Origin of the sequence: Pseudomonas sp. GM_Psu_1 (genome assembly GCF_026544185.1) — a bacterium.
Lineage (GTDB): Bacteria > Pseudomonadota > Gammaproteobacteria > Pseudomonadales > Pseudomonadaceae > Chryseomonas > Chryseomonas oryzihabitans.
Window position 1 is genome coordinate 57,130 of sequence record NZ_JALNUX010000007.1, and the last position, 113,969, is coordinate 171,098.

The following is a 113,969-nucleotide window of genomic DNA, read 5'->3' on the forward strand; positions in this document are numbered from 1 at the left end:
ACTTGTTGAAGGCGTGGCGGACTTCGGCCGCGGTGCGGTTGCGGTTGTCGGTCATGGCCTCGACGATGATGGCGACGCCGCTCGGGGCGTAGCCTTCATAGGTCAGTTCCTCGACGTTCTCGCCTTCGCCGGCGCCCACGCCCCGGGCGATGGCCCGGTCGATGGTGTCGCGGGTCATGTTGGCGGTCAGCGCCTTGTCCACCGCCAGGCGCAGGCGGGGGTTGTCGGCCGGAACGCCGCCACCCTGGCGCGCGGCCACGGTCAGCTCACGGATGATCTTGGTGAAGATCTTGCCCTTCTTGGCATCCTGACGCTCTTTGCGATGCTTGATGTTGGCCCATTTGGAATGACCGGCCATAAGCTACTCCAATGTCTTGACGAAGACGGCGCCGCGGCGATGACCGCGGCGCACTGAAAAGGGAAACGGCGGGCACCCGTCCGGGCGCCCTCCTCCGATAAGGCTTATTCCGCCTTGGGCTGCTCGCGCAGGCGGATGTGCAGCTCGCGCAGCGCCTTGGCGTCGACGGCGCCGGGCGCCTGGGTCATGACGTCGGCGGCGCTCTGGGTCTTCGGGAAGGCGATGACTTCACGAATGGACGAGGCGCCGGTCATCAGCATCACCAGGCGATCCAGGCCGAAGGCCAGGCCGCCATGGGGTGGCGCGCCGAACTTCAGGGCGTCCAGCAGGAAGCCGAACTTCTCTTCCTGTTCCTCAGCGCTGATCCCCAGCACCTCGAACACCGCCTGCTGCATCTTCTTGTCGTGGATGCGGATGGAACCGCCGCCCAGCTCGGTGCCGTTGAGCACCATGTCGTAGGCGCGCGACAGCGCCGCACCCGGGTTGGCCTTGAGCTCGTCCGGGCCGCACTTGGGCGAGGTGAAGGGGTGGTGCATGGCGGTCAGGCTGCCATCGTCGTTTTCCTCGAACATCGGGAAGTCGACCACCCACAGCGGCGCCCACTGGCAGGTCAGCAGATTGAGGTCGTGACCGAGCTTGATGCGCAGCGCGCCCAGGGCCTCGGAAACGATCTTGGTCTTGTCCGCGCCAAAGAACACGATGTCGCCATCCACCGCGCCGACGCGGTCGAGGATGACGTTGATGTTGTCCAGGGGGATGTTCTTGACGATGGGCGACTGCAGGCCCTCGACGCCGGCGGCGCGCTCGTTGACCTTGATGTAGGCCAGCCCCTTGGCGCCGTAGATGCCGACGAACTTGGTGTAGTCGTCGATCTGCTTGCGCGGCATGCTCGCCCCGCCCGGTACGCGCAGGGCGGCGACGCGGCACTTGGGATCGTTGGCCGGACCGGCGAAGACCTTGAAGTCGACGTCCTTGAGCTGGTCTTCCACGTCCACCAGTTCCAGCGGGATGCGCAGGTCCGGCTTGTCGGAACCGAAGCGACGCATGGCCTCGGCCAGGGTCATGTGCGGAAGCGTACCGAACTCGACGTCCAAGACTTCCTTGAACAGGTTGCGCACCATGGTCTCGGTGATGTCCATGATGTCTTTTTCATCGAGGAAGCTGGTCTCGATGTCGATCTGGGTGAATTCCGGCTGGCGGTCGGCCCGCAGGTCTTCGTCGCGGAAGCACTTGGCGATCTGGTAGTAGCGATCGAAGCCGGCGACCATCAGCAACTGCTTGAACAGCTGGGGCGACTGCGGCAGCGCGAAGAAGCTGCCGGGGTGGGTGCGGCTGGGCACCAGGTAGTCGCGGGCACCCTCGGGGGTGGCCCGGGTCAGGATCGGGGTTTCCACGTCGAGGAAACCGTTCTCGTCCAGGTAGCGGCGGATGCTGGAGGTGATGCGCGAACGCAGCTTCAGCTTCTCGGCCATCTCCGGACGGCGCAGATCGATGAAGCGATAGCGCAGGCGGGTCTCTTCGCCGACATCGGTGTATTCGTTGAGCGGGAACGGCGGGGTTTCCGCCTCGTTGAGCACTTCCAGCTCGTAGCCCAGCACCTCGATGGCGCCGGAGGCCATGTTGGCGTTGCGCGCGCCTTCGGGACGCAGGCGCACCTTGCCGGTGAGCTTGACGACGTACTCGCTGCGCACGCGGTCGGCCTTGGCGAAGGTTTCGGCGCGATCCGGATCGAACACCACCTGGGCCAGGCCTTCGCGATCGCGGATGTCGAGGAAGATGACCCCGCCGTGGTCACGGCGGCGGTGGACCCAACCGCAGAGGGTGATTTCCTGGCCGTCCAGGCTCTCGTTCAACTGGCCGCAATAGTGGCTGCGCATCATGGTCGTGGTTTCGCTTCTCTAGAACAGGCTGAATGCGTGGAGGCGCCGGGCCGGCAAGACCGGGCGCTCGACTGAACGGGAGATTCTATATCATCCGTCACGATTTTACCGTAGCCGGGCACGCAGCTCGACGTGCGAACACTGGCTAAACGGCCAGCGGTTCTGTGATAGCCTCGGAGCCCTTCGCAACCGACGCACAGGAGCCGTCAGCATGGAAATCAACATCGGAATCGCCGAACAGGATCGTGCCCAGATCGCCGAGGGCCTGTCGCGCCTCCTGGCCGACACCTACACCCTGTATCTGAAGACCCATAACTTCCACTGGAACGTGACCGGGCCGATGTTCAACACCCTGCACCTGATGTTCGAGACCCAGTACACCGAGCTGGCCGTGGCGGTGGACGACATCGCCGAGCGCATCCGCGCCCTGGGCTTCCCGGCGCCGGGTACCTACGCCGCCTATGCCCGCCTGTCGAGCATCAAGGAAGAGGAAGGGGTGCCGGACGCCCAGGACATGATCCGCCTGCTGGTGCAGGGTCAGGAAGCCGTGGTGCGGACCGCGCGGGGCATCTTCCCGTTGCTGGACAAGGTCAGCGACGAGCCCACCGCCGATCTGCTGACCCAGCGCATGCAGACCCACGAGAAGACCGCCTGGATGCTGCGCAGCCTGCTCGCCGCCTAGCTCCGGCTGCCGTCGCGGGCCGCGGCCCGCGACGGTGCCACGATTGAGCGGCCCTCACCTTTTGGGTTAAATAAGGACGCGCTTTTCGCGCCGGGTCACTCCGCTGTCGGGCACCGCTCCGGCAGTTTCGGCAGACCCGTGTTCTCTATCCCAAGGTGATTTCACATTGAACACGTTATCTACTGTCCATGTCGTGGTGGGCGCTGCCGCGCTCCTGTTATCGGCAATTCCCGGACTGCAGTCCGACACCTCGTCCCTCGATCAACCCGAGTCCATCCATCTGGCCCTGCTGGGTCTTGCCACCCTCCTCTTCACGCCTTTCTCCCGCAGCCGCAGCAGCGGTGCCCAGAAACTCGCCAGCGCCCTGCTGGTGATCGCCGTGGTGGCCCAGACCTTTATCCTGCTGGCGCCCCTCGAGCAGATCGGCGGCCTGCCGGCCGAATTGCTGCCGCTGGGGCTGACCCTGGTCGCCGCCCTGGCCAGCCTGCCGGAAAAGTTTCGTGCCCCGGCGGGCAACGCCGCGGTGGCCGACAGCGAGGTTCGTCCGCGTCAGGCGGCGCGTCCCGCCCCTGCCGCCGCCGCTCCGGCCCGTCCGCTGGCCGATGACCGCGAGCGCGGCACGGTGAAGTGGTTCAACACCTCCAAGGGCTTCGGCTTCATCTCCCGCGACACCGGCGACGACATCTTCGTGCACTTCCGCGCGATCCGTGGCGAAGGTCATCGGGTGCTGATGGAAGGCCAGCGTGTTGAATTCTCGGTGATCCAGCGCGACAAGGGCCTGCAGGCCGAAGACGTGGTCATCGCGGCCTGATCGCTGCCGGCAAAAAAGAAAGGCCGCCCTCGGGCGGCCTTTTTCATGGACGACGAGACTACTGCCGCTGAGCCTCGGCGGCCTTGCTGTCGGTCATGCCGGTGGTATTACCCAGCAGGCTGGCGGTCGCGGTCTGGATGAAGGCCTCCAGGCGCTTCTGCAGCTCGGGCGCGCTGGCGTCGCCCTTGAGCACCTCGCCACCGGCCTGGGTGCCCAGGTGATAGCGATAGAGCACGGCGTCGCGGTCGCGCGGCTTGACCAGGATGCGATCGCCCGTGACCAGGGCCACGGTCTGGTCGCTGCCCGACGGCTTGATCACCGCCACGCCCGGATCGCCCTGGGGCAGACCCAGCAGATCACGGCCCCAGCACTGGTGCTGGGTCGGCTTGCCGAAGCGGGCCAGCACCGTGGGCACCACGTCGATCTGGCTACCCACGGTGTCGCGACGGGCGCCAAAGGTTTCCTGCACGCCCGGACCGATCAGCAGGAGCGGTACGTTGAAGCGCGACAGGTCCATCTCGGTGATCTGCTCGTTGTTGCCGAAGCCGTGGTCACCGACGATGACGAACAGGGTGTCCTGGTACCAGGGCTCGTTCTTGACCTTGGCGAAGAACTGACCCAGCGACCAGTCGGCGTAGCGCATGGCGGTGAGGTGTTCGTCGAGCGAGCCGTGACCGGTGACCGGGGTGACCGGCAGGTCCTTGGGCAGCGCATAGGGGGTGTGGTTGGACAGGGTCTGCAGCAGCGCATAGAAGGGCTTGCCGTCCGGCGCCTTGGCCAGCTTGTCCAGCTCCTGCACCGAGCGGTCGAACATGTCCTGGTCGGAGACGCCCCAGGTCGGATCCATGAACACCGGATTCACGAAGTCCTCGCGGCCGACGAAGCGGGTCATGCCCTGGTTGCTGAAGAAGCCGGACTGGTTGTCCCACTGGAAGTTGCCGTTGTAGACGTAGACGTCGTCGAAGCCACGAGTGCTGAGCAGTTGCGGCAGACCGGAGAACTGGTGCGCGCCCTCGGGCATGCGCATCAGGTACTCGAAGGCCGGCAGGTTGGGGAAGCAGGCCATGGTGGCGAACATGCCCTGGTGGGTATGGGTGCCGTTGGAGAAGAAGCGGGTGAACAGCGTGCCCTGCTTGGCCAGGGCGTCGAAGTTGGGGGTGATGCCGTCTTCGTTGCCGAGGGCGCCGATGTAGCGACCGGCCATGCTTTCCATGAGGATCACCACGACGTTGCGCACCTTGGGCAACTGGCCGTCGGTGGGCGGGGTGTAGATCCGGCGGATGGCGGCCTTGTCGGCGTCGATCAGCTCGTCACGCGGGGTCAGCAGCAGTTGCCGGGTCACCGCCAGGGCGTCGGCGGCCGGCATGGTGGCCTTCCAGCTGTTGTCGCGATGGTCGGAGAAGCTGTTCTCGGCGGCATTGATCAGGGTCAGGGTGCCGTTCAGACCGAGGTGGTTGGCGAACATGGAATCGGTGGTGTAGGCGTCGCCCCAGCGCAGCGGCGGCCCGGATCTCAGGGTGCCGCGGGCGGCGATGACGGCCACCACCAGGCAGAGCAGGAACACCGCGCCCCGGCGATACCAGGCGGCCGGCCGCGCCGCGGCATACCGGCGGGTGGCTCGCTCCACGCCAAAGAACACCAGGCCCAGCAGCAGGGTCGCCACCGCCCAGGCCAGGAGCAGCCGCAGCACCGGAAAGCCGTTCCAGATCATGCTGGTGACGGTGTGCAGGTCTTCCTGCATGTACTGGAACACCAGGCTGTTCAGGCGCTGGTGGAATTCGCGGTAGAAATTCAGCTCGCCGACGCCCAGCAGCAGACAGAGGCTGGCGGCCAGGGTGAACCAGCCGGCCTGCAGGCGGCGGGCGGCCATGGCTCTGGCGCTGAGCAGGCAGAGCAGCGAAGGCACGCAGATATAGACCACCAGGCGCAGGTCGAAGCGGGCGCCGTTGAAGAAGGCCTCGGCAAAGGTGGCGAAGGGCGAGTCGCCGATCAGATCGGTGTTGTAGCCCAGCAGCGCCAAGCGCAGCAGGGTGAACATGACCATCAGCGCCAGGGCGCAACCCAGCACGAAGCTGAGGTGGCTGCCCAGCGTCGGCACCGGGCGGATGCGAGCGGCGCGCGGGGTGTGGGGGACTTCCGTTTGCGACATGAAAACACCTTGTCAAAAGCAGCAGGGATTCGCGGCGCGTGGCCAGCGGCTCGGGATCGGCCACGCAGAGGCCTCGGGCGCGGTCGGCAGGCGTGGGAGTTTAACCATCCGGCGCGATCGCGCCAGTCCTGGCCTCCGCGACGTGGGCGAAGCGAGACCTCTGCCGCGCCGACCAGCGCCCAGCCTGAGCAGGAGCTCGTCAAAATTTCGTCAAGGACTGCTCTGGATGCGACGTCAGCGCAGGCATGGGCGGCAGCCGCCGCTTGCAGTAAAATCCAGCACCCTCGACCGCTCCAGCGCCGTATTCAGGATGCCCCATGGCTCACCGTGACGCTCTGCAGGTGCTTCGCACCTACCTCACCAGCCAGATCCTTGGCCAGGAAACCCTGGTGGAGCGCCTGCTCATCGCAGTGCTGGCGGACGGTCACCTGCTGGTGGAAGGCGCCCCCGGGCTGGCCAAGACCAAGGCCATCAAGGACCTGGCGGAAGGCCTGGAAGCGGATTTCCACCGCATCCAGTTCACCCCCGACCTGCTGCCGGCCGACATCACCGGCACCGAGATCTATCGTCCCGACACGGCGACCTTCTCCTTCCAGCAGGGGCCGATCTTCCACAACCTGGTGCTGGCCGACGAAATCAACCGGGCGCCGGCCAAGGTGCAATCCGCGCTGCTGGAAGCCATGGCCGAACGCCAGGTGAGCATCGGTCGCACCTCCTATGCCCTGCCCGACCTCTTCCTGGTGATGGCCACCCAGAATCCCATCGAGCAGGAAGGCACCTATCCCCTGCCCGAGGCCCAGCTCGACCGCTTCCTGATGCACGTCAAGATCGGCTACCCCGACGCCTCGGTGGAACGCCGCATCCTCGCCCAGGCCCGTGGCGAAGCCCTGGACGGCGAGACCCTGCCGACCGAGCGCGTCACCCAGGCGGCCATCAACGCGGCCCGCCGCGAGGTGCTCGGGCTGTACATGGCCGACGCCGTGGAGGAATACCTGGTCCAGCTGATCATGGCGACCCGCACCCCGGGGCGCTTCGACCAGGACCTGGCGCACTGGATCACCTACGGCGCCAGTCCGCGCGGTTCCATCGCCCTGGATCGCTGCGCCCGCGCCCACGCCTGGCTGGCCGGGCGGGATTTCGTCAGCCCGGAGGATATCCAGGCGGTGGTCTTCGATGTCCTGCGCCACCGCATCATCCTGTCCTTCGAGGCGGAAGCCGCCGGCATCGACCACGACCGGGTGGTGCAGCGCATCCTCGATCTGGTGGCCGTGGCCTGAGATGGCCGAGCGCAACGGCGTGACCCTGGGCCTGGCCGAGCTCATCGAGATGCGCCACCGGGTGGTCGAGGTGCAGCTGTTTTCCGCCGCCGGACGGCGCAGTCCGCTGATCGGCCTGCACCACTCGCGCCTGCGCGGGCGCGGCGTGGACTTCGACCAGGTGCGCGCCTACCAGCCCGGCGATGACGTGCGCGCCATCGACTGGCGCGTCACCGCCCGCACCCGCGAGCCCCATACCAAGCTGTTCCACGAAGAACGCGAGCGACCGGTCTATCTCCTGCTGGAGCAGAGTCCGCGCACCTTCTTCGGCACCCGCCAGCAATTCAAGTCAGTACTGGCCGGGCGCCTGGCCGCGCTGATCGGCTGGGCGGTGCTGGAGCACAACGACCGCATCGGCGGCATGATCTTTGGCGGCGAACGCCTGCACGAGGTACGGCCAAGGCGCAGCAAGCAGAATCTGCTGCGTTTCTTCGATCACCTGATCAACGCCAATCGGGCGCTGCAGGATCCGGCCCTGGCCCAGGTGCCGCGCATCACCTTCAACCAGGTCCTGCGCCGCGCCCGCGAGGTGCTGCGTCCCGGCAGCCTGGCCCTGGTGATCTGCGACGAGCGCAGCCTGGACGTGGCCACCGAGCAGCACCTCACGCTGCTTTCGCGGCACAGCGACCTGGTCCTGCTGCCGCTTTCCGATCCGCTGGATCACGAACTGCCCCAGGCCGGCCTGCTGCGCTTCACCAGCGGTCCGGCGGAAGTGGAACTGGACACCGACCGCGCCGACGTGCGCCAGGGCTACGCCGAGCAGGCCGCGCAGCGCCGCGAACGCTGGACCGAACTCAGCCTGCGCCTGGGCATTCCGCTGCTGCCGCTGTCCACGGCGGACGACCTGGTCGAGCAGTTGCGGCACCTCCTACGCCAGCACCGTCCGGGGTACACCTCGTGACCCCCGGCCTGCCGAATCTGGAGCCGCTGCGGTTGCCGCCGGAGCCGACCCTCTGGCCACCGGCGCCGGGCTGGTGGCTGTTGCTGCTGGTAGTGGTGGCGCTGGGCTTCTTTCTGCGCCATCGCCATGGCCGGCGGCCGCTGGTCAGCGCGCCCCTCGCCGAGGCGACCACCGAAGAGGATCTGCGCACCACCGCCCTGGCCGAACTGGCCCGCCTGCCGCGCCCCTATGGCGCGCCGGCCGGACCCTGGTTGCAGGCGCTCAACGCCCTGCTCAAGCGCCTCTGCCGCGCCAGCTATCCGGATCAGCTCAGCCAGACCCTGAGCGGCCGCGACTGGCTGGCCTTTCTCGATTCGCGCTGTCCGGCGGCCGGCCTGACGCGCTACATGATCCTGGTCGACGGCGGCTATCGCCCGGATTGCCGGCTGGATGACCGCGCCATCGATGGCCTGCAGGATGCCGTCGCCACCTGGATCCGCAAGCATGTTTGAATTCGCCTGGCCCTGGTTGTGGCTGCTGCTGCCGCTGCCCTGGGCGCTGCGCGTGCTCCTGCCGGCGGCCGACAGCGGCCAGGCCGCCCTGCGGGTGGAATTCCTCGCTGAACTCGAACACCTGGGTGGGCGCACCCGCCACACCGGCGGCCTGAGCGGCGCCCGCCGTCTGCTGCCCTTTCTGCTGGGCTGGCTGCTGATCCTGGCCGCCGCGGCGCGTCCGCAGTGGGTGGGGCCACCCCAGCCGCTGGACGTGAGCGGGCGCGATCTGTTGCTGGCGGTGGATGTCTCCGGCTCGATGGACACCCCGGACATGCAACTGGGCGACGAGAACGTCAGCCGCCTGAGCCTGGTCAAGCAACTGCTCGGCCGCTTCATCGACAGTCGCCAGGGCGATCGCGTCGGCCTGATCCTGTTCGGTTCCCAGGCCTATCTGCAGGCACCGCTGACCGCCGACCGGCGCACCGTGCATGCGCTCCTGGAAGAAGCCCAGATCGGCCTGGCCGGGCGCAACACCGCGGTGGGCGACGCCGTGGGCCTGGCGGTCAAGCACCTGCGCAAGCGCCCGGACAACAGTCGCACCCTGATCCTGGTCACCGACGGCGCCAGCAACGGCGGCGTGGTGACGCCCGAGGTGGCGGCCAGCCTGGCGGCCAGCGAGCGGGTCCGCGTCTATACCCTGGGCATCGGCGCCGATCCGGACACCCTGGGCGCCGGCGCGACGCCCAGCGATCTCGACGAACCCATGCTGCGCCACCTCGCCGAGGTCACCAACGGCGCCTATTTCCGGGTGAGATCCAGTACCGAGCTGGCCGCCGTGTCACGCCAGCTCGATCGTCTCGAACCCATCCGCCAGCAACCGGACCAGGCCCGCCCCACCCGCGAACTCTATGCCTGGCCGCTGGCCGGGGCACTGCTGCTCGGCTTGGCCTTGGCGCTCAGCCGCCTGCCGTGGCCGACACGCTGGCAGCGTGGAGGCAAGGCCCGATGAGCGACTGGCTGCCGCTGCTCCTGCGTCCCTGGTGGCTGCTGGCCCTGGTGCCGGTCGCCCTGGTGATCGGCTCGCTGCGTCGGCGCCGGCATCGCCACGGGCGCTGGCAGGCGCTGCTGCCCCCGGCGCTGCAACCCTGGCTGCTCAGCGACAGCGATCGCCAGCGCTCGCCCCTCGGGCTGGTGCTGCTGGGGCTGGCCGGGGTGCTGGCCTGTCTGGCCCTGGCCGGTCCCAGCTGGCAGCAGGGCGAAGCGCAGAACTTTCGGCGCAACGATCCGCTGGTGGTGGTCTTGGCGCTGACGCCCGATCTGCTCGCCACCGACGTCACCCCCAATCGCCTGCTGGCCGTGCAGCGCAAGCTGCAGGACCTGCTCAAGGCGCGCCAGGACGGCGAGACCGCCATCGTCGTCTATGCCGGCAGCGCCCATACCCTGGTGCCCCTGACCGACGACCTGCCGACCATGGACAACCTGCTCAAGGCGTTGCGGCCGTCGATCATGCCGGTGCCCGGCCAGCGCGCCGACCTGGGTATCGCCCAGGCCCTGGAGCTGCTCGGTCCGGCGCCCAGTGCCAGCGCCCGGCTACTGCTCATCGCCAGCGACCTGGACGACCGCGAGCGGCTGGGCCTCGAGCGCCAGCTGCAGGGTCGGCTGCGCCAGCTGGCGATCCTCGGCCCGGGTACGCCCCAGGGCGCCCCGGTGGCCGCCGAGACCGGCAACTACCTGAGCGACGCCGCCGGCGGCATCCGCATCGCCCGCCTGGCCGAAGGCCGCCTGCAGGACGTCGCCCGCGAGCTGGGTGGCCGCTATCAGCGCCTGCAACGCGATGACAGCGACCTGCGTCGCCTCGGTCTGCTGGAGCGACCCGACGATGTGCGGGCCAGCGAGGGTCAGGGACCTTCCGACTGGCGCGACCAGGGTTACCTGCTGCTCCTGCCCCTGCTGGTCCTGGTCGCCTGTGGCGCACGCCGCGGCTGGCTGCTGTGCCTGCCCTTCTGCCTCTTGCTGACGCCGCCCCCGGCGCAGGCTGGCAGCTGGGACGATCTCTGGCTGCGCCGCGACCAGCAGGCCCTGCAGCTGCTGGCCGACGACCAGGCTGGCGCGGCCGCCGACCTCTTTACCGACGAGCGCTGGCGCGGCGTGGCGCTCTATCGCGCCGGCGACTTCAGCGGCGCCGCCGCGGCCTTCGCCCGGGATCCCTCGGCGGACGGCCACTACAATCGCGGCAATGCCCTGGCCATGGCCGGACGCCTGGACGAGGCCCTGCGCGCCTACCGGGCGGCGCTGGTGCTGCGTCCGGATCTGACCCCCGCCCTGCGCAATCGCAACCGCCTCGAACGACTGCTCGCCCAGCGTGCCGCGGCCCAGGCCGAGGCCGCCGCCCGCAGTCGCCAGGCCCAGAGCGCCAGTCAGAGCAGCGCCCAGGCGGACGAGCCGGCCAGCAGTACCCCGCCGTCCACCGCGGCCGCTGCGGCCAGCCCGCAGCAGCAGACCCAGGCCGGCGCGGACTGGCTCGTCAGTCCGTCCTACGCCGAAGATCCCCTGGCGGAGGAACAGCGTCAGGCCGCCGAACAGTGGCTGCGCGAGATTCCCGACAACCCGGCCGAGCTGCTGCGCCGCAAGTTCTGGTACCAGCAACAACAACGCGAGGAGAACGCGCTGCAATGAAGGCCTATCCCTTGCTGCTGCCCCTCGCGCTGCTCGCGCCCCTGGTGCAGGCGGCGGACCTCAGCGCCCGCCTGGAGCGCACTCAGCTCAGCCAGAACGAGACGCTCGAACTCATTCTCGAAACCACCGATCCAGCGCAGTTCGGCAAGCCCGATCTCGGCCCGCTGGAGCAGGACTTCCGGGTGCTCGGGGTCCGCCAGAACAGCCTGCCGCCCGGCGAGCGGGTGACCACCCGCTGGAACGTCACCCTGCAACCCAAGGCCAGCGGTGCCCTGACCATTCCCGCCCTGACCCTCGACGGCGCCCGCAGCCAGCCGCTGACCGTCACCGTGGAGGCCAGCGCCGCCAAACGCCAGGCCCGTGAGCCGGTCTATCTGGAAGCCTCGGTGGAGCGCACCCGGCTCTATGTGCAGGCGGAAACCATCCTGACCATTCGCCTCTACCACGCCGTGGCGCTCTATGACGATCATGTGCTCACCCCGCCCAATCCCAGCGAGGCGCGGGTGGATCTGCTCGGTACGCCGCAGGTCTACGAACGTGACGTCGAGGGCGTACGCCATGGCGTGATCGAGTGGCGCTACGCCATCCATCCGTTGCAGAGCGGCACCCTGGTATTGCCGCCCCAGACCTTCAGCGCCACCCTGGCCGGCGGTCTCGACGACAGCTCCAGGGCCGGCCAGCCGATCCAGCTGCGCACGCCGGCCCTGACCCTCGAAGTCCTGCCACAGCCCGCCAGCTATCCGCCACAGACGCCCTGGGTGCCGGCGCGCAACCTGACCCTGACGCAGCAATGGAATCCCGCCCCGGCAGAGGCCCGCGAAGGCAGTGCCCTGACCCGCACCCTGCAGGTGCGTGCCGAAGGCCTGGCGCCTGGCCAGCTGCCCCCACTGGTGCTGCCCGAGACCGAGGGGGTGAAGCGCTATGCCGAACAGCCGCGGCTGTCCATGCAGACCCAGGCGCGTGGGCTGGTCGGGCAACGCGAAGAGCGTGTCGCCCTGATTCCCACCTCCACGGGGGACAAGGTCCTGCCGCCGGTGGAGGTGGTCTGGTGGAACACCGAGACCGACACCCTCGAACGCGCCACCCTGCCCGCCCAGACCCTGGTGGTCGCCGAGGATCCGACGCTGCAGCCGGTGGCGACCGCCGCGGCCAAGATAAGCGGCAATGACCGCGGCCTCTGGCGCTGGCAGCTGGCCACGGCCTTTTTCGCCCTGACCACCCTGCTCGGCTTCGGCCTCTGGTGGCGCGCCCGCCGGCAGCCGGCGGTCCTGCCGACGGTGCCCGATCTCGACAGCCGCCTGCAGCGCGAAGAGCTGCGCCGCGCCTGTCAGAGCAACGACCCCCACGCGACCCGCCACGCCCTGGACGCCTGGGCACGACAGCAGCCGGAGACCCTGGCGGCCATGGGCGCGCGCTTCGAACCCCTGGCCGCGGCCCTTGATGACCTCAACGGCGCGCTCTACAGCGAAGCCGGTCAGCGCTGGCAGGGCGAGACGCTGTGGCAGGCGATCAATGCCCTGCCGCCGCTGACGCCCGCGGCCGTGCACGACACCCTGCCGCCGCTCTATCCGCGCTGAGCGCCTTCCTCCAGGCGCGCCAGCCGCTCTTCGAGCGCGGCGAGCCGGGCTTCCAGCGCCTCCAGCCGTCCTTCTCGCCCACCCGCGGACGCACTGGCTTCGGCGGCGCTACCCAGTTGCGCGACCTGGGCATCGCGTTCCGCGGCGTTGCCGAACAGATGCAGATAGCGCTCTTCGCGCTGGCCGGGTTGCCGCCCCAGACCGGTGGCCAGGCCACGGGCGATCAGCCGCTCCAGGTGGTGACGCACCTGCTCGGTGTCGTCGAAGGCATGCATCCGGCCGCTGCGGGCCAGCAATTCCCCCAGGGTCTGGGGTCCGCGCAGGAACAGCAGCGCGCAGAGCACCGACTGGGGTGGCGGAAGCTCCAGGGCCTTGTCCAGCCGCTGTTCCCAGCGATCCGCCCGACTACCCATCACCAGGCGCGCCAGACCGCGTTCTTCCAGGCGCCGCAGCCCCTGTCCCACCTCGCCCGGGGTCAGATTGAGCACCGGCTCGCGACTGGTCTTCTGGTTGCAGGCCAGCACCAGCGCATTGAGGGTCAGGGGATAGCTTTCCGGCGTGGTCAGCTGCTTTTCGATGAGGCTGCCGAGAACGCGGATCTCGTTGGCCTCCAGCGGCTCTTCGGCAAAGGCGGGGGTGACTGCTTGGCTCATGGCGGACTCCGCTTGGATGACGCGCCAGCCTAGCCTGCCCTCCGAGCCTGTTCAACGTCTCGCGAGCTAGAGCCAAGCAAGGCGAAAATGGCTGAGGAAGCGGAGTTTACGAGCGGTAAATGAGCATTCCGACGGGGCTGGCCTTCCAGGCCATTTTCAACGCAGTTTGGCCGACGCGCAGCAGACTTTGATCAGGCTCTCAGCGCCGTCGCCACTGCGGCAGCCCAATCAGCACCACGGCGCCGACGATGACCAGCATGGCCAGCATCTCCGCCGGCCCGATCCGTTCACCGACGAACAGGGTGCCCAGCAGCACCGCCACCACCGGATTGACGTAGGCATAGCTGGTAGCGGCCGCCGGTCGTACCCGCCCCAGCAGATAGAGATAGGCGCTGAAGGCGATCAGGGAGCCGAACACCACCAGATAGCCCAAGGCCAGCCAGCCGCCCAGAGCCGGCCAGTGCTGCAGGCGCTCACCGCTGAGGTAGCTGGCGCCGAGCAGCGCCGCACCGGCCACCAGCATCTCCACGGCGCTGGCCATGGCTCCCCGTGGCAACGGCAGGTAGCGACTCCAGATCGAGCCGAAGGCCCAGGCCGCCGCGGCGAGCAGGATCACCGCCGCACCCAGGGGCGTGGCGCTCATGGTATCGCCCAGGTTGAGCAGGGCTATCCCCACCAGACCCAGGGCGATGCCGGCCCATTCCAGCAGGGTATTGCGCTGTCCCCAGAGCAGGCCGAACAGCAGGGTGAACAGCGGCACCGTGGCGATCGACAAGGCCGCGATGCCGGAGGTCACGCCCCAGTGCTCGGCGAGGGTCACGCCGCCGTTGCCGATACCCAGCAGCAGGATGCCGATCACCGCGGCCGCGGCGGTCTCGCGCGCCGTCGGCCAGGGGGTTCCGCGCAGGCGCAGCCAGCCCAGCAGCAGGCTTCCGGCGATCAGGAACCTCAGCCCCGCCATCAGCAGCGGTGGCCAGTGGGCCACGCCGATGCGGATCACCAGATAGGTGGAACCCCAGACCACATAGAGCGCGAAAAAGGCCGCCAGCAGGGGCAGCCAGCGAGGTAGGCGCGGCGCGAGGCAGGGCGAGGCGGAGGTGTCCATGCGCGAGGGATTCCTGAGGGGTCAGGCAGCCATTGTAGGAGCGCACGCCGGGACGGCTAAGATACAGTCAGGGGATAAAGGGCCGATCAGGCTTTGATTCAGCAGACTTTAGGAGCAAAGACCTTCGATTCGAAGGCAGGGGAACGGACATGGACCATATCGATCGCCGTCTCATCGACCTGCTGCTGGTGGAGGGCCGCGCCAGCTACGCGGACCTGGGTCGCCGGCTGGGACTCTCCGCGCCAGCCATCGCCGAGCGCATCGCCAAGCTGGAAGACGCCGGGATCATCACCGGCTATGGCGCCCGTATCGATCGCCGCGCCCTGGGCTATGGCACCGAATGCCTGATCTCCCTGCGCCTGCACAGCACCAGTCAGGGCCCGGTATTGAAGAAGCTGGAGGCCCTGCCCCAGCTGCTCGCCTGCCACCGGGTCACGGGTGAAGACTGCCTGATGCTGCGCGTCGCCGTACGCGACATGGGTAAACTGGAGAGCCTCATCGATCAGCTGAACCAGTTCGGCATGAGCCGTACCGTGGTGGTGCTGTCGACGCCCTTCGAGCGCCCCCTGCCGCTCCTGCCCGGCTGACGGCACGCAGAAAAAAGCCCCGGCGCCTCGCGGCACCAGGGCTGGCGGAGCGACGCCCCGTCAGATGAAGGAGTCGTCGTCGCCACTGTCGTCGAAGAAGCCGCCACCGCCGCCGGTATCGCCATAGTCGGCAGCGTCCTGGAAGCCCCCGTTATCCTGATAGCCACCGGCGTCCTGGAATCCGCCGCCATTGTCGTAGCTGGCGTTGTCCGCCCAGCCTCCCTGGGAGCCGGCATCGGCCAGGCCCTGGTCGGCAGCCGGGGTCTCATTGATGACGTTGACGATCTCCTCGGGTTGCGAATGGTGGAACAGGCCCGAAATCGCCTGAGCCGCCAGCACGCCACCGGCTACCCCGGCCGCCGTCTGCAGCGCACCGCCCATGAAACCGCCCATGCGCGAGGGCGCTGCCTGGGGTGCGCCATAGCCGGGATTGGGCTGGGCATACCCTGGATTGGGCTGGGCATACCCCGGATTGGCGGGCCGCGACGCCGCCGGACCCGGATCATTCCAGCCACGCGACGGCGCCGCGTTGGCCGCTGCCTGACCGCCCGCTGGCTGGCTGCTACCGCCACCGAAGAGGCTGGACAGGAAGCCACCGCTGCTCGGGCGATTCTGCTGGACCTGGGCCATCTGGCTTTCCAGTTCGCGGACGCGCTGGTCCAGCCGCTTGATGGCGGCTTCCTGGATCAGCATCGCCTGGGCCATGTAGTAGGGTGCCGCGGGCTGCTCGCGCAGGCGCTGCTGGATCAGCGCCTCGGCTTCCCGGTCACGGGGCGCGGTCTGGGCTTCCGTGGTCTTGAGACGGTCGAACAGACCTTCGATCAGCTGGCTTTCTTCGCGTTGCATGATGACCCTCCCGCAGACGGTCTACTGGCGGCCTTCCCCGAGGAACGGCCTGGATGTCGAAAGGCGCAAGGCTGCGCACTGTTATGCCAGATAAAGGCGCAGCGGTTGCTTTTCAAGTTGCGTTCGCAAGGCATTCAGCACAGGTTCAGCCAGAGGCCACTGGCGCCCTTCCCATCTGAAGAGCGGCCCTGCCAGGGAGTTCCGGGTGGCGTCCAGGACTGGACAACCGGCCGGCGCTGCGGGAGTCTGAGTCTTTGCCCGCGAGGCCTGCGCATGCCGCCCCTGCTCATCCTGATCGACCAGCAACAGGGCATCCGCGCCCCGCACCTGGGCCCACGCAACCACCCCGAAGCCGAGCAGCGCCTGGCCGAGCTGCTGGCGGCCTGGCGCCAGGCCCACGCGCCCCTGCTGCATGTCCGGCACCTGTCGCGCGATCCGCGTTCGGTGTTCTGGCCAGGGCAGCCCGGCGTGGAATTCCAGCCGGCCCTGGCGCCCCTGCCCGGCGAGCCGGTGTTCGACAAGCAGGTCCCGGACGCCTTCGCCAACAGCGGGCTGGAGCGCTGGCTGCATCAGCGCGGCATCGCGTCGCTGCTGATCTGCGGCGTGGCCAGCGAGAATTCGGTGGAGTCCACGGCCCGCAGCGCCGGCAATCTGGACTTCACCACCTGGGTCGCCGAAGACGCCTGCTACACCTTCGCCAAGACCGACTTCGCCGGGCGGCCCCGCAGTGCCGAGGAGGTCCATGCGATGGCCATGGCCAACCTGCACGGCGAGTACGCCACCGTCACCTCCACCGCGGCCATGCTCGAACGCCTGCGAGCGAGCGGGTCGCCCTGCTAGACTGCCCCCCTGCCCGTCTGGAAGCGTTGCATGAACCCTGTCGATATCCTGCGCGACTCGCTGTCCTTCTTTGCCCGCAATCTGCGCCCCCTGGCCGTCCTCACCCTGCCCTGGCTGCTGCTCGAAGCCCTGCTGCGCTATCAGGTGCTGGAGCGCTTCGGCGCCAACGGCGGCCTGTGGGACATGCTGGTCAGTCTGCTCTGCTATCCGCTCTACACCGCCGCACTGCTGATCTTTCTGGAGGCGCGCACCCAGGGCAACACCCCGCGCCTGAGCGGCGTATGGGGCGCCGCCCTGCTGCTCTGGCCGCGCTTCGCCGTCCTCGCCGCCGTGACCTCGGGGCTGGTGATGCTGGGATTTTCGCTGTTGATCGTGCCGGGCTTTCTGATCATGGCCAAGCTGGCCTTTGCCGAGAACCTGCTGGTCCTGGAGGGACGGGCGCCGCTGGACGCCCTGCGCGGCAGCTTCCGGCTGAGCCGCGGGCATTTCTTCACCCTGCTGGCGTGCATCCTGGCCACGGTCCTGCCGGCCTGGCTGCTCGACGCCTGGATCACCCGGCATTTCGCCGAGGCCGCGGTGCCGGAGATCGTGCTGCAGACCCTGTCGGGCTTCCTGCAGCTGATCCCCAGCATCGCCGTCTACCGCATCTACATGCTGGTCAGGCAGAAGGCCTGACCAGGCCACTCACCACATCAGGTCGTCCGGCACCTGGTAGGCGGCGTAGGGATCGTCCGGATCAGGCTCGCCGCTCTGCACGTTGAGCAGCACCACCCGCTTGGGATCGCGCTCCTGGATGCGTTCGGCGGTAGCCCGGGGCACCACCTCGTAGCGGCCTTCGTAGCGCACGATGGCCAGACTGCCCTTGCTGAGCTTGTCTCTCATCATGACGTTGACCGACAGGCGCTTGACCTTCTTGTCGTCGACGAAGTTGTAGTAGTCCTCGGTGGTCAGCTTGGGCAGGCGGCTGGTTTCGATCAGCTGCTTGATCTGCGCCTGCTCGGCCTTGCGCTTCTTCTTCTCTTCCTGAGCGCGATTGAGCTCCTGGTCCTTGGCCAGTTTTTCCGCCTGGGCCTGCTGGACGGCCAACTCCTGGGAGCGATCCTTTTCCGCCTGCCCGCGATGCTCCATGCGGTTCTGCTTCTGCTTCTGCTTGACGGCCTGCTTGGCCTGCTTTTCATTGACCAATCCGGCTTTCAGCAGCTGGTCGCGTAGGGACATGCTCATCGATACGACTCGTCTAGATCATCCAAGGGGGCGCAGCTCGGAAGCGGCCGCGCGCCAGGGTGTCCATCCTGCGCAGCCGACGAACCGAGTGCAAGCCTTTCTCTGGGGTGAAATAATGCGGTCATGACCTATCCGCCCCTGGTTCGGGCGCTGCCGATCACAATTCGCCCATGATTACCTTAGCGATCGTCCTGCTCTTCGTCGCCAGCGTGCTTTTCGTTCACCTTCGCGGACGCGCTCGCCTGCCCTTCCTGCGTCAGCTGGTCAACCACTCGGCGGTGTTCGCGCCGTACAACGCCCTGATGTACCTGTTCTCCAGCGTGCCGTCCAAGCCCTATCTGGATCGCAGCCGCTTTCCCGAGCTGGATGTGCTCAAGGACAACTGGCAGGAGATTCGCGTCGAGGCCCTGCGGCTGTTCGACGAGGGCTACATCCGCGCGGCGGAAAAGGACAATGATGCCGGCTTCGGTTCCTTCTTCAAGAAGGGCTGGAAGCGCTTCTACCTGACCTGGTACGGCGAGCCGCTGCCCTCCGCCCAGACCCTCTGCCCGCGCACCGTGGAGCTGGTGCGGCAGATCCCCAACGTCAAGGGCGCCATGTTCGCGCTGCTGCCGGGCGGCAGCCACCTGAATCCCCATCGCGATCCCTTCGGCGGCTCGCTGCGCTACCACCTGGGTCTGGCCACGCCCAACTCGGATGCCTGCCGCATCTATGTCGACGGCCAGCCCTATGCCTGGCGCGACGGCGAGGACGTGATGTTCGACGAGACCTATGTGCACTGGGTGAAGAACGAGACCGACCAGACCCGGGTCATCCTCTTCTGCGACGTCGAGCGGCCGCTGCGCAATCGCCTGCTGACCCGCGTCAACCAGGCGGTCAGCCGCTTCCTGGGCAGCGCCACGGCGCCGCAGAACGTCGAAGGCGAACGCGTCGGCGGCATCAACCAGGCCTATGCCTTCAGCAAGAGATTCGGGGATCGTATCGGTGGCGGCGTGAAGAAATTCAAGCGGCGCCATCCCAAGGCCTATCGCATTGCCAAGCCAGTGCTGGCGGTGCTGGTGGTGATCGCGCTCTACCACTGGATCGTCAGCTGAGGCGGCGATCCCGCGCAGGCGGCGTCAGCGGCTCCTAGCCGGAACGCTGCTGGCGCTGTCGGTGTAGCCGGGCCACCAGCTCGGCTTCGGCCTGGGACAGACCACAGGCCTGGGTGAGATCGTCGGCGCTGGCGCCCAGTCCCACCAGGCGCGCAGCCTGGGAAAACGACAGACTGGTGGGGTCGCTCTGCTCGATCTGGGTCAACCGATCGGGCAAGGGCGCCACCACCTTGGCCAGTCCCTGCACCTGTTCACCCATGCGTACCTGCCCGGCCTGGTAGGTTTCCAGGCGCTTGAGCAGGATCTGCATGCGCTTGTCGACCAGGGCCTCCCGCTCGGCCAGCTTGGCCGCCTGCTGCTGCTGGCGTTGCCAGAGCAGCCAGCAGCAACCGCCAAGGCCGGCACAGGCCAGCCCCAGGGCGACGCTGAGCAGGATCAGCCCGACGAGCATCAGATGCTTTCCAGCTCCGACCACTCTTCTTCGGTCATCAGCTTGTCGAGCTCGACCAGGATCAGCAGCTCGCCGTTCTTGTTGCACACACCCTGGATGAACTTGGCGGATTCGTCATTGCCGACGTTCGGTGCGGTCTCGATCTCCGACTGCCGCAGGTAGACCACCTCGGCCACGCTGTCGACCAGGATGCCAACGACCTGCTTGTCGGCCTCGATGATGACGATACGGGTGTTGTCGGTGACCTCGGTGGGTAGCAGACCGAAGCGCTGACGGGTGTCGATCACCGTCACCACGTTGCCACGCAGGTTGATGATGCCCAGCACATAGCTCGGCGCACCCGGGACCGGAGCGATTTCGGTGTAGCGCAGGACTTCCTGGACCTGCATCACGTTGATGCCGTAGGTCTCGTTATCCAGGCGGAAGGTGACCCATTGCAGGACCGGATCTTCGGAACCCTGTGCGGACGTTTTTTTCATGTTCCCTAGCCTCGTCAAATACCGCACGTGCGGCGAAGCGGGCGAACCCGCCGGTTAGTTGCAGCGGGCAGCCCTAGCGACGGCCACCCACCACCTGTTCAGCGAGCGCCGCCACATCCAGCAGCGCACACATCTGATCGATCACCGTACCGGCCAGCCACGGCCGGGTAGCGCGCTGGTTCCGCCATTTGACCTCGGCGGGATCCAGACGTACCGAATGGCTGACGCCGTGCACGGCCAGGCCCCAATCCAGACCTTGCAGCGATATCACGAATTTCAGCCCCTCGCGATAGTCGTCACGGTAACGCTCGGGCATCACCCAGCGCGCCGCGTCGAGCACACGCAGATTACCTGCCTGGCAGGGTAGCAGGCCCAGGAACCAGTCTGGCTGACCGAACAGCGGCGTCAACTCTTCGTCGGCCAGCGGATAGATGGAACCCAGGCACACCAGGGGCGCGGCCAGGGTCAGGCCGGCGACGTCGAACAGCAGGCATTCGAAGGGCTCTTCACCCCACTCCGGGCGACCGTCGAGATGCACGGCGCTGGGCGGTACGCCAGCCGCTGCCACCGGCTGCGTCACCGGGGTACCCACGGCGATGCCTTCCACCGCCGGACGGGCCGGCTCGGCGACCGGTGCCAGTTCGGGGACGCGCCAGTCCAGTTCGATATCGGTTTCGGGCGCGAGCAGCGGCTGGGGTGCAGGCAGCAGGACCTCGGGCAGGACGCGCTCGGCCAGGGCGACCGCGGGACGCCGGGCGGCCAGCGGCACGACCCGCGGCTGCCGTGCGGCATCCCGCTCGAGTTCTTCGCGTACCGCGGCGGCGAATTCGTCTTCGCTCACGCTGGCGATCGGCGCGGCCGGCACCACCACCGGCGCCACGACAGGCGTGGCTTCGGCAGTCGGCAGTTCCAGGAACGCGTCCAGCAGCAGGGCATCGAGATAGCCCTGGAGGACACGCTGAGGACGATTGTCGAGGGACGTCGGTTGGCTCATGGCGATCTACGTGAGTGAGTTGTCCAGCCTATCGGCCGGCGGAGTGGAAAACTTGAATCAGGCGACCTGGCTGCTGGGCGCACCGTCGAGCAGATGCCGCAGCAACGCCCGATAGGCGATGACGCCGCGGCTGTTCAGCTCGTAGCGCGACGGCACCTGGCCGGAGCGACTGGCATCGCGCAGCCGGGTATCGATGGGGATGAAGGCCTGCCACAGCTGGGCCGGATAGGTGTTGCGCAGGACCTTGAGCGTACCGATGGAGGCCTGGGTGCGGCGGTCGAACAGGGTCGGCACTATGGTGTAGGGCAGCGCCTGCTTGCGCGAACGGTTGATCATGGTCAGGGTGTTGACCATGCGTTCGAGCCCCTTGAGCGCGAGGAATTCGGTCTGGGTGGGAATCACCAGATGCTGGCTGGCCGCCAGGGCATTGACCATGAGGACGCCGAGCAGCGGCGGACTGTCGATCAGCACGTGATCGAAGTCGTTCCACAGCTGCGCCAGGCTCTTGGAGATCACCAGCCCCAGGCCGCTCTGGCCAGGCGACTGCCGCTCCAGGATGGCCAGGGCCGTGCTGGATGGCAGCATGGACAGCTGCGGATGGCTGGTGGGCAGCAGCAGCCGCTGCGGCAGCCCTTCCGGAACCTGACCCCCGTGCTGGAACAGGTCGAACACGCTGTGTTCGAGGCTGTCCGGATCCTGACCGAAATAGCTGGTCAGGGAACCGTGGGGATCGAGATCCACCAGCAGGACGCGCTTGCCCTCATCGCCGAGCAACCCGGCGAGGGCAACGGTGGTGGTGGTCTTGCCCACCCCACCCTTCTGATTGGCGACAGCCCAGACTCTCATGTGCAGACTTCCTCCCGACGACACGACCAGCCGGGTCAAGGTGCCGGCGTAGGGGCCGGCGACGAAGATTTGACAGGCGCCACCCCGGGCGCCCGTTCTCCAGGCGATGCTGCAGATTGTGTGCCAGTCGACGGATTTTGCAAGGTACTCTGCGGCCGGAACAGATCGAGATTGCGCGAGATCAGCAGCACCACCCGCCGATTGCGGGCGCGGTTGACGTCACTGGTGTTGTCGACCACCGGCTGATAGGCGCCATAGCCCACCACGGCCAGGCGTTGCGGCGCGATACCATTGCCGATCAGCAGGCGCACGATACTGGCGGCCCGGGCTGCCGACAGCTCCCAGTTGGTGGGATACAACGCCGTGCTGATCGGCCGGTCGTCCGTGTAGCCCTGGACCTGAATCGGATTCTTGAAGGGTGCCAGAATCTTGGCCACCTTCTCCATGAGGCCGAAGGCGGGATTGCTCGGCAGGGAATCGCCGCTGGCAAACAGCAGGTTGGAGCTGAGCTCGATTTCCAGCCACATCTCACTGGCCTTGATGTTCAGCTGATCGCCCGCGATGAGATCGCCGAAGGTGGCCCGCACACTGTCGGCGATCTGCTGCAGCGGATCGCTGGGGGTACCCTTGGCCGGCTGGGCGGCGCTGGCATCCATCACCGTCGGCGTCACGCCGGCGGGACGCTGGTCGCCGAGGGGGATGGGTTTGAGCGAACGCTCCGGCTGGCTGAAGATGCCCGACAGGCTGTCCGAGAGCACCTTGTATTTGCTTTCGTTCAGCGAGGAAATGGAATACATGACCACGAAGAAGGCGAACAGCAGGGTGATGAAGTCCGCGTAGGAGACCAGCCAGCGTTCGTGGTTCTCGTGCTCTTCGGGACGGCGGCGGCGACGAGGCATGCGGCGTCCTCCTAGTCCAGAAAACCTTGCAGCTTCATTTCGATGGAGCGGGGATTTTCGCCCTCGCCGATGGACATCAGCCCTTCCAGCAGCATTTCCCGGTAGCGGGACTGTTGCTGCGCCAGCGCCTTGAGCTTGTTGCCGACGGGCAGCAACAGCAGGTTGGCGAAGCCGACACCATAGATCGTGGCCACGAAGGCCACGGCGATGCCGCTGCCCAGTTGCGAGGGATCGGCAAGATTCTGCATGACGTGGATCAGGCCCATCACCGCGCCGATGATGCCCACCGTGGGCGCATAGCCGCCCATGGCCTCATAGACCTTGGCGGCGGCGATGTCGCGGTCTTCCTGGCCGTAGAGGTCCACCTCGAGGATGCTGCGCAGGGCTTCGGGCTCGGTGCCATCCACCAGCAGCTGCAGGCCCTTGGCGGCATAGGGATCGGCTTCGCGGGCGACCAGGGGCTCGAGCCCCAGAAGACCTTCCTTGCGCGCCACGTTGCTCCAGTTGACCACCTTGCGGATACCGCCGGTGAGGTCCAGCCGCGGCGGCATGAATATCCAGGCCAGCATGGTCAGGGCGCGCCGCAGCACCGGCAGGCGGGTCTGCAGCAGGACGGCACCCAGGGTGCCGCCGACCACGATCAATGCCGCCGGGCCATTGGCCAAGGCGGTAAAGGAGCCGCCCTCCAGCAGGTTGCCGCCCATGATGGCGGTAAAGGCCAGCAGGATGCCGATAAGACTGAGAACATCCACGCTCAATGCCCTTCTGGCCGGAGAACGCCTGCCGTCACGAACAGGCCTCGGTCAGGTGTCTGCCGATGTCGTCCAGGCCATAGATGGCGTCGGCCAGATTGGCCTTGGCGATGGCCATGGGCATGCCGTAGATGACGCAACTGGCTTCGTCCTGGGCCCACACCTGGCTGCCGACCTGCTTGAGCATCCGGGCGCCTTCGCGGCCGTCGGCGCCCATGCCGGTCAGGACCACCGCCAGCACCTTGTCGGCATAGGCCTTGGCCGCGGAGCCAAAGGTCACGTCGACGCAGGGCTTGTAGTTGAGGCGTTCGTCACCGGGCAGGATCTTCACCATGCCGCGGCCATCCACCATCATCTGCTTGCCACCCGGTGCCAGCAGGGCCAGGCCCGGACGCAACTGGTCACCGTCCTCGGCTTCCTTGACGCTGATGCGGCAAAGCTTGTCCAGGCGCTCGGCGAAGGCCTTGGTGAAGGCGGCAGGCATGTGCTGGATCAGCACCAGAGGCGCCGGGAAGTTGGCTGGCAGCTGGGTGAGCACCCGCTGCAGAGCCACCGGCCCGCCAGTGGAAGTGCCGATGGCTACCAGGCGATAGTGCTTGCGCTTGGGCGGCGGCGAAGCCGGGGCGGCGGGTGCATGACCCGCTGCAGCGCCGCTAGGCGCAGCCGGACGCGCTGCCGGGCGAGCCGTGGCCGGCGCCGCAGCGGCGCTTGCGGGCGCTGCCGGCGCGACGCTGGGCGCTACGGCGAAGCGCCGATTGGACCGGGCGATATGATGGATCTTCTCGCACAGCAGCTTCTGCACGCTGGCCGGATTGCGCGAGATGTCCTCGAAATTCTTGGGCAGGTAGTCGACCGCGCCGGCATCCAGGGCGTCCAGGGTGACCCGGGCGCCTTCATGGGTGAGCGAGGAGAACATCAGCACCGGGGTCGGGCACTTCTGCATGATGTGGCGGACCGCGGTGATGCCGTCCATCATCGGCATCTCGTAGTCCATGGTGATGACATCGGGTCGCAGCGCCAGGGCCTGGTCGACCCCTTCGCGCCCGTTGCTGGCCGTGCCCACCACCGAGATGTTGGGATCGGCCGCCAGGATCTCCTTGAGCCGACGCCGGAAGAAGCCGGAATCGTCCACCACCAGTACTTTTACCGGCATACGTTGAAACTCCTAACCTTGGGCGGCGCAGGCCACCCGATGGCGCCGGGCACGGGCCCGACGCCGCTCGTACCCGACCGACTCAGAGCCCGCGACGGGCGTAGCGCTTGAGCATGCTGGGCACATCGAGGATGAGCGCGATGCGGCCGTCGCCGGTGATGGTCGCCCCGGACATGCCGGGCGTTCCCTGCAGCATCTTGCCCAGTGGCTTGATGACCACCTCTTCCTGGCCCACCAGTTGATCGACCACGAAGCCGATGCGCTGGGTGCCCACCGAGAGGATCACCACATGCCCCTCCCCCTGCTCCACATGGGCCGCATTGGGCACCAGCCAGCGCTTGAGGTAGAACAGCGGCAGCGCCTTGTCGCGCACCACCACCACTTCCTGGCCATCCACCACGTTGGTGCGGGACAGGTCGAGGTGGAAGATCTCGTTGACGTTGACCAACGGGAAGGCGAAGGCCTGGTTGCCCAGCATCACCATCAGTGTCGGCATGATCGCCAGGGTCAGGGGGACCTTGATGACGATCTTGGAGCCCTGGCCCTTGGTCGAGAAGACGTTCAGCGTGCCGTTGAGCTGGCTGATCTTGGTCTTGACCACGTCCATGCCCACACCGCGACCGGAGATGTCGGAGATCTCGGCCTTGGTGGAGAAACCCGGGGCGAAGATCAGGTTGAAGCACTCGGTCTCGGTCAGGCGATCGGCCGCGTCGCGGTCCAGCAGACCTTTTTCCACGGCCTTGTTGCGCAGCAGATCCGCGTCCATGCCCTTGCCGTCATCGGAGATCGACAGAAGGATATGGTCGCCTTCCTGCTCGGCGGAGAGCACTACGCGCCCCGCACGGGACTTGCCGTTCTCTTCACGCTCGGCCGGTCCTTCGATGCCGTGGTCGACCGCGTTGCGCACCAGGTGCACGAGCGGATCGGCCAGGGCCTCGACCAGGTTCTTGTCCAGGTCGGTTTCTTCGCCGACCAGTTCCAGGTTGATCTCTTTCTTCAGGCTGCGCGCCAGATCGCGGACCAGGCGCGGGAAGCGACCAAAGACCTTCTTGATCGGCTGCATCCGGGTCTTCATGACCGAGGTCTGCAGATCGGCGGTGACCACGTCGAGGTTGGACACGGCCTTGGCCATGGCTTCGTCGCCGCTGTTCAGGCCCAGGCGTACCAGGCGGTTACGCACCAGCACCAGTTCGCCGACCATGTTCATGATCTCGTCCAGCCGCGCGGTGTCGACCCGCACGGTGGTCTCCGCCTCGCTGGTGGGACGCTCGGCAGGCGCGGCGGCTGCCGGCTTGGGCACCGCGGCCTCGGCCACTGGCGCCGGCTTCGGCGCCGGTGCGGGAGCCGCCGGTTGAGGTGCGGCCACCGGTGCCGGCGCAGCGGCCACCGGAGCGGCTACCGCTTCCGCGGCTGCCGCGGGACCACTGAACTTGCCCTTGCCATGCAATTCGTCGAGCAGGGATTCGAATTCGTCGTCGGTGATCTCGTCACCGCTCGCTGCGGCTGCCGGAGCCGCTGCGGCCGGGGCTGCAGCGACGGGTGCCGCGGCTTCGCTGGCGACGAACTTGCCCTTGCCGTGCAATTCGTCGAGCAGGGCCTCGAATTCATCGTCGGTGATGTCGTCGCCACCGGGCGCGGCCGCGGCAGGGGCCGCAGCGGCAACTGGCGCGGCGGCCGGCGCCTCCTGGAACTTGCCCTTGCCATGCAGCTGGTCGAGCAGGGCTTCGAATTCGTCATCGGTGATGTCGTCGCCACCGGCGGCTGCCGGCGTTTCCGCTGCCGCGCTCGGCTCGCTGCCCAGGGCATCGAGCAGATTCTGGAAATCGGCATCGCTCAATTCCGGCTCGGCCGCCGCAGCGGCGACCGGAGCCGGTTCCGCGACCACTGCCGGAGCGGCAGCCACGGGCGCAACCGGAGCCGGCGCCGGCGCACTGCCGGCGGGCTCGGCCAGGCGGGCCAGGGCCGCCAGCAATTCGGGCGAGGCCGGGGTCGGCTCTTCGCGTTCACGGACCTGACCGAACATCTCGTTGACGGAATCCAGTGCTTGCAGCACCACATCCATCAGCTCGGCATCCACGCGGCGTTCGCCCTTGCGCAGGATGTCGAAAACGTTTTCCGCGATATGGCAGCACTCGACCAGGGTATGGAGCTGCAGGAAACCGGCACCGCCCTTTACGGTATGGAAGCCACGGAAAATGGCGTTCAGCAGATCCATGTCATCCGGGCGGCTTTCCAGCTCGACCAATTGTTCGGACAACTGTTCGAGAATCTCGCCGGCCTCTACCAGGAAATCCTGGAGGATCTCTTCATCGGCGTCGAAGCTCATTCCTGCACTCCCCAAGAGGGTCTGGGTCAAAAGCCCAGACTGGATAGAAGATCGTCGACGTCGACCTGAGCGGCCACGACGTCTTCACGCTTATCGGCATGAATCTGCGGACCTTCACCCTTCATCGTCTTTTCTTTTCGATTCTGTTCGATCAGCGCGGTGTGATCGTGACTGAAGCCGGTATAGCGATCGACCTGGCTGGCCATCATCACCAGCTTGACGAGGTCTTTCTCGATCTGCCCGACGAGATTGACCACGCGCTTGATCACCTGACCGGTAAGGTCCTGGTAGTCCTGCGCCAGGAGGATGTCGTTGAGCTTGGCCGACAGTTGCTCGGCGCTGCTCTCGCTGTGACTGAGGAAGGCGTCGACGCGCTTGGCCAACTCGCGGAATTCGTCCGCGCCCATTTCCCGGCGCATGAACTTCTTCCAGTCGGCATGCACGGCCCGGGCTTCGTCGCCGAAGTTGCCTACCAGCGGAGCGCTCTCCTCCACCAGATCCATGGTCCGGTTGGCGGCGTTCTCGGTCATCTTCACCACGTAGGAGAGACGATCGGTGGCATCGCTGATCTGGGAGACCTCTTCGCCGGCCATGCCGCGCGGATCGATCTCGAAGTTGACGATGGCGTTGTGCAACTCGCGGGTCAGCTTGCCGACTTCCTGGTAGAGACCCCGATCGCGCAACTGGTTGAGTTCATTGATGACGTGCACGGCCTGGGTGAAATCGCCGCTTTCCAGGCATTTCACCAGCTCTTGGGCGTGCTGTTTGAGATTCGACTCGAAGTCGCTGAAGCTGTTGGAGCCAAGCTGATCCATAACGTCCCCGCGGCTTTCTTCAGCCGTTCACCCGCTCGAAGATCTTGTCGATCTTTTCTTTCAGCACCTGGGCGGTGAAAGGCTTGACCACATAGCCGTTCACGCCGGCCTGAGCGGCTTCGATGATCTGCTCGCGCTTGGCTTCGGCGGTCACCATCAGCACTGGCAGGGTCTTCAGGCGCGCATCGGCGCGCACCTGGCGCAGCAGGTCGATGCCGGTCATGCCGGGCATGTTCCAGTCGGTGACGAGAAAATCGAAGTTGCCGCTCTGCAACATCGGCAGCGCGGTGTTGCCGTCGTCTGCTTCGGCGGTATTGGTGAATCCCAGATCGCGCAGCAAATTCTTGATGATGCGTCTCATCGTGGAAAAATCGTCCACGATGAGGATTTTCATGTTCTTGTCCAAGTCGACCTCCGTCCTAATCCGCACACACGCCGCAAGGCGCGTCTAAGCAATCGTAGTAGCCTGAGTACCAGCCGGTTAACGCGAACGCCATTCCGCCAGCCGCGCCCGCAGGCGTGCCGCGCATTGACTGTGAAGTTGGCAGACGCGTGACTCGCTCACGCCCAGCACCTCGCCGATTTCCTTGAGGTTGAGTTCCTCGTCGTAATACAGCGAGAGCACCAGACGTTCACGCTCCGGAAGATTGGCGATGGCGTCGGCCAGGGCCTTGCGGAAGCGCTCGTCCTCCAGACCGCGACCGGGTTCGAGTTCATGCGAACCGCTCTCCTCGAGCCCATGCTCACCACCCTCCATGAGGTCGTCGAAACTGAACAGGCGACTCCCCATGGTGTCGCCAAGGATGCCGTAGTACTCATCCAGACTCAATTTAAGTTCGGCCGCGACTTCGGAATCTTTAGCGTCGCGACCGGTGCGCGCTTCCACCGCGCGAATGGCGTCGGTGACCATGCGCGTGTTGCGGTGCACCGAGCGTGGTGCCCAATCGCCCTTGCGGACCTCGTCGAGCATGGCGCCGCGGATGCGGATGCCGGCGTAGGTCTCGAAGCTGGCGCCCTTGCCGGCGTCATATTTGCGCGAGGCCTCCAGCAGGCCGATCATGCCGGCCTGCATCAGGTCCTCGACCTGCACACTGGCCGGCAGTCGCGCCAGGAGGTGGTAGGCGATGCGTTTCACCAACGGCGCATAGCGGTTGATGAGTTGCTCCTGCTGGGTACGTTCCGAGGTTTTGCTGTACATGCGAAGCCCGCTGGATGCTGTCATGCGTGGGTACCGATGGCTGGTTGCACAAGGCGCTCGACAAAGAACTCGAGATGGCCGCGCGGATTGGCGGGCAACGGCCAGCCATCGACTTTCTGAGCTACCGCACGAAAGGCCAGCGAGGCCTTGGCACGCGGAAAGGCTTCGAACACGGGGCGCTGTTTCTGCACGGCTTTGCGCACCGCCTCGTCGAACGGAATGGCGCCCACATACTGGAGGGCGACATCCAGGAATCTGTCGGTCACCTTGGTCAGCTTAGCAAAGAGATTGCGACCTTCCTGGGGCGTCAGCGCCATGTTCGCCAGGACCCGGAAACGGGTGACGCCATGGTCGCGATTGAGCAGCTTGATCAGGGCGTAGGCATCGGTGATGGAGGTGGGCTCGTCGCACACCACCACCAGGACTTCCTGGGCGGCGCGAACGAAGCTGACCACCTGGTCGCCGATGCCGGCCGCGGTATCGACGATGAGCACGTCGAGGTTTTCGCTGATGTCGCTGAAGGCCTGGATCAGACCGGCGTGCTGGGCCGGCGTCAGATTGACCATCGCCTGGGTGCCCGAGGCCGCCGGGACGATGCGGATGCCGCCCGGGCCGTGCAGCAGCACGTCGCGCAGCTCGCACTCGCCGGAGATGACGTCGGCCAGGGTGCGCTTGGGCGACAGGCCGAGCAGAACGTCGATGTTGGCAAGGCCCAGGTCGGCGTCGAGCAGCATGACGCGCCGCCCGATATCGGCCAGGGCCAAGGCCAGGTTGACCGACACGTTGGTCTTGCCGACACCGCCTTTACCGCCCGTGACCGCTATGACTTGGACGGGATGCATGCTACCCATTGCCTGATACCTTTGATTGAAATCCGTCACACTTTAGACCAAGTGCATTTGGCGTGCCCAGGCATGCAATGCACCACTACCGTTCGTCTGCGCTAACCGGCGCGGCGGGCATTGCTCTGATACAGGCCGGCAAGCATGCCCGCCATGGTTTCTTCGCTCGGTTCCTCGGGGGCCTGCAGGCTCACCGCGCGGCTCACCAGCTGGTGGCTGCGGGCCGGATGCAGGTCGTCCGGGATGCGCGGGCCGTCGGCGATGTAGGCCACCGGCAGGCGCTGGCTGATGGCCAGACCCAGGGCTTCGCCGAGACTGGCGGCTTCGTCCAGCTTGGTCAGCACGCAGCCGCTCAGGCCGCAGCGCCGATAGCTGTGGTAGGCCGCCTTGAGCACCTGGCTCTGGCTGGTGACACCCAATACCAGATAGTTGCGAATTTTCAGCTGGCGGTTGGCCAGGGCTTCGAGCTGCACCTTGAGCGCCGGATCATTGGCGGGCATGCCCGCGGTGTCGATCAGCACCAGGCGCTTGCGTGCCAGGGGTGCCAGCGCCTGGGCCAGGGACTGGCCCGGGTCGACCAGGGTCACCGGCACGTCGAGGATACGGCCGAGGGTCTTGATCTGCTCCTGGGCACCGATGCGGAAGCTGTCCATGCTGACCAGCGCCAGACTCTGGGGACCGTACTTGAGCACGTAGCTGGCGGCGAGCTTGGCCAGGGTGGTGGTCTTGCCCATTCCGGCCGGACCGACGAAGGCGACGACACCGCCCTCCTCCAGAATCTTGGCGTCGGTGGTCTTGGCCAGCTGGGCGAAGTTGGCCAGCAGCATGCGCCAGGCATGGCGCGGGTCCTGGATCTTGGCGACGCTGTCGAGCAGGTGGCGGGCCAGATCGGCCGGCAGACCCATGCGCTGCAGACGACGCCAGAGGCCGGCCTGCTGCGGACGGGTGGACTGCACCTGGGTCCAGGCCATGGAGCCGAGCTGGACTTCCAGCAGTTCACGCAGACCGCTGAGCTCGCTGCGCATGGCTTCCAGGGCGCGACGGTCTTCCGGCGCGGCGCTGGCGGCAGGGGCGGCAGCGGCCGGCTGGGGCGCACGCGGCGGGGCGATCACCGGCTCGCGACGGCTGTCGGCGGCGCTGATGGCGCCGAGCAGCTGCTTGTCCTTGGGTGCGGCCGAGGGCACGCCCGGCGCGCGGATGCTGAGGTCGGCATGGGCCTGGGCGATCTTCGCATGGGTCTTGCGCAACTCCGCCTGCAGCTCCGCGTTGGGCGCGGCCGGTGCCGGAGCCTGGTAGTCCAGCGCCGCGGTCAGCTCGACACCACCGGCGACCCGGCGGTTGCTGAGGATGGCGGCATCCGGGCCCAGCTCGTCGCGTACCAGCTTCATGGCTTGACGCATATCGGCGGCGAAGAAACGTTTGACTTGCATGATCTAGACCTCAGCCATTCTGGCCAACGGTAGCGACGATGGTGACCTGCTTGTTGTCCGGAATTTCCTGGTAGGCCAGTACACTCATGTTCGGCGCCGCCATCCGCGCGAAGCGGGACATCATCCCGCGGATCGCACCGGCTACCAGCAGCACCACTGGCTTACCCATCATTTCCTGACGCTGCGCTGCCTCGATGAGGGAACGCTGCAGTTTTTCAGCCATGCCAGGCTCGAGGAACATGCCGTCCTCGGCGCCTTGACCGGCCTTCTGCATACTACTTAGCAACATCTGTTCCAACCTTGGCTCAAGGGTGATAACAGGCAGCTCAGGCTCCATTCCAACGATGTTCTGGACGATTGCGCGGGACAAGGCGACCCGTACGGCACCGGCGATGGCGGCGGGATCTTGACTCCGCGGACCGACGTTGGCGATGGCTTCGGCGATGGTACGGATGTCGCGGACCGGGACCTGCTCCTGCAGCAGTTGCTGGAGGATCTTGAGCAGGGTCGACAGGGAGACGATGCCGGGCACCAGCTCCTCGGCCAGCTTGGGCGAACTCTTGGCCAGTACCTGCAGCAGTTGCTGGACCTCCTCGTGGCCGATCAGCTCGTGGGCGTGCTTGAAGAGCACCTGGTTGAGGTGGGTGGCGACCACGGTGCTGGCATCGACCACGGTGTAGCCGAGGGACTGGGCCTGGTCGCGCTGGGTGACGTCGATCCAGACCGCCTCCAGACCGAATGCCGGATCCTTGGCGGCGACGCCGTTGAGGGAGCCATAGACCTGACCGGGGTTGATGGCCAGTTCGCGATCGGGATAGATCTCGGCTTCGGCCACGCTGACGCCCATAAGAGTCAGACGATAGGCGTTGGGCAGCAGGTCCAGGTTGTCGCGGATGTGTACCGACGGCATGAGGAAACCGAGGTCCTGGGACAGCTTCTTGCGCACGCCCTTGATCCGCGCCAGCAACTGGCCACCCTGGTTGCGATCGACCATGGGGATCAGCCGGTACCCGACTTCCAGACCGACCATGTCCACCGGGGTGACGTCGTCCCAGCCCAGCTCCTTGGCCTCGGCCGGACGCTGCACGGGAGCCAGGTCCTGCTGCTTCTTGGCTTCGACCTCGGCGGTCTGCTTGGCCTGGCGCTGACGCTTGTAGATCAGCCAGGCACCGGCAGCGGCGGCGCCACCCAGGCCGAGGAACGGCAGGTGCGGCATGCCCGGCACCAGGCCCATGGCGATGATGATGAAAGCCGAGACCGCCAGCGCCTTGGGCGAGGCGAACATCTGACGATTGACCTGCTGACCCATGTCTTCGGCAGAGGACACCCGGGTGACCATGATGGCTGCGGCGACCGACAGCAGCAGCGAGGGAACCTGGGCGACCAGGCCGTCACCGATGGTCAGCAGGGCGTAGATGCGCGCCGCTTCGCCGAACGGCAGACCGTGCTGGGCCATGCCGATGGCCATGCCGCCGATGAGGTTGATGAAGAGGATCAGCAGACCGGCGACGGCGTCACCACGGACAAACTTGCTGGCACCGTCCATGGAACCGTAGAAGTCGGCTTCCTGGCCCACTTCGGTCCGACGCTTCTTGGCTTCGGCCTGGTCGATGATGCCGGCGTTCAGGTCGGCGTCGATGGCCATCTGCTTGCCGGGCATGGCGTCCAGAGTGAAACGCGCCGACACCTCGGAGATGCGGCCGGCACCCTTGGTCACCACCACGAAGTTGATGATCATGAGGATGGCGAACACCACCGCACCGACCACGTAGTTGCCGCCGACCACCACCTCGCCGAAGGCCTGGATGACCTTGCCCGCGGCGTCGTGACCGTCCTGGCCGTGCAACAGCACCACGCGGCTCGAGGCCACGTTCAGCGCCAGGCGCAGCAGGGTCGACACCAGCAGGATGGTCGGGAAGACCGCGAAATCCAGCGGCCGCAGGGCGTAGACGCTGACCAGCAGGACCACGATCGACAGGGCGATGTTGAAGGTGAACAGCACGTCCAGCAGGAACGGCGGCATCGGCAGGGTCATCATGGCGAGCATCGCCAGGACGGCCAGCGGCACGCCCAGGTTGCCGCGAGCCAGACCGCGCATGTTGCCCATCATCATGGATTTGTCGACTTTCACACCCATTCCTCGCTTGCCGGTGCCGTCGTCACGGAAAGTTGACGCAGCGCACTGTTCGCAGGGGCTTGAGCAAGCTCCGGGCCAACTGCTCAAGACCTTGAATCAGCGAGGTTTTCCGAGAGGTGATACAGGACTGGTTACGGATCGCCGGACTCGTCGGCTGAACCGTGGGCGGAGGCCATGAGTCTGTCTAGGGACCCGCGCTAGCGCGCCTATCCGAGGAACATCACCATGAAAATCTGGACCGCGACCCTGTTGGCCACCTGCCTGGTCGGCACCGCCCAGGCAGCCGAATCCCTGACGATCCCGCTGAACAAGGTCACGACCGACGGTGTGGGCGAAAGTGTCGGCAGCGTGCAGGTGACCCGCTCCAAGTACGGTCTGGTCTTCACGCCGGATCTCAAGGGCCTGGAGCCCGGTATCCATGGCTTCCACGTTCACACTAAGCCCAACTGCGGCGCGGCCGAGGTGAACGGCACCCTGACCGCGGGCGGCGCGGCGGGCGGCCATCTGGATCCGCGCAACACCGGCAAGCATAGCGCGCCCTGGTCGGACGACGGCCACCTGGGCGAATTGCCGGCGCTCTACGTGACCGCCGACGGCCAGGCCACCCAGCCGGTGCTGGCGCCCCGCCTGAAGCGCCTGGAAGAGCTCAAGGGCCATGCGTTGATGGTGCATGCCGGTGGCGACAACTACGCCGACCAGCCCAAGCCGCTGGGCGGTGGCGGCGCACGCGTCGCCTGCGGCGTCATCAAGTAGGCGCCTTCCCCTCCTCATCCCGCCGCAGATCCGGCGGGATGGGCAGATCGGACAGCTTGGGCTTGCGCCCGCGTCCGGCCCGGAATTGCCTGAGCTGATAGACATAGGCCAGGACCTGAGCCACGGCCACATAGAGTCCGGCCGGAATCTCCTGATCCACCTCGGTGGAGAAATACACCGCGCGCGCCAGCCCTGGCGATTCCAGCAGCGAGACCTGGTGTTCCTGGGCGATCTCGCGGATCTTCAGCGCGGTGAAATCGCTGCCCTTGGCCACCAGCACCGGCGCCCCGCCCTTGGCCGCGTCGTACTTGAGCGCCACGGCGAAGTGGGTCGGGTTGGTGATGACCACATCGGCATTGGGCACCTCGGCCATCATCCGACGCTGGGCCATCTGCCGCTGCATCTGGCGGATCTTGCCCTTGACCTCGGGCTTGCCCTCGGCGTCCTTGTATTCGTCCTTGATCTCCTGCTTGGTCATCATCAGCTTCTTGCGGTTGCTGAAGATCTGGAAGGGCACGTCCACCGCGGCGATGATCAGCAGCCCCAGGGCCAGCAGCAGGGTGGCATGCCCCACCACCTGCATGCTGTGCAGCAGCGCCTGCTCGGTCGGCAGCTTGGCGATCTGCAGCAGGGCCGTGCGCTCGCTCATCAGCACCAGCACCGACACGCCGAGGATGATGAAGAACTTGCCCAGGGCCTTGAGCAATTCCACCAGGGAATTCTTGGAAAACATCCGGGCGATGCCGGACATGGGATTCATCCGGCTCGGCTTGGGCGCCAGCATCTTGCCGGAAAAGAGGAAGCCACCCAGGGCGATGTGGCCAACGATGGCGGCGATCACCACCAAGGCGATCATCGGCAGCATCCCGATCATCGCCGCCTTGCCAGAGGCCAGCAGAAAGGTGCCCATGAAGCGTTCGTCCATGACCTCTTCGCGCCGCAGGGAGAAATTGCTGCGCATCACCTCCAGCAGCTTGCCGCCCAGGAAGGCGCCGTACATCAGCAGGCCGCCGACCCCCGAAAGCATGACCGCCACCGTGCCGAGTTCGCGTGATCGCGGGAGCTGCCCCTCCTCCCGGGAATCACGCTTGCGTTTCTCTGTGGGGTCTTCTGTACGGTCTTCGCCATCGGATTCAGCCATGCGGCATATCTCCTAGCGGGCTCGGGCGAGTTCGCGCAGCCATTGCAGCGCCTCGCTGGCGAGACTTTCATAGTGGGAGAGGATGTCGGCGGTGCCGAGCCAGACGATGACCATGCCCAGCACCACGATCAGCGGCATGCCGACGGAAAAGATGTTCAGCTGCGGCGCGGCGCGGGTCATGATGCCAAAGGCGATGTTGACTACCAGCAGCGCGGTGATGGCCGGCAGCACCAGCAGGATGCCGGCGCCCATGACCCAGCCCAGCCGCCCGGCGACCTGCCAGAAGTGCTCGACGCTCAGGGTATCGCCCACCGGCAGGGTAACGAAGCTTTCGGCGAGGATCTCGAACACCACCAGATGGCCGTTCATGGCCAGGAACAGCAGCGTCACCAGCATGGTGAAGAACTGGCCCATGACCGGGGCCGAGGCGCCGTTGACCGGGTCGATCATGGAGGCGAAGCTCAGACCCGCCTGGGTCGAGATGATCTGCCCCGCCACCACGAAGACATGGAAGAACAGCTGCAGGCTGAACCCCATCACCGCGCCGATGAGGATCTGTTCGACGATCAGCGGCAGCGCCTGGGGACTGATGGCATCCACCTGTGGCATCGGCGGCAGGGTCGGCACCAGCACCAGGCTCAGGGCCAGGGCCAAATACATCCGCACCCGCACCGGGACCAGGGTGGTGCCGATGATCGGCATGGTCATCAGCAGCGCGGCGATGCGGAACAGCGGAAACAGGAAGCTGCCGACCCAGCCGCCGATCTGGGCGTCGCTGAGGGCGAGCATGGGCTAGCCAATCAGCCGCGGGATGTTGGCGACCGAGGTCTGGATGAATTCCATCAGTTGCCGGACCATCCAGGGTCCCAGCACGATCAGCGTCAACAGGGTGACGATCAGCCGCGGCAGAAAGCTCAGGGTCTGTTCGTTGATCTGGGTCGCCGCCTGGAAGACCGCCACGATCAGACCGACGATCAGACTCGGCACCACCAGCACCGCCACCAGCAGCGCGGTAAGCCAGAGACCCTGGCGGAACAGATCGACGGCGACTTCAGGGGTCATTTCGCTTCTCCACGCAAAGGGGGCACCGCTAGACGGTGCCGAAGCTGCTGGCCAGGGTACCCATGATCAGCGCCCAGCCATCCACCAGCACGAACAGCATCAGCTTGAACGGCAGGGAGATGATCATCGGCGACAGCATCATCATGCCCATGGCCATCAGCACGCTGGCGATCACCAGGTCGATGACCAGGAAGGGAATGAAGATCATGAAGCCGATCTGGAAGGCGGTCTTGAGCTCGGAGGTGACGAAGGCCGGCACCAGGATCGACAAGGGCGCCTGGTCGGCGCTGGGGATATCGGTGCGCTTGGACAGCCGCATGAACAGGTCCAGGTCCGATTGCCGGGTCTGCCCCAGCATGAAGTCCTTCATCGGCACCTGCGCCCGGGCGATGGCGTCCTGGGCGCTGAGTTGTTCGTTCAGATAGGGCTGCACGGCGGTGGTGTTGATGCGATCGAACACCGGCGCCATGATGAACAGCGAGAGAAACAGCGCCATGCCCACCAGCACCTGGTTGGACGGCGTGGTCTGCAGGCCCAGCGCCTGGCGCAGGATGGCGAAGACGATGACGATGCGGGTGAAGCTGGTCATCAGCATGACGAACGCCGGGATGAAGCTCAGCGCCGTCATGATCAGCAGGATCTGCAGGCTGACCGAATATTCCTGCTGCCCCTGGCCGTTGGTGCTCAAGGTGATGGCCGGGATCGACAGCGGATTGGCCTGTCCGGCCTGCTGCGCCAGCGCCAGGGGCGCGAACAGCAGCACGGCCAGGCCCAGCAGCCAGCCCAGGGTGCGCCCGAGGTTGGCCGGGAGACGCGAAGAGATCATGGTTTCGCCTTGGGATCGCGGCTGATGAGTTCCAGCAGGCGCTGGGCGAATTCCGGCGCCGGCGCCTCGGTCTCGCCCGGTCGCACCGGCTCGCGCAGGCTGTGCAGCGGCGTGATCCGTCCGCCGGCGACACCGATCAGCAACTGCTCCTGGCCGACCTGAACCAGCACCAGCCGCTCGCGCGGGCCCAGGTGCTGGGTGGAGATGACCTTGATCACCTGCTGGCCGCGCGGACCCTGCTGCTGCACCCGGCGCACCAGCCAGGCCAGGCCGAGAATCAGCGCGATCACCAACAGCAGACCGAGCAGCAACTGGCCGACCTGCGCCCCCACATCCAGCCCCGGCGAGGTGGCTTCGGCGGCACGCGCGGTCAGGGGCAGGAGACCCAGCGGCAGGAGCAGACTCTTCATTGATCACCGCAGCTTCTTGATACGTTCCGTGGGGCTGATGACGTCGGTCAGGCGGATCCCGAACTTCTCGTTCACCACCACCACTTCACCATGGGCGATCAGCGTACCATTCACCAGCACGTCCAGCGGCTCGCCAGCCAGACGGTCGAGCTCGATGACCGAGCCCTGGTTGAGTTGCAGCAGGTTGCGGATGGAGATGTCGGTGTGGCCGACCTCCATGGAGATGGTCACCGGGATGTCCAGGATCACATCCAGGTTGGGCCCTTCCATGCCGCTCACTGCCAACCCCCCACTGCTCTGACCAAATTCTTCCACCGGCGCCTTGGGCGGCTTGGGGGCTTCGACCTGGGTACCCTGGGCCATCAGGGCGTCGATGTCGTCCTGACTGGCGTCACCGGCTTCGGCCAGGGCCGCGGCCCACTCGTCCGCCAGGGCTTGTTCTTCGGGGTTGTCTGCCATCGTCTGGGTCTCGTGCTACGCCGGGCCCGGGCCCGGACGGAAAAAACGGTTGTCGCTCAGCGGCCGCGGCTGACCGGTTCGAGAATCTGCAGGGCCAGGTTGCCCTTGCGCGCGCCCATCTTGACCTTGAAGGTGGGCATGCCATTGGCACGCATGAGCATCTCCTCGGGCATTTCCACCGGAATCACATCACCGGGCTGCATGTTGAGGATATCGCGGAGTTTGAGTTGGCGCCGGACAACCGTCGCCTCCAGGGGCACGCGCACATCGAGCAGGTCCTCGCGCAAGGCCTTGACCCAGCGTTCGTCCTGGTCGTCCACGTCCGACTGGAAGCCGGCGTCGAGCATCTCGCGGATCGGCTCGATCATCGAATAGGGCATGGTCACGTGCAATTCGCCGCCGCCGCCATCCAGTTCGATGTTGAAGGTGCTCACCACCACCACTTCGCTGGGGCTGACGATGTTGGCCAGGGCCGGGTTGACCTCGGAGTTCATGTACTCGAACTGGCAGTCGAGCATGGCGCCCCAGGCTTCCTTGAGATCGATGAAGCACTGGTCGAGCACCATGCGCACCACGCGCAACTCGGTGGGGGTGAATTCACGACCTTCGATCTTGGCGTGACGCCCGTCGCCGCCAAAGAAGTTATCCACCAGCTTGAATACCAGGCGGGCATCGAGGATGAACAGCGCGGTACCGCGCAGCGGCTTCATCTTGACCATGTTGAGGCTGGTGGGCACGTACAGCGAGTGGATGTACTCGCCGAACTTGGTGACCTGCACCCCACCCACGGAGACGTCCGCCGAGCGCCGCAGCAGGTTGAACATGCTGACCCGGGTATAGCGGGCGAAGCGTTCGTTGATCATTTCCAGGGTCGGCATGCGTCCGCGGACGATGCGATCCTGGCTGGTGAGGTCATAGCCCTTGATGGTGCCCGGCTCGGCATCGGTCTCGGTCTCGACGATGCCATCGTCGACCCCGTGCAGCAGGGCATCGATTTCATCCTGAGAGAGCAGATCTTGCACGGCCATGGCGTTACCTATTGCAGGACGAGATTGGTGAACAATACCTGTTCGATGGCAGTCTGGCCGGTCAGTTTCTTCGCCAGTTCCTGAACCTTGCTGGTGGCCTGCTGGCGCAGCATCTCCTTGCCTACCGGCGTCAGCAGGCTATTGAAGTCCTGCCCGGAAAACAGCATCACCAGCTGGTTGCGGACCTGCGGCAGTTGCGCCTTGAGCGCATCCATCTGCGCCTGGTCGCGCCCCATCAGGGTCACCGTGACCTGCATGTAGCGCTGGCGACCGTCGGCGTTGTAGTTGACCACGAAGGCCGGCACCAGCGCCTGGTAGACCGCGGCCAGATGCACCGGTGCCGCCGGAGCGGCCGGCGCGGCGTGCTCGGGCTCGGCGCTTTTCTTGCCGAGCAGGAACCAGGTCGCACCCACCGAAGCGCCTATGACCAGCAGCAGGGCCACGACGATGATGATGATGAGTTTGAGCTTTCCCTTGCCCTTGCCTTCCGCGGCTGCGCCCTCTGCCGCGGGCGCCTGCTTCTTCGCCATAAGTGTTCGACCGAATCCTGTGCGGCTCGTCACCCCTGTTGGGTGACGCAGCTAACCTATTGATACGAAGGGGATATAGCAGGTGCGGCCCAGGCTGTCACCTGGGAGCCGTTGGCCTGTCAGGCGTAGTAGTCGACCAGACTGCGCGCGGCGAGGGTCGCCGAGCCGCGGGTTTCGGCGACGTTCGCCACCGCTTCGTCCGCGCCATCCCCTGCGACACCCCCGCGGCCCCGGCGCGAGCCCTCGTGCTGAGCGCCCTGCTGGGACTGCTGCCAGGCCTGGCCGGACGACTGATCGGAGACGTTGACGTTGGCCAGGTTCATGCCCTGCTGGGCGAAGAGCTCCCGCAGACGCTGGCTGCCGTTGTCCAGCGCCTCGCGCACGTCGGCGTGGGGACTGGCGAAGGTGACCTGGGTCTGGTCCTGGGTCATGTCGATGCGCACCTCCAGTTTGCCCAGTTGCGCCGGTTCCATCTGGATGTCGGCGGTCTTGAGGTTCTGGCTGGACATCCACATGACCTTGTCGACCACCGCCTCGCTGAAGTTGCCGGCCTGGGGATTGAGCGGCTGGCCCGGTACGGCAGCGGTGACCGGACGAGCGGTCTGCGCCGGACTGCTGAGCGCCTGCGACAGGGCGGTGAGCTTGTCGGCGAAGGCATCGGTCTTGCTCGGGGCCGCCGCGTCCTGACCATCGCCCTTGTCCAGGGTCGCGGCCAGGGCCGCACTGGCTGCCTGATCCGCCGCCTGGGCGGGCGTGCCATCCGCCGGCAACAGCCCTTGCAGCTGGGTGGCCGCCAGGTTGTTGGCGTTGCTGGTGAGCTTGGCGGCGTCACCCTGGGCCTGGGGCACCTGGCCCAGCAGCTGTGCCAGACCATCGTCGGTCGTCTGCTGCTCGCCGGGCTTGGCCGGGGTGGCCGTGGCGCCCGCGCCGATACCCGGGATGGTCGTCTGGGCTACGGTTGCCACGGCAGCGCCCAGCAGCGCCGCCGGATCCAGGGCCTGGGCAGTGGCGGTGGCTGCGGCGTCCGCGGCCGTCCCGGTGGGCAGCTGAGGCGTTGCCACAGGCGTGGCTACCGGCTGCGGGAACTGGCCGGTCATGCCGAACATGAACAGCGGATCCAGAACCGCGTCCACCGGCGCCTTGGCGTCTTCGCCCTGGGCCACCGGCAAGGTCTTGCCGCTGTCGTCGGCGGTGGTTGCCGACGGCGCGTCGCTCTTGGCGGTGCTGTCGGCCTCGGGCTTGGCGTCCGCCGTGCGGTCGTCATCGCCCGCGCGTTTCACCCGGTCATCCCCATCACGGGCACGCCCGGATTCGCTCTTGCGCGCCTGGCTGGGGGCCTTGCTGTCGCTGGTGTCACGCGGCTTTTCGCTGCGCACCGGCTCACGCGGCTGCTCCTGGGCAAAGACATCGGCGAAGCGCTCCTGCGCGGCCGGGCGATCCTGGGAAGGGGTCTTGGCCGCCGCCCGGCCGGTGCTGGCTGGCGAGGTGGCGGTGTTCAGAAGGAAATCGGGCACGACGGCCATGGAGGACTCCGAAGGACGGGTTTTCGGATCACTAGCAAGTTGCGCGCCAGCCCTAAACGCCAGCGCTTTGACGAGGTCAGCCCGCGTAGCGTTGCCGCTCGACCTTGAACAGGATGCGGACGATGGCGAATTCGCGCTCCATGGCGGATACCCCCATGGCCAGCTCGGCGGTGGTCGCCCGACGCCGCGCGCCCTCCTCCACGGCTCGGCACAGCTCCGCCAGCGGTGCGGCCCCCATGTTGCCGGCACTGCCCTTGAAGCTGTGCGCCAGCTGGCGGACCTGTTCGGCATCGCCGCCGATCACGCTGCGCTTGAGTTCGGCGATACGTTCTTCGCAATCCACCAGAAAGGTTTCGATGAGGTCGACGTACTCCTCCTCCATGCAGTCGCGCAGGGCGGCGAGCGTTTCCGGATCGATATGGGAGGAAAACATCGGCATTCTCACTGGCTAAGACAAGGGACGAGGGGCAAGGCCCGGCCTAGATATAGGTCGAGCGCGCCCGCTGGGCGTATTCGTCCATCTGTTTCTGTTCGCGCTTGTCCTCGACCAGGCGCTGCTCCTGGCGATAGCGCTCGACCAGCTTGCGCAGGCCTTCGAGGCGCGCATAGTGCTCCTGCCACTGGGTGCGGGCCTTGGCCACCACATCGCGGTGCCACTGGGCGTTGCGCTCCTGCTGGCCGATAGCCTCTTCCAGCTGGCTGAGAAAGCGCTGATAGCCGATCAGCCACTGGCCGGTGACGCCGCGGCTGCCATTGGCCACCAGGCGCTGCTGGTAATCCTCGCGATAGCGCTGCAATTCGCCGAGCTTGAACTCGGCCTGGGCCAGTTGCTGCTGGCACTGCCCCAGGCGCTGGGCCGCGTCACGCTCGTCGCGCTCGCTCATCTCCACCACGGGGCCCAGACGTTCGGCTCTGCCTTTCATGATCTATCAGCCTCCCAACACAGCTTGGAGATTGGCGGCACTCTGCTCCAGAGATTCGCTCTCGCGCAGCCCCTGGCGCAGGAAGTGCTGCATGGGGGCGTAGCGAGCGATCGCCAGATCGGTTTCGGCATTTCCGCCGGGCACATAGGCACCGACGCTGAGCAGGTCCTTGGCCTGCTGATAGAGCGACCAGAGCTGCTTGACGCGCTGGGCGTTGCGCAGGTGCTCCGGGCTGACCACCTGGGGCATGACCCGGCTGATGGACGCCTCGATGTCGATCGCCGGATAGTGGCCTTCCTCGGCCAGGCGCCGCGACAGCACGAAGTGACCATCCAGCACGCCCCGCGCCGAGTCGGCGATGGGATCCTGCTGATCGTCGCCTTCCGAGAGCACAGTATAAAACGCCGTGATCGAACCCCCACCTTTTTCTGCATTGCCGGCCCGCTCCACCAGCCGCGGCAGCTTGGCGAACACCGACGGCGGATAGCCCTTGGTCGCCGGCGGCTCGCCGATGGCCAGGGCGATCTCCCGCTGCGCCTGGGCATAGCGGGTCAGGGAATCCATCAGCAGGAGCACGTTCTTGCCCTTGTCGCGAAAGTATTCGGCGATGCGGGTGCAGTACATGGCCGCACGCAGGCGCAGCAAAGGCGCATCGTCCGCCGGCGAGGCCACGACCACCGCCCGCTTGATGCCCTCCTCGCCCAGGATGTGCTCGATGAATTCCTTCACCTCGCGGCCCCGTTCGCCGATCAGCCCGACCACGATGATCTCGGCCTTGGTCAGCCGGGTCATCATGCCGAGCAGCACGCTCTTGCCCACGCCGGTACCGGCGAACAGACCGAGACGCTGGCCGCGACCCACCGTCAACAAACCGTTGATGCTGCGGATGCCGACGTCCAGGGGCTCGCTGATGGGCTCGCGCTTGAGCGGGTTGATGGTGGGGCCGTCCATCGGCACCCAGTCTTCGGCACGCATGCGGCCCTTGCCGTCCAGGGCATTGCCCAGGCCATCCAGCACGCGACCGAGCATGGACATGCCCATGGGCAGACGGCCGGTATCCGGCACCGGCACCACCCGGGCGCCGGGCGCGATACCGGCGAGGCTGCCCACCGGCATGAGAAAGGTCTTGTTGCCGTTGAAGCCCATCACCTCGGCCTCGACTTCCACCGGCTGGTAGCCACCGCCATTGATCAGCCGGCAGCGGCTGCCGACGGCGGCACGCAGGCCCTCGGCCTCCAGGGTCAGGCCGACCATGCGCAGCAGGCGGCCCTCGATCACCGGCTGCTGTTCGACCCGGATGGCTTCATCGTAACCGCCGAGGCGGCGTTCGAAACTCAGACGCTCAAGACGCATGGGGGGCATCCTCGATGTCGATGTGCAGATCGGCTTCCTGGGGCTGGGTCGCCTGGTGACGCTGCTGTTCGGCCAGCTGCGTCAGTGCCTGGGTCAGACGGGTCTCGATGCTGGCATCGATGACGCTGCTCTCGGTCTCGATCCGGCAGCCGCCAGGCATCAGGGTCTCGTCCTCGAGGATGCGCCATTTCTCCTCGTGGCGGTCACGCAGGGCCTTCATCAGCTCGAAGTCCTGGGGGCTGACCTGGATGCGGATGTTCTCGGCCCCCATGGGCAGCAGCTTCAGCGCCGTGCGCACCACCTGACCCAGTTGACTGGAGTCTAGCGTGAGTTCGCGCTGGATGACTTCGCGGGTGATGTGCCGGACCAGTTGCACCATCCCGGCTTCCAGGGCCTGGTCCTGTTCGCCGATGGGATCGAGCAGATGGCTCATCAGGGTTTCCAGGCTGGCCAGCCGGGCGGTCAGCGCCGCCTCGGCTTCCTGGCGCGCCTTGAGCTGACCGGCGTGGTAGCCGTCGCGCTCGCCGGTGACGAAGCCTTCGTTGTAGGCCTCCTGGCGGATCGCCTCCAGCTCTTCGAGGGTGATCGGCTGGACCTCTTCGACCGGCACCTCTTCGATCTGCGGCTCCGGCTGGGGCTCGGGCTCTGCCGCCGCGGGCGCAGGGATCTCCTCGGGCTCGTCGAAACTGTCGAAGGCCGGCAGTCGCCAGACATCGAAGGCTTCCAGATCCCGCGCCCTGATCAGTTCGCTCGCCGCTTCTTTGCTCATTACCTGTCCGTCAGAAAACCGCTACTGAGCAGACATTAGCAAAGCACAGGCCAACCCCGGCAAGCCGTCAGACCATTTCCTCCCCACCCTTGCCGCCCAGAACGATCTCGCCGGCATCGGCCATGCGACGAGCCACGGCGAGGACCTCCTTCTGCGCGCCCTCCACCTCGGACAGTCGCACCGGCCCCTTGGCTTCCAGGTCGTCGCGCAGCAGCTCGGCCGCGCGCTTGGACATGTTGCGGAAGAACTTCTCCTTGATGCCGTCGTCGGCGCCCTTGAGCGCCAGCACCAGCACATCGGAAGACACCTCGCGCAGGAGCGCCTGGATGCCGCGGTCGTCGACGTCGGCCAGGTTGTCGAAGACGAACATCAGGTCCTCGATCTGCCCCGACAGATCCTGGTCCGCGTCGCGGATCGCATCCATCAGCGGGCCTTCGACCGAGCTGTCCAGGTAGTTCATGATGTCGGCGGCGCGCTTGACGCCGCCTAGGGCGGTACGGGTGGTGCTGGCGCTGCCGGAGAACTGCTTCTCCAGGATCAGGTTCAGCTCCTTGAGCGCCGCCGGTTGCACGGTGTTCAGCGAGGAAACGCGCAGGACGATGTCCAGGCGCACCTTGTGATCGAAGTGACCGAGCACCTCGGCCGCCTGGTCCGGGTCCAGATAGGCCACCACGATGGCCTGGATCTGCGGGTGTTCGTAGCGGATCACGTCCGCCACCGCCCGCGGCTCCATCCACTTCAGGCTGTCCAGGCCGCTGGTGTTGCCGCCCAGCAGGATGCGGTCGATCAGGCCGCTGGCCTTGTCCTCGCCCAGGGCCTGGGTGAGCATCTTGCGGATGTAGCCGTCGGCGCCCACGCCCAGGCTGGTCTGGTCGCCCACCACCTCGATGAAGTCGCCCAGTACCCGCTCGACCTGCTCGCGGTTGACGTTGCGCATCTGCGCCATGGCGGTACCGACCTTCTGTACCTCCTTGGGTCCCATGTGGCGCAGGATCTGCGCGGCATCGGCCTCACCCAGCGACAGGAGGAAGATCGCGGCCTTCTCGACCTTGGAAAGTTGCGCGTCATTCGTCGCCATTGATCCAATCCTTCACTACCTGGGCGACACGGCCCGGATCATCGTTGACCAGTTGCTTGATGGCGGTCAGTTGAGCGTCATAACCCTCGCTGGGGCTGGGCAGCAACAGCGGCGCAGGACCGGCCAGGCTCACCTTGTCGTCGGCCAGATCGTCCGACAGCCCATCCAGACCGCCGGCACCCAGGGCACCGGCACCACCGGCAGCGGCCAGGGCAGCGGCGTCCTTGGTGTTGCCGCCGGACAGGTTCTTCAGCACCGGACGCAGCACCCCAAAGACTAGCACCAGGATGAAGAGGACGCCGAGGGCCTGCTTGACCACACCCCAGAACCAGGGCTGCTGGTAGAAGGGAATGCTCTCGATCTCTTCCTGCTGCACCGGGGCGAAGGGCGCATTGATCACGCTCACGCTGTCGCCACGGCTGGCGTCGAAGCCCACGGCATCCTGCACTAGACGGGTGAAGCGAGCCAGGTCTTCGGTGGTCCAGGGCTGGTGGCTGACCTTGCCGGCAGCATCGACTTTGACTTGGTCGTCCAGTACCACGGCGACGGAAAGCCGACGCAGACGACCCTGCTGCTGACGGGTGTAGCTGATGCTGCGGTCCAGTTCGTAGTTGCGGGTGTTCTGCTCACGCTTGTCGGTCGGGTACGGCAGGGTCGCCGGCAGGCTGGTCTTGCTGTCGTAGATGAACTGGTCATTGGCGTCGCGCAGCGGCTGGCCGGGAGCGATGTAGTTCGCACCGCCACCCTGGGCACCGGCCTTTTCCGGGGTCGAGGACGGACCGGGCGGCTGGTTGGACAGGGCCCCCGGCACGCCCTGGGCGCCGCCGCCGGAAGTCTGACGCTGCTCGCTGTTCTGTTGCTCGCTACGCAGCGCCGGCTGATCCGGGTTGAACTGCTCGGAGGTCGACTCCACGGCATTGAAGTCCACGTCGGCGGCCACCTCGGCCTTGAAGCGGCCATTGCCCACCACCGGTTGCATGATGTTCTGCACGCGCTGGGTCAGGGAGCCTTCCATCTTGCGGGTGTAGTCCAGTTGCTTGCCGGCGATCGACAGCTCGGAAAGATTCTGCTGGTCGGACAGCAGCTGACCCTTCTGGTCGACGATGGTGACCTGGGACTTGTCCAGTTCCGGCACGCTGGTGGCGACCAGGTTGATGATAGCCATGACCTGACCGGCATCCAGGGTACGGCCAGGGTACATCTCTACCAGTACCGAGGCGCTCGGCTTGCGCTCGTCACGAACGAACACCGAACTCTTCGGGATCGCCAGGTGCACCCGGGCGCCCTTGATGTTGTTGAGGCTGGAAATGGTCCGGGCCAGTTCGCCTTCCAGGCTGCGACGGTAGTTGGCCGCTTCCATGAACTGGCTGGTGCCCAGCGGCTGCTCCTTGTCCAGCAGCTCGAAGCCGACGTTGCCATCGGAGGCGGTGATGCCGGCCGCGGCCATCTTCATGCGCGCCCGGCCGAGGTCATCGGACTTGACCAGCAGGGCACCGGAATTCGGATCGACCTTGTAGCCGATGTCGGCCGCGCCCAGGGCCTGCAGCACCTGGTTGGCGTCGAGACCGTTCATGCTGGTGTACAGCGGCCGATAGTCCGGCTGCTGGGTCCAGAGCACCACGGCGAAACCCAGGGCGACGCTGGCGGCCAGGCCGATCAGCAGCCCCATCTGCCGCAGCAGCGGCATGTCGGACAGGTTGTCGAGAAAGCTGAGACCCAGCAACGACTTCTTGGGCTTGTCTTCAGCCGCAGGTTGGGTCGTCGGGACGGGTGCGTTGGTAAGAGCGTCAGCCATTTTCTAGACCGTCCTCAAATCGACATTTGCATGATGTCTTGGTACGCCTGCACGAACTTATTGCGTACCTGGGTCAAGGCCTGCACTGAGACGCTAGCCTTCTGCGAAGCGATCATGACTTGAGTGAGGTCGACGCCGCCCTGACCCAGCTCGAAGGCCTTGGCCAGCTCGCCGGCGGTCTGCTGGGTTTCGTTGACGGAGCCCACGGCCTTGCTGAGCATGTCGGCGAAGCTCGGACCCTGGACCTGTTCCGCGCCGGCAGCCGGAGCTACGACGGCTTTCGACCGGGCCATGGCTTCGGTCTGCATGGAACGCATTTCCAGCATCAACCGATTGAACTCGACACCTTGAACCATTTGCTCTGCTCCTCTGGCACGGGAAATTGACGCCGTACCCACTCGTGTCAGAGATAGAGCAATGCCTGTGCCAGATCCTAAAACTCCAGCGAAAACAATGGCTTGGTAAAAAGGTGACGAGAACCGACTAAAGTTTGCCGAAAATCAGTCGACGCTGAGACGGTCGCGGTTGCGCTGCAGCAGGGCCTTGCCGATCCCCTTGACCTCGAGCAGCTCGTCCACCGAGGCAAAGGCGCCATGGGCTTGGCGATGGTCGACGATCGCCTGGGCCTTGACGGCCCCGATCCCCCGCAGCCCTTGCAGCGCGGTGGCGTCGGCGACATTGATGTTCAGGGGCGCCAGGCTGGCCGTGGAGGCTGGCCTGGTTGCAGCCCCCGGGCCGGACTCGCAGGCATTGGCCCAGGAGCCGAACAGAGCGAGCAAGGTGACTATCCAGACGAATCTCATAGAGGAACCTCCGTGTTCCGCTGTTTGATTCGCAGAGCTTAACGCAACGGGTCAGGCGGTCAACTCACCAGCGAGCCCGCCTGGGCACGCTCGGTCCGCAACGCCAGCAGGGTCTGGCGAACGCCCTGGCGCCAGTCGCTGGGCGGGATGCCGAAGCGCTGCTCCAGCGCGCTGGAATCCAGCATGGAATAGGCCGGACGCTTGGCGAGGGTCGGAAATTCGGAGGTGGCGATGCCGGTGATGAGCGGCGCCCGCTCCAGCATGCCCAGCTCCTGGCCGGCGTCGATGATGTAGCGCGCGAAGTCGCACCAGCTCAGGCCGCTGTCACCGCCGAAGTGATAGAGGCCGTAGGCGGTCTGCTCAGGCTGAGCATGAGCCTGGGCGGCGACCTGCAGCAGGGCGTCGGCAATATGGCCAGCGTAGGTCGGGCAACCCACCTGATCACTCACCACCCGCAGTTCGTCGCGATCGGCAGCGAGCCGCAGCATGGTCTTGAGGAAGTTGTTGCAGTGTTCGCTGAACACCCAGGCAGTTCTCAGCACCACGGAGCGCGGGCAGGCGGAGAGCACGCGATTCTCCCCTTCCAGCTTGGTCATGCCGTAGACCCCGGACGGGCTGACCGGATCCTCGACCTGATAGGGTTCGGTGGCGGTGCCGTCGAACACGTAGTCGGTGGACAGGTGCAGCAGCGCGATGCCGGCGGCGCCGCAGGCCTGGGCAAGCACCGCAGGGCCTTCGATATTGCCGCGGGCGGCGATCTCCGGCTCCTGCTCGGCCTTGTCGACCGCCGTGTAGGCGGCCGCGTTGATCACGACGTCGGGAGCGAATCGCTCGAGATGGCTGGTTACCGAGCCTTCGTCAGCGATATCCAGAGTGGCACGTCCATGGGCCTCCCATGCCAGTTCTGAACGCTGAAGACGATCGGTCAGACAACGTCCGACCTGACCGTTCGCTCCGGTAACCAGTATCTTCATCTATACAGCTCCGCCAATCGAAGGCCTTGTGCATCTTTGGCGGACAGGATGGGATCCGTAACCCGCCAGTCGATATTCAGATCCGGATCATTCCAGATCAAAGACCCTTCATCAGAGGGATCGTAATAATCTGTGCACTTGTATTCAAAATCAGCGGTTTCCGACAGCACCACGAAGCCGTGGGCCAGACCCGGCGGTATCCAGAGCTGACGCTTGTTGTCTTCCGAGAGGATCTCGGCGACCACGTTGCCGAAGGTGGGCGAACCGCGACGGATGTCGACGGCCACGTCCAGCACCTCGCCACGCACGACACGCACCAGCTTGCCTTGCGGCTTGCTGCGCTGGAAGTGCAGGCCACGCAGCACGTTGCGGGCGGAACGCGAATGGTTGTCCTGCACGAACGCCAGGGTGATCCCCGCCTGCTCGGCATAGCGCTCCGCCTGGAAGGATTCCAGGAAGAAGCCGCGGTCGTCACCGAAGACCTTGGGTTCGATCAGCTTGACGTCCGGGATCGCGGTTTCGAAGACCTGCATCAGTCCTGCTCCTTGCACAGACGCGCCAGGTACTGGCCATAACCGGTCTTGCTCAGGGCTTCGGCCTGCAGCGCCATCTGCTCGCAGGTGATCCAGCCTTTCTGGAAGGCGATCTCTTCGAGGCAGGCGACCTTCAGCCCCTGACGCTTCTCGATGGTCTGGACGAAGTGGCCGGCTTCCAGCAGGGCGTCGTGGGTACCGGTATCCAGCCAGGCGAAACCACGGCCCAGCAGGGAGACGTTCAGCGAGCCACGGCGCAGGTACTCGTTGTTGACGTCGGTGATTTCCAGCTCGCCGCGGGGCGACGGCTTGATGTTGGCGGCGATATCCAGCACGTCGTTGTCGTAGAAGTACAGACCGGTGACGGCGTAGTTGGACTTCGGCTTCTTGGGCTTCTCTTCGATGCTCAGGGCCTTGCCCTGCTCGTCGAACTCGACCACACCGAAACGCTCGGGGTCGGCGACGTAGTAGCCGAACACGGTGGCGCCCTTCTCCACGCTCGCCGCCTTGAGCAGCGTCTCGCTGAAGCGCTGGCCATAGAAGATGTTGTCGCCGAGGACCAGGCAGACGTTGTCATCGCCGACGAATTCGCGACCGATGATGAAGGCCTGGGCCAGGCCGTCCGGGCTGGGCTGCTCGGCATAGCTCAGCTGCATGCCGAAGTGGCTGCCGTCGCCGAGCATGCGCTGGAAGCCGGGCAGGTCGGCAGGCGTCGAGATGATCAGCACTTCCTGGATACCGGCCAGCATCAGCACGGACAACGGATAGTAGATCATGGGTTTGTCGTAGATCGGCAGCGACTGCTTGGACACGCCCAGGGTAATGGGGTGCAAACGGGTACCGGAGCCACCGGCCAGCAGAATTCCCTTGTATTTGCTCATGGCAATCGTCCTCTGAAAATTGACTGTTGCTGTCGGTCGGACACGCCCAAGGGCGTGTCCGCGATAGGATCGTTAAACGGCTTCGCCGAGACGCTCGAGGCGGTAGGCGCCGGACAGCACCCGCTGCCACCACTCGCGATTGTTCAGGTACCAGGTGACGGTCTTGCGCATGCCGGTCTCGAAGGTCTCTGCCGGCGTCCAGCCCAGCTCGCGGCCGATCTTGCTGGCATCGATGGCGTATCTCATGTCGTGACCGGGACGATCCTTGACGAAGGTGATCAGGTCGCGATAGCGCTCGACGCCCTCGGGCTTCTGCGGCGCCAGCTCTTCGAGCAGGTCGCAGATGGTCTCGACGACCTGCAGGTTGCGCTTCTCGTTGTGGCCGCCGATGTTGTAGGTCTCACCGACCTCGCCCTGGGTCACCACGGTGTAGAGGGCGCGGGCATGGTCTTCGACGAACAGCCAGTCACGCACCTGGGAGCCGTCGCCATAGATCGGCAGCGGCTTGCCGTGGATGGCATTGAGAATGACGTGGGGGATCAGCTTCTCGGGGAAGTGATAGGGGCCGTAGTTGTTCGAGCAGTTGGTCACCAGAACCGGCAGGCCGTAGGTCCGGCCCCAGGCGCGCACCAGATGGTCGCTCCCGGCCTTGCTGGCCGAATAGGGCGAGCTCGGAGAATAGGGGGTGGTCTCGGTGAAGAGGTCGTCGGTGCCGTGCAGGTCGCCGTATACCTCGTCGGTGGAGATGTGGTGGAACCGGAAGGCCGCCTTGGCTTCCGGCGCCAGCTCGTTCCAGTAGGCACGGGTCACTTCCAGGATGACGCCGGTACCGACCACGTTGGTCTGGATGAAGGCGGCAGGGCCCTCGATGGAGCGGTCCACGTGGGACTCGGCAGCCAGGTGCATGACCACGTCGGGCTGGAAGGACGTGAAGACCTGCTGCAGCGCGGCGAAATCGCAGATGTCCACCTGGTGGAATTCGTAGCGGTCGGAGTCGGCGACTTCGGCCAGGGAATCCACGTTACCGGCGTACGTCAGCTTGTCGACGTTGGCAACCTTGCATTGGGTTTCGTTGATAAGAAAACGTACTACGGCGGAACCAATGAAACCCGCGCCACCTGTTACCAGTACCTTCATCCTGAATCCTGCCTATATCGATTTGTACATCATCGCGCCCGGCGCTGCGGGCGAGACATCGGAGGACGGCGCAGCCATCCCTGGCTCGGGTCACAGCTACAGCTATGCACCCAAAGACCTGAGTTAAACAGTGGCAGGAAAAGAAAGTTCAGCCTAGCGGGGGGAGGCTGCCGCTTCTGTGCTCGGCTTCAAATCCAGGCCGAAAGAAAGCGTGGACGGGATCACTCGATGGATCGCTTGCCGTGCAGCCAGTCGACGATATCGCCTTCGGGGGAATAGCCGGCGACGACGTCCCGCAGCAGTTGCCGGACGCGGAGGTAATCACCCGCATCGATCGCGCGACTGAGCTCGACGAGGGCGGCGCGGAAGGCCTCCCAGGCAAGGAAGTCTTCGCTCGCACGCATGATCTTGGGATGGGACGTCGGACTCACGTCGTCACCGATGAGCAACTCTTCATAGAGCTTTTCGCCGGGGCGCAGGCCGGTGAACTCGATGGCGACATCGCCATGGGGGTTGGCCGGCGAACGCACGCTCAGACCCGACAGCTTGATCATCTGCTCGGCCAGCTCGACGATGCGCACCGGCTCGCCCATGTCCAGCACGAAGACGTCGCCGCCCTCGCCCATGGCGCCGGCCTGGATGACCAGCTGAGCGGCCTCGGTGATGGTCATGAAGAAGCGGGTGATCTTGGGATGGGTGACGGTGACCGGCCCGCCCTTGCGGATCTGCGTGCGGAACAGCGGGATGACCGAACCGGACGAACCCAGCACGTTGCCGAATCTCACCATGGTGAAGCGGGTGCGATTGACCTGGTGGATACCGTCGGCCTGGCCGTGCAGCACGGGCGCCGCTTCGCGACTGAGCGCCTGCAGGATCATCTCGGCCAGGCGCTTGGTGCTGCCCATGATGTTGGTGGGCCGTACCGCCTTGTCGGTGGAGATCAGCACGAAGCTGGTGACGCCGGCCTGGATGGCCGCCTGGGCGGCATTCAGGGTCCCCAGGACGTTGTTGCCGAACCCTTCGGCGATGTTGTGCTCGACCATGGGCACATGCTTGTAGGCCGCCGCATGGTAGAGGGTGGCCACCTTCCAGTGCCGCATCACCTGCAGGAGCAGCGGAGCGTTGCGGATGGAGCCCAGCACCGGCACCAGGGTGACCGGCAGGGCTTCGCGCTGGAGATGGGCGTCCAGCTCGCGATGGATGCTGTAGAGATTGAATTCGGCGTGGTCGAGCAGGATCAGGGTGCGCGGTTTCTGGCCGATGATCTGCCGGCACAGTTCGGAACCGATGGACCCCCCTGCCCCGGTCACCATCACCACCTGACCGGTGATGCAGCGCGCGAACAGCTCGGGCCGGGGCGTGACCGGATCCCGTCCCAGCAGGTCGGCGATATCGACCTCCTGGAGGTCGTCCACCTGTACCTTGCCGCAGGCCAGGTCGCTGATCCGCGGCACGGTTCTGACGTGCAGCGGATAGGGTTCCAGCAGGCCGAGCACCTCGCGCCGCCGTGCCCGGGTGGCAGAGGGAATCGCCAGGAGGATCTCTTCGGCACCCGTCTCGTCGATCATCTGCTGGATGTGCTTGGGGGTGTAGACCTTGAGCCCGGCGATGATGCGATTGGCGATGCTCTTGTCGTCGTCGATGAAGGCCACCGGACGCATGGCGCGACCCATGCGCAGCGCCGCGACCAGCTGGTTGCCCGCCGAGCCGGCGCCATAGATGGCGACCCGCGGCAGCTCGTCCGGCTGCTTGATGAAGGGCACCGTGATGGCGCGATACCAGTCGCCCAGAAAGTACTGGCGCAGCGCGAGACGCAGGCCGCCGATCAGGATCAGGCTGACGATCCAGTAGTTGAAGATCATCGAGCGCGGGACGATCTCCGGTAGATCGCGATACCAGTAGATGACCACCGACAGCAGCAGTGTCGACAGCGTCACCGCCTTGGCGATGGCGATCAGGGCATCGTTGCCCAGGTAACGCATGACCGCGCGGTACATGCCGAAGCGGATGAACAGGGGAATGGCGATGGCCGGCGCGGTGATGAACAGCCAGGCATGCCCGCTGAAAGGCTCGATCATCTGCACGGAGCCCAGGCGCAGATAGAAGGCCAACCAGAGCGAAAGCCAGATCAGCAGGAGGTCGACCGCGACCTGGATGACTCTCTTGGTACGCCGGTTCAGCTTGACCAGATGGTCACGCAACATGTCAGTGTCCCTAATCCCTGAATCCCGTGGACTGCGCAGCCATGGCTACCTCATCGGTCCCAGCATGGTATCGGAGGGCCAGGCAAAGCAAGGGCCCATAGGCAAGCAAGAGCCCCAGTATGGCACTTAAAAGCCCCAGCCCCACCAGCAAAGCGATAGGCAGCAACCAGAACAGGTTGATGGCCAGCACCGCCAGGGTCACCGGCCGGTGGGCGCCATGCCGCCGCGAGGCCCACTGGTAGGCGTGGGTGCGATGGGCTTCGTAGGGTTTCTTGCCCCGACTCAGACGCCGCAACAGGGTCCAGGTCGCATCGACCACGAAGACGCCGAGCAGGATCAGCCAGGCCCAGAACAGCGACAGCTCGATCAGCGCCGCCTGCAAGGACAGCATGCCGAGGATCAGGCCGAGAAAGCCACTGCCCACATCGCCCATGAAGATGCGCGCCGGCGGGAAGTTCCAGCACAGGAACCCCCCAACGGCCGCGGCCAGCAGCAGAGGCGCACCCAGCAAGGCGCCATGGCCGGTCATGGCATAGATCAGCGCCATGCCCAGACAGACGACGAGCGCTTCGCCGCCGGCGATGCCGTCGATGCCATCCATGAAGTTGTAGAGATTCAGCAGCCAGACCAGATAGAGGACGCCCAGGGTCATCACCAGCCAGTCGGGCAATCCCAGCACCGCGGAGAGCTGCGCCGGCAAGGCGCCATAGCCGCCCAGCCACAGCAGCGCAGCGATCGCGGCCAGGAAATGGCCGAGCAGACGCCAGCCGGCGCCCACGTGCCGATGATCGTCGACGAAGCCGAGCACGGCCACCAGCAGCCCCGCCCCTATCAGGACGCCGCAGGAAGCCGGATCAAGCTGTCCCAGCAGGCGCAGCACGACACAACCGAGCACGAACGTTACGACGATCGCCAGACCACCGCCGCGGGGCGTCGCCACCTGGTGCGAACTGCGGGCGTTGGGCTCGTCGAGCAGGCCGCCGGACAGGGCGTAGCGGCGGAGCGCCGCGGTGCCCAGCCAGCTGCAGCCACCGGCCAGGAGCAAGAGCAGTGGCATCATCTGCGTCCCTCCGCAGCGGCCCACTGCGCCCCCAGCGCACGCAGGGCGGATCGTGCCGACACGGGGGGCTGCCAGCCCAGCAGGGTCTTGGTGGGTCGGATGTCGACCTGCAGTGAACCACAGAGGCGTTGCGCCACCTCGCCTCGGCCCAGCAGTCGGGCACCCCATTCGAGCCAGGCGGGCGGAACGGCGATCAGCCTGGGCTTGCGACCCAAACCTTCACCGAGCAATTCGAGCAGCTCGGCGGTGGAAATATCTTCATCGTCGCTGACCAGCAGGATGGCGCCAGCGGCCTCCGGCGCGGTGATGCACAGGATCAACAGATCGAGCAGGTTCTCCAGCGCCAGCAGGCTACGCCTGTTGTGCCGAACGCCCCCCAGGGGCAGCGGCACGCCCCGCGCCAGGGTGTCCAGCAGGCGCGCCACATTGGCCTTTACCCCGGGTCCGTAGATCAGCGGGGGGCGCACGATAACCACCTCCAGTCCGGTCTCGGCCATCAGCGCCAGCAGTTGCCGCTCGGCCGCCGCCTTGGAACGTGCGTAGGCATCGGTGGGCGCAGGCTGGTCGTCGGCGCGAAAAGGCTTGCCGGGGAGGGTCCAGTCGCCATTGACCTTGATGCTGCTGACAAAGATGAGGCGGCGGACGCCGGCAGCCTGGGCGTCCCGGGCCAGCTTGAGGGTCGCGGCCCGATTCACCTCGTCGTAGCGCGCCTCGCTGGCGGCCTCTGGCTGCTCACCCAGCTGGTGGACGTGGGCCGCGAGGTGGATGACGGTGTCCACCCCTGCCAGAGGCGCGGACCAGTCGGTAGCGGCGGAGAGATCGCGGAGCACCGGAATGACCCCGCCATCGACCGCGGCGGCTGTCGGCCGGCGTTGCGCGGCGACCACCGAATAACCCCGGGTCTGCAGCTGCCGAACCAGGGCCGCGCCGACGAAGCCCCCTGCCCCTGTCACCAGAATCTTGCGTTCCATCAATGCGTTGCGCCGTGCCAGTCAGCCAGGAAAGGGCGCTTATGGTAAGACATTGCCCCGCAGGGGCCTAGCGACGCAAAACGCAGGCATAAAAAAGCCCGCCGAACCTAAGCGCGGCGGGCCGAAAAAACGTGAGAACCTTAGAAGGTCTTGGCGGAAGTCTGGACTTCAGCGGCCTGGAAGCGCGCGGCCGGCTGGGCGACGTAGTGGCGCGAGAAGCTCTCGACGCGCTGAGCGGGCTGCAGGAACAGAGCAACCATCCAGCTACCGGCCAGAGCGGCTACAGCCAGGAAAGGGTGACCGAGTTGCATGCTGGTGAAGCAGGCGGCGATACCGATCCAGATGAAAAGATAGTGGCGCATGACAACTTCCTCACTCGGCGTGGACTACGAGGTCACCCAAGACCTTATGTGAAGGAAGTCTCATACAAAAATCGGAACTCGTCTACAAAAATATCAAAAAGACTTGACTTTTTTTGTAAGCGTCAAAATTCCGCTAGTGATTTGCTCGATAACGCTTTTTTGACGACCGCAACAGAAACTAAAAATACAGCGAAATCAGTGGTTTGCCAGAAAGCAGCGGACAAAGGAAAAAGGGGCGACGGCTTTATGGCTCCAGCTCGTTGACCCTGTCTCTCAACTCCTTGCCAGGCTTGAAGTGCGGGACGAACTTGCCGTCCAGCAGCACCGACTCGCCGGTCTTGGGATTGCGTCCGGTACGGGGAGCCCGATAGTGCAGCGAGAAGCTGCCAAAGCCCCGAATCTCGATACGGTCCCCGGTGGAAAGCGCCTGGGCCATCTGCTCCAGCATGGTCTTGATCGCCAGCTCGACGTCCCTGGACGACAGCTGCCCCTGATAGGAAACGATGCGCTCGATCAACTCCGACTTGGTCATGGATTTTTCCTTCGTTATCAAGCGGCTAGATCACCTTCAAGGACTTTTAGCACGCTGGCCGATTTTTGAAAAGTCAAGCCGGCGGCTTGGCCTCCACAACTTTTTACGGGCCGTGACCACCCTGCCCGCTTTCTTCCGGACAAAAAAAAGCGACCCCGAAGGGTCGCCTTTTATTCAAGCTCGAACTTAGTTCTGGCTTTCCATCTGCGCCTTGATCAGGTCGCCGATGGTGGTGGGGCCAGCAGCAGGCTCTTGCTTGCTACGCAGGGAGCTCATGGCTTCCTTCTCGTCGTCGACGTCCTTGGACTTGACGGAGAGGCTGATCACGCGGCTCTTGCGATCGATGCTGATGATCTTGGCTTCGACTTCGTCGCCTTCCTTCAGCACGTTACGGGCGTCTTCGACGCGGTCACGGCTGATTTCGGACGCCTTCAGGACGCCTTCGATCTCGTTGGCCAGGGTGATGACAGCGCCCTTGGCATCGACTTCCTTGACGGTACCGCGCACGATGGTGCCTTTCTCGTTCAGGGAGGCGTAGTTGGAGAACGGATCGTCTTCCAGCTGCTTGATGCCCAGGGAGATGCGCTCGCGCTCCGGGTCGACCGACAGGATCACGGTGTCCAGCTCGTCACCCTTCTTGAAGCGACGCACGGCTTCTTCGCCGGTTTCGTTCCAGGAGATGTCGGACAGGTGTACCAGGCCGTCGATACCGCCTTCCAGACCAATGAAGATACCGAAATCGGTGATCGACTTGATGGTGCCGGAGATGCGGTCGCCCTTGTTGAACTGACCCGAGAACTCTTCCCACGGGTTAGCGCGGCACTGCTTGATGCCCAGGGAGATACGACGACGCTCTTCGTCGATATCCAGGACCATGACTTCCACTTCGTCGCCGACCTGAACGACCTTGGACGGGTGGATGTTCTTGTTGGTCCAGTCCATTTCGGACACGTGCACCAGGCCTTCCACGCCCTCTTCCAGCTCGGCGAAGCAGCCGTAGTCGGTGAGGTTGGTAACGCGCGCCTGAACGCGGGTGCCTTCCGGGTAACGGGCCTTGATGGCGACCCACGGATCTTCGCCCAGCTGCTTCAGACCCAGGGAGACGCGGTTGCGCTCGCGGTCGAACTTCAGCACCTTGACGTCGATCTCGTCGCCGACGTTGACGATTTCCGACGGATGCTTGATGCGCTTCCAGGCCATGTCGGTGATGTGCAGCAGGCCGTCTACGCCGCCCAGGTCGACGAACGCACCGTAGTCGGTGAGGTTCTTGACGATACCCTTGACTTGCTGGCCTTCCTGCAGGGATTCCAGCAGCGCTTCACGCTCGGCGCTGTTCTCGGCTTCCAGGACGCTACGACGGGAAACGACAACGTTGTTGCGCTTCTGGTCCAGCTTGATGACCTTGAACTCGAGTTCCTTGCCTTCCAGGTGGGTGGTGTCACGCACCGGACGGACATCGACCAGGGAGCCCGGCAGGAACGCGCGGATGCCGCTGACGTCGACGGTGAAACCGCCCTTGACCTTGCCGTTGATGACACCCTTGACCACTTCGTCGGCGCTGAACGCGGCTTCCAGGACCAGCCAGGACTCGGCGCGCTTGGCCTTTTCGCGAGACACTTTGGTTTCGCCGAAACCGTCTTCGACGGCATCCAGGGCTACGTGGACTTCGTCACCCACGTTGATGGTCAGCTCGCCTTGTTCGTTGTAGAACTGCTCGAGCGGAACCAGGCCTTCGGATTTCAGGCCGGTATCGACCACAACCCAGTCGCCATCGATCGACACCACGGTGCCGACGATGATGGCGCCCGGCTGCATGTCGAGGGATTTCAGACTTTCTTCAAAGAGTTCTGCGAAGCTTTCGCTCATGTTCATACCTGTTGTATGGATACTCGATGTATCCGGCTACCGCATGACCAGCCCATGCGGGGTGAGTGGTTACCATCCGGCTGCCGGGATGCGACTGGTTCCCGGCAGCTTTCACCGACGACTCGGATGAGCCTCGGCCTTCATCCCGCCAGGTCGCGCTCGGCGGCCAGGGTCAGGATGCGTTCCAATACCTGTTGTATGGAGAGATGCGTGGAATCCAGCTCGACGGCATCGTCGGCCGGCTTGAGCGGAGCAACGCTACGCTGACTATCGCGGGCGTCCCGCTCACGGATCTCTTCCAGGAGGGCAGGCAAGCTAACATTTTCGCCCTTCTGCTTCAACTGAAGATAACGCCTCTGTGCCCGTTCCTCGGCACCGGCGGTCAGAAAGATCTTCAGCTCGGCGTCCGGGAACACCACGGTGCCCATGTCGCGACCGTCGGCGACCAGACCGGGCGCCTCACGGAAGGCCTGCTGGCGCTGCAGCAGGGCATCGCGCACGGCCGGCAGGGTGGCGACCTGGGAGGCACCGGCGCCGACTTCCTCGGTCCGGATGACGTCGGTGACGTCCTCGCCTTCGAGAATGATGCGCTGGCCGTGCTCATGCCCGGCAAGGAACTGGACGTCCAGATGGGCCGCCAGCAGCTTGAGCGACTCCTCGTTGGTGTAGTCCACGCCATGGTTGCGCGCAGCGAAGGCCAGCAACCGATAGAGCGCGCCGGAATCCAGCAGATTCCAGCCCAGCTGACGGGCGACCAGCGCCGCAAGGGTGCCCTTCCCCGAACCGCCGGGACCATCGAGGGTGATGACGGGTGCGGTACTGCTCATGAGTGCCCCTCCGTAAGAGAATGATGGGCGGCGACCTGGGCGCCGGCCTGGGTACGACTGGCGAGGATACGCCCGAAATATTCGCGCGCGCCGCGCGCATGGGTCAGCACCTCCATGAGGAACTGACCATCGCCGGCCTGGATGGCGCCACGCAGTTCGTCGAGATCGGCGCGATAGGTGTCCAGGGCCTGCAGCACGGCTTCGCGATTGGCGATGAAGATGTCGTGCCACATGGTCGGATCGCTGCCGGCGATGCGGGTGAAGTCGCGGAAGCCGCCGGCAGCGTAGTGGAAGATCTCGCGGTTCTCGCTGCGCTTGGCCAGGGAGTCCACCAGATTGAAGGCCAGCAGATGCGGCAAATGGCTGGTGGCGGCGAGGACCTGGTCGTGGTGCTCGACGGTCATGTGCTCGACATCGGCCCCTATGGCGCGCCAGAGCCGATCGACCTTGTCCAGATCGGCCGGCAGGGTCTCCTCCAGCGGTGTGAGGATGACCTTGTGACGATTGAACAGCGCCGCGTTGGCCGCCGTCACGCCGCTGCGTTCAGAGCCAGCGATGGGATGACCCGGCACGAAGCGCAGCGACTGGCCGGCGAAGGCCTGACGGGCGGCGCGCACCACGTTGCCCTTGGCGCTGCCGACATCGGTGAGGATGGCGCCCTGCAGCGGCAGGGCCGCAAGCTCGGCCAGCACCCGCTCCATAGCCAGGATGGGCACGGCGAGCTGGATGACGTCGGCACCCGGGCAGGCCTCGGCCAGCTCGGCGACGCAGCGGTCGACGACGCCCAGCTCGACCGCCAACCGGCGGGTTTCCGGATCGCGATCGATCCCGACCACCTCACGGCAGAGGCCGCTGGCGCGGGCGCCCTTGGCGAAGGAGCCGCCGATCAGGCCCAGGCCGACAACGACGAGACGTTCGATCAGGGGGGTGGCCACTTCAGCCACGACCCAGGACCTTGCTCAGCGCCGCCAGGAAACGGGCATTTTCCGCTTCGGTGCCGATGGAGACGCGCAGGAAGGTGGGCATGCCATAGCCGGCGACGGGCCGCACGATGACGCCCTCCTGCAGCAGCCCCTGATTGATCGGCGCAGCGTCGCGCCCCAGGTCCACGGCGATGAAATTGCCACGGGAGGGAATCCACTTGAGGTCGAGATCGCGGAAACCGGCTTCCAGCTGGGCCATGCCGGCATCGTTGAGCGCCCGGCTGCGGGCCAGGTAGTCGCTGTCGGCCAGGGCCGCACAGGCCGCGGCCTGGGCCAGGCTGTTGACATTGAACGGCTGGCGCACCCGGTTGAGGACATCGGCCACGGTCGGCGAGGAGAAGGCATAGCCGACGCGCAGGGCGGCCAGGCCATAGGCCTTGGAAAAGGTCCGCGAGACGATGAGGTTGGGGTACTGGGCCAGGAACGCCAGGCCGTCCGGCAACTCGTCGCCTTCGGCGTATTCGATGTAGGCCTCGTCCAGCACCACCAGGACATGCTCGGGTACGCGGGCGAGGAAGCGTGCCAGGGCCTCGCTGTCGAACCAGGTACCCGTGGGGTTGTTGGGATTGGCGACAAAGACCACCCGGGTATCGGCATCGATGGCGGCGAGCATGGCCTCGAGGTCATGCCCGTAGTCCTTGGCCGGGACGCTGCGGCCTTCGGCACCGATCGCCAGGGTGACCAGCGGATAGACGGCGAAGGCGTGCTCGCTGAACACGGCGTTGTAGCCGGGCGCCAGGTAGGCACGGGCGACCAGTTCGAGGATGTCGTTGGAGCCGTTGCCCAGGGTGATGCCGTTGGCGGCCACGCCGAACCTCTGGCTCAGGGCCTGCTTGAGGTCGAAGCCGCCGCCATCGGGATAGCGGGTCAGCTCGGCCAGTTCGGCGCGGATGGCCTCGAGCGCCTTGGCACTGGGGCCGAGGGGATTCTCGTTGCTGGCGAGCTTGACGATGCTGGCGGGCGCCAGGCCCAGTTCGCGGGCCAGTTCATCGACGGGCTTGCCGGGCACGTAGGGCGAGAGTTTCTGTACGCCGGGAAGGGCTTGTGCCAGGAAATCGCAGCTCATGGAGACCTCTTCAACTTGCGATGACGACGGCTGGGCCGCCGAAAATGGGCGCCATCTTAAAGCCAAGGCGGGTCGCGGACCAATCGAAGTTGCGCCTGCGCGACGGAAAGCCCCTAGCTGATGGCGCTGTAACGCCCCGGCCGATGGTTGATCGCCAGGGTCAGATTGAGGATCACGGCGCCTAGGATGGAGACGAGGATGGCACCTGGCTCGACGACCCACAGCGCTAGCAGGACGATCAGGCAATCGATGCCCATCTGCACCTTGCCCGCCCGCCAGCCATAGCGCTGTTGCAGATAGAGCACGGCGATGTTGATGCCGCCGAGGCTGGCCTGGTGGCGGAAGAGGATCAGCAGCCCCACGCCCATCAGTACGCCGCCCATCACGGCGGCATAGAGGGGTTGCAGGGCACTGAAGGCGACGAAGTGCGGGGTCAGCTCGGTAAGCAGCGACACCAGGGTCACCGCCGCCAGGGTCCGCAGGGTAAAGGCCCAGCCCATGCGCCGCACGGCCAGCCAGTAGAACGGCAGGTTGATGAGAAAGAACGCCTGCCCGAAGGAGAGGCGCGTGCCGTACTGGGCGAGAAAGGCCAGGCCCGCGGTACCGCCGGTGAGCAGGCCCGCGTGGCGATAGAGATTGACCGCCAGGGCGATCATCAGGGTCGCGCTGAGCAAGGCCAGTACGTCCTCGAGCAGATTGTGCCGCTGGGGAGTCACGGAGGTCATCGGGGCTATCCTGGCGCGAGGAGGAAGCCTACCCCGACGTCGGGGTCGGTCGGGCGACTGTCAGCCGAGTTCGGCCAACAGTTTCTCCCACTCCTTGGTTTCCTTCTTGGAGGGCGCGCCCAGCAACTCGACCGCCTGGCGCAGGCGGAAGCGGGTGAGGTCCGGCCCAAGGATCTCCATGGCGTCGAGCACCGAGACCGAACTGGCCTGGCCAGTGATGGCGGCGAACAGCAGCGGCATGACGTCCCGCAGCTTGAGCTGCTGGTGCTCGGCGACCACCTGGATCACCGCGGTGATGCGCTCCTTGTCCCACTGGCGCAGGGCTTCGAGCTTCCACAGCAGCAGCTGCATGACCAGGCGGACCTGGTCGGCGGACAGCTTCTTGTGCTGGAACAGCGCCGGATCCAGATTCAGGGCGCCGCTGAAGAAGAAGCCGGCCAGCGGGGCGATCTGGCTGAAGGTCTCGACCCGCTGTTGCACCAGCGGGGCGATCTTGAGCAGGTACTCGGGATTGAGCGCCCAGTGCTGTACCTCGGCGGCGAAGCGCTCGGGGCTCAGCTCGCGCAGCCACTGGCCGTTGAGCCAGGAGAGCTTCTCGACGTCGAAGATCGGACCGCCGAGGGAGACGCGCTGGAGGTCGAAGTGCTCGACCATCTCGTCCAGGGTGAATTTCTCGCGCTCGTCCGGCATGGACCAGCCCATGCGGCCGAGGTAGTTGAGCATGGCTTCGGGCAGGTAACCCATGCGCTGATAGAAGGTCACCGAGGTGGGATTCTTGCGCTTGGAGAGCTTGCTCTTGTCCGGGTTGCGCAGCAGCGGCATGTAGCACAGCTGCGGCTGCTCCCAGCCGAAGTATTCGTAGAGCTTGATCAGCTTGGGCGCCGAGGGCAGCCACTCTTCGCCACGCAGGACGTGGGTGATGCCCATCAGGTGGTCGTCGACCACGTTGGCGAGGAAGTAGGTGGGCAGGCCGTCGGCCTTCATCAGCACCTGCATGTCCATGCGATCCCAGGGGATCTCGACATCGCCGCGCAGCAGGTCGGGGACGACGCAGACACCCTCCTCCGGCACCTTCATGCGGATCACATAGGGCTGACCAGCGTCCAGGCGCTGCTGCACTTCTTCCGAGGTCAGGCGCAGGCCGCGACCGTCGTAGCGGGGGGTCTCGCCGCGCGCCTGCTGTTCGGCACGCATCTGGTCGAGCTCTTCGGGCGTAGCGAAGCAGTAGAAGGCATGGCCCTTCTCCACCAGCTCCCGGGCGTATTTCCAGTAGATCTCGCCGCGTTCGCTCTGCCGATAGGGACCATGGGGGCCACCGACGTCCGGGCCCTCGTCCCACTCTATGCCCAGCCAGCGCAGGGCGTCGTAGATCTGCTGTTCGGATTCGCGGGTCGAGCGGACCTGGTCGGTATCCTCAATGCGCAGGATGAACTGACCGCCGTGCTGACGGGCGAAGCAGAGGTTGAACAGGGCGATATAGGCGGTACCAACATGCGGGTCGCCAGTGGGCGACGGCGCGATGCGCGTGCGAACGGTGGTCATCGGCTTTCTCGAGAAACGCGAAGGGACAAAGGCGGAATGGTAGCAGCGCCAGCCCTGGCGCTGCCAGTTGGAGCGGGTTCAGACCTGGACCAGGCGCTCGCGCAGGGCCTGGATCTCGTCGCGCAGCTGGGCGGCGGACTCGAACTGCAGGTCGCGCGCCAGTTGCAGCATCTTCTCTTCGAGCTGGCGGATACGCTTGCCGATCTCGCTGGGCGAACGCAGTTCGGCGGCGTATTCGCCCTCGTCCTCGGCCGCCTTGGCCACCCGCCGCTTGCCCTTGGCACCCGGAGCCGCGGCGCCTTCCATGATGTCGCGGATGTCCTTCTTGATGCCCTGGGGCACGATGCCGTGTTCTTCGTTGAAGGCCAGCTGCTTGTTGCGGCGGCGCTCGGTCTCGTCGATGGCACGCTGCATGGAGCCGGTGATGCTGTCGGCGTAGAGGATGGCCTTGCCGTTGAGGTTGCGCGCCGCCCGGCCGATGGTCTGGATCAGCGAGCGTTCGGAACGCAGGAAGCCCTCCTTGTCGGCGTCGAGTACCGCCACCAGGGAGACCTCGGGCATGTCCAGACCTTCGCGCAGGAGGTTGATGCCCACCAGGACGTCGAAGGTGCCCAGGCGCAGGTCGCGGATGATCTCCACCCGCTCCACGGTATCGATGTCCGAGTGCAGATAGCGCACCCGCACATCGTGGTCGGCCAGGTAGTCGGTGAGGTCCTCGGCCATGCGCTTGGTCAGGGTGGTGCAGAGTACCCGTTCCTCCTGGGCCACCCGCAGGCGGATCTCGGAGAGCAGGTCGTCCACCTGGGTGGTGGCCGGGCGGATCTCGATCACCGGATCGACCAGGCCGGTGGGTCGTACCACCTGCTCGACCACGCGCCCGGCGTGCTCTTCCTCATAGGGTCCCGGGGTCGCCGAGACAAAGATGGTCTGGGGCGCGCCGGCTTCCCATTCCTCGAACTTCAGTGGCCGGTTGTCCAGCGCCGAGGGTAGGCGGAAGCCGTATTCCACGAGGGTTTCCTTGCGCGAGCGGTCGCCCTTGAACATGGCGCCGATCTGCGGAACGGTGACGTGGGATTCGTCGATCACCAGCAGGGCGTTGCTCGGCAGGTAGTCGTAGAGGGTGGGTGGCGGCTCGCCCGGACCGCGCCCGGACAGGTAGCGGCTGTAGTTCTCGATGCCGTTGCAGTAGCCCAGTTCGAGGATCATCTCCAGGTCGAAGCGGGTGCGCTGCTCCAGGCGCTGGGCCTCGAGCAGACGATTCTGGCTGCGCAGCCATTCCAGGCGATCGGCCAGTTCCAGCTTGATGTTCTCGATGGCGCCCAGCAGGGTCTCGCGCGGCGTGGCGTAGTGGGTCTTGGGATAGAAGGTGAAGCGCGGCAGCTTGCGGATCACCTCGCCGGTCAGGGGATCGAAGGCCGACAGGCTCTCCACCTCGTCGTCGAACAACTCGACGCGCACGGCTTCCAGGTCGGATTCCGCTGGGAAGATGTCGATGACGTCGCCACGCACCCGGAAGGTGGCACGAGCGAATTCCATGTCGTTGCGGCTGTATTGCAGCTCGGCCAGCCGGCGCAGGATGGTGCGCTGGTCGATGCGATCACCGCGGTCCAGGTGCAGCACCATCTTCAGGTAGGCCTCGGGACTGCCCAGGCCATAGATGGAGGACACCGAGGCGACGATGATGGCGTCCTTGCGCTCCAGCAGCGCCTTGGTGGCGGACAGGCGCATCTGCTCGATGTGGTCGTTGATGGACGAATCCTTCTCGATGAAGGTGTCCGACGAGGGCACATAGGCTTCCGGCTGGTAGTAGTCGTAGTAGGAGACGAAGTACTCCACCGAGTTGTTCGGGAAGAAGGCCTTGAATTCGCCATAGAGCTGGGCGGCCAGGGTCTTGTTAGGCGCCAGCACCATGGTCGGGCGCTGCACCTGGGCGATGACGTTGGCGATGCTGAAGGTCTTGCCCGAGCCGGTCACGCCGAGCAGGGTCTGGTGCGACAGACCTGCCTCCAGGCCTTCCACCATCTGGCGAATGGCTTCGGGCTGGTCGCCGGCCGGGGTGTAGCGGGTGGAGAGCTGGAATGCGGACATGGCTGCCTCAATAGCGCGAAAATGCACGGACGACAGCGCGCCGACCGGGGGCCGGAGCGATGCGGACGAGGAAAGGACTGGAACCACTCAGATGAGGTCGCCAGCGCCCTTTTGCAATCTGCCCGCGTCGCCGCACGTCAGGAAAACTCCGACGGAGGTCGGGTCGCGATGGCGACTGCAGGGGGCTATACTTGCGCTTCCCGAGCGTTCCGCCCTTCCCTTCACCCCTCATTCGAGCCGCTGCCCCATGAGTTTGTTCTCCGCCGTCGAAATGGCACCCCGTGACCCCATCCTTGGCCTGAACGAGGCCTATAACGCCGATGCCCGTCCGCACAAGGTCAATCTGGGCGTGGGGGTCTACTACGACGAGCAGGGCCGCATCCCGCTGCTGCGCGCCGTGGCCGAGGCCGAGAAGCAGCGCGTGGCCGCCCAGGCGCCGCGTGGCTACCTACCCATCGAGGGCATCGCCGCCTATGACCAGGCCGTGCAGCACCTGCTGTTCGGTGCCGAGTCGAGCCTGGTCCGCGACGGCCGCGCCATCACGGTCCAGGCCGTCGGTGGCACCGGCGCGTTGAAGATCGGCGCCGACTTCCTCAAGCGGCTGCTGCCGGATGCCGTGGTCGCCATCAGCGACCCGAGCTGGGAAAACCACCGTGCGCTGTTCGAAAGCGCCGGCTTCCCCGTGCAGAACTATCGTTACTACGACGCGGCCAGCAACGGCCTGAATCGCGAAGGCTTCCTGGCCGATCTCCAGGCCTTGCCGGAGCGCTCGGTGGTGGTGCTGCACGCCTGCTGCCACAACCCCACCGGCGTCGATCTGCAGCCGGCCGACTGGCAGGCGGTGCTGGACGTGGTCAAGGCGCGCAACCTGGTGCCCTTCCTCGACATCGCCTACCAGGGCTTTGGCGACGGCATCGAGGAAGACGCCCAGGCCGTGCGCCTGTTCGCCGACTCCGGCCTGACCTTCCTGGTCTCCAGCTCCTTCTCCAAGTCCTTCTCGCTGTACGGCGAGCGGGTAGGCGCCCTGACCCTGGTCAGCGAGAGCCGCGAGGAAAGCGCCCGGGTGCTGTCCCAGGTCAAGCGCGTGATCCGCACCAACTATTCCAACCCGCCGACCCATGGCGCCACCATCGTCGCCACGGTGCTGAGCAATCCCGAGCTGCGCGCCCTCTGGGAAGCCGAGCTGGGCGAGATGCGCCAGCGCATCCGCAGCATGCGCAACGCCCTGGTGGAAGGCCTGGCCGCCGCTGGCGCCAATCGCGACTTTGCCTTCGTGAACGCCCAGCGCGGCATGTTCTCCTACTCCGGCCTCACCGCTGAGCAGGTCGAGCGGCTGAAGAGCGAATTCGGCATCTATGCGGTCAGCACCGGACGCATCTGCGTGGCAGCGCTGAACGAGCGCAATCTGCCCCCGACCATCCAGGCCATCGCCGCGGTGCTGCAGGGCTAAGGCAGCCGCTTTGGCGGCGCCGTTTTCCGGTGTCGCCGAGGCTTGACTTCCCGTTATCTATCAGTAAGATACGCTCCGTTGTTCCGCGATAGCTCAGTCGGTAGAGCAAATGACTGTTAATCATTGGGTCCCTGGTTCGAGTCCAGGTCGCGGAGCCAAAATCTGAAAAGCCCGTAGCGGGTAACCGCTACGGGCTTTTTTCATGGCTGCGATTCACTCGACGCCACAACGCTGACGACCGCCTAGACGAGATTCACTTGGGCCCCGGGCGTGGGGCAACTGCGGTGCAATGCCTCCAGATCCCAAGGCTTGGGCAAAAAGGTCGCCCGTGCCGCGCGGGCGGGATTGTCGTCGCAATAACCCGAGGTGATGACGATGGGCAGGTTGGCCTGCCGTCCTCGCGCCTGCAGCGCCAAGTCGACGCCGCTCAGGATTCCCGGCATGCGCACATCGGTGAAGAGCAGATCCAGCTGCGGCTGCTCGTCTTGCAGAAAGGCACAGGCGGCGTCGGCGCTGCCGAAGGCATGCACCTGATAACCCCAGCTCTCGAACAATTCCTGCAGCAGATCGAGCAGGACAGGCTCATCTTCGGCGACCAATACGCGCTGGCGATTCATGAGCGGATCCTGTGATGGTTGAGACGCAATCGTTCGACCATAGCGTTTCGTTGCCGTCCTGCCCTGTACGACCAAGGGACAGCCTGTACAAGAAAATGCGCCTTGGGGAGCCTCGTCTCGGCAGTTCCAGCCATGCCGGTGTAAGTCTTGTACAGGAAGCCGCCGTCGGGCTGGGCAGAGCCACCTTTGGGCCTGTCGTACCCCCAAGCGAGACGGCTTTGCGTTAAGCTGGCGCCGCCGCCGTCTACTCCGCAGGTCAGAGCTTTGGATCCGTCGTCTCGTCGTCATTGGATCAGCGATCTCAGCAGCAGGATCCGCGCTCGCCCGGCATTGGCCTACAGCCTCGCGCTGCTGGCGTTCGGCCTGGCCCTGGCGGCACGCTTCGCCCTGGTGGACGTCCTGTTGCAGGGCTTTCCCTACCTGACCTTCTTTCCCGCCGTCATCCTGACCGCCTTCTTCTGCGGCAGCGGCGCCGGTACCCTGTGCGCCGTGCTGTCCGGCCTGGCCGCCTGGTACTTCTTCATCCCGCCGGGCTGGACCTTCGTCGTCGGTCCCCAGGGCGCCCTGGCGCTGGCCTTCTATGTGGTCATCGTCAGCGTCGACATCGTGCTGATCCATTACATGCACACGGCCAGCGCCCGGCTGCGCGCCGAGCAGCAGGTGATCCGCGACCTCTACAACGTCCAGACCACGATGTTCCAGGAGTTGCAGCACAGGGTCGCCAACAACATCCAGTTCATCGCCTCGCTGCTCATGCTGCAGCAACTCAAGTTGCCCGGCGACAGCCAGGCGTCCCAGGCCCTGGAGGAGGCTCGCTCGCGGCTGGAGAGCATTTCGCGTATCCACCGCCGCCTGCACGACCCCGCCGATGCCGATCAGCCGGTGGCCCACCACCTGCAATTGCTGACCAGCGACCTGCTGGCCGCCGCGGGACAGGCCAATGTCTCCTGCGCCATCACCGCCGAACCGCTCAATTTCGACCTGCCCCGCCTGACCACCCTGTCGATGCTGGTGGCCGAGGTGGTGACCAACTCCCTCAAGCACGCCTTCGACTCCAGCCAGCGCGGCCTCATCAGTATCAGCCTGCAGCGCGGCGACGATCAGCAGCTGCTGCTGCGTATCGCCGACAACGGCCGCGGCATGCCGCAGCAGTTCAATCCGCGCACCAGCCAGCGCCTGGGCTTCAAGATCATCAACAGCCTGGCCGAACAACTCGGCGGCGAGGCCCGCTACCGCAACGACAACGGCACCGTGGTCGAGGTACAGCTGGCCGCCTAGGCCCAGGGGGATCGAGTCCACCCGGACGCGCCTAAAACCCTATACAATGCGCGGCTTTTCCAGCCAGGTGCTTCCGTCATGACCGCTTTACCGCCCTGCCCCCGCTGCGCTTCCGAATACACCTACGCCGACGGCGACCTGCTGATCTGCCCGGAATGCGCCCATGAATGGACGCCCGGCGACGCTGGCGCCGCGGACGAGGCCAAGGTGATCTGCGATGCGGTGGGCAATACCCTGCAGGACGGCGATACCGTCAGCGTGATCAAGGACCTCAAGGTCAAGGGCTCGTCGCTGGTGGTCAAGGTCGGCACCAAGGTCAAGAACATCCGCCTGGTCGACGGCGACCACGACATCGATTGCAAGATCGATGGCATAGGTGCGATGAAGCTCAAATCCGAGTTCGTCAAAAAGGTCTGATCGTCGTGCCGGGGTGTTCCCTGGCGGAGCGATGCCCTACCCTTTAGGCTCTTTTTTTCCTGCCAAGGACTCTCCATGTCTCAGTGCTTCCTCCGTCCGGCCCTGTTCCTCGCGCCCCTGCTGCTCGCCGGCCAGGCCTTCGCCCAGTCCGCGCCCAACAACGCCCAGGAACCCCAGCCGTCGGTCACGGAGAAGTATGGCGACTGGCAGGTGATCTGCCGCATCGCCCGCAACGCGGACCGTTCCGTGCAGCTGTGCGCCATCACCCAGCAGAAGGACAGCGCCAAGGGTCAGCGCATGCTGGTCACCGAGCTGCGTCCCAATCGTGAAGGCGTGGACGGCATCCTCGTGCTGCCCTTCGGCGTGGCGGTGACCAAGCCGATCTCGCTGCAGATCGACAAGCGCAGCCTGGAGAATCGGCCCTTCCACACCTGCATCCCCCAGGGCTGCGTGGTGCCGGTGGAATTCGTCGGTGACGTCTTCAAGCAGCTGCAGCGCGGCGGTCGCCTGACCGTGACCACCCCGGTCGCCAATGGCGAGACCGCCAGCGAAAGCCTGTCGCTCAAGGGCTTCTCCAAGGCCTACGACCGCGCCAAGGAACTGACCAAGCCGCTGTAAGGCCCGCTCAGGGCGCTGCCGGCTGCTGCACCGTGCCGCTGGCGGCGGCGCGCTCCACTCTCGACTCTAGGGGACGCCTGGTCGAAGGCGCTACTGCACCGGCAGGAAATTGATGAACAGCAGACTCTGGGCGTAGTTGACGCCGATGCGCCGATAGCGCTCGTCCAGCAACTGGGCGAGCAGGTCCAGGCGGGCGACGATCTTGCCGAATTCGGTGGCGAAGCTGAGGTTGCTGCCCTCCTCCGAGATCTCGTTGGCGAACAGCAGGGGTTCGCCCGCGGCGTTCTTGCGCTGGCCGAGCAGCCAGGTGGCCTTCTCGATGTTGCGCGCGGCGTTGTTGACGAAGCGCGCATCCACCACGTCGGTGATATAGAACTCGGTGCGATTGCCGTGGGCGGCGATGATCATGCTGCCGATGGCATAGATGAAGGCGCCGACGCGATCGCCGCGGTAGTCATCACCCAGCACGTAGCTCAGGGCCGCCACGTCCTTGCGTCCGTCCAGCGCCGGCAGGCTGCGCCGCTGTTCGATGGCCATACGGATTTCGCGCTCGGCACTGGCCGCATCGGGCAGCCCGGTCTTTTTCCATTCGGCCGGATTGCGCAGATAGAGCTTGTTCATCAGCAGATAGAGGCTCTGCAGATTGGCCTGCATGGCGAGGGTGGCCATGCGGTCGGAGCTGGTCTGCAGGAATTCGCTGGGGCGGGTCTTGCCGAATTGCCGGGCGATGTCCTGGGCGGACTGACTGGTGCAACCGGTCAGGCTCGCGAGCAGCAGGCCAATCACACACCCGAGACGGGCGACGGCTGTGAAGGGGGTGGCAGACATGGGGACTTCGGCGGCTGGGGGCAGCCGAAGGGTAAAGCCTTCCCTGGCCGGCCTGCTGTGCGGCAGGCCAAGGAATGGGCTTTTCTAGCGGTCAGCCGTTGCTGGGAAAGGCGAATTGCGAAGCCTCCTGGGCCTCGCGCTGCGGCCAGCGCTGGGTGATGGTCTTGCGCCGGGTGTAGAAGCGCACGCCGTCGGGGCCGTAGGCGTGGAGATCGCCGAACAGCGAGCGTTTCCAGCCGCCGAAGCTGTGATAGGCCACCGGTACCGGCAGGGGTACGTTGATGCCGACCATGCCCACTTCGATCTGATCGGCGAACAGCCGTGCCGCTTCGCCGTCGCGGGTGAAGATGCAGGTGCCGTTGCCGTATTCGTGGGCGTTGATCAGGGCGATGCCCTCTGCAAGGCTCTTGACCCGCACCACGCAGAGCACCGGGCCAAAGATCTCTTCCTTGTAGATGCGCATCTCCGGGGTGACCTGATCGAACAGGCAGCCGCCGAGGAAGAAGCCGTCTTCATGGTCGGCGACCTTGAGGCTGCGGCCGTCCACTACCAGCTTGGCGCCCGCGGCGACGCCGTCGACGACATAGCCGGTGACCTTGTCCAGGTGCGCGCCGGTGACCAGCGGACCCATGTCCAGGCCGCACTGGGTGCCCGGGCCGACCTTGAGCTTTTCGATCTCCGGCACCAGCCGGGCGATCAGGGCATCGGCGACCTGGTCACCGACGCAGACCGCCACCGAGATGGCCATGCAGCGTTCGCCACAGGAACCGTAGGCGGCGCCCATCAGCGCATTGACGGTGTTGCCGAGGTCGGCGTCGGGCATGACCACCGCATGGTTCTTGGCGCCGCCCAGGGCCTGGACGCGCTTGCCCTTGGCGGTACCACGGGCATAGATGTATTCGGCGATGGGGGTGGAGCCGACAAAGCTCAGCGCCTTGACCTCGGGGGCGTCGATCAGGCCGTCCACGGCTTCCTTGTCGCCATGCACCACGTTGAGCACGCCCTTGGGCAGACCGGCTTCCTCGAACAGCTGGGCGATGGCCAGGGTGGAGCTGGGATCGCGCTCGCTGGGCTTCAGGATGAAGGTGTTGCCGCAGGCGATGGCCAGCGGATACATCCACAGCGGCACCATGGCCGGGAAGTTGAAGGGGGTGATGCCGGCCACCACGCCTAGCGGCTGGAAGTCGGACCAGGTGTCGATGCTCGGACCGGCATTGCGGTTGTATTCGCCTTTGAGCAATTCGGGCGCGGCGGTGGCGTATTCGACGTTCTCGATGCCACGGCGCAATTCGCCGGCGGCGTCTTCCAGGGTCTTGCCGTGCTCTTCGCTGATCAGCTGCACCAGGCGCTCTTCGTTGCTTTCCAGCAGTTGCTTGAAGCGGAACAGCACCTGAGCACGCTTGGCCGGCGGGGTGTTGCGCCAGGCCGGAAAGGCGGCCTGGGCGGCATCGATGGCCTGTTGCAGGGTGGCCGCGTCGGCCAGGGGCACTTCGCGGATCACCGCGCCGGTGGAAGGGTTGTAGACCGGTGCGCGGCGGCTGCCGCCGTCGACCAGTTGGCCGCCGATGAGATGCTTGAGGCTCATGAGGGACTCCTTGTACAAGAGGTGGGCGCTCCGCGGCGGGAGCGCCGGAAAGGGGATCAGTCGAGGCGATTGAGGACATCACCGACCGCGGCGAACACCCGATCCAGGTCCTCGATCTTGGCGTTGAAGGTGGGCCCGAATTGCAGGGTGTCGCCGCCGAAGCGGACATAGAAACCGGCCTTCCACAGGTCGATGCCGGCCTCGAACGGGCGGATCACCGCATCGCCATCGCGCGGGGCGAGTTGCAGGGCGCCAGCCAGGCCGCAGTTGCGGATGTCCACCACGTGCTTGGCGCCCTTGAGGCCATGTAGGGAGGCTTCGAACTTGGGCGCCAGCTCGGCGGCCTGTTGCACCAGGTTCTCCCGCTCCATCAGCTCCAGCGCGGCCAGGCCGGCGGCGCAGGCCACCGGATGGGCCGAGTAGGTGTAGCCATGGGGGAATTCCACCATGTGTTCGGGCGTGGCCTGGTTCATGAAGGTGTCGTAGATGGCACTGCTGGCGATCACCGCGCCCAGGGGCACGGCGCCGTTGGTGACCTGCTTGGCCACGTTCATGAGGTCCGGCGTCACGCCGAAGAATTCGGCGCCGGTGTGGCGGCCCATGCGACCAAAGGCGGTGATGACCTCGTCGAAGATCAGCAGGATGTCGTGCTGGGTGCAGATCTCGCGCAGGCGCTGCAGATAGCCCACCGGCGGCACGATCACCCCGGCCGAGCCGGACATGGGCTCGACGATGACGGCGGCGATGTTGGAGGCATCGTGCAGCTCGATAAGCTTGAGCAGCTCGTTGGCCAGCTCCACGCCACCGGTCTCGGCCATGCCCCTGGTGAAGGCCATGCCGGGCTGCAGGGTGTGCGGCAGGTGGTCGACGTCCATGAAGGAGCCATACAGCTTCCGGTTGCCGCCGATGCCACCCAGGCTGGTGCCGGCGATGTTGACGCCGTGATAGCCGCGGGCCCGGCCGATCAGCTTGGTCTTGGCCGGCTGGCCCTTGATGCGCCAGTAGGCCCGCGCCAGCTTGACCGAGGTATCAGCGCTCTCGGAGCCCGAACCGGTAAAGAAGACATGATCGAGACCGGCCGGAGTCAGTTCGGCCATCTTCTCGGCCAGTTGGAAGGACAGCGGATGGCCGTACTGGAAGCCCGGCGAATAGTCGAGGGTGCCCAGCTGCCGTGCCACGGCCTCTTGGATCTCCTTGCGCGAGTGACCGGCGCCACAGGTCCAGAGGCCGGAGAGACTGTCATAGATGCGTCGGCCCTGATCGTCCGTCAGCCAACTGCCCTGGGCGGCCACCACGATGCGCGGATCCTTCTGGAAGGCGCGATTGGCGGTGAAGGGCATCCAGTGGGCGCGCAGATTGAGCTGGGCGGCGACAGGAGGGGAAACGGTCAGCGGCTGGTTCATGACGGGGTCTCGGGCGGTGAAGTCGAGTCTGCAGAGTGCGCCCGGTTTTGCGTGAGTTAAAGGGTTTTTTTCTCACGCTTGGATATCTTGAAACTCACCTTATTGGCGAGAGTGCTCAACCAATCGAGACTTTCTTGCAGGGGAAAACGTCTCTCATTGATCGGATACTGGAATGGATGAAACCCCCTTTCCAGAGGCGATCATCCGTGCCAACTCTGCACCGCCGAAACATCTTGAAACCAAGAAAATTGATTAGTAATCAGTGACTTGCCTGAAACACTTTAAGCTGGCCGCCTGCCACCGTAGTCCCGTGGCGCAGAGGCCCCCTTGCCTCACCTCTTTTCCCGGCGCGTAGTCCTGCCGGGCGCGGTAGCCTGTCCGCCGTCTCTACCGCGCATTCAATCTTCCGCTTTCGCTAACCCGTGCCCCTCTCCCGAGGCAGAGCGCGTGGTTTACCTATTCCCCAAGGAAACCTCTCCCATGCTGATTCAGCTCAACTGGATCCGCGGCCTGGCGGCCGTTCTCATCGTTTTCCACCACATGACCGTGGGCAGCTACCAGACCACCGAACACCAGCAGATCGCCCTGAATCTGCTGTCGCTGGAAACCACCTGCATCTTCGTCACCCTGTCCGGCTTCTTCTTTCGCTACAACCTCGGCAAATACAGCTACCAGGTCTACCTGGGCAAGAAGCTGCAGAACGTCATCCTGCCCTACCTGCTGATCTCGATCCCCGCCGTGCTGCTCTATGTCTCCGGACTCAAGCAGGAACACGAATGGATCGACATGAACGCCTTTCATGACTGGCCGCCCTTCGCCCAGACCGCCCTGCTGCTGGCCACCGGCGCCCACCTCGGTCCGCTGTGGTTCATTCCGGCACTGACCTTGATCTTCCTGCTCGCGCCGGTCCTGGAGTGGATCGTCAAGCGCGGCCTGCTGCCGGCAGCGACCATGATCGGCCTGCTGTATTTCCTGGTATCCGACCGTCCGGCCAACGATGCCGATCCGCTGCTGGCGGCGCTGCATTTCCTGCCAATCTACCTCTGCGGCATGCTGGCCTGCGAACAGCGCGAGCGCCTGCAACGACCCCAGGCGCGCTACTGGCTGCTGGCGGCCCTGGTGCTGCTGAGTGGCGCGGCGGTGCTCGACAGCGCCTTCTACGGCCTGCAGAAACTGGTGCTGTGCCTGCTGCTGTTCGCCGTCTTCAGCCAGCGGGTCAAGACGCCGGAACGTGCCGACAGCCGCCTGACCAGGGGCATGGCCCTGCTCGGCGCCTACAGCTTCGCCATCTACTTCCTGCACGGCTACCTGGCTGGCGCCTACCGGGTGTTGGGGCGCCTGCTGGGTGAGCAGAATTTCGCCCAGTACCTGGGGACCCGCCTGTGCCTGACGCTGATCACCCTGCTCTGCTGCATCGCCGCGGTCTGGGTGGTCAAGCAGGTCACCCAGCAGCGCAGCCGGGTGCTGATCGGCGCCTGAAGCCGGTCGCTGGCGCCGCTCCCGACGGCGCCTTATGCTGTCCCGCATTTGCGGTGGCAGCCATGAAGACGACGCGCAAGGCCCTGCTCGCCCAGGTCGGCGATTTCGAGATCCGCCTGCTGCGACTGTTCAAGACCGTGGTGGAATGCGGCAGCTTCACCGCCGCCGAAGGCCGGCTGGGCATCACCCGCTCGGCCATCAGCCTGCACATGAACGATCTGGAAAAACGCCTGGGCATGCGCCTCTGCCAGCGCGGGCGCGCCGGTTTCTCCCTGACCGACGAAGGCCGCGAGGTGCTCAAGGCGAGCCAGTCGCTGTTCGCCGCCCTGGAAGGCTTTCGCAGCGAGGTCAACCAGTTGCACCAGCACCTGCGCGGCGAGCTGAACCTGGGCATCATCAACAACCTGGTGACCCAGCCGCGCATGCGCATCACCCATGCCCTGGCCGCGCTCAAGCGCGCCGCGCCGGGGGTGGTAGTCAACATAGGCATGACCCTGCCCGGCGAAATCGAGACCGGCGTGCTCGACGGCCACCTGCACCTGGGCGTGCTGCCGCTGATCAACGCCCTGGCCGGGCTGGACTACCTGCCGCTCTACGAAGAGCGCGCCCTGCTCTATTGCAGCCGGGCCCATCCACTGTTCGCGGTGGCCGATGCGGCGCTGGACGAGAGCGTCCTGGCCGCCCAGGACGCGGTCGGCCCCAATCATCTGCTCAACCAGGACGGCCACGAGCGCCATGCCGCGCTGAATTGCACGGCGCGGGCCTCGGATCGCGAAGGCGTGGCCTTCCTTATCCTCACCGGCTGCTACATCGGCTACCTGCCCGACCACGTGGCCCAGCCCTGGGTGGTGCAAGGACAACTGCGCGCCCTCAATCCCGAACGCTTCCATTTCGACACCACCCTGGCCGCCGTCACCCGCAAGGGTCGGCGACCGAATCTGGTGCTGGAGCGCTTTCTCGAAGCCCTGGCCGAAACGGTCTAGTTGGCGCTGCGGGTCGGACGGACGACGATCTCGTTGACGTCCACGTCGTCCGGCTGCTCGATGGCGTAGCGCACCGCGCGGCCGATGGCATCGGGTTGCAGGGCGATGGCGCGGTAGCTGTCCATCATCGCCCGGGCGGCGGGATCGGTGATGGTGGAGGCCAGCTCGCTTTCCACCACGCCCGGATGGATGCAGGTGACCCGCAGATCTTCACGTTCCTGGCGCAGGCCTTCGGAGATCGCCCGCACCGCATGCTTGGTGGCGCAATAGACCGCCGCCGTGGGCACCACCGACAGGGCGCCGATGGAGCCCAGGTTGATGATGTGTCCGGCGCCGCGGGCGGTGAATTCCGGCAGCACCGCGGCGATGCCGTTGAGCACGCCCTTGATGTTGACGTCGACCATCTGCATCCACTCTGCGGTCTTGAGCGAGGCCAGGGGCGACAGCGGCATGATGCCGGCGTTGCTGACGATGACGTCCACCCGGCCCCAGCGTTCGCGCGCCGCTTGGGCGAAGGCGGCCACGTCGGCGCTGTCGGTGACGTCCAGTCGGCGGCAGGCGGCCTCGCCGCCCGCAGCGTTGATCTCGGCCGCCAGGGCTTCCAGCCGCTCACTGCGGCGGGCACCGAGCAGGAGCTTGCAGCCGGCCGCGCCCAGTTCGCGCGCGATGCCCGCACCTATGCCACTGGAAGCGCCGGTGATGAGTACGACCTTGTCGATAGCCATGGAGTGTTCCTCTCGAAATGGGATGGTTTGCCCGGACGATCTGCTCGTCGGCTGCCTGCCCTGTCGGCACGGCGCCCTTACAGGCTTGCCACCACCTTAGCGAGGGGTCATTGTCGTGATAACTCCCCCTTCCCTGACTGCCATGGTTAGCTGGACTTACCAATGCCTACCGATCTGAATCTGCTCAAGGTCTTCACCGTGGTGGCCACGGCCGAGAATTTTCGTGTGGCGGCCGATCGCCTGGGCGTCAGTCGCTCGGCGGTCAGCCAGGCCATTCGCCGTCTGGAAGACGAATTGGGCAGTTCACTGGTCCAGCGCACCACCCGCAGCGTGCGTCTTACCGAAGCGGGCGAACGCCTGCAGCGACAGGTCGCCGGGCCCCTGGCCGGGCTGCTGGGTGCCCTGGAAGACGCCAGTCACGCCGGCCCTCCGCGCGGATTGTTGCGGGTCGCGGTCACCTCCATCGCCGAGCGCTTTCTCGACGGGCCGTTGCTGGCCAGCTTCGTCGAGGCCTATCCGGAGGTGACCCTGGACATCACCGTCACTGATGAGGAATTCGATATCGTCGCGCGGGGTTTCGATGCCGGCGTGCGACTGGGCGAGGTGATCGAGCAGGACATGATCGCCATCCCGGTGACCGGGGCGCAGCGCGAGGTGGCCGTGGCGACCCCGACCTACTTCGCCCGCCATGGCCGGCCCCGGCACCCGCGCGACCTGGCGGACCACCGCTGCATCGGCTGGCGTCCGGCTCCGGAAGTGGCGCCCTGGCGCTGGGAATTCAGCGAGGACGGCCGCGCCTTCGACGTGGCCGTTTCGCCGCGGATCACCACCAACGACATGCTGCTGATGGTGCGCACCGCCCTGGCCGGCGGCGGCATCACCTTTGGCATGGAGGACACCTTCCGGCCCTATCTGGCGCGTGGCGAACTGGAGCGGGTGCTGGACGACTATCTGCCGCCCTTTCCCGGCTTCTACCTCTACTATCCGAACCGCCACAACCTGGCGCCCAAGCTGCGGGCACTGGTGGAGCATGTGCGGGAATTTAGGGAGCAGAAGGAGGGGTAGCGCGGGGTTTGGCTGCCCTCACCCCGGCCCTCTCCCGGAGGGAGAGGGGGCGCCCGCCTGATACCGCGTAGCGTGGAAAACGGCGCAGCCTTTTCCACCTGTGCTAAGGCCAACCCTGTCGGGCCTCGGCGATGGAGCCGCCGCAACCCAACCTACGCACCCTGTAGGTTGGGTTGAGCACAGCGAAGCCCAATATCACCCATCAGGCCGTAGCGTGGAAAACGGCGCAGCCTTTTCCACCTGGAGCTAATTCAGACCTGTCGGGCTTCGACGGTGGAGCTGTCTCAACCCAACCTACAGGACAAGCAGGTTGGGTTGAGCGCAGCGAAGCCCAACCTCACCAACCAGCCATCAGGCCCCCAGGATCCACTGATCGATGGCCTGGGCCAGGCCATCTTCCTGGTTGCTGGCCGTCACCCGGTCGGCTGCTTCGCGCACCGCCGCCCCGGCCTGGCCCATGGCGATGGCCAGGCCCGCCTGGCGGAACATGGGCACGTCGTTGCTGCCATCGCCAATGGCCGCGGTGCGCGCCACGGGTACGCCCGCGGCCTGGGCCAGTTCGATCAGGGCGTCGCCCTTGTTGGCCTTGGGATGGGTGATGTCCAGGTAATAGAGCTGGGAGCGCAGCACCGTGGCGCCCTCGCCCAATCGCTCACCCAACTCGCCCTCCAGGGCTTCCAGGCCGGCGTGATCGCTACCGGCGGCGACGATCTTGTCGACGCGATCCAGGTAGGGTTCGAAGGAGTCCACGACGGTGGGGCCATAACCCAGTGCCCGGGTCTCGCGGGGGACATAGGGCCCCTCCCCGTCGCGGGTCAGCCAGAGGTCGTCGGCGAACAGCCAGACCTCGAAGGCCTCGCGATCCAGGCGCTCCAGCACCTGGCGCGTCACCTGCTCGGCCAAGCGGTGGGCGCGGATCAGGGCGCCGTCCGCTTCCACCAGATTGCCGCCGTTGAAACCGGCCACCGCCTGGTCAATGCCCAGTTGCCGCACCAGCGGCAGTAGCGCCCGCGGCGGGCGGCTGCTGACCAGGGTGATGGCCTTGCCGGCCGCCTGCAGGCGCTTTACCGCGGCGATCACCGCCTCGCTCAGGCTCTTGTCGTCACGCACCAGGGTGCCGTCGATATCCGACACCAGCAGGTCGATGGGGATCAGGTCAGCGGATGCCATGAGCGGCCGTCCTTCTGCAGGAGTTCATCGGCACCGGCGGGACCGGCACTGCCCGCGGCGTAGCTTTCCACTGCGCCGCCCTGTTGCCAGGCGTCGAGGAAGGGTTGCACGGCGCGCCAGCCGTTCTCGATGTTGTCGGCGCGCTGGAACAGGGTCTGGTCGCCGATCAGGGAGTCGTAGATCAGGGTTTCGTAGCCGGTGGAGGGCTGCATCTCGAAGAAATCGCTATAGGCGAAGCCCATGCGGATGTTCTCCAGTTCCACCAGGGGTCCCGGGCGCTTGGCATGGAAGTCGAACCACATGCCTTCGTCGGGCTGGATCTGGATGATCAGGTAGTTGGGCCGCATCCGGTCGATCTTGGTGTCGCGGAACTGGGCATAGGGCGCGTGCTTGAAGCAGATGGCGATCTCGGTATCACGCGCGGTCAGGCGCTTGCCAGTGCGCAGGTAGAAAGGCACCCCGGCCCAGCGCCAGTTGTCGACGAACAGCTTGAGCGCCACATAGGTCTCGGTCTGGCTCTCGGGATCGACCCGCTCTTCCTCGCGATAGCCTTTGACGGGCTTGTCGTTCATCGTCCCGGCGGCGTACTGGCCACGCACCGAGTTGGCCAGGGCCTCTTCGGTGGTCTGGGGACGGATGGCGCCGACCACCTTGGCCTTCTCGTCACGCACCGAGGTGGCGTTGAAGGAGGCCGGCGGCTCCATGGCGACCATGGCCAGCAGCTGGAACAGGTGGTTGGGTACCATGTCCCTGAGGGTACCGGTCTTCTCGTAGAAATCGCCCCGCGACTCCACGCCCACGGTCTCGGCCGCGGTGATCTGCACATGGTCGATGTAGTGGTTGTTCCAGAACGACTCGAACAGGGCGTTGGAGAACCGGCTGACCAGGATGTTCTGCACCGTCTCCTTGCCCAGGTAGTGGTCGATTCTATAGATCTGCTTTTCCTCCATGTTCGCCAGCAGGCGCTGGTTGAGCGCCTGGGCACTGGCCAGGTCGGCGCCAAAGGGCTTTTCCACCACCAGCCGGCGGTAGGCGTCTTCACGCTCTTCCAGCAGTCCGGCCTTGCCCAGGCGCTCGGCGACGTCGCCGAAGAAGCGCGCGGCGGTAGCCAGGTAGAAGACGGCGTTGTCGGTGTCGGCCTGGGCGATGCGCTCGCCCACCGCCTGGTAGGTGGCGTCTTCGAGGAAGTCGCCCTGCAAATAGCGGATGCGCCCGCGCAGCTGGCCCCAGAGATCGGCATCCAGCGCCTCGTCCCGGGACTTGCCCTTGGCTTCGGCCTGGTCGCGGATGAAGGCTTCCAGCCGGTCGGCGAAACCTTCGTCGGTGTTGGGATTGTGATCGACGCCGATGATCTGGGTGCGGTCGTCGAGCAGACCATCGCGCAGGAGGTTGTACAGCGAGGGGATCAGCAGTCGCTTGACCAGGTCGCCATTAGCGCCGAACAGAAAGAGCGTGGCCGGCGGTGCGGTGGGTGCCTTGGTGCAGGAGCGGCGCTCCTGGGCGGCGGTGCTGGGGGTGACGGCAGGAGAATCGGTCATGACAGGGCCTTATCCGCGAGGGCGGCTGATGCCGTCCCCCCGGACGCGGCCCGTGGCCGCTCCACAGGGGAACGGCCGGGGTTTTATTGCGGGATTTCGACGTGGCCGCCGAAGCCGAATCTCATGGCCGACAGCAGCTTGTCGGCGTAGGTGGCTTGCTGGCGGGAGCGGAAACGCGCATAGAGGGCGGCGGACAGGACGTTGACCGGTACCGCTTCCTCGATGGCCGCCTCGATGGTCCAGCGACCTTCGCCGCTGTCGGCCACGGAGCCGGAGAATTTCTCCAGGGCGACGTCGCCGGCCAGGGCCTGGGCGGTCAGGTCCAGCAGCCAGGAAGACACCACGCTGCCACGGCGCCAGACCTCGGCGATGTCGGCCAGGTCCAGGTCGAAGCGCTCGTCTTCCGGCAGCTTGTCGCTGTTCTTCATCTTGAGGATGTCGAAGCCTTCGGCATAGGCCTGCATCAGGCCGTATTCGATGCCGTTGTGCACCATCTTGACGAAGTGACCGGAACCGGCCGGACCGGTAAAGATGAAGCCGCGCTCGGCACGCTCGTCCGGGGCGTTGCGGCCACGGGTACGCTCGATGCTGCCATAACCGGGGGCCAGGGCTTCGAAGATGGGCTCCAGGCGCTCGACGGCTTCGGACTTGCCGCCGATCATCATGCAGTAGCCGCGCTCCAGGCCCCAGACGCCACCGGAGGTGCCGACGTCGACGTAGTCGATGCCCTTCTCGGCCAGGGTCTTGGCGCGACGGATGTCGTCCTTGTAGTAGGTGTTGCCACCATCGATGATGACGTCGCCGGGAGCCAGGCGGTCGGCCAGCTCGGCGATGGTCTGCTCGGTCGGCTCGCCGGCCGGCAGCATGACCCAGATGGCCCGCGGCTGAGCCAGGGCGGCGATGACACCGTCCAGGCTATCGGCGGTGACGGCGCCTTCCTTGCCGAGGCCGGCCACGGTTTCGGCACTGCGGTCATAGACCGCGACTTCATGCCCATGCTTCATCAAACGCCGTGCGATGTTGCCGCCCATGCGGCCCAGTCCGATGATTCCCAATTGCATGCTGATGACTCCTTGAGGTCAGGCGACCGCCGCCTCGACCAGTTCGACGATTTGTTGCAGGCCGGCGTCGATGTCGCCGCCCTTGATATGCACGCGCAGGTAGCGCCGTCCCCGTTCGGCCAGCACCTCGAGGTCGCCCTTGGCCTGGGCGGCCTCGACGACACCAAAGCTCAGACTCCGCCCTGGAATCTCCAGGTCGTTCTGGGCATCGGCGGTAATCTGGATGAACACACCCGAGTTCGGACCGCCCTTGTAGGCCTGTCCGGTGGAGTGCAGAAAGCGGGGGCCGAAGCCGCCGACGGTCGCTACGCGCTTGCTGTCGCGAATGCTATCACGCATGGCGCTCAAGGCCTCCTCATGCACGGCATTGCGCTCGAGATAGGCCAGCACGGCGAGATAGTCGCCGGGCTGCAGGCGCGCCAGGTGCGCCTTGATCGCCGCGCGGGCGGTGTCCTGCCCCTGCAGGTCGGCATCGCCGAACAGGGCCAGAGTACCCTCCTCAAGCAGCGGCTCGTCGCCGGCGAGACGCCCTTCGCGTTCGTAGCCGTCGGTAAGGGCGCGGGTCTTGATCTTGCTGGCTTCCACGTCGGGCTGATCGAAGGGATTGATGCCGATGACGGCACCGGCCACCTCGGTCGCCACCTCCCAGCGGAAGAATTCCTGGCCGATCAGTTCGGCGCGGGCGAGACGGATGTCCACCACCGGATGCCCGGCTGCGGCCAGGGCCTGCAGGCGACGGTCGCGCTCGGCGTCTTCTTCGCCCGCCAGCACCAGGCTGACGAACACCCGATCCGCCCCATAGACGGCTGGCTCGCCGAGCGGCTCCAGGTCCACCGGGATGATGCCCTTGCCCTGCTTGCCGGTGCTCTCGGCGAGCAACTGCTCCAGCCAGGCGCCCAGGCTGGCGAGACCCGGCGAGGCGATCAGGGTGACCTTGTCGCGTCCGGCACGCACCGCCTCGCCCAGGACCACGCCCAGGCGGATGCCGGGATTGATGGCCGGTGGAGCACTGGGGCTGCAGGCCAGCACCATGGGCTGGGTCACCTGGAAGAAATCGGCCACCGAATGGCCGAGCAGCGCCAGGGGCACCATGCCGAATACCGACAGCACCGAATAGCGTCCACCGATATGGGGATCGCCCTGGAAAATAGCCCGGTAGCCCTCGGCCGTGGCACTGGCTTCGAGCTTGGAGCCGGGATCGGTAATGGCGACGAAGCGCCGCTGGGCTGCTTCCGCACCCAGGGCCTGCTCGACGGCCTTGTGGAAATAGGCGCGCAGGATTTCCGGCTCCAGGGTCGAGCCGGATTTGCTCGACACCAGGAACAGCGTCCTGTGCAGGTCCAGTTGCTCTTCCAGGGCGGCGATCTGCGCCGGATCGGTGGAATCGAGCACCTTGAGCGTGAGCCCGCCTGGCGCGGTGCCCAGGGTATTGGCCAGCACCTCCGGACCCAGGCTCGAACCACCCATGCCCAGCAGCACCACGGTATCCAGGCCCTCTTGCCGGGCCGCTTCCGCCAGGGCTGCCAAGGCTTTGGGGTCAGCCTGACGGCCCTGGGCCGCGGCCAGCCACCCGACCCACTGGTCTTCGTCGCGACCGGTCCAGAGCGAGGCATCGCCCTGCCACAGCCTACGGGACCAGCCTTCACGGCGTGCCTCGTCGAGACGCTTTTCCACCGCTTCATTCAGCGCATCGGGCAGGCGATAGTCCGCGGTATTCAGGCGCTCACCCAGGAAATCGAGGCGCTTCTGGCCGACCGCGCCCAGCAGCGCATCGGCGGCGTCCTCGAACTGGCAGGCACCGTCCTTGACCAGCCGCTTGGCCACGCCATCCAGATCCAGCCCGAAACGGGCGGTCGCATCCACCACGCGCTGCGCGGCTTCGATATCGGTGCTCAGCATGGGGGCCGCCGTGCCATGGTCACGGAAGGCATCCATGGTTTTCGGCGGCATGGTGTTGACGGTATCCGGACCGATCAACTGATCGACATAGAGGGTATCGGGATAGGCCGGATCCTTGGAGCCGGTGGAGGCCCACAGCAGACGCTGCGGGCGTGCACCCTTGGCTTCCAGAACCTTCCAGCGCGGCGACTGGATCAGCCGCAGGTAGTCCTGATAGGCCAGCTTGGCGTTGGCGATGGCGACCTTGCCACGCAGCCCGCCCAGCTCGGCGTCCTCGCCCTTGCGCTCGTCGATCAGCTTGTCCAGCACGCCATCGACCCGGCTGATGAAGAAGCTCGCCACGCTGGCGAGACGGGAGATGTCTTCACCGCGATGCAGGCGGGCTTCCAGACCGGCGATATAGGCCTCCGCCACCGCCATATAAGCGTTGCGATCAAACAGCAGGGTCACATTGACGTTGATCCCCTCTTCGATCAGCTTGCGGATGGCCACGGCACCCTCGGGCGTACCCGGCACCTTGACCATGAGATTGGGCCGGTCCACCGCCTGCCAGAGGCGGCGCGCCTCTTCCAGGGTGGCACGGGTATCCAGCGCCAGATAGGGCGAGACCTCCAGGCTCACGTAGCCATCGCGGCCTTCGAGGCGATCGTAGACCGGCCGCAGGATGTCGGCGGCCTGCTGGATGTCCTCGATCGCCAGATGCTCATAGACATCCACCGGCTCGGCATCGGCCTTTTCCAGAAAGGCCTTGAGGCTGGCGTCATAGTCACTGCCATGCCCCATGGCCTTCTCGAAGATCGACGGGTTGGAGGTGACGCCGGTGAGGCCGTCACGCTCGATCAGCTTCTGCAGTTCACCCTTGGCGAGGAACTCGCGACTGACGAAGTCGAGCCAGACCGCCTGGCCCTGCTCCGTCAGCTGTTTGAGTGGATTGCTCATGTGGCGCTCCCCTGACGTTGCGCCTGCTCCTTGGCCAGCTTGACCACGTTTTCCACGGTGTAGCCGTATTTGGCCTGCAGCTTGCCGATGGGCGCCGAGGCCCCGAAGGTGCTCATGGTCACCGAGGCACCCTTGCGCCCGATATAGCGCTCCCAGCCGAGGGGACCGGCCTGCTCGATGGCGACGCGCCCCAGCACCTCGTCGGGCAGCACGGACTGCTTGTAGGCCTCGTCCTGCTCTTCGAACAGTTCCCAGCAGGGCATGGAGACCACACGCGCCTTCACCCCTTCGCTCTTGAGTTGCTCATAGGCCTGCATCGCCAGGCCCAGTTCGCTGCCGGTAGCCATGAGGATCACCTGGGGCTTGCCGCCCTCGGCATCGGCCACCACGTAGGCACCCTGAGCGACCCCTTCGGCACTGGCGTACTTCGAACGATCCAGGGTCGGCAGCGGCTGGCGCGACAGCACCATGCAGGAGGGTCTGTTGGTCTGTTGCAGGGCGATCTTCCAGGCCTGCACGGCTTCGTTGGCATCGCCCGGACGCAGGGTCAGCAGGCCCGGGGTGGCGCGCAGCTGCGCCAGGTGCTCGATGGGCTGGTGGGTCGGGCCGTCTTCGCCAACGCCGATGGAGTCGTGGGTGAAGACGAAGACCACGGGCAATTCCATGATCGACGCCAGGCGGATCGGCGGCTTCATGTAGTCGCTGAACACCAGGAAGGTGGCGGTGAAGCTGCGCAGGTAGCAGAGCGCCATGCCGTTGGCGATGGAGCCCATGGCATGCTCGCGAATGCCGAAGTGCATGTTGCGCCCCGCAGGCTCCCGCGCGGAGAAGCTGCCGGCGCCGTCGAACTTGAGGTTGGTCTTGGTGGACGGCGCCAGGTCGGCGGCCCCCCCGACCAGCCAGGGGATCTGTTCGGCGAAGGCATTGAGCGCCTTGCCGCCGGATTCGCGGGAGGCCACGCCCTTGGCGTCGGCGTCGAAATTGGGCAGCTTGGCGTCCCAGCCCTCCGGCATCTCGCCGGCGCGCATGCGCTGGAGCTCGTCGGCACGGCGCGGATCGTCCTGGCGCAGACGGTCGAAGGCGCGATTCCAGTCTTCGTAGAGACCACTGGCACGTTCCAGCAGCGCATCACGCAGGTGATGACGGGCTTCTTCGGGCACCAGGAAATCGGCATCTTCCGGCCAGCCGTAGGCCTTCTTCGCCAGCTTGATCTCGTCCGCGCCCAGCGGCTCGCCGTGGGCCGCCGCGGTGTTCTGCTTGTTGGGTGCGCCATAGCCGATCAGGCTGTCGACCACGATCAGGGTCGGCTTGCCGGTGTTGCCCTTGAAGCGATGCAGGGCGGCGGCCAGGGCCTCGGCGTCGTTGGCATCCTTGACGTGCAGGGTGTGCCAGCCATAGCCACGGAAGCGCTCGGCCACGTCTTCGCTGAAGGCCAGCTCGGTGTGGCCTTCGATGCTGATGGTGTTGTTGTCGTAGATCCAGCAGAGGTTGTCCAGCCCCAGGTGGCCGGCCATGGACGCCGCCTCGCCGGTGACGCCTTCCATCATGTCGCCGTCGCCGCACAGGACGTAGACGTCATAGTCGAACAGGGTCACGCCCGGCTGATTGAAGCGCGCCGCCAGCCACTTCTGCGCCAGTGCCATGCCGACGCTGTTGCCGCAGCCCTGCCCCAGCGGACCGGTGGTGGTCTCGATGCCGGTGGTCATGCGGTACTCGGGGTGGCCCGGGGTCTTGGAATCCAGCTGGCGGAATTGCTTGATGTCCTCCAGGCTGACCGCTTCCTTGCCGGTCGCGGTGCCGTGCTCGTCGATCTCCTTGACGCCTGCGAGATGCAGCAGCGAATAGAGCAGCATGGAGGCATGGCCGACCGATAGCACGAAGCGGTCGCGGTTGGGCCAGTCCGGATGCTCGGGGTGATAGCGGAGGAAGCGGCTCCACAGCGTATGACCGACCGGGGCCAGGGCCATCGGCGTACCAGGGTGGCCGGAATTGGCCTTCTGTACCGCATCCATGGACAGGGTACGGATGGTATTGATGGTCAATAGGTCGGCGTTGGAGCTGGAAGGTGCGGTGGAACCCATGGCAAGCGTCCTCGTGCTGGCAGGCGCGCCACCCGCGGCAAAAACGGCAAGCACCGTCCATGAAACCGTTTTCAGCACAAGCAGCGCCTAGGAGAAGAAAGCAAAGCGGCCGGACGGGGTCCGGGACGGCGGGGGCAAGCTTCCTCTGCGACCCCACGCCGCAGTCGCGATCCTTTCTCTAGAACAGCGCCTTAGACGGTTGGTTCCCTCTGGGTAGATAGCCGGCTATCGACTTGCGCGCTCAGCAACCGGCGAGCAATTCCTGCTCCACGTCCAGCCCGGCATCACGCATCTGCGCCAGCTTGTACCTGAGGGTGCGAGCACTGATGCCCAGGCGCTCGGCGGTCTCCTTGCGGCGGCCGCGTTCGGCCTTCAGGGTATCGAGGATCACCTGGAATTCCCGATCGCGCAGATCGGCGTCCAATGGACGCATGGCTTCGGCCACGCCTGACGTCGGTACGGGCGCTGCGACAGGCGTCTGGGAAACACCGGTCGCCAGCCAGTGCAGTCCGAAATCCTCTGCCTGGAGCTGGTGGCCCGGTTGCAGGATCAGCGCCCGCTGCACGGCATTGTCCAGTTCGCGCACATTGCCCGGCCAGGGATGCTCGGCCAGGGCCTGGCGCGCGGCGGCGCTCAGGGCCGGTACCGGACGATTCATCCGCGCGGCCTGAACCGCCAGCAGCCGTTCGGCCAGGGGCACGATGTCGGCCGGTCGCTCGCGCAGCGGCAGCCAGGCCAGCGGAAAGACCGACAGTCGATAGAAGAGGTCTTCACGGAAGCGCCCGGCAGCCACCTCCTCCGCCAGCCTGCGGTTGCTGGTGGCCACCACGCGGATGTCCAGCGCCAGCGGCTTGCGCGCTCCGACCCGCTCCACCTCGCGCTCCTGCAGGACCCGCAGCAGCTTGGCCTGCAGCCCTAGCGGCATCTCGGAGATCTCGTCCAGGAGCAGGGTACCGCCCTGGGCCAGTTCGAACTTGCCCGGCTGGGCGGCGATGGCGCCGGTGAAGGCGCCCTTCTCGTGCCCGAAGAGGATGGCTTCCAATAGGTGATCGGGGATGGCCGCGCAGTTGACCGCCACGAAGGGGCCGTCCGCCCGCGCCGATTGATCGTGGATGAAGCGCGCCAGTACCTCCTTGCCGGTGCCCGACTCGCCGGTGATGAGCACCGTGGCCTCGCTCCGGGCGACCCGGCTGGCCAGCTCCAGCAACTGCCGACTCTGGGGATCGGCCGCCACCGGCTGACGCGCACCGGGCGCGCGGCGCCCCTGGGGGCAGCAGCGCGCCAGTGTGTCCAGCAGCAGGCGCGGCTCGAAGGGCTTGACCAGATAGTCCGCCGCCCCGCCGCGCATGGCCTCGACGGCGCGTTCGATGCTGCCGAAGGCGGTCATCAGCAGCACCGGCAGCGCCGGATCGCGCAGCCGGATACTGGCCAGCAATTGATGACCGTCGATGCCGGGCATGTTGACGTCGCTGATCACCAGGCCGAAGGGCTCCTCGGCCAGCGCCAGCAATGCCGCTTCACCGCTGTCCACGGCGCGATAGCGGTAACCGCCGAGCTCCAGGGTATCGGCCAGGGCTTCGCGCAGGGCGCGGTCGTCTTCCACCAGCAGGATGGGCAGGGTCATGCCGAGGTCTCCTCGCTCGCCAGCAGGGGCAGGATGAAGGTCACCACCGTGCCACGCCCCACCCGCGAGCGCACGGTCAGCCGGCCGCCGTGGGCCTTGGCCATCGCCAGGGCCACCGGCAAGCCGAGACCGGTGCCGGTGGTCTTGGTGCTGAGAAAGGGCTCGCCCAGACGCTGCTGGACCGCCAGCGGAATGCCCGGACCGCTGTCGCTAATCACCAGGCGCAACTCGCCGTCACGGCGATGGAGATGCACCTTGAGTCGTCCCGGGCGGCCACTGCCCGCCATGGCCTGCAGGGCGTTGTGGATGAGGTTCAGGGCGGCGCCCACCAGCATGTCGCGGTTGCAGGCGAGCAGTCCGCCCTGGGCATTTAGTTGCCAACGCACGGGGCAGTCGCCGAGATGAGGGGTCGCCGCCTCGCGCAAGGTGGTGAACAGCCCGCTGGGGGTCAGTCGATCCGCCAGGGGCAATTCGCCGCGAGCGAATACCAGCATGTCGCGGACCTGGTTCTCCAGTTCGTGCAGCCGCTCCTTGAGCCGGCTGGCGAAGCGCTGTTGCTGCGCCAGCGCCAGGCCGCCCTCCTCCAGATGGCTGGCATAGAGCAGCGCTGCGGTCAGCGGGGTACGGATCTGATGCGCCAGCGAGGCCATGGTCCGACCCAGCGCCGACAGCCGCTCATGCCGCGCCAGTTCGCCCTGCAGGTGACGGGTTTCGGTAAGGTCGTTGAGCAGCACCAGTTGTCCCGGCTCGCCATCCAGGGAGCGGATGGCGATGGACAGGCGCCGGCCGTCGCGCAGGGACACCTCATGGCCGTCGTCATGGCGCGGGGCAAAGGCCCTGGCGATCACCGTACGCCACAACTCGCCTGTCAGAGGCTCGCCGAGCAGAGCCTGGGCCACGGGGTTGGCATCGCGCACGCGCCCGGCGCCGTCCAGCACCACGATGCCGGCGGGCAGGACGTCGAGCAGATTCTGCAGCCGGCTGGCCAGGCGCTCCTTTTCCGCCAGCTCCTGCAGACGCTGGGCAGACACCCACTCCAGTTCGCCCTGCAGCGAATTCATCCGGGCTTCGAGCAACTGGAAGGATTCGCTCAGCTGGCGCGACATCTGCCCCAGGGCTTCACGGGCCTGCGCGGAGGCGGAAGCCTCCACGGCAGCGTCGGCAGGGACAGCGGAAGAAAGGGCTTGCGCAGGCATCGGCTGGGGCTCGCGACGGACAATTGACATTGTCCAGGCTGGAGCAAGACCCATGCCGCCCTGGCACCAAAGCACCGTAGCGTGGAAAACGGCATGGCCTTTTCCACTTGCCACGCTAAAAAAGAAGGTGGATGAGGCTGCGCCGTCATCCACCCTACGTTGACCCATTCAGCGCTACAGAAGGATCGCTAGATCTCTTCGTCGAACTCGTCGTCGCGACGGCCCATGCCGTACTTGCGCATCTTCTCGACCAGGGTGGTCCGGCGGATGCGCAGTCGCTCGGCGGCACGTGCCACGACGCCACCGGCATCGTCCAGCGCCTGCTGGATGAAACTCTTTTCCAGGTTGGCCAGGTAGTCCTTAAGATCCAGGCCTTCGCTGGGCAGCAGCGCCGAGGACGACACCTCGACCGTCCCGATCCCGGCCATGGCCTCGCGCTCCTGCAATTCCTCGCGCAGGGACTCCACCATGGGATCGGCTTCGTCTTCCACGTAGCGGAACTTGAGCGGCAACTCGGCCACGCCGATGACGCCATAGGGATGCATGATCGCCATGCGTTCAACGAGGTTCGCCAGTTCGCGGACATTGCCCGGCCACTCGTGGCGGCACAGCGACATGATGGCCGCCGAGTTGAAGCGGATGGAGCCCCGCTTCTCATGTTCCATCCGCGCGATCAGTTCGTTGATCAGCAGCGGGATGTCTTCACCCCGTTCGCGCAGGGGCGCCATGTCGATGGGGAAGACATTGAGGCGGTAGTAGAGGTCTTCGCGGAAGGTGCCCGCGGCGATCATCTGCTCCAGGTTCTTGTGGGTCGCCGCGATGATACGCACGTCAACGCTCTGGGTCTTGTTGCTGCCCACCCGCTCGTAGGTCCGTTCCTGCAGCACCCGCAGGAGCTTGACCTGCATGGGCAGCGGCATGTCGCCGATCTCGTCGAGGAACAGGGTGCCGGTGTTGGCCAGTTCGAAGCGACCGGCGCGACTGGTGATGGCGCCGGTGAAGGCGCCCTTCTCGTGACCGAACAGCTCGCTTTCCAGCAGCTCGGCCGGAATGGCGCCGCAGTTGACCGGCACGAAAGGCGCCTCGCGGCGCTTGGAATGGAAGTGCAGGTTGCGCGCCACCACCTCCTTGCCGGTACCGGATTCACCGAGGATGAGTACCGTAGCCTCGGTATCGGCCACCTGCTGCATCATCTTGCGCACGCCCTGGATGGCGCGGCTGGTACCCACCAGGCTGCGGAACAGCTCGGGCTCGCGCTGACGCCCGCGATCCCGAGCCTGGTCGTACATCTCGCGATAGACCTGGGCACGGTGCAGGGAATCCAGCAGCTTGTTGTAGGCCAGCGGGTATTCGAGGGAGACCAGCACGCGGCGGCGGACATCGTCCGGCCACTCCGGCTGCGCCGCTTCGCCGAGCAACAGCAGCGGGACCATCTCGTCCCAGGCCACCACCTGCTTGAGCAGCTCGACGCTGTTGCCACGGCTGTCGACGCGACCGACCAGCACACAGCTGACCTGCCGACTGCTGTCGAGCGCTTCGAGGGTGGCCTGCCAATCGGAACTGGTGCAGGCGAGATGAGCTTCGCCGAGAAAATCGAGAATGACCGAGACCGCCTTGCGCCGCTCGGCTTCATCGTCGATCAGAAGGATCTTGGTTTCACGCCACATGTCCCTGCCCCAATTCGGCTTGTCGGTTCGCTACGCGCAGGTGTCGCCTGCATCCAAGTGCCAACTGGTCGGCATCTTGCGCAAGTTAAGACAAATTGTGATGCGGGGTCAATTTTATGGCGGCGAAATATCCAAACTTTGAATTACCGTCCAACAGATGACAGTCAACCGAACAGTTGATAAACCTTGGCGGCCTGATTCGACTTGTTGAGCTTGGTCAACTCCTGGGCGGTAGCGTCCCGCTCTGCCTTGCAGCTCTGCAACAAGGAGGCATAGAGCGCCAGCAGGCGCTCGAGGCTGGCACGCAGGGCTACTGCCTCGTCACCCGTGGCGTACATGGCTTCGTCGACGAACAGCCGGCAATCCAGATCCAGCTCGGCGATCCGCGTCCAGTCTCCGGCCTTGAGCGCAGCGGCCATCTGCTCATAGACGAGCTCGACACGTTCCACCGGGGTCTTTTGCATGGCGACGTTCATCGGTCGACTCCAGATCAGGGGGCAATGGCATCCCAGCCGGATTTGATCTCGCGGATCAGGCCGGATACTTCTTCAAGAATAACAGGATCATTGTTGCGGTTGGCTTCGCTGAGCCGGCGGATCATATAGTCATACAGACGATCCAGGTTGGTGGCTAGCTCGCCACCCTGCTCGAAATCCAGGACGTCCTTCAGACCGGCGATGATGGACACCGCCTTTCCGATCAGCTCGCCCTTCTCCGGTAGCCAACCACGCTCCAGGGCACCTTGCGCCTTGGCCAGACGGTCCAGAGCACCCTGCATGAGCATCTGGATCAGCTGATGGGGACTGGCTTCGAACACCTGCGCCTGCAGGCCGACCTGCTGGTATTGGCGCATGGCTGTCATTGCGTTCATGTCACGACCTCTGTGTGTTTCCGATACGTTCTTTATCGGTCATGACGCGAATTACTTGACCCCTTTATCGACCGGATTGGCCGATTCCACCTGCTCAACTATTGTTGGCGAAAGGCATGGCCGCCAGCTGCTGGGACAGCGAGGACGCCGTGCTCGACAACGACGAGTACAGCTGGTCCATGGCGTTGTATTGCTTGTAGAGGCGATCCGAGAGCGCGGTCATGCGGGTATTCAGCGTGGCGGTCTGGGCATCCACATTCTTCAAGGTGGTGCTCAGGGAGTTCGAACGCTGCTCGAGAATGCCATTGGCCATGGTATAGGGATCGAGCTTACCCTTGAGCCGCGCCGCTATGCCCTGGTCGCCGGTAAAGAAGCCGGACAGGTCACTGAAGTTGGAGCTCACCATCTTGCTCAGCTTGGTGTCGTCGATGGCCAGGGTGCCATCCTTCTGGGTGGTGATACCCAGATCGGCCAGCGCCTTGACGGCGCCTGTCCCCTGCATGGTGCCAAGCTCGCTGCGGATGGTGGTCGTAAGACCGCGGGCGGTCGCATCCCCTACCAACGCAGCCGTGATGGGCGCACTGTTGTCCCCGACCTTGGTCACCGAGGTCTGGGTCTTGATCACGCCCATGAGCTTGTTATAGGCGTCGACGAATTTCTGGACGTTGCCCTTGACGCCTGACTCGTCCTGGCTGACGCCAACGGTCATTGGACTGTCCGCCGGAGTAGTGGCCTTGAGCGTGAAACTCAGACCATCGACCGCATTGCTCACCGTATTCGAGGCGCTGGTGACCTTCAGACCATCGATGGTCATCTGGGCGCTCTTGGCTTTCGAGAGTGAATGGGCAGCTGCGGGATCAGAGGAGTCAGTGCCGCTTGGCGTGTAGGCCAGCTTGGTCAGACTCTGTTTGCCTGAACCGTCGTCACCACTCACCGCTACCGAGATATCGTTACCGTCGCCGGTCTTGGTGCTGCTCAATACCAGTCGTGAACCCGTGTCGTCATTGACGACACTGGCACTGATGCCCTGGCTCTGTCCGGCCTTGTTGATGGCATCGCGGATGCCACTCAGGGTGTTGTTGGTGGCATCGACCTTGATGTCCGACAATTTGGTATCGCCGACCTTGATGCTCAGCGTGCCCTTGCCGAAGGTGGTGGGAGTCGTAGTGGAAGTCTTGTTGTCGCTGGCAGTCGTGGTGGATGTGGCTGGTACGGACGCCAGGGCCACCTTGCTGCTGCCAGCCAGCTGAGTGACCGCGACCTGATAGCTCCCAATGCTGGCGCTGGTACTGGCCGTGGCCGTGAGATAGTCGCTTTTCGAAAGGTTGACCGCGCGTGCCTGGAAGCTGGTGGGACTGTTGAGCGTGGTCAGCGCGGTCTGGAATTCGCTGATGGCGCCTTTCAGTGAACCGATCGCGGTCAGTTGCGCGGTCGCCTTGGTTTGCGTCGCGTTCAACTGATCCTGCTTGGGTGCCTTTTCGGCAGCCACCATCTTGGTGACGATGGAATCGATGTCCAGTCCCGAGCCGCCAATCCCGCTGATACCTGCCATGTCACTATCCCCCTGCCAACGTTACGTCGTCGCCTCTGCGTTCAGTCAGTCCGATACAAGTTCCGCGCCAACTAGGCTTCGGCCTTGAACATCAGGCTGCGCATTTCATCCAACTGCTTGGCCAGCTTGAGCACTTCCTCACTGGGCATCTGCCGGATGAGCTTGCCGGATTCGCCGTCCAGCACCTTGACCACCACCTCGCCGGTGGAGTCGTCGATACTGAAATCCAGGTTGCGATGATCTTCCTGGAATTTCGATTTCAGCTTGGACAGGGCGCCATCCACGTTGCCGTCTTCCGGCTTCTCCGCCTTGTCCCCGTCAGCCTTGCTGGCTTGGGAAACCGACTTGACCGTGGAGTCCGCCGTGGGCGCCGCAGCACTGAAGGACGTCGCGGCCGCAGGGCTCGATTGAGCGCCATAGGGCCTTACCGCTGAAAAACCCGTTGTCTTGACGATGTCCATTGTAATGTCCTCACAACGCATGAAAGGGAGAAGGGGCGTCCCCCTTCTCCCTGCCTAGACCGATCTATGCCCTTACTGGAGCAGGCTGAGAACCGACTGGGGCAGCTGCTTGGCCTGGGCCAGGATCGCGGTACCAGCCTGCTGCAGCACCTGGTTCTTCGACAGGTTCGCGGTTTCCGCGGCGTAGTCGGTGTCCTTGATGCGGCTACGGGCGGAAGTGGCGTTCTCCGAGATGTTGGTCAGGTTGCTGATGGTGTTGTCAAAGCGGTTCTGCACCGCACCGAGGTCAGCGCGCTGGGAGTCGATGTTGGCCAGGGCCTGGTCGATCACGGCCAGAGCCTTCTGGGCGCCGTCGGCGGTGGAGATGTCGACGTCGGAGACCTTGCTCAGCGAGGACTTGGTGTCGCCGAAGATCTTGGCGGTGTCACCGGTCATGGCGAAGGTGGTCGGCGAGTCCAGCTTGACGTAGCCCATGCCTTGGCCGCCGTTGGCCCGTACATCGACGCCCGCACTGTAGGTACCGTCGGATTTTTGCGAGGCGACAGTGATAGCGCCTGCAGCGGTGCCGGTATCCTTGCCGAAGGTGACGTTCTCACCCGTAGCCGAAGTAATGGTCAGCTTCTTGGACTGACTGTCGTAGTTGGCAGTGACGCCCAGTTTGGCGGCGTTGGCGTTGAGCTGGTCGGCTATGTCCTTGGTGCTGGTCACACCGACCAGATCCAGGGAGTTGCCACCTACGGTCACCTTCATGTTGGCCGAACCACTGGTGATGCTGTCGGTCACGGTCAGCACGGTACGCGCCGAGGCGGCGAGACCGGGGATCTGGCCATTCATGGCGCCAGCGATGGTCTTGGCGGAATCGCCCGCCTTGTAGGTGACGTCCTGGCTCTTGCCGCCGCCCACCAGAGTGATCTTGCCGCTGGTGGTCAGAGCGCCACCGCTACCGGCAACGGCGCTGCCTGCGCTGGTGCTGGCACCGCTACCAACCTGGTTGGAACCCAGGGCAGTGGCCGAGGTGTCTTTCAGGGTGACGTCGATGGTTTCGTAGGCGTTGGCGCCGATCTGGAAGCTGGTGGTGCCGAAGGAGCCGTCCAGCAGCTTGCGGCCACCGAAGGTGGTGGTCTGGGCGATACGGGTCAGTTCGTTCTGCTGCGCGGTCACTTCCTTCTGCAGAGCGGCGCGGTCGGCGTCGCTGTTGGAGCCGTTGGCAGACTGCACGGCCAGGTCGCGGATACGCTGCAGGATGTTGGTGGACTGTTGCATGGCGCCTTCAGCGGTCTGCGACAGGGAGATACCGTCGTTGGCGTTGCGAGTCGCCTGGTTCAAACCGTTGATCTGGTTGGTCAGACGATTGGAGATCTGCAGACCGGCGGCATCGTCCTTGGCGCTGTTGATACGGCTACCGGTGGACAGGCGCTGCATGGAGGTGGCCAGCGAGCTGGACGCGTTCTGCAGGTTACGCTGAGTGTTCAGGGAAGGGATGTTGGTATTGACGGTAAGTGCCATGGTGGCGTCTCCAGTTGAACCTTGTGTGCCTGAGCATGCGAATGGGACCTGCTTGCTCAGACGCCCCTGTATTTCGCATTCATCTTGTTTATCGGCGCCTGTCGCTAGAACTTTAAGGGTGTTTGGCGATTTTCTTCGCCAGACACTTGACAGTGATCAAACGCCGGAGAGTGACATCCAGGTTATCGACGGGAGAGCCGTTTTATTTAATGGCGAAGCACACTTTTCCTTGCGGCATTCAACCGGGTAGCCATGCAGCCTGCCAGGCGTCCAGATTGCGGCCTTCCAGCATCCACCTTTGGAGCACCTGTTCACGCAGCAGATCGCCCTGTCGTGCGGTGGCATCCAGATCGGCCAGCTGACCGCGAATGGCATCGCACCAGTCCTTGAATCTGTTGCGCACCCGGGTTACCGGCAGATCACCTCGGTAGGGCTCGATATCCGAGCACACCACGGGGAAACCGCAGGCGCCATATTCGAGCAGCCGCAGGTTGGTCTTGCAGCGGTTGAACAGGTTGTCTTCGAGCGGGGCAATAGCGAGGTCGAGATCCAGGCTGGCCAGCTTGGCCGGGTAGTCGTCGATGAAGACGCCCGGATGGAACTCATGCACATAGGGTCTGAGTCGGTCGGGGCACATGCCGAAGAAGACCCACTCCACTTCGTCGGCAAGCGCCTGGACGACATCCACCACCAACTCCAGGTCGCCGGTATGGCTGCTGCCCCCCGCCCAGCCCACTCGTGGCTTGCGTCCCTGTCTACGCAGGCTTTGCCGCCCCGCCCACCAGCGTGGAGGCAGGAAGTTCGGTACGACGCGTATATCGGTATTCATACCGGCCAGAGCACTGCCCAGCGCCGGCGTAGAGACCACTAGGCGGTCGCAGGTCGCCACGGCCTGGCGCAGCGCCTTGAGGATATCCTTGGGTATCGAGGCGCGATGCATGCTCTTGAGCGGCAGGTTGGGCAGATAGTCGTCCAGCTCGAACACCGTGAAGGTGCGCGATAGCCTCTGCAAGCGACGCAGGCTGTCACGCTGGTCATCGGTGATCTGCCGCTGCAGGACCAGGGTATCGACCGAAAAACGCTCCAGTTCCAGGGGCGTCGGATGCTGGGCGCAGATCAGCCCCTCTACCCGACCGGCATCGCGCAGCGCCATCAACGGCTGACGTATCCGGTAATGGCCGCAGCCCGCTTCGTCGGCGGGACAGACCAGGATCTGCGGGAGGACGGCCTGCTGCAGGCGTCGCGTACCGTATTCGAAGCTGAAGCCGCTGCCGGCCAAGGAGAGCTGAGAGTTGTACGCGGGATCTCGTGCCAGCACGGGGAGCCAGCGCTCCTGCAGCGCTTCGCGCTCCGTCGCACGTTGCTGATCGACCAGTGTGCCGTCCAGACCTTCCTGGACAACCGTCGCCTGGGGCGTCCAGACGTTGAGATAACCGGCCTGCCGCAGACGCAGGCAAAAATCCACCGGGCCATAGGCCAGCGGAAAGCGCTCGGCATCCCAGCCATCCAGCGCCAGGATCAGCTCGCGCTTCAGCAACAGGCAGGCTGCGCCCAGCGCGCTGTAGTCCTGGACCAGCTGCTGCCGACTCAGATAGCCAGGGGCTTGCAGATCCTCACCGGCGAAGGCCGCACTGGCCGCATCGTCCAGACCCAACAGCAGGCCCGCTTCGAGGATCCGCCCCTCGGGATCGCAGATCCGCGGTCCGACGGCGCCGACTTCCGGCCGCTGCCCCTGATCGAGCAAGACCTCCAGCCAGTCCGGCTGCACCAGCACGCAACCGGGCTCGAGCAGCAGCAGGAAGTCTGCCGCGCTGGCCTGGGCCACGGCGTTGATCAGCGCGGAGCGATTCGGCTCGCCAGCAAAGCGCCAGACCTTCACCTGTTCGGCAGCCAGCGCCTCCAGGTCATCTAACCAGCGTTGCGTCGCCGGCTGACGGCTGCCGCAATCGACCAGCAGGACCTCAAAACCGGCATAGCGGGTCTGTTCCAGCAAGCTGTCCAGACAGCGCTGGGCGCGCTCCAGCTCATCCAGCACCGGGATGACCACCGATACGCTGGGAGTCGCCTGATGGCCGTAGGTGATGAGATACCGCCGTGGCAGAAACGCTTCGACCCGGGCCTCGGCATAGCCGCGTGCCTGCAGGTGCTGCTCCAGCGCCACCTGCTCGGCGGGCTCGACGCTCAGGGCGGGACTGTCCGCGACCAGCAGGACCTCGGGCAGATGTTCGATACCGGCTCCGGCATGGCGCTGGATCACCCGCAGCAGCAGATCCAGAGGTGCTGCAGTGCCGTAGGCAGGCTCCAGGCCGCCCAGGGCAAGCAGGCTCGATTGACGCACGGCCCAGTGCCGTCCGAACAGCGCCGGAAAGCTCAGCAGCAGATCGAGGTTGAAGTCGGGACGAAAGCAGGCGCCGATCGCACCCTCGGCAGACCGCTGAAACTCGTCGGCGAAACAGGCATGACTGGCCTGCCCCTCGGGATCCTGCAACTGCAACCGGGCTAGCATCGAGGTGACCAGCAGCAGGCCGCTGCGAGTAAATTCGCCACCGGCGTCCAGGGTCAACCACCAGTCGCAGGCCGCATTGCCCTGCTCCTGCATCCGTGCCGAGGCGACCGTCATGATCTCCCCTGCTTCGACCGGTAGCCATTCGACGCCGGCCTCTAGGGTGACGGGGACAGGCGCCGGGCTGACTACTACAGCGGTCCAGGCCGACCCCAGGGCCTCTTGCAGACTGGCTAGAGTCCGCTGCACCGCGCCGCCATTCTGGTCGGCATCGAGAATCAGGATTCCCAGCAATTGCCGGCCGCGACCCAGCTCGTCAAGCGGACGCTGCAGCGCCTCGCGCTCCGCCGCGATAGGCAGGCGGGCATCCAGCCAGGCCAGCAGACGCGGCACCAGGCCGACGGCCATCTCACCCATCAGCTGTGCTACGCGCTGGGCGGCATCGCCCGCCTGGGCAAGGTTGTAATAGGGTGCGTTGCGGGCGCTGGCCGCAATCTGCCGAGCCCGCTCGCCAGGATCGCACAGCAGACGGCCAAGGGCCTCGGGCAGCTCTTGCGCCGTGACGTCGGCGATACCGGCTTCCGCCGCATAGCAGGGTCCGAAGGGCATGTTGCCCGGATGCCGCAAATTGATGGCAGCGGTGCCGCTCAGCAGGGCTTCCACGCAGTAATTGGAATCCACGGCGATCAGTACATCGGCGACCACCGGCCAGAGCGGACCGTCTTCGACCAGATAGAAATAGCGCCCCGGATCGGCCTGGCGTTCGCGCAGCAACTCAGCCACGCGCGTCTCGCCGAACTGGAAATTGGGCGGACGATCCTTGATCACCGCATTGAAGGTCAAGCCGCTACTGAACAGCTTCTCGCAAGCATCGATGAAGGCCGCCACGGTTCGTTCGAAAATGGCCTGGTCACCGTGGGCGCTATGACCGCTCGCCCAGGTGGTGCCGAACACCACGATGGGTTCTCCGACGCGCAGACCGTGCCTGGCACGCAGTGCCGCGGCATGCTCGGCACGGGCGGCACGCCGTGCGGGAATGCCATCCCAGGCCGGATTGCCAGTGACCCTCAGGCGCTCCGGCGGCACCCCATAATCCAGATAGCCCTCCAGGCCACGCTGGCCGTAGACGGCGGTGATGTCGGCGACCTGGCGCCCATGCACCGTGTAGGGATCGTTCAGCGCCAGGGCGTGGGACAGGTGCAGGGAAGGAATCCCCTGGGTGCGCGCCCAGAGCATGGTCACCTTGGCGATGACCATCACGTCTTCACTGCCCAGCACCAGGCTCAGCCGGTAGTCGCGTTGCGCGCGGGCGAGGCTTTCCAGCAGCGTCACCACGGTGGGCAACTCGGCGTGCAGGCGGGCATCGATCAGGGCGCGCAACGCGGTCCAGTCTTCGTTGTGCAGACGCGCCGGCGGACCCTGATCGAACCAGAGCTGCAGGCGGCTATGCCAGTGGTGGGTGTCGCGCTCGACGGCGAAGACGCCCGCATCGTCCAGCTCCTGATCCAGCACGAAGACCTTGCTACCCGCTTCGTCCAATACATCCAGCAGCCCCTGCGAGACATAGGGCGACAGGGTGATCAGGGTCAGGGGGCCGTGTCGGCGGAAGAACTCCCGCAACACCGGCAGTTGATTGTCCCAAAGGAAGGCGACGATGGCCGGGGCTTTCACGAGGGTGTTCTCCGTGCCGGAAAATACTGCCGCAACAGCGGCGTCATCAGGAAATAGTCGAGGCCGCGCAACAGCTCTTCATGTTCGCCGGAGCCCTGGTGCCATGCGTCGAGTATGGCCATGGCCCGCTGATCGATCGCCTCGGCGGACTGCCAATCGCGCAATTGCCGAGCGGCTGATTCTGGCAGCAGCGCCAGCCAATCCAGCTGCGGATAGTGTCGCTGCAGAACCTCGCCAAGCATGAGCAACAGCTGCTGGGCACGCAGGGAAGAAGTCACCTCCGCCTGGCTTGCCGCCAGCACCTCGGCACCCGGCGCCAGGCGCAGAGGATCACGCAGGGCCTGGTCGCGCTCGGCGAGTTGCTGCAATGTCTCCTCAGGATCCACCGCCCCGGGACGCTTCTCTGCCGCGACCAGGCAGCGTCCACTTGCCCGGGGTGCCAGCGTGGCGAAAACCTCCTGCTCCAGGCGCAGCGCCCAGGTCCGCAGCGGCTCGTCGTTGGCAAGCCAGGACAGCAGCCGCCGCCACTTGTGTCTGTGCCTGAGCCCCCGATACAGCCAGGCATTGTCCCAGAGCCCGGCATAGGGCTCGATGGCGATGACGGCCAGTCCCTGAGCGCTCAACTGGTCGATCAGGTCGCAGAGGGCATAGCACGGTGTCCGCTGATCCCGGGCTGTCAGACGCCGACCGAACCCCTGCCAGTGCTCCGCCGGACGCACGTCCAGTACCAGTCGCCCGCCCTCTTCCAAGGCGGCGGCATAGTCATGCCAGCGCTGTTCAACCGCTAGATTCGACGGTAGCGCAGCATAGGCCTGCAGGTTGCGGGTCGCCGGTACGGACATCTGGTCGGCACTCACCCGCAGGGGTTCGGCTGCGGGATGCAGATGGCGCCGGGCGAAGGCGTCTTCCACCTGCTGCCGCAGGCGATCGATCCCGGCATTGCCGAAGAGCCAGGGGCCGTCGGAAAGCGGCAGGTCGGTCGAGGTCCAGTCCTGGAGTGGCTGGGTGGATAGGTGCTGGAGGGTCATGGTTGCAACCGTCTCCCAAGGAATAGGATTTCAGCCTGGATCCGGCCGACGCTGGTAGGCGCCAGATTATCGTGCGCCTTGGCTTATGGATGGATGTGACATGCAAGGAGCTTGGGTTCAAACACCAGTGCTATTGATCGCGCTCTTGGAGATGACGCCAGTCCAGGGCTTGTCCGCGCTTGAGCGGCTCACGGGCCGTGCTGCGCAGGACCCGCTCGAGATGCTTGGGCGCCAGGCCCAGACCGGGACGGATGGCGCGGACATTGGCCTCACTGAAGGCTTCGCCCGCCACCATGTCTCGTACCACATAGAGGGAGCGGCGGAAGACCAGTGATTTGCGCTCGTCGGGCGTGGGTCCGTAATGCACCTGCCCCATGGCCTGCCAGGCACGCTCGGTCTCCACCACAAGCGCCCTGAGCTCATCAGGCTCCAGTGAAAAACTCGCGTCCACACCGCCTTCTGCCCGGGACAGGGTGAAATGTTTTTCGACTACGCTCGCACCTAGCGCCACGGCCGCGACCGCAGCCCCTACTCCCGGCGTGTGATCGCTGAGCCCAATCTCGCAGCCGAACAGCTCACGCATGTGTGGAATGGTCCGCAGGTGGGTATTGGCCGGACTGGCGGGATAGGTGCTGGTGCACTTGAGCAGGACCAGATCGCGACATCCGGCCGAACGCGCGGCCTCCACGCACTCCTGCAATTCGGCGAGGCTGGCCATGCCGGTGGAGATGATCAGCGGCTTGCCAGTCGCGGCAACGCGGCGAATCAGCGGCAGATCGACGTTCTCGAAGCTGGCGATCTTGTAGGCCGGGACGTCGAGCGACTCGAGGAAATCCACCGAGGACGCATCGAAGGGCGTCGAGAAGACTTCCAGGCCGCGCTCGCGAGCGCGTTGGAAAATGGGCTCGTGCCATTCCCAGGGCGTATGGGCTTCGCCGTAGAGTCGATAGAGCGAGGTGCCGGCCCAGAGACTGGCGGGATCGCCGATATGGAATTCTCCCTCGTCCAGATCCAGGGTCATAGTGTCGGGGGTATAGGTCTGCAGTTTCAGGGCATGGGCCCCCGCATCGGCTGCGGCGTCGACCAGAGCCAGCGCCCGGTCCAGGGATTGGTTGTGGTTGCCGCTCATTTCGGCGATGACGAAAGGCGGGGCGTCGCGCCCTACCAACCGATTACCAATACGGAAGGTGCTCATGATGGGATTCTCGGCAGAGAAAGCTGAAGCTGATGATCACGCAGTAGAAAACCTGCGCGCTGGAAAAGCTGAAGGGAGGCCAGATTGCCCGGACGCACCTGTGCCGCTATGGATTCCAGGTCGATCCAATGACGTCGAACAGCCTGCTCACCGCCGCTCAGCAGATGCTCTCCCCACCCCTGACCGAGGCGCTCGGGCAGCAGGTAGATCGAGACCTCGGCCCTCAGTCCCTCCAGGCGGTCGTAGCGCAATACGCCAACAGGTCCATCGAGCGTCTCGCCGATCAGCAGCAAGCGCCGCTCGGGTTGGGCCAAGACCTGCTGTAACCAGGCCAGATGCTGCTCCCAGCCAATCGGGGCGGTATTGACGGAGGCCTGTCGTACCCTTTCGGCGTTGCGACCCTCGAAAAGCAGTCGAGCATCTTCGAGTGTCGCCGGACGCAGGAGCAGCTCCATGCCGAGCAGCGCCGTCGCTACCCGGTTAGCGCCGCGACCATCCACCAGCGCCCGGCCGCGGGCCGCCAGGCTCTGGCGGAGGCCGGGACTGGCCTGCAACGTCTGCACGGCTGCACGGTAGACAGCGACGCTGACCTGCGCCGCTTCGCCCAGGTAAAGATGGGCGCCGCCGGCCGCCAGGGCCTCGGCATTGGCGCGCTGATTGGGCGCCAGAGAGACGCAGAGACTGGGGACCCCCAGGCAGGCCCGCTCCCAGGCTGTGCCGCCACCCGCGCCGATAGCCAGGTCGGCTTCGCGCAGCAGCCCGGCGAAATCCTCCACGTGCTGCCAGAGGCGCCACGCCGGATGTCCCTGGCAGCGTTCGACGAGTTCGACCCAGTGGGGATTGGCCGGTCCGGCGACTACATCCACCTGGAATTCGGCGAAATCAGCGAGGGCAGTCAAGACCTTGAGCGTCTCTCCGGCGGCATCCACGCCGCCAAAGCTCACCAGAACACGCCTGATCGGCCCCCAGCATTCAGCGCGCGGTCGGGCGAAGGCAGGTCGCAACAAGGCGAAACGCGGTCCGGCCAGCAGACGTGCCGTGTCTGGCAAGGTGATGGTTCTTCTCTGAGCGGTAAGGTTCTGGTCCAGCAGGAGATCGACGGCATGCCGGCGGGTATCCAGGTCATCGATGGCCAGGACGCGGCGCGCACGCAGGCGCACGGCCGTCTCCCACTCGTGACCGAGTCCGTAGTGATCCACCACGCACCAGGCGAAGTCCAGCTGCGCCGGCAGAGCGCTCCAGAGCGCCTCGATGTCATCCTGCCAGGGCAGCGCCGCCTCCATATCGCGGCGCGGGTCCGGTACCAGCAAGGCATGGACCTCATGGCCTCTTGCGGCGATAAGCGCCTGCAGATCGCCAGGACCGGAACGGCAGGCAAAATGCACCTGGCAGCCCGCCGCCGCCAGGACATCGGCCAAGGTCAGGCAGCGCATCACATGACCCGAGCCCAGCGACGTCGAGGCATCGCAGCGGATCAGGATGCGCATAGGCGGCCCAAACCGGTCAGCAGGGCGCCATACAGCAACTCGGCGCGCTGCCAATCCTCGGGGGTATCGATATCCTGCACCCGATGCCGCGGCAGCCGTATGGGCAGCGAGTGAGACGCATGCAAGGGTGCACCCTGCGCCCAGGCCTCGGTGCGTCCCCAATAGAACTGGCCGGCATCGTGGAAGGCCGGCTCCAGGTCCTGGGAGCGGGTTTCGTAGAACTCCGGATAGAGCGATTCGACACCGCCGTCAGGGCGCAGCCGCAACGCTCGCTGCACCGGCGAGGCGAAATCGGTGACGGTAAAGGCATAGGCCTTGTCCGGATGACCTTCGAGGATTTCCAGCCCCCGCGCCAGATCGGCCGGGGTCACGAAAGGTGCGGTAGCGTAAAGGCAACAGGCATAGGCGAAGTCCTCGCCCTGCTCGAGCAGCGCCGCTACCGCATGCTGGATCACCTCGACGGTACCGGCATGGTCATCCGCCAGCTCGGCGGGACGCAGGAAGGGCACCTCGGCGCCCCAGCTCCGGGCGACTTCGGCGATCTCTGCATCGTCGGTACTGACCACGACCCGGGTGAACAGGCCACTCTCCAGGGCCGCCTGGATGGAATAGGCGATCATCGGCCGGCCGTGGAAGGCCTTGAGGTTCTTGCGCGGGACGCGCTTGCTGCCCCCCCGGGCGGGAATGATGGCGATAGCGGTCACGCCTGTTTCTCCAGCAGGAACCAGGAGATGTCATCGGCCGGAAACAGCGGATCGCGGTGATAGACGAAGCCGTAGTCCAGCAGGCGCAGATCGGCATGGCGGTCGAGCAGTTCACCGGCGAAGTCGCGCTTGAACAGTCGCTCGGCATGGCCGCGATAGCTCACTTCCACCGGCGTGGGGTTGTAGTACTCGGCGACCAGGATGAAGCGTCGGCTGGCCTGGTACAGCTTGTCGTAGGCAGCCGGCAGCAAGTCGGGAGGCAGATGGATGAGTACGCCCTTGGTGAACGCCAGGTCGAAGCCCTTGGTCACGGGATAATCGAACAGCGAACCCTCCCAGATCTCGGCCACGTTCTGCGCCCGGGCCAGGGCGCAGGCCTTGCCGTTGAGCTCCACACCCTGCAACTGCGCCTGGGGCAACAGGGCTCGCAGGGCCTGCAGGTTGAGGCCACGGTTGGTGCCCAGTTCGAGTACGCTACCCAGGCCGCCGGCGCGCGCCAACGCGCGTCCGAAGAAGGCCAGGCTGCTGGCCACGGCTGCAGCGCCGGCGTTACGGTCGACGTAGGCATCGCCGAATTCACCCTGCCAGAAGCGCTCTTGCGCGGTCATCTCTCGCATGCTCCTTTCCTCTACTTCAACAACTCGGCCAGCGCTTCAACCACACGATCCTGCTGGGCCTCGCTCAGGTCGGCGTACAGCGGCAGGCTCAGGGCCTGGGCGTAGTAGCGCTCGGCTTCTGGAAAATCGCCGGGTGCGAAGCCCAGGGCGCGGTAATAGGGCTGCAGGTGCACGGGAATGTAGTGCAGGTTGACGCCGATACCCGCAGCTCTCATCCCGGCGAAGACCTGATCGCGCTGGCCTTGCTCCACGCGGATGGGAAAGAGATGCCAGGCCGACTCGGCACCGACCTGATCGCCAAGGAGGCCGACCGGCAATTCTGCCAGCAGCTCCCGATAGCGCTGGACCAGGGCGCGCCGGCGCGCGATGAAGGGCTCCAGGCGGTCGAGCTGCGACAGTCCCAGGGCCGCCTGGATGTCGGTGATGCGGTAGTTGAAGCCCAGCTCCAGCTGTTCGTAGTACCAGCCACCCTGCCCTGCGGCCTGCAGCAACGCCGGATCGCGGGTGATGCCGTGGCTGCGCAGTCGCCGCAGCCGTTCGGCAAGGGCGGCATCGTTGGTGGTGAGCAGTCCCCCTTCGCCGGTGGTGACGATCTTCACCGGATGAAAGCTGAATACGGTGATGTCGGCCTGGGCGCCAGAGCCTACGGGCTGACCGGCGTAACGCGCGCCTATGGCGTGGGACGCATCCTCGATCACCTTGAAGCCATAGCGGCGTGCCAAAGGCTGGACGGCCGCCATATCGCAGCTCTGGCCGGCGAAGGCCACGGGCACCAGGATCTTCGGCAGCCGCCCTGCCCGCTCGGCGACTTCCAGCTTGGCGGCCAGCGCCGGGACGCTGAGATTGAGGGTGCGCGGATCTATGTCGACGAATTCGACGTCGGCGCCGCAATAGCGCGCACAGTTGGCGCTGGCCACGAAGGTGTTGGGCGAGGTCCAGAGCAGATCCCCTGGCCCCAGGTCCAGTGCCAGGCAGGCGATATGCAGCGCCGCCGTGGCATTGCACACGGCCACGCCATGCGTTGCTTCGCAGCGCCCCGCCACCGCCTGTTCGAAGCGCTCGATCATCGGCCCCTGGGTCAGCCAGTCGGAGCGCAGCACGGCGGTGACCGCGGCGATGTCCGCTTCGCTGATGGATTGCCGACCGTAGGGAATGGCGCTCATGGGCAGCGCTCGACCAGTTGGCGCAGCGCCGCGACGTCCAGATAGTCGGGGTTGCTGTCGGACAGGTATTCGAAGCCCGGCTCGACCGGATGTCCCTGCTCGCCCAGGCCATCAAGGGAGTAGTTGCACGGCTGGTTGAAGCTCAGCGCCGGCGCGATGACATAGTGGCGTGCGAATTCCAGGGTATGAGGACTGTCATCCCGGGAGATCATCATCTCGTGCAGCTTTTCCCCCGGACGGATGCCAACCTGGCGCTGCGGCAGGTCCGGCGCCAGGGCGGTAGCCAGATCGACGATCCGCGCGGAGGGAATTTTGGGCACGAACAACTCACCGCCCTGCATGCGCTCGAAGCTGCGCATGACGAAATCCACGCCCTCGTCAAGGGTGATCCAGAAGCGCGTCATGCGCGCATCGGTGATCGGCAGGTCCTTGGCGCCCTTGGCGATCAGCTTGCGGAACAGTGGCAAAACCGAGCCGCGGGAGCCAACCACATTGCCGTAGCGCACCACGGCGAAGGACGTATCGCGACTGCCGGCGATGTTGTTAGCGGCGACGAACAGCTTGTCCGACAGCAGCTTGGTCGCGCCATAGAGATTGATCGGACTGGCAGCCTTGTCGGTGGACAGGGCGATGACCTTCTTCACGCCGTTCTGCAACGCCGCGGCGATGATGTTTTCCGCGCCATTGACGTTGGTACGGATGCATTCGGTAGGGTTGTATTCGGCCGCCGGCACCTGCTTGAGGGCGGCGGCATGTACCACCAGATCGATGCCGCGCATGGCCTGCTGCAGGCGCTGCTCGTCGCGCACGTCGCCGAGGAAGTAGCGCATGCAGGGGGCATCGAACTCCTGGCTCATCTCGTACTGCTTGAGTTCGTCGCGAGAGAACACCACCACCCGTTTGGGCTGGTAGTCGCTTAGCAGCCGCTTGACGAAGGCGCGACCGAACGAGCCGGTACCACCCGAGATGAAGATCGACAGGCCATCAAACATGTTGCTATCCCTTCGCGATGAGTCGAGCGGCGGAGGCGGCGGAAAACCGGCGCATCTAGCCTAGCGAAAGAGTAGCAGCAAAAAATCGGCCAATCCCGTTACGCCTTGACCTCTGTCCTTACAGGTACTTGAACAGACTCAACTGGGCGATCTTCACGAAACTCTGCTGCGATGCCTGCAGTACGGTGTTCTGCAAGGCGTAACGCGACAGCGCCTCGGGATAGTCGAGATCCTGGAGATCAGACTGCACCGACTTGTTGACCAGGCTGACGTTGGCGATGAAGTCACTGGTGGAGTCGATGACGTTGAGACGCGCGCCGACCTTGCCACGCACGCCGTCGACCTGGGTGTAAGCCGTATCCAGGTTGCTCAGGGCCACGGCAGCGCTGTCACGGATCTGGTAGACCCCTTCGGTACTGCTGTCGCCATTCTCCAGCGCCTTGCGCAGGTCTGATACCACGTTGAGCAGGCTGCGCTTCTCGTTGGCGGTGTCGCGGGTGATCTTGAATTCGTCACCGGCAGCCGGAACGCCATCCATCTGCACCTTCACCCCGCCATAGCTGATGGATTTGCTGGCTTCCTGGGTGCTGTCCAGGCTGTCCACCTTGAGTTGGCCCGCGGGTGGATTGGCCGGATCGTAGGCCGCCCATTGGGCGGCCGTAGGTGCCTTGGCGAGGTCGTAGACGACGTATTTCTTGTCATCGAGGAAATGGATGCCGATACCGTCACTGGCTACCGGCGGCGCGCTGGCCGGAAAGGTCGAGTCATAGGCGCCCTTGTCCGTCACCAGGCCGAGGGAGATCCGCCCGGTACCGGTATTGGTCGTCCCCTTGCTGGTATCCACCCGATTGGCGTTGAAGTTGTTCTCGAAGGCGTCCTTGCCGCTGTCGCTGAGGGGCACGAAGGTGGAGCTGGCGATCTGTACGCTGCGCTGCCCTTCGTCGCCGTTGTAGCTGTAGGTGCCGTCGGCGTTACGCACATAGGGCTGGGTGTCACCCATAGAACCGGAGAACAGGTATTTGCCACTGGCATCCTTGCTGTTCATCAGGTTCATCAGCTCGTCTTCGCGCTGCCCGACTTCCTTGGCCAGAGAGGCGCGATCGGTTGGATCCAGGGCACCGTTGCCGGCCTGGACGGCGATCTCGCGAATACGCGTCAGCACCGTCTCCACTGAGGTCAGCATGGATTCCTGGGTAGTGAGGCTGTTCTTGGCGGCGGTCATACCGGTGTTGTACTGACCGTTGAGCGCCTCTTCCTGGCTCAGCTGCAACAGCTTGATCGACGCCACCGGATCGTCCGCCGGGGTGAGGATCTTCTTGCCGGTGCTGATCTGTTCCTGGGAGCGGCTGACATCGCCATAGTTGCTCTGCAGGCCGCTGATGCCATTGTTGAACGCCTGGACCGTAGAGATGCGCATGGGCGGGTTCCTTATCTGAAGGCGCCGATCAGGGTGTCGAACAGCGACTGGGCGATCTTGATGACCTGCGCCGAGGCACCGTAGTACTGCTGGAACTGGACGAGCTTGGCCGCCTCTTCGTCCAGGTTCACCGCTGACAGGGAATCACGATTGTCTTCGGATTGCTTGAGCACGGTCTCACTGGCGGCCGAGTCCACCCGCACCTGGGCGGTCAGGGTACCGACCCGCTCCACCAGGCCGCCGTAGGCGTTGTTGTAAGTGGTACCGGTCGTGCCATAGCCGCCCATGGTGGTCTTGGTCTGCAAGGCCACCAGGTTCAGGGCATTGCGGTTGTCCGAGACGGCGCCACTGTTGGCACCCAGGGTGAAGCTGTCGCCATCCTGCGGCACGCCGCTGACGTTGAAATCGTAGCTGTAGCTGTTGTTGGTGTTCGGGTCGGTGTATTGCAGCCGCAAGGTATTGGTCTGACCCGAGGTCAGGCCGGTAGTGGACGGCGAGACATAACTCAGGCTGGCCCCGGTGGGCAGGGTCCCGGTCAGGTTGCCAGCGGCGGCATTGAAACTCAGCTTGATGCCACCACTACCGAACAGCCTACCCAGATCGGCGGTACTGACCGGCGAAGGCGCACTCTTCAGGTCAGGCTGGGTGATAGCACCGGTACCACGGTTGTTGGTAGTGCTGGCAGCCTTGGCGGTACCCGCGAAGCCCAGTTGGCTGGATTGGCTCAGCTCCACACTCATCTGCGCCGCACCGCGACGGGTGGGCTGGAGGCTGAAGACGTCGCCCGCCTGGGCCTTGTTCAGTTCGGCCGCGGTGAACTGCACCTTGAAACCCTGATCGGTACCCTTGGCATCGGCGAAGGTCAGGGTGACCGGATCGGTACCGCTGCGGGTCACCGTGATGCTGGTGCTATCACTGATGCGCAGCGCCTTGAAGTTGGTGCCGTCGAAATCCAGCCGATAGTCGCTCGGATTGAGCTTGGACGTATCGGTGATGTTCAGCGTGGCTGTAGCCGAGCCGAAGTTGGTGGACCGCCCCATGACTCGCAGACCGGTGCTCTGGCCGCCGTTGACGTCGCTGAACAGCGCCGAACCGGCATTGCCCGCCAGATCCAGACCCTGCCCCAGCTGCTTGTTCAGGGTATCGGTCAGGGTCAGCGCCAGCTGACCGAGGCTATTGAAGGCATGGTCCAGTGCCGTGTCTCTATAGGACAGCAGGCCCCCCATCTCGCCACCACTGACCTGCGAGGTGATGATCTGCGAGGTACTGCCCGCCGTCAGGGTGATCTGATAGCGCGACGGATCGTCATTGCCCGGTTGAGCGGTCAGCGTCGAAACGTTGCTGCCGACCACCAGTGGCTGGCCGGTGCCGACGAACAGGTTGAGCGAGCCATCGTCCTGGCTGACCACCTGCAAACCGACCATGCCGGACAGCTGCTTGATGGCCTGGTCCCGCGAATCGATCAGATCGTTGGGCGCCGCGCCGGCTGCCTTGGAACGGGCAATGGCATCGTTCAGGCTGCCGACGCTTTTGGCCAGGGAATTGATCTGACCGGTGAGGGCCGACAGCTGATCGTTGATCTGGCTGTTCTGCTTGTCGATCTGGTCATACAGGGTATTGAAGGACTTGCTCAGCCCCTGCGCCTGGGCAAGCACGGCCTCCCGCGCCGGGACCGAGGACGGATCCTGGGACGCGGTCTGCAGGGTGGCGAAGAACTTCTGCATCGCCGGCGTGATACCGGTGGTGTTGTCGGACAGCAGGCCGTCGAGCTGGGAGATCTGGCTCTTGAAAGCCTGCAACTCGCTGTTCTGGCTGTTGGCCGAGCGCACCTGGCTGGTGAGGAAATCACTGGCGAGGCGACGCACATCCACCGTCTGGGAGCCGGAGCCGACATAACCCGAGCCATTGAACTGGGCGATGTTGGTCTGCTGGATGGCCTCCTGCCGCGAATAGCCGGGCGTATTGACGTTGGCGATGTTGTGACCGGTGGTGGTCAGGGCGTTTTGCGTGGACCTCAGGCCCGATAGACCAATGGAAAGTAGATCAGCCATGGCTCACCTCAACCGCGGGACGGACTGGTGCCCAGGGAGGCGACCGTCTGATAGGTGTTCATGTTGCGGGCGATCTGGATCACCTTGCGTGCGTAGTGCGGATCGGTGGCGTAGCCGGCCTGCTGCAGCCCCTGCATGAAGCGCTCGGAGTTGCCGTTGGTGGACAGCGCCTTGTCATAGCGGTCGTTGCTCTGCAGGAAGTTCACGTAATCGTGGAAGCTATCGGCGAAGGAATCGTAGGTGCGGAACTTGGCGGTCTCGGTCACAGCCTTGCCGTTGACGAATTCCTGGGTCACCGCCGGGGCGCTGCCGCCGTCCCAGCCGTGGGATTTGATGCCGAACAGGTTGTTGCTGTTGCTGCCATCGGCCTGCTTGACCATGTGCTTGCCCCAGCCGGTTTCCAGCGCCGCCTGGGCGACCAGGTACTTGGGGTCCACGCCCAGGCGCTTCGCCGCGGCCTCGGCCATGGGCATCATGGTGTCGACGAATTCCTGACGGGTGCGGAAACGGGTCTTGCCGGTGGCAGCGGCGCCGTCCACGCTGGCGACGGCCTCGGTCGCGGCGGCCGGCTTGCTGCCGGGTTGCGTGGCCTGCTGGCGCCAGGCGCTCTGGGCGGCCGCGACGTCCTGAAAACTCTGCTTGAGGGTGGCGCCCTGCTCCGCCGCGCCGGAAATATTGGCGGCGGTACGCTCGGCCAGACGCCCGGGCAGGGCCAACCGGCGCGAATTCAGCGCGCTGGAATCGTCCCGCCCGGAGGACGCTACGTTAGTGGCGGGCTTGAGGCCGTGGCTCGCCACGTCGTTGAGCTTGGCGTTGCGGCCGGCGGCCAGCTGGCCTTCGGTGGGCGCAGCCTGGCCGACCTGGGCGAAGGGATTAGGGCGGCTCGACGGCTGGGCGGTCTTGCTCAGCTGACGCTCGAGCACGTTGGCCAGGCCGATACCACCGCCATCCCGGGACAGGGAAACGGCCAGCTGCTGGTCGTACATGTCCTGGTACTGCTTGGTGGTCTCGCTGGAAAAGGGGCTGTCCTTGTCCGCCAGCGCCTGGTTGGCGCTGCGCATGGACTTGAGCATCTGGCTCAGGAACAGCGACTCGAATTCGCCGGCGACCTTCTTGACGTTTTCCGAGCTGTCGCGATCCTTACCCTTCATCTGGGCCAACCGATTCAGGTCGGTGAAGGCCCCCGAATCCTTGACGTTGCCGTAGTTGCCACCCAGACGAGATTCCATCGCCCGTTCTCCTTAGATAACGATCAGATCGGCCTGCAAGGCGCCGGCCTGTTTCAACGCTTCGAGAATGGCGACCAGGTCGCTGGGCGCAGCGCCCACCTGATTCACCGCTCTCACGATCTCGTCCAACGTGGTACCCGGACCGAACTTGAACATCGGCTTGGCCTCCTGCTTGGCCTTGACGGTCGACTGGGGGGTCACCACCGTCTGCCCACCCGACAAGGGATTGGGCTGGCTCACCTGGGGGTCCTCGCTGATGGTCACGGTCAGGCTGCCCTGGGTCACCGCCGCCGGCGAGACCTTGACGTTCTGGCCGATGACGATGGTCCCGGTGCGGGAGTTGACGATGACCTTGGCCACCGCCTGCCCCGGATCCACTTCCATGTTCTCCAGGATCGAGATGTAGTCGACGCGCTGGCTGGGATCCACCGGCGCCGTGACGCGAATCGATCCGGCATCAACAGCGGATGCAACACCCGCGCCAAGTGTCTCGTTGATCTTGTCGACGATGCGCTTGGCGGTGGTGAAGTCGCTGCGATTGAGGTCCAGCGTGATGCTGTTGCCCTGGTCGAAGCCGCTCGGCACCGGCCGCTCGACGGTGGCGCCATTGGGAATGCGGCCGGACGACGGAACGTTGACGGTGATCTTCGAGCCATCGCGACCTTCGGCGTCAAAACCACCCACCACCAGGTTGCCCTGGGCGATGGCGTAGATCTGGCCATCGATCCCCTTGAGCGGCGAGAGCAGCAGGCTGCCGCCTCTCAGGCTCTTGGAGTTGCCGATGGAGGACACGGTGATGTCGATGGTCTGGCCGGGCTTGGCGAAGGCCGGCAGATCGGCATGGATGGACACCGCGGCGACGTTCTTCAGCTGCGCGGTGGTACCCGGCGGCACCTTGATGCCGAACTGGGCCAGCATGTTGTTGAAGGTCTGCACGGTGAAGGGCGTCTGGGTGGTCTGGTCGCCGGTCCCGGGCAGACCCACCACCAGGCCGTAGCCGATCAGCTGGTTGGTCCGCACGCCCTGGATGCTGGCGATGTCCTTCAGCCGATCCGCCTGGGCCAGGGGCATGACCAGGGCCAGGGCGGCAGCGGCGATGAGGGTCTTGAACATGGCGCTCATCCTCAGAAGGGCATCAGCGGGCTGCCGAAGAACTGGCTCAGCCAGCCCGGCTGACTGGCATCGGCGAAGGCGCCGGTGCCCGAATACGTGATCCGCGCATCGGCCACGCGGGTGGACGACACGGTGTTGTCGGTGGCGATGTCATCGGCGCGGACCATGCCCTGGATGCGCATGAGTTCGTTGCCGGTGTTAAGCGTCAACCACTTCTCGCCGCGGACCACCAGGATGCCGTTGGGCAGCACCTCGGCGATGGTCACGGTCAGCGAGCCGGACAGGCTGTTGCCCTGGGCCGCGGTGGACTTGCCGGTGTTGGAGCGGTTGCCGGAGAAGCCGGCGTCCAGGCTCAGGTCGCCGTCGGCCAGGGGATTGGGGATCTTCGGCTTGGCACCGAACAGCGAAGTCAGCCCGAGGGTCGCCTTGCTGTTCTTGGCGACGTCGGAACTGGCGTTCTTGCTGGCCTGGGTCTTCTCCTGCAGGGTGACGGTGATGATGTCGCCCACGCGGAAGGCCTTGCGGTCGGTATAGAGATTCTGTTCGAACCCCGACTGGAAGATGGCGCCGTTGTTCTGCGCCGCCGGCACCGGCGTGCGCGGCAACACCGGAGCGTAATAGGGATCGTCCGGCTTGGCGGCCGGGGCTACGCATCCTGCGAGTACGAGCGCTCCCAGGAGCGGGGCGACGGCGAACAGAGGTTTCATGGAGCGCGTCCTCACAGGGGATTAGAGCTGTTGACTGACGAAGCCGAGCATGTCGTCGGCCGCTTTGATGACCTTGGAATTCATCTCGTAGGCGCGCTGGGTGGTGATCATGTTCACCAGCTCCTCCACCGTGCTCACGTTGGAGTTTTCCAGGGTGCTCTGCAGCACGGTGCCGAGGCCGTTCAGACCCGGGGTGCCAACCTGGGGCGCGCCGCTGGAGGCGGTCTCGCTGAACAGGTTCTGGCCCACGGCCTGGAGACCGCCCGGGTTGACGAACTGGGCGATCTGCAGGTTGCCGATGACCTGGGGCGCGGCCTGGCCGGCGGTGGTGACCGACACGGTACCGTCTTCGCCGACGGTAAAGGTCTTGGTATCGGCCGG

The 113,969-nt window shown here is 65.5% G+C and carries 105 protein-coding genes, 1 tRNA gene and 2 pseudogenes (2 of these 108 only partly in view); 22 read left to right on the forward strand and 86 right to left on the reverse strand.

What is annotated here, in order from left to right; translation table 11 throughout:
• Both OXS31_RS13980 and aspS read right to left on the reverse strand, forming a co-directional pair.
• A protein-coding gene (locus tag OXS31_RS13980) for a YebC/PmpR family DNA-binding transcriptional regulator (RefSeq protein ID WP_007160337.1) crosses the window boundary here: on the reverse strand, positions 1-358 show its start. It extends 389 nt beyond the left edge of the window; the window shows 358 of its 747 coding nt (coding positions 1-358); its start codon is at positions 356-358; its stop codon lies beyond the left edge, outside the window.
• Positions 359-462: 104 nt separating this feature from the next.
• Positions 463-2,238, reverse strand: coding sequence for an aspartate--tRNA ligase (gene aspS, locus OXS31_RS13985; RefSeq protein WP_058791639.1), 1,776 nt, complete (start codon positions 2,236-2,238; stop codon positions 463-465).
• A 211-nt stretch (positions 2,239-2,449) separates the two neighbouring features.
• On the opposite strand from aspS, the gene OXS31_RS13990 reads away from it, so the two are divergent.
• The 3 genes and pseudogenes from OXS31_RS13990 to OXS31_RS13995 all read left to right on the forward strand — a co-directional run bounded on the left by OXS31_RS13990 (position 2,450) and on the right by OXS31_RS13995 (position 3,731).
• Positions 2,450-2,920 (forward strand): Dps family protein, encoded by a 471-nt coding sequence (locus OXS31_RS13990; RefSeq protein ID WP_007160339.1) that lies wholly within the window; start codon positions 2,450-2,452, stop codon positions 2,918-2,920.
• 166 nt (positions 2,921-3,086) lie between these two features.
• A pseudogene (locus OXS31_RS23455) lies at positions 3,087-3,395 on the forward strand (cold shock domain-containing protein membrane protein); the annotation flags it as partial.
• 120 nt (positions 3,396-3,515) lie between these two features.
• The gene (locus OXS31_RS13995; RefSeq protein WP_160923550.1) at positions 3,516-3,731 is read left to right on the forward strand and encodes a cold-shock protein; all 216 of its coding nucleotides are present in this window, start codon (positions 3,516-3,518) and stop codon (positions 3,729-3,731) included.
• A 58-nt stretch (positions 3,732-3,789) separates the two neighbouring features.
• Here the strand turns inward: OXS31_RS13995 and OXS31_RS14000 are convergent, their stop codons facing one another.
• Positions 3,790-5,880 carry an LTA synthase family protein gene (locus OXS31_RS14000; RefSeq protein ID WP_027597950.1) on the reverse strand — a complete coding sequence of 697 codons (2,091 nt, stop codon included), beginning with the start codon at positions 5,878-5,880 and terminating at the stop codon, positions 3,790-3,792.
• A 317-nt stretch (positions 5,881-6,197) separates the two neighbouring features.
• Between OXS31_RS14000 and OXS31_RS14005 the strand changes: the two genes are divergently transcribed.
• From OXS31_RS14005 to OXS31_RS14030, 6 genes are read left to right on the forward strand one after another with little or no spacing between them, the layout of a single operon-like run.
• Positions 6,198-7,157: a MoxR family ATPase gene (locus OXS31_RS14005; RefSeq protein WP_007160342.1), complete on the forward strand. Its 960-nt coding sequence runs from the start codon at positions 6,198-6,200 to the stop codon at positions 7,155-7,157.
• Between the two features lies 1 nt (position 7,158).
• Positions 7,159-8,097 (forward strand): DUF58 domain-containing protein, encoded by a 939-nt coding sequence (locus OXS31_RS14010; RefSeq protein ID WP_007160343.1) that lies wholly within the window; start codon positions 7,159-7,161, stop codon positions 8,095-8,097.
• Positions 8,094-8,588, forward strand: a complete 495-nt coding sequence (locus OXS31_RS14015) for a DUF4381 domain-containing protein (RefSeq protein ID WP_007160344.1) — start codon at positions 8,094-8,096, stop codon at positions 8,586-8,588. Before OXS31_RS14010 ends, OXS31_RS14015 begins: the two co-directional genes overlap by 4 nt.
• Positions 8,581-9,579, forward strand: coding sequence for a VWA domain-containing protein (locus OXS31_RS14020; protein WP_144953005.1), 999 nt, complete (start codon positions 8,581-8,583; stop codon positions 9,577-9,579). The genes OXS31_RS14015 and OXS31_RS14020 overlap by 8 nt, the downstream gene beginning before the upstream one ends.
• Complete coding sequence (locus OXS31_RS14025) at positions 9,576-11,246, forward strand: tetratricopeptide repeat protein (protein WP_267399683.1); 1,671 nt, start codon at positions 9,576-9,578, stop codon at positions 11,244-11,246. Before OXS31_RS14020 ends, OXS31_RS14025 begins: the two co-directional genes overlap by 4 nt.
• Positions 11,243-12,823, forward strand: a complete 1,581-nt coding sequence (locus OXS31_RS14030) for a BatD family protein (protein ID WP_144948949.1) — start codon at positions 11,243-11,245, stop codon at positions 12,821-12,823. The genes OXS31_RS14025 and OXS31_RS14030 overlap by 4 nt, the downstream gene beginning before the upstream one ends.
• Here the strand turns inward: OXS31_RS14030 and OXS31_RS14035 are convergent.
• Both OXS31_RS14035 and yedA read right to left on the reverse strand, forming a co-directional pair.
• Entirely contained in the window at positions 12,811-13,476 is a 666-nt protein-coding gene (locus OXS31_RS14035) for a DUF480 domain-containing protein (protein ID WP_058791644.1), read from the reverse strand. The two genes, OXS31_RS14030 and OXS31_RS14035, sit on opposite strands and share 13 nt — an antisense overlap.
• Before the next feature lie 199 nt (positions 13,477-13,675).
• Positions 13,676-14,581, reverse strand: coding sequence for a drug/metabolite exporter YedA (gene yedA / locus OXS31_RS14040; protein WP_044340904.1), 906 nt, complete (start codon positions 14,579-14,581; stop codon positions 13,676-13,678).
• Between the two features lie 149 nt (positions 14,582-14,730).
• Between yedA and OXS31_RS14045 the strand changes: the two genes are divergently transcribed.
• Positions 14,731-15,168 (forward strand): Lrp/AsnC family transcriptional regulator, encoded by a 438-nt coding sequence (locus OXS31_RS14045; protein WP_267399689.1) that lies wholly within the window; start codon positions 14,731-14,733, stop codon positions 15,166-15,168.
• Between the two features lie 60 nt (positions 15,169-15,228).
• Here OXS31_RS14045 and OXS31_RS14050 read toward each other — a convergent pair whose 3' ends face one another.
• Positions 15,229-16,014, reverse strand: a complete 786-nt coding sequence (locus OXS31_RS14050) for a DUF2076 domain-containing protein (protein WP_042133018.1) — start codon at positions 16,012-16,014, stop codon at positions 15,229-15,231.
• Between the two features lie 273 nt (positions 16,015-16,287).
• Between OXS31_RS14050 and OXS31_RS14055 the strand changes: the two genes are divergently transcribed.
• Complete coding sequence (locus tag OXS31_RS14055; RefSeq protein ID WP_042133016.1) at positions 16,288-16,854, forward strand: cysteine hydrolase family protein; 567 nt, start codon at positions 16,288-16,290, stop codon at positions 16,852-16,854.
• Between the two features lie 30 nt (positions 16,855-16,884).
• A complete protein-coding gene (locus OXS31_RS14060; protein ID WP_027597960.1) occupies positions 16,885-17,529 on the forward strand; it encodes a YciC family protein in 645 nt (214 codons plus the stop codon).
• Between the two features lie 9 nt (positions 17,530-17,538).
• Here the strand turns inward: OXS31_RS14060 and OXS31_RS14065 are convergent, their stop codons facing one another.
• Positions 17,539-18,078: a DUF2058 domain-containing protein gene (locus tag OXS31_RS14065; RefSeq protein ID WP_007160354.1), complete on the reverse strand. Its 540-nt coding sequence runs from the start codon at positions 18,076-18,078 to the stop codon at positions 17,539-17,541.
• A gap of 170 nt (positions 18,079-18,248) precedes the next feature.
• On the opposite strand from OXS31_RS14065, the gene OXS31_RS14070 reads away from it, so the two are divergent.
• On the forward strand, positions 18,249-19,172 hold the full coding sequence (locus tag OXS31_RS14070) for an aspartyl/asparaginyl beta-hydroxylase domain-containing protein (protein ID WP_115946553.1): 924 nt from the start codon (positions 18,249-18,251) through the stop codon (positions 19,170-19,172).
• Between the two features lie 34 nt (positions 19,173-19,206).
• Here the strand turns inward: OXS31_RS14070 and OXS31_RS14075 are convergent, their stop codons facing one another.
• The 14 genes from OXS31_RS14075 to flhA all read right to left on the reverse strand — a co-directional run bounded on the left by OXS31_RS14075 (position 19,207) and on the right by flhA (position 33,470).
• The gene (locus OXS31_RS14075) at positions 19,207-19,623 is read right to left on the reverse strand and encodes a DUF2802 domain-containing protein (protein ID WP_007160356.1); all 417 of its coding nucleotides are present in this window, start codon (positions 19,621-19,623) and stop codon (positions 19,207-19,209) included.
• A complete protein-coding gene (locus tag OXS31_RS14080; protein ID WP_007160357.1) occupies positions 19,623-20,102 on the reverse strand; it encodes a chemotaxis protein CheW in 480 nt (159 codons plus the stop codon). Before OXS31_RS14080 ends, OXS31_RS14075 begins: the two co-directional genes overlap by 1 nt.
• 73 nt (positions 20,103-20,175) lie before the next feature.
• Positions 20,176-21,096, reverse strand: a complete 921-nt coding sequence (locus OXS31_RS14085; protein WP_027601695.1) for a chemotaxis protein CheW — start codon at positions 21,094-21,096, stop codon at positions 20,176-20,178.
• A 57-nt stretch (positions 21,097-21,153) separates the two neighbouring features.
• Positions 21,154-21,942 carry a ParA family protein gene (locus OXS31_RS14090; RefSeq protein ID WP_267399699.1) on the reverse strand — a complete coding sequence of 263 codons (789 nt, stop codon included), beginning with the start codon at positions 21,940-21,942 and terminating at the stop codon, positions 21,154-21,156.
• A 35-nt stretch (positions 21,943-21,977) separates the two neighbouring features.
• A complete protein-coding gene (gene motD, locus OXS31_RS14095) occupies positions 21,978-22,841 on the reverse strand; it encodes a flagellar motor protein MotD (RefSeq protein ID WP_077172427.1) in 864 nt (287 codons plus the stop codon).
• Between the two features lie 11 nt (positions 22,842-22,852).
• Positions 22,853-23,593 carry a flagellar motor protein gene (locus OXS31_RS14100; RefSeq protein WP_108581215.1) on the reverse strand — a complete coding sequence of 247 codons (741 nt, stop codon included), beginning with the start codon at positions 23,591-23,593 and terminating at the stop codon, positions 22,853-22,855.
• Positions 23,594-23,627: 34 nt separating this feature from the next.
• Positions 23,628-24,746, reverse strand: coding sequence for a chemotaxis response regulator protein-glutamate methylesterase (locus OXS31_RS14105; protein WP_027597966.1), 1,119 nt, complete (start codon positions 24,744-24,746; stop codon positions 23,628-23,630).
• Positions 24,747-24,828: 82 nt separating this feature from the next.
• Entirely contained in the window at positions 24,829-27,072 is a 2,244-nt protein-coding gene (locus OXS31_RS14110) for a chemotaxis protein CheA (protein WP_042133010.1), read from the reverse strand.
• Between the two features lie 26 nt (positions 27,073-27,098).
• On the reverse strand, positions 27,099-27,887 hold the full coding sequence (locus OXS31_RS14115) for a protein phosphatase CheZ (protein ID WP_007160364.1): 789 nt from the start codon (positions 27,885-27,887) through the stop codon (positions 27,099-27,101).
• A gap of 19 nt (positions 27,888-27,906) precedes the next feature.
• On the reverse strand, positions 27,907-28,281 hold the full coding sequence (locus OXS31_RS14120) for a chemotaxis response regulator CheY (RefSeq protein WP_169853335.1): 375 nt from the start codon (positions 28,279-28,281) through the stop codon (positions 27,907-27,909).
• A gap of 87 nt (positions 28,282-28,368) precedes the next feature.
• Complete coding sequence (fliA, locus tag OXS31_RS14125) at positions 28,369-29,109, reverse strand: RNA polymerase sigma factor FliA (protein ID WP_027597968.1); 741 nt, start codon at positions 29,107-29,109, stop codon at positions 28,369-28,371.
• Positions 29,106-29,936 (reverse strand): flagellar synthesis regulator FleN, encoded by an 831-nt coding sequence (gene fleN, locus OXS31_RS14130; protein WP_017642087.1) that lies wholly within the window; start codon positions 29,934-29,936, stop codon positions 29,106-29,108. The genes fliA and fleN overlap by 4 nt, the downstream gene beginning before the upstream one ends.
• Before the next feature lie 92 nt (positions 29,937-30,028).
• Positions 30,029-31,357: a flagellar biosynthesis protein FlhF gene (gene flhF / locus OXS31_RS14135; protein WP_027597969.1), complete on the reverse strand. Its 1,329-nt coding sequence runs from the start codon at positions 31,355-31,357 to the stop codon at positions 30,029-30,031.
• A gap of 10 nt (positions 31,358-31,367) precedes the next feature.
• Complete coding sequence (gene flhA, locus OXS31_RS14140) at positions 31,368-33,470, reverse strand: flagellar biosynthesis protein FlhA (RefSeq protein WP_223855469.1); 2,103 nt, start codon at positions 33,468-33,470, stop codon at positions 31,368-31,370.
• Between the two features lie 249 nt (positions 33,471-33,719).
• Between flhA and sodC the strand changes: the two genes are divergently transcribed.
• Positions 33,720-34,247, forward strand: coding sequence for a superoxide dismutase family protein (gene sodC / locus OXS31_RS14145; protein WP_007160370.1), 528 nt, complete (start codon positions 33,720-33,722; stop codon positions 34,245-34,247).
• On the opposite strand, the gene flhB is transcribed toward sodC, so the two are convergent.
• From flhB to uvrB, 33 genes and pseudogenes are all read right to left on the reverse strand, one after another.
• Positions 34,240-35,388 (reverse strand): flagellar biosynthesis protein FlhB, encoded by a 1,149-nt coding sequence (gene flhB / locus OXS31_RS14150; protein ID WP_007160371.1) that lies wholly within the window; start codon positions 35,386-35,388, stop codon positions 34,240-34,242. The two genes, sodC and flhB, sit on opposite strands and share 8 nt — an antisense overlap.
• A 12-nt stretch (positions 35,389-35,400) precedes the next feature.
• Entirely contained in the window at positions 35,401-36,177 is a 777-nt protein-coding gene (gene fliR, locus OXS31_RS14155; RefSeq protein WP_027597971.1) for a flagellar biosynthetic protein FliR, read from the reverse strand.
• A 3-nt stretch (positions 36,178-36,180) separates the two neighbouring features.
• Positions 36,181-36,450, reverse strand: a complete 270-nt coding sequence (fliQ, locus tag OXS31_RS14160) for a flagellar biosynthesis protein FliQ (RefSeq protein ID WP_027597972.1) — start codon at positions 36,448-36,450, stop codon at positions 36,181-36,183.
• A gap of 28 nt (positions 36,451-36,478) precedes the next feature.
• On the reverse strand, positions 36,479-37,276 hold the full coding sequence (gene fliP, locus OXS31_RS14165) for a flagellar type III secretion system pore protein FliP (RefSeq protein ID WP_007160374.1): 798 nt from the start codon (positions 37,274-37,276) through the stop codon (positions 36,479-36,481).
• Positions 37,273-37,686, reverse strand: coding sequence for a flagellar biosynthetic protein FliO (gene fliO / locus OXS31_RS14170; protein ID WP_027597974.1), 414 nt, complete (start codon positions 37,684-37,686; stop codon positions 37,273-37,275). Before fliO ends, fliP begins: the two co-directional genes overlap by 4 nt.
• 3 nt (positions 37,687-37,689) lie before the next feature.
• On the reverse strand, positions 37,690-38,145 hold the full coding sequence (gene fliN, locus OXS31_RS14175; protein WP_007160376.1) for a flagellar motor switch protein FliN: 456 nt from the start codon (positions 38,143-38,145) through the stop codon (positions 37,690-37,692).
• Positions 38,146-38,201: 56 nt separating this feature from the next.
• On the reverse strand, positions 38,202-39,173 hold the full coding sequence (fliM, locus tag OXS31_RS14180; protein ID WP_007160377.1) for a flagellar motor switch protein FliM: 972 nt from the start codon (positions 39,171-39,173) through the stop codon (positions 38,202-38,204).
• Between the two features lie 8 nt (positions 39,174-39,181).
• Positions 39,182-39,703: a flagellar basal body-associated protein FliL gene (fliL, locus tag OXS31_RS14185; RefSeq protein WP_027597975.1), complete on the reverse strand. Its 522-nt coding sequence runs from the start codon at positions 39,701-39,703 to the stop codon at positions 39,182-39,184.
• Between the two features lie 119 nt (positions 39,704-39,822).
• Positions 39,823-41,226: a flagellar hook-length control protein FliK gene (locus OXS31_RS14190; protein WP_267399737.1), complete on the reverse strand. Its 1,404-nt coding sequence runs from the start codon at positions 41,224-41,226 to the stop codon at positions 39,823-39,825.
• A gap of 76 nt (positions 41,227-41,302) precedes the next feature.
• Positions 41,303-41,659: an Hpt domain-containing protein gene (locus OXS31_RS14195; protein ID WP_042133002.1), complete on the reverse strand. Its 357-nt coding sequence runs from the start codon at positions 41,657-41,659 to the stop codon at positions 41,303-41,305.
• 46 nt (positions 41,660-41,705) lie between these two features.
• On the reverse strand, positions 41,706-42,149 hold the full coding sequence (gene fliJ / locus OXS31_RS14200) for a flagellar export protein FliJ (protein WP_027597978.1): 444 nt from the start codon (positions 42,147-42,149) through the stop codon (positions 41,706-41,708).
• A 6-nt stretch (positions 42,150-42,155) separates the two neighbouring features.
• Entirely contained in the window at positions 42,156-43,502 is a 1,347-nt protein-coding gene (gene fliI, locus OXS31_RS14205) for a flagellar protein export ATPase FliI (protein WP_027601688.1), read from the reverse strand.
• Complete coding sequence (gene fliH / locus OXS31_RS14210) at positions 43,492-44,271, reverse strand: flagellar assembly protein FliH (RefSeq protein ID WP_027597980.1); 780 nt, start codon at positions 44,269-44,271, stop codon at positions 43,492-43,494. The genes fliI and fliH overlap by 11 nt, the downstream gene beginning before the upstream one ends.
• Before the next feature lie 67 nt (positions 44,272-44,338).
• A complete protein-coding gene (gene fliG, locus OXS31_RS14215; RefSeq protein WP_007160384.1) occupies positions 44,339-45,349 on the reverse strand; it encodes a flagellar motor switch protein FliG in 1,011 nt (336 codons plus the stop codon).
• Positions 45,336-47,144, reverse strand: coding sequence for a flagellar basal-body MS-ring/collar protein FliF (fliF, locus tag OXS31_RS14220; RefSeq protein WP_027601686.1), 1,809 nt, complete (start codon positions 47,142-47,144; stop codon positions 45,336-45,338). The genes fliG and fliF overlap by 14 nt, the downstream gene beginning before the upstream one ends.
• Before the next feature lie 14 nt (positions 47,145-47,158).
• Positions 47,159-47,500 carry a flagellar hook-basal body complex protein FliE gene (gene fliE, locus OXS31_RS14225; RefSeq protein WP_007160386.1) on the reverse strand — a complete coding sequence of 114 codons (342 nt, stop codon included), beginning with the start codon at positions 47,498-47,500 and terminating at the stop codon, positions 47,159-47,161.
• A 144-nt stretch (positions 47,501-47,644) separates the two neighbouring features.
• Positions 47,645-47,923, reverse strand: coding sequence for a ComEA family DNA-binding protein (locus OXS31_RS14230; RefSeq protein ID WP_244898808.1), 279 nt, complete (start codon positions 47,921-47,923; stop codon positions 47,645-47,647).
• An 83-nt stretch (positions 47,924-48,006) separates the two neighbouring features.
• A complete protein-coding gene (rfbD, locus tag OXS31_RS14235; RefSeq protein ID WP_027601684.1) occupies positions 48,007-48,921 on the reverse strand; it encodes a dTDP-4-dehydrorhamnose reductase in 915 nt (304 codons plus the stop codon).
• Complete coding sequence (gene rfbC, locus OXS31_RS14240; protein WP_007160389.1) at positions 48,918-49,454, reverse strand: dTDP-4-dehydrorhamnose 3,5-epimerase; 537 nt, start codon at positions 49,452-49,454, stop codon at positions 48,918-48,920. Before rfbC ends, rfbD begins: the two co-directional genes overlap by 4 nt.
• Positions 49,454-50,335 carry a glucose-1-phosphate thymidylyltransferase RfbA gene (rfbA, locus tag OXS31_RS14245; protein ID WP_007160390.1) on the reverse strand — a complete coding sequence of 294 codons (882 nt, stop codon included), beginning with the start codon at positions 50,333-50,335 and terminating at the stop codon, positions 49,454-49,456. Before rfbA ends, rfbC begins: the two co-directional genes overlap by 1 nt.
• Positions 50,336-50,407: 72 nt before the next feature.
• Positions 50,408-51,472: a dTDP-glucose 4,6-dehydratase gene (gene rfbB, locus OXS31_RS14250; protein WP_027597984.1), complete on the reverse strand. Its 1,065-nt coding sequence runs from the start codon at positions 51,470-51,472 to the stop codon at positions 50,408-50,410.
• Between the two features lie 221 nt (positions 51,473-51,693).
• The gene (locus tag OXS31_RS14255; protein WP_037006952.1) at positions 51,694-53,676 is read right to left on the reverse strand and encodes a nucleoside-diphosphate sugar epimerase/dehydratase; all 1,983 of its coding nucleotides are present in this window, start codon (positions 53,674-53,676) and stop codon (positions 51,694-51,696) included.
• A gap of 10 nt (positions 53,677-53,686) precedes the next feature.
• Positions 53,687-54,733, reverse strand: coding sequence for a glycosyltransferase family 4 protein (locus OXS31_RS14260; protein ID WP_169853951.1), 1,047 nt, complete (start codon positions 54,731-54,733; stop codon positions 53,687-53,689).
• Positions 54,733-55,707, reverse strand: a complete 975-nt coding sequence (locus tag OXS31_RS14265; protein WP_169853530.1) for an NAD-dependent epimerase/dehydratase family protein — start codon at positions 55,705-55,707, stop codon at positions 54,733-54,735. The genes OXS31_RS14260 and OXS31_RS14265 overlap by 1 nt, the downstream gene beginning before the upstream one ends.
• A gap of 140 nt (positions 55,708-55,847) precedes the next feature.
• Positions 55,848-56,069 carry a hypothetical protein gene (locus OXS31_RS14270; RefSeq protein ID WP_144952952.1) on the reverse strand — a complete coding sequence of 74 codons (222 nt, stop codon included), beginning with the start codon at positions 56,067-56,069 and terminating at the stop codon, positions 55,848-55,850.
• A 244-nt stretch (positions 56,070-56,313) separates the two neighbouring features.
• Complete coding sequence (gene ihfB, locus OXS31_RS14275; RefSeq protein WP_007160396.1) at positions 56,314-56,601, reverse strand: integration host factor subunit beta; 288 nt, start codon at positions 56,599-56,601, stop codon at positions 56,314-56,316.
• Positions 56,602-56,787: 186 nt separating this feature from the next.
• Entirely contained in the window at positions 56,788-58,467 is a 1,680-nt protein-coding gene (gene rpsA, locus OXS31_RS14280) for a 30S ribosomal protein S1 (RefSeq protein WP_007160397.1), read from the reverse strand.
• Between the two features lie 140 nt (positions 58,468-58,607).
• Complete coding sequence (gene cmk, locus OXS31_RS14285; RefSeq protein ID WP_007160398.1) at positions 58,608-59,294, reverse strand: (d)CMP kinase; 687 nt, start codon at positions 59,292-59,294, stop codon at positions 58,608-58,610.
• 47 nt (positions 59,295-59,341) lie between these two features.
• Positions 59,342-60,238: pseudogene (locus OXS31_RS14290) on the reverse strand (prephenate dehydrogenase/arogenate dehydrogenase family protein); the annotation flags it as partial.
• The gene (gene hisC, locus OXS31_RS14295) at positions 60,231-61,343 is read right to left on the reverse strand and encodes a histidinol-phosphate transaminase (protein WP_027601679.1); all 1,113 of its coding nucleotides are present in this window, start codon (positions 61,341-61,343) and stop codon (positions 60,231-60,233) included. The pseudogene OXS31_RS14290 and the gene hisC, both read right to left, overlap by 8 nt.
• A gap of 113 nt (positions 61,344-61,456) precedes the next feature.
• Positions 61,457-62,068, reverse strand: a complete 612-nt coding sequence (locus OXS31_RS14300) for a YitT family protein (protein ID WP_007160401.1) — start codon at positions 62,066-62,068, stop codon at positions 61,457-61,459.
• A 60-nt stretch (positions 62,069-62,128) separates the two neighbouring features.
• Entirely contained in the window at positions 62,129-63,610 is a 1,482-nt protein-coding gene (gene gltX / locus OXS31_RS14305) for a glutamate--tRNA ligase (protein WP_169853529.1), read from the reverse strand.
• A 78-nt stretch (positions 63,611-63,688) separates the two neighbouring features.
• A complete protein-coding gene (uvrB, locus tag OXS31_RS14310) occupies positions 63,689-65,698 on the reverse strand; it encodes an excinuclease ABC subunit UvrB (RefSeq protein WP_169853528.1) in 2,010 nt (669 codons plus the stop codon).
• A 247-nt stretch (positions 65,699-65,945) separates the two neighbouring features.
• On the opposite strand from uvrB, the gene OXS31_RS14315 reads away from it, so the two are divergent.
• Positions 65,946-67,148 carry an amino acid aminotransferase gene (locus OXS31_RS14315; RefSeq protein WP_044340914.1) on the forward strand — a complete coding sequence of 401 codons (1,203 nt, stop codon included), beginning with the start codon at positions 65,946-65,948 and terminating at the stop codon, positions 67,146-67,148.
• 82 nt (positions 67,149-67,230) lie between these two features.
• A tRNA-Asn gene (locus OXS31_RS14320) sits at positions 67,231-67,306 on the forward strand.
• A gap of 84 nt (positions 67,307-67,390) precedes the next feature.
• Here the strand turns inward: OXS31_RS14320 and OXS31_RS14325 are convergent.
• The gene (locus OXS31_RS14325; protein WP_027597994.1) at positions 67,391-67,765 is read right to left on the reverse strand and encodes a response regulator; all 375 of its coding nucleotides are present in this window, start codon (positions 67,763-67,765) and stop codon (positions 67,391-67,393) included.
• A gap of 264 nt (positions 67,766-68,029) precedes the next feature.
• Between OXS31_RS14325 and OXS31_RS14330 the strand changes: the two genes are divergently transcribed.
• The 3 genes from OXS31_RS14330 to OXS31_RS14340 all read left to right on the forward strand — a co-directional run bounded on the left by OXS31_RS14330 (position 68,030) and on the right by OXS31_RS14340 (position 70,078).
• On the forward strand, positions 68,030-69,043 hold the full coding sequence (locus OXS31_RS14330; protein ID WP_074584309.1) for a histidine kinase dimerization/phosphoacceptor domain -containing protein: 1,014 nt from the start codon (positions 68,030-68,032) through the stop codon (positions 69,041-69,043).
• 78 nt (positions 69,044-69,121) lie between these two features.
• Positions 69,122-69,460, forward strand: coding sequence for a zinc ribbon domain-containing protein YjdM (locus tag OXS31_RS14335; protein WP_267399782.1), 339 nt, complete (start codon positions 69,122-69,124; stop codon positions 69,458-69,460).
• A 75-nt stretch (positions 69,461-69,535) separates the two neighbouring features.
• Entirely contained in the window at positions 69,536-70,078 is a 543-nt protein-coding gene (locus tag OXS31_RS14340) for an invasion associated locus B family protein (RefSeq protein ID WP_267399784.1), read from the forward strand.
• Positions 70,079-70,168: 90 nt separating this feature from the next.
• Here OXS31_RS14340 and OXS31_RS14345 read toward each other — a convergent pair whose 3' ends face one another.
• The 3 genes from OXS31_RS14345 to OXS31_RS14355 all read right to left on the reverse strand — a co-directional run bounded on the left by OXS31_RS14345 (position 70,169) and on the right by OXS31_RS14355 (position 73,894).
• Positions 70,169-70,906 carry a hypothetical protein gene (locus OXS31_RS14345; RefSeq protein ID WP_027601674.1) on the reverse strand — a complete coding sequence of 246 codons (738 nt, stop codon included), beginning with the start codon at positions 70,904-70,906 and terminating at the stop codon, positions 70,169-70,171.
• 91 nt (positions 70,907-70,997) lie between these two features.
• Complete coding sequence (locus tag OXS31_RS14350) at positions 70,998-72,491, reverse strand: CoA-acylating methylmalonate-semialdehyde dehydrogenase (protein WP_027597998.1); 1,494 nt, start codon at positions 72,489-72,491, stop codon at positions 70,998-71,000.
• Positions 72,492-72,547: 56 nt separating this feature from the next.
• Positions 72,548-73,894 (reverse strand): aspartate aminotransferase family protein, encoded by a 1,347-nt coding sequence (locus tag OXS31_RS14355; protein WP_267399789.1) that lies wholly within the window; start codon positions 73,892-73,894, stop codon positions 72,548-72,550.
• 480 nt (positions 73,895-74,374) lie between these two features.
• Between OXS31_RS14355 and OXS31_RS14360 the strand changes: the two genes are divergently transcribed.
• Both OXS31_RS14360 and OXS31_RS14365 read left to right on the forward strand, forming a co-directional pair.
• Positions 74,375-75,373, forward strand: a complete 999-nt coding sequence (locus tag OXS31_RS14360; RefSeq protein WP_115946541.1) for an acyltransferase — start codon at positions 74,375-74,377, stop codon at positions 75,371-75,373.
• A 62-nt stretch (positions 75,374-75,435) separates the two neighbouring features.
• On the forward strand, positions 75,436-76,356 hold the full coding sequence (locus OXS31_RS14365) for a LysR family transcriptional regulator (protein ID WP_027598001.1): 921 nt from the start codon (positions 75,436-75,438) through the stop codon (positions 76,354-76,356).
• On the opposite strand, the gene OXS31_RS14370 is transcribed toward OXS31_RS14365, so the two are convergent.
• Entirely contained in the window at positions 76,353-77,081 is a 729-nt protein-coding gene (locus tag OXS31_RS14370) for an SDR family oxidoreductase (protein WP_267399793.1), read from the reverse strand. The two genes, OXS31_RS14365 and OXS31_RS14370, sit on opposite strands and share 4 nt — an antisense overlap.
• Positions 77,082-77,243: 162 nt before the next feature.
• On the opposite strand from OXS31_RS14370, the gene OXS31_RS14375 reads away from it, so the two are divergent.
• Complete coding sequence (locus OXS31_RS14375; protein WP_044340919.1) at positions 77,244-78,146, forward strand: LysR family transcriptional regulator; 903 nt, start codon at positions 77,244-77,246, stop codon at positions 78,144-78,146.
• Between the two features lie 351 nt (positions 78,147-78,497).
• On the opposite strand, the gene OXS31_RS14380 is transcribed toward OXS31_RS14375, so the two are convergent.
• The 27 genes from OXS31_RS14380 to flgG form a co-directional block, all read right to left on the reverse strand.
• Complete coding sequence (locus OXS31_RS14380) at positions 78,498-79,316, reverse strand: HAD family hydrolase (protein ID WP_267399796.1); 819 nt, start codon at positions 79,314-79,316, stop codon at positions 78,498-78,500.
• Positions 79,298-80,854 (reverse strand): glucose-6-phosphate dehydrogenase, encoded by a 1,557-nt coding sequence (zwf, locus tag OXS31_RS14385; RefSeq protein ID WP_144948897.1) that lies wholly within the window; start codon positions 80,852-80,854, stop codon positions 79,298-79,300. Before zwf ends, OXS31_RS14380 begins: the two co-directional genes overlap by 19 nt.
• Positions 80,855-80,937: 83 nt before the next feature.
• Positions 80,938-81,915, reverse strand: coding sequence for a phosphogluconate dehydrogenase (NAD(+)-dependent, decarboxylating) (gene gnd, locus OXS31_RS14390; protein ID WP_007160419.1), 978 nt, complete (start codon positions 81,913-81,915; stop codon positions 80,938-80,940).
• Positions 81,916-81,933: 18 nt separating this feature from the next.
• A complete protein-coding gene (locus OXS31_RS14395) occupies positions 81,934-84,753 on the reverse strand; it encodes a bifunctional transaldolase/phosoglucose isomerase (RefSeq protein WP_267399798.1) in 2,820 nt (939 codons plus the stop codon).
• The gene (tkt, locus tag OXS31_RS14400) at positions 84,750-86,834 is read right to left on the reverse strand and encodes a transketolase (RefSeq protein WP_267399799.1); all 2,085 of its coding nucleotides are present in this window, start codon (positions 86,832-86,834) and stop codon (positions 84,750-84,752) included. The genes OXS31_RS14395 and tkt overlap by 4 nt, the downstream gene beginning before the upstream one ends.
• Positions 86,835-87,075: 241 nt before the next feature.
• The gene (locus tag OXS31_RS14405; RefSeq protein WP_181083301.1) at positions 87,076-88,458 is read right to left on the reverse strand and encodes a sigma-54 dependent transcriptional regulator; all 1,383 of its coding nucleotides are present in this window, start codon (positions 88,456-88,458) and stop codon (positions 87,076-87,078) included.
• Positions 88,455-89,654, reverse strand: coding sequence for an ATP-binding protein (locus OXS31_RS14410; RefSeq protein ID WP_267399800.1), 1,200 nt, complete (start codon positions 89,652-89,654; stop codon positions 88,455-88,457). Before OXS31_RS14410 ends, OXS31_RS14405 begins: the two co-directional genes overlap by 4 nt.
• Before the next feature lie 188 nt (positions 89,655-89,842).
• Complete coding sequence (locus tag OXS31_RS14415; protein ID WP_044340926.1) at positions 89,843-91,321, reverse strand: sigma-54 dependent transcriptional regulator; 1,479 nt, start codon at positions 91,319-91,321, stop codon at positions 89,843-89,845.
• A 164-nt stretch (positions 91,322-91,485) separates the two neighbouring features.
• Positions 91,486-91,797, reverse strand: coding sequence for a flagellar protein FliT (locus tag OXS31_RS14420; protein WP_027598011.1), 312 nt, complete (start codon positions 91,795-91,797; stop codon positions 91,486-91,488).
• Between the two features lie 14 nt (positions 91,798-91,811).
• Complete coding sequence (gene fliS, locus OXS31_RS14425) at positions 91,812-92,192, reverse strand: flagellar export chaperone FliS (protein WP_026083956.1); 381 nt, start codon at positions 92,190-92,192, stop codon at positions 91,812-91,814.
• A 94-nt stretch (positions 92,193-92,286) separates the two neighbouring features.
• Positions 92,287-93,744 carry a flagellar filament capping protein FliD gene (gene fliD / locus OXS31_RS14430; protein WP_267399806.1) on the reverse strand — a complete coding sequence of 486 codons (1,458 nt, stop codon included), beginning with the start codon at positions 93,742-93,744 and terminating at the stop codon, positions 92,287-92,289.
• Between the two features lie 71 nt (positions 93,745-93,815).
• Positions 93,816-94,205, reverse strand: coding sequence for a flagellar protein FlaG (locus tag OXS31_RS14435; protein WP_244950575.1), 390 nt, complete (start codon positions 94,203-94,205; stop codon positions 93,816-93,818).
• A gap of 72 nt (positions 94,206-94,277) precedes the next feature.
• Positions 94,278-95,711, reverse strand: a complete 1,434-nt coding sequence (locus tag OXS31_RS14440) for a flagellin (protein WP_058791681.1) — start codon at positions 95,709-95,711, stop codon at positions 94,278-94,280.
• A gap of 238 nt (positions 95,712-95,949) precedes the next feature.
• Positions 95,950-99,885, reverse strand: a complete 3,936-nt coding sequence (locus OXS31_RS23460) for a glycosyltransferase (protein ID WP_267399808.1) — start codon at positions 99,883-99,885, stop codon at positions 95,950-95,952.
• Positions 99,882-100,913: a hypothetical protein gene (locus OXS31_RS14450; protein WP_267399810.1), complete on the reverse strand. Its 1,032-nt coding sequence runs from the start codon at positions 100,911-100,913 to the stop codon at positions 99,882-99,884. The genes OXS31_RS23460 and OXS31_RS14450 overlap by 4 nt, the downstream gene beginning before the upstream one ends.
• Positions 100,914-101,043: 130 nt before the next feature.
• A complete protein-coding gene (gene pseI, locus OXS31_RS14455; RefSeq protein WP_181083293.1) occupies positions 101,044-102,108 on the reverse strand; it encodes a pseudaminic acid synthase in 1,065 nt (354 codons plus the stop codon).
• Positions 102,105-103,595, reverse strand: a complete 1,491-nt coding sequence (gene pseG / locus OXS31_RS14460) for a UDP-2,4-diacetamido-2,4,6-trideoxy-beta-L-altropyranose hydrolase (protein ID WP_181083291.1) — start codon at positions 103,593-103,595, stop codon at positions 102,105-102,107. Before pseG ends, pseI begins: the two co-directional genes overlap by 4 nt.
• Positions 103,583-104,299 (reverse strand): pseudaminic acid cytidylyltransferase, encoded by a 717-nt coding sequence (gene pseF / locus OXS31_RS14465; RefSeq protein WP_267399816.1) that lies wholly within the window; start codon positions 104,297-104,299, stop codon positions 103,583-103,585. Before pseF ends, pseG begins: the two co-directional genes overlap by 13 nt.
• A complete protein-coding gene (locus tag OXS31_RS14470; RefSeq protein WP_027598023.1) occupies positions 104,296-104,916 on the reverse strand; it encodes a pseudaminic acid biosynthesis-associated methylase in 621 nt (206 codons plus the stop codon). The genes pseF and OXS31_RS14470 overlap by 4 nt, the downstream gene beginning before the upstream one ends.
• An 11-nt stretch (positions 104,917-104,927) precedes the next feature.
• Positions 104,928-106,079, reverse strand: a complete 1,152-nt coding sequence (gene pseC, locus OXS31_RS14475; RefSeq protein WP_115946527.1) for a UDP-4-amino-4,6-dideoxy-N-acetyl-beta-L-altrosamine transaminase — start codon at positions 106,077-106,079, stop codon at positions 104,928-104,930.
• Positions 106,076-107,071, reverse strand: coding sequence for a UDP-N-acetylglucosamine 4,6-dehydratase (inverting) (gene pseB / locus OXS31_RS14480; RefSeq protein WP_145248369.1), 996 nt, complete (start codon positions 107,069-107,071; stop codon positions 106,076-106,078). Before pseB ends, pseC begins: the two co-directional genes overlap by 4 nt.
• A gap of 118 nt (positions 107,072-107,189) precedes the next feature.
• Positions 107,190-108,488: a flagellar hook-associated protein FlgL gene (gene flgL / locus OXS31_RS14485; protein ID WP_027598026.1), complete on the reverse strand. Its 1,299-nt coding sequence runs from the start codon at positions 108,486-108,488 to the stop codon at positions 107,190-107,192.
• Positions 108,489-108,499: 11 nt separating this feature from the next.
• Positions 108,500-110,539 carry a flagellar hook-associated protein FlgK gene (gene flgK, locus OXS31_RS14490; protein ID WP_027598027.1) on the reverse strand — a complete coding sequence of 680 codons (2,040 nt, stop codon included), beginning with the start codon at positions 110,537-110,539 and terminating at the stop codon, positions 108,500-108,502.
• 8 nt (positions 110,540-110,547) lie between these two features.
• A complete protein-coding gene (gene flgJ, locus OXS31_RS14495; protein ID WP_074584327.1) occupies positions 110,548-111,768 on the reverse strand; it encodes a flagellar assembly peptidoglycan hydrolase FlgJ in 1,221 nt (406 codons plus the stop codon).
• A gap of 12 nt (positions 111,769-111,780) precedes the next feature.
• Complete coding sequence (locus tag OXS31_RS14500; protein WP_007160438.1) at positions 111,781-112,881, reverse strand: flagellar basal body P-ring protein FlgI; 1,101 nt, start codon at positions 112,879-112,881, stop codon at positions 111,781-111,783.
• A gap of 11 nt (positions 112,882-112,892) precedes the next feature.
• Complete coding sequence (gene flgH / locus OXS31_RS14505) at positions 112,893-113,588, reverse strand: flagellar basal body L-ring protein FlgH (protein WP_027601645.1); 696 nt, start codon at positions 113,586-113,588, stop codon at positions 112,893-112,895.
• Between the two features lie 21 nt (positions 113,589-113,609).
• Positions 113,610-113,969, reverse strand: partial view of a flagellar basal-body rod protein FlgG gene (gene flgG / locus OXS31_RS14510; protein WP_027598031.1) — the 3' portion only. It continues 426 nt past the right edge of the window; the window shows 360 of its 786 coding nt (coding positions 427-786); its start codon lies beyond the right edge, outside the window — the gene reads right to left on this strand; it ends in the stop codon at positions 113,610-113,612.

Coding starts and splice junctions, on each gene's coding strand:
- aspS (WP_058791639.1), bottom strand. CDS start 2,238: ATGATGCGCAGCCACTATTGCGGCCAGTTGAACGAGAGCCTGGACGGC.
- OXS31_RS13990 (WP_007160339.1), top strand. CDS start 2,450: ATGGAAATCAACATCGGAATCGCCGAACAGGATCGTGCCCAGATCGCC.
- OXS31_RS14000 (WP_027597950.1), bottom strand. CDS start 5,880: ATGTCGCAAACGGAAGTCCCCCACACCCCGCGCGCCGCTCGCATCCGC.
- OXS31_RS14005 (WP_007160342.1), top strand. CDS start 6,198: ATGGCTCACCGTGACGCTCTGCAGGTGCTTCGCACCTACCTCACCAGC.
- OXS31_RS14010 (WP_007160343.1), top strand. CDS start 7,159: ATGGCCGAGCGCAACGGCGTGACCCTGGGCCTGGCCGAGCTCATCGAG.
- OXS31_RS14020 (WP_144953005.1), top strand. CDS start 8,581: ATGTTTGAATTCGCCTGGCCCTGGTTGTGGCTGCTGCTGCCGCTGCCC.
- OXS31_RS14025 (WP_267399683.1), top strand. CDS start 9,576: ATGAGCGACTGGCTGCCGCTGCTCCTGCGTCCCTGGTGGCTGCTGGCC.
- OXS31_RS14030 (WP_144948949.1), top strand. CDS start 11,243: ATGAAGGCCTATCCCTTGCTGCTGCCCCTCGCGCTGCTCGCGCCCCTG.
- OXS31_RS14035 (WP_058791644.1), bottom strand. CDS start 13,476: ATGAGCCAAGCAGTCACCCCCGCCTTTGCCGAAGAGCCGCTGGAGGCC.
- yedA (WP_044340904.1), bottom strand. CDS start 14,581: ATGGACACCTCCGCCTCGCCCTGCCTCGCGCCGCGCCTACCTCGCTGG.
- OXS31_RS14045 (WP_267399689.1), top strand. CDS start 14,731: ATGGACCATATCGATCGCCGTCTCATCGACCTGCTGCTGGTGGAGGGC.
- OXS31_RS14050 (WP_042133018.1), bottom strand. CDS start 16,014: ATGCAACGCGAAGAAAGCCAGCTGATCGAAGGTCTGTTCGACCGTCTC.
- OXS31_RS14055 (WP_042133016.1), top strand. CDS start 16,288: ATGCCGCCCCTGCTCATCCTGATCGACCAGCAACAGGGCATCCGCGCC.
- OXS31_RS14060 (WP_027597960.1), top strand. CDS start 16,885: ATGAACCCTGTCGATATCCTGCGCGACTCGCTGTCCTTCTTTGCCCGC.
- OXS31_RS14065 (WP_007160354.1), bottom strand. CDS start 18,078: ATGAGCATGTCCCTACGCGACCAGCTGCTGAAAGCCGGATTGGTCAAT.
- OXS31_RS14070 (WP_115946553.1), top strand. CDS start 18,249: ATGATTACCTTAGCGATCGTCCTGCTCTTCGTCGCCAGCGTGCTTTTC.
- OXS31_RS14075 (WP_007160356.1), bottom strand. CDS start 19,623: ATGCTCGTCGGGCTGATCCTGCTCAGCGTCGCCCTGGGGCTGGCCTGT.
- OXS31_RS14080 (WP_007160357.1), bottom strand. CDS start 20,102: ATGAAAAAAACGTCCGCACAGGGTTCCGAAGATCCGGTCCTGCAATGG.
- OXS31_RS14085 (WP_027601695.1), bottom strand. CDS start 21,096: ATGAGCCAACCGACGTCCCTCGACAATCGTCCTCAGCGTGTCCTCCAG.
- OXS31_RS14090 (WP_267399699.1), bottom strand. CDS start 21,942: ATGAGAGTCTGGGCTGTCGCCAATCAGAAGGGTGGGGTGGGCAAGACC.
- motD (WP_077172427.1), bottom strand. CDS start 22,841: ATGCCTCGTCGCCGCCGCCGTCCCGAAGAGCACGAGAACCACGAACGC.
- OXS31_RS14105 (WP_027597966.1), bottom strand. CDS start 24,746: ATGCCGGTAAAAGTACTGGTGGTGGACGATTCCGGCTTCTTCCGGCGT.
- OXS31_RS14110 (WP_042133010.1), bottom strand. CDS start 27,072: ATGAGCTTCGACGCCGATGAAGAGATCCTCCAGGATTTCCTGGTAGAG.
- OXS31_RS14115 (WP_007160364.1), bottom strand. CDS start 27,887: ATGGATCAGCTTGGCTCCAACAGCTTCAGCGACTTCGAGTCGAATCTC.
- OXS31_RS14120 (WP_169853335.1), bottom strand. CDS start 28,281: ATGAAAATCCTCATCGTGGACGATTTTTCCACGATGAGACGCATCATC.
- fliA (WP_027597968.1), bottom strand. CDS start 29,109: ATGACAGCATCCAGCGGGCTTCGCATGTACAGCAAAACCTCGGAACGT.
- fleN (WP_017642087.1), bottom strand. CDS start 29,936: ATGGGTAGCATGCATCCCGTCCAAGTCATAGCGGTCACGGGCGGTAAA.
- flhF (WP_027597969.1), bottom strand. CDS start 31,357: ATGCAAGTCAAACGTTTCTTCGCCGCCGATATGCGTCAAGCCATGAAG.
- flhA (WP_223855469.1), bottom strand. CDS start 33,470: ATGATGATGGGCAACATGCGCGGTCTGGCTCGCGGCAACCTGGGCGTG.
- sodC (WP_007160370.1), top strand. CDS start 33,720: ATGAAAATCTGGACCGCGACCCTGTTGGCCACCTGCCTGGTCGGCACC.
- flhB (WP_007160371.1), bottom strand. CDS start 35,388: ATGGCTGAATCCGATGGCGAAGACCGTACAGAAGACCCCACAGAGAAA.
- fliR (WP_027597971.1), bottom strand. CDS start 36,177: ATGCTCGCCCTCAGCGACGCCCAGATCGGCGGCTGGGTCGGCAGCTTC.
- fliQ (WP_027597972.1), bottom strand. CDS start 36,450: ATGACCCCTGAAGTCGCCGTCGATCTGTTCCGCCAGGGTCTCTGGCTT.
- fliP (WP_007160374.1), bottom strand. CDS start 37,276: ATGATCTCTTCGCGTCTCCCGGCCAACCTCGGGCGCACCCTGGGCTGG.
- fliO (WP_027597974.1), bottom strand. CDS start 37,686: ATGAAGAGTCTGCTCCTGCCGCTGGGTCTCCTGCCCCTGACCGCGCGT.
- fliN (WP_007160376.1), bottom strand. CDS start 38,145: ATGGCAGACAACCCCGAAGAACAAGCCCTGGCGGACGAGTGGGCCGCG.
- fliM (WP_007160377.1), bottom strand. CDS start 39,173: ATGGCCGTGCAAGATCTGCTCTCTCAGGATGAAATCGATGCCCTGCTG.
- fliL (WP_027597975.1), bottom strand. CDS start 39,703: ATGGCGAAGAAGCAGGCGCCCGCGGCAGAGGGCGCAGCCGCGGAAGGC.
- OXS31_RS14190 (WP_267399737.1), bottom strand. CDS start 41,226: ATGGCCGTCGTGCCCGATTTCCTTCTGAACACCGCCACCTCGCCAGCC.
- OXS31_RS14195 (WP_042133002.1), bottom strand. CDS start 41,659: ATGTTTTCCTCCCATATCGATCCGGAAACGCTCGCCGCCCTGCGCGAC.
- fliJ (WP_027597978.1), bottom strand. CDS start 42,149: ATGAAAGGCAGAGCCGAACGTCTGGGCCCCGTGGTGGAGATGAGCGAG.
- fliI (WP_027601688.1), bottom strand. CDS start 43,502: ATGCGTCTTGAGCGTCTGAGTTTCGAACGCCGCCTCGGCGGTTACGAT.
- fliH (WP_027597980.1), bottom strand. CDS start 44,271: ATGAGCAAAGAAGCGGCGAGCGAACTGATCAGGGCGCGGGATCTGGAA.
- fliG (WP_007160384.1), bottom strand. CDS start 45,349: ATGGCGACGAATGACGCGCAACTTTCCAAGGTCGAGAAGGCCGCGATC.
- fliF (WP_027601686.1), bottom strand. CDS start 47,144: ATGGCTGACGCTCTTACCAACGCACCCGTCCCGACGACCCAACCTGCG.
- fliE (WP_007160386.1), bottom strand. CDS start 47,500: ATGGTTCAAGGTGTCGAGTTCAATCGGTTGATGCTGGAAATGCGTTCC.
- rfbD (WP_027601684.1), bottom strand. CDS start 48,921: ATGAAGATACTGGTTACCGGAGCGAACGGTCAGGTCGGACGTTGTCTG.
- rfbC (WP_007160389.1), bottom strand. CDS start 49,454: ATGCAGGTCTTCGAAACCGCGATCCCGGACGTCAAGCTGATCGAACCC.
- rfbA (WP_007160390.1), bottom strand. CDS start 50,335: ATGAGCAAATACAAGGGAATTCTGCTGGCCGGTGGCTCCGGTACCCGT.
- rfbB (WP_027597984.1), bottom strand. CDS start 51,472: ATGAAGGTACTGGTAACAGGTGGCGCGGGTTTCATTGGTTCCGCCGTA.
- OXS31_RS14255 (WP_037006952.1), bottom strand. CDS start 53,676: ATGTTGCGTGACCATCTGGTCAAGCTGAACCGGCGTACCAAGAGAGTC.
- OXS31_RS14260 (WP_169853951.1), bottom strand. CDS start 54,733: ATGCCACTGCTCTTGCTCCTGGCCGGTGGCTGCAGCTGGCTGGGCACC.
- OXS31_RS14265 (WP_169853530.1), bottom strand. CDS start 55,707: ATGGAACGCAAGATTCTGGTGACAGGGGCAGGGGGCTTCGTCGGCGCG.
- OXS31_RS14270 (WP_144952952.1), bottom strand. CDS start 56,069: ATGCGCCACTATCTTTTCATCTGGATCGGTATCGCCGCCTGCTTCACC.
- ihfB (WP_007160396.1), bottom strand. CDS start 56,601: ATGACCAAGTCGGAGTTGATCGAGCGCATCGTTTCCTATCAGGGGCAG.
- rpsA (WP_007160397.1), bottom strand. CDS start 58,467: ATGAGCGAAAGCTTCGCAGAACTCTTTGAAGAAAGTCTGAAATCCCTC.
- cmk (WP_007160398.1), bottom strand. CDS start 59,294: ATGAGCAGTACCGCACCCGTCATCACCCTCGATGGTCCCGGCGGTTCG.
- hisC (WP_027601679.1), bottom strand. CDS start 61,343: ATGAGCTGCGATTTCCTGGCACAAGCCCTTCCCGGCGTACAGAAACTC.
- OXS31_RS14300 (WP_007160401.1), bottom strand. CDS start 62,068: ATGACCTCCGTGACTCCCCAGCGGCACAATCTGCTCGAGGACGTACTG.
- gltX (WP_169853529.1), bottom strand. CDS start 63,610: ATGACCACCGTTCGCACGCGCATCGCGCCGTCGCCCACTGGCGACCCG.
- uvrB (WP_169853528.1), bottom strand. CDS start 65,698: ATGTCCGCATTCCAGCTCTCCACCCGCTACACCCCGGCCGGCGACCAG.
- OXS31_RS14315 (WP_044340914.1), top strand. CDS start 65,946: ATGAGTTTGTTCTCCGCCGTCGAAATGGCACCCCGTGACCCCATCCTT.
- OXS31_RS14325 (WP_027597994.1), bottom strand. CDS start 67,765: ATGAATCGCCAGCGCGTATTGGTCGCCGAAGATGAGCCTGTCCTGCTC.
- OXS31_RS14335 (WP_267399782.1), top strand. CDS start 69,122: ATGACCGCTTTACCGCCCTGCCCCCGCTGCGCTTCCGAATACACCTAC.
- OXS31_RS14340 (WP_267399784.1), top strand. CDS start 69,536: ATGTCTCAGTGCTTCCTCCGTCCGGCCCTGTTCCTCGCGCCCCTGCTG.
- OXS31_RS14345 (WP_027601674.1), bottom strand. CDS start 70,906: ATGTCTGCCACCCCCTTCACAGCCGTCGCCCGTCTCGGGTGTGTGATT.
- OXS31_RS14350 (WP_027597998.1), bottom strand. CDS start 72,491: ATGAGCCTCAAGCATCTCATCGGCGGCCAACTGGTCGACGGCGGCAGC.
- OXS31_RS14355 (WP_267399789.1), bottom strand. CDS start 73,894: ATGAACCAGCCGCTGACCGTTTCCCCTCCTGTCGCCGCCCAGCTCAAT.
- OXS31_RS14360 (WP_115946541.1), top strand. CDS start 74,375: ATGCTGATTCAGCTCAACTGGATCCGCGGCCTGGCGGCCGTTCTCATC.
- OXS31_RS14365 (WP_027598001.1), top strand. CDS start 75,436: ATGAAGACGACGCGCAAGGCCCTGCTCGCCCAGGTCGGCGATTTCGAG.
- OXS31_RS14370 (WP_267399793.1), bottom strand. CDS start 77,081: ATGGCTATCGACAAGGTCGTACTCATCACCGGCGCTTCCAGTGGCATA.
- OXS31_RS14375 (WP_044340919.1), top strand. CDS start 77,244: ATGCCTACCGATCTGAATCTGCTCAAGGTCTTCACCGTGGTGGCCACG.
- OXS31_RS14380 (WP_267399796.1), bottom strand. CDS start 79,316: ATGGCATCCGCTGACCTGATCCCCATCGACCTGCTGGTGTCGGATATC.
- zwf (WP_144948897.1), bottom strand. CDS start 80,854: ATGACCGATTCTCCTGCCGTCACCCCCAGCACCGCCGCCCAGGAGCGC.
- gnd (WP_007160419.1), bottom strand. CDS start 81,915: ATGCAATTGGGAATCATCGGACTGGGCCGCATGGGCGGCAACATCGCA.
- OXS31_RS14395 (WP_267399798.1), bottom strand. CDS start 84,753: ATGAGCAATCCACTCAAACAGCTGACGGAGCAGGGCCAGGCGGTCTGG.
- tkt (WP_267399799.1), bottom strand. CDS start 86,834: ATGGGTTCCACCGCACCTTCCAGCTCCAACGCCGACCTATTGACCATC.
- OXS31_RS14405 (WP_181083301.1), bottom strand. CDS start 88,458: ATGACCCTGCCCATCCTGCTGGTGGAAGACGACCGCGCCCTGCGCGAA.
- OXS31_RS14410 (WP_267399800.1), bottom strand. CDS start 89,654: ATGCCTGCGCAAGCCCTTTCTTCCGCTGTCCCTGCCGACGCTGCCGTG.
- OXS31_RS14415 (WP_044340926.1), bottom strand. CDS start 91,321: ATGTGGCGTGAAACCAAGATCCTTCTGATCGACGATGAAGCCGAGCGG.
- OXS31_RS14420 (WP_027598011.1), bottom strand. CDS start 91,797: ATGAACGTCGCCATGCAAAAGACCCCGGTGGAACGTGTCGAGCTCGTC.
- fliS (WP_026083956.1), bottom strand. CDS start 92,192: ATGAACGCAATGACAGCCATGCGCCAATACCAGCAGGTCGGCCTGCAG.
- fliD (WP_267399806.1), bottom strand. CDS start 93,744: ATGGCAGGTATCAGCGGGATTGGCGGCTCGGGACTGGACATCGATTCC.
- OXS31_RS14435 (WP_244950575.1), bottom strand. CDS start 94,205: ATGGACATCGTCAAGACAACGGGTTTTTCAGCGGTAAGGCCCTATGGC.
- OXS31_RS14440 (WP_058791681.1), bottom strand. CDS start 95,711: ATGGCACTTACCGTCAATACCAACATCCCTTCCCTGAACACTCAGCGT.
- OXS31_RS14450 (WP_267399810.1), bottom strand. CDS start 100,913: ATGACCCTCCAGCACCTATCCACCCAGCCACTCCAGGACTGGACCTCG.
- pseI (WP_181083293.1), bottom strand. CDS start 102,108: ATGAGCACCTTCCGTATTGGTAATCGGTTGGTAGGGCGCGACGCCCCG.
- pseG (WP_181083291.1), bottom strand. CDS start 103,595: ATGCGCATCCTGATCCGCTGCGATGCCTCGACGTCGCTGGGCTCGGGT.
- OXS31_RS14470 (WP_027598023.1), bottom strand. CDS start 104,916: ATGCGAGAGATGACCGCGCAAGAGCGCTTCTGGCAGGGTGAATTCGGC.
- pseC (WP_115946527.1), bottom strand. CDS start 106,079: ATGAGCGCCATTCCCTACGGTCGGCAATCCATCAGCGAAGCGGACATC.
- pseB (WP_145248369.1), bottom strand. CDS start 107,071: ATGTTTGATGGCCTGTCGATCTTCATCTCGGGTGGTACCGGCTCGTTC.
- flgL (WP_027598026.1), bottom strand. CDS start 108,488: ATGCGCATCTCTACGGTCCAGGCGTTCAACAATGGCATCAGCGGCCTG.
- flgK (WP_027598027.1), bottom strand. CDS start 110,539: ATGGCTGATCTACTTTCCATTGGTCTATCGGGCCTGAGGTCCACGCAA.
- flgJ (WP_074584327.1), bottom strand. CDS start 111,768: ATGGAATCTCGTCTGGGTGGCAACTACGGCAACGTCAAGGATTCGGGG.
- OXS31_RS14500 (WP_007160438.1), bottom strand. CDS start 112,881: ATGTTCAAGACCCTCATCGCCGCTGCCGCCCTGGCCCTGGTCATGCCC.
- flgH (WP_027601645.1), bottom strand. CDS start 113,588: ATGAAACCTCTGTTCGCCGTCGCCCCGCTCCTGGGAGCGCTCGTACTC.